General features: G+C 75.5%; 94 protein-coding genes, 1 tRNA gene and 1 pseudogene (1 of these 96 running past the window's edge). 52 read left to right on the forward strand and 44 right to left on the reverse strand.

The annotated features are described in order from the left end of the window. Both ABD994_RS00005 and ABD994_RS00010 read left to right on the forward strand, forming a co-directional pair. Window positions 1-369: pseudogene (locus ABD994_RS00005) on the forward strand (hypothetical protein); the annotation flags it as partial. Then, a complete protein-coding gene (locus ABD994_RS00010) occupies window positions 369-3,935 on the forward strand; it encodes an error-prone DNA polymerase (protein ID WP_345410065.1) in 3,567 nt (1,188 codons plus the stop codon). The pseudogene ABD994_RS00005 and the gene ABD994_RS00010, both read left to right, overlap by 1 nt. A gap of 51 nt (window positions 3,936-3,986) precedes the next feature. Here the strand turns inward: ABD994_RS00010 and ABD994_RS00015 are convergent, their stop codons facing one another. Next, entirely contained in the window at window positions 3,987-4,649 is a 663-nt protein-coding gene (locus ABD994_RS00015) for a GPR1/FUN34/YaaH family transporter (protein ID WP_345410066.1), read from the reverse strand. A 202-nt stretch (window positions 4,650-4,851) separates the two neighbouring features. On the opposite strand from ABD994_RS00015, the gene ABD994_RS00020 reads away from it, so the two are divergent. The 7 genes from ABD994_RS00020 to ABD994_RS00050 all read left to right on the forward strand — a co-directional run bounded on the left by ABD994_RS00020 (window position 4,852) and on the right by ABD994_RS00050 (window position 12,465). Next, window positions 4,852-5,385, forward strand: a complete 534-nt coding sequence (locus tag ABD994_RS00020) for a hypothetical protein (RefSeq protein ID WP_345410067.1) — start codon at window positions 4,852-4,854, stop codon at window positions 5,383-5,385. Then, on the forward strand, window positions 5,382-7,286 hold the full coding sequence (locus ABD994_RS00025; RefSeq protein WP_345410068.1) for an NAD-binding protein: 1,905 nt from the start codon (window positions 5,382-5,384) through the stop codon (window positions 7,284-7,286). Before ABD994_RS00020 ends, ABD994_RS00025 begins: the two co-directional genes overlap by 4 nt. Then, window positions 7,283-8,299, forward strand: coding sequence for a DMT family transporter (locus tag ABD994_RS00030; RefSeq protein ID WP_345410069.1), 1,017 nt, complete (start codon window positions 7,283-7,285; stop codon window positions 8,297-8,299). Before ABD994_RS00025 ends, ABD994_RS00030 begins: the two co-directional genes overlap by 4 nt. Before the next feature lie 4 nt (window positions 8,300-8,303). Then, a complete protein-coding gene (locus ABD994_RS00035) occupies window positions 8,304-9,170 on the forward strand; it encodes a bifunctional methylenetetrahydrofolate dehydrogenase/methenyltetrahydrofolate cyclohydrolase (protein ID WP_345410070.1) in 867 nt (288 codons plus the stop codon). A 4-nt stretch (window positions 9,171-9,174) separates the two neighbouring features. Then, window positions 9,175-9,681, forward strand: coding sequence for a DUF3017 domain-containing protein (locus tag ABD994_RS00040; protein WP_345410071.1), 507 nt, complete (start codon window positions 9,175-9,177; stop codon window positions 9,679-9,681). Between the two features lie 114 nt (window positions 9,682-9,795). After that, window positions 9,796-11,013 (forward strand): NADP-dependent isocitrate dehydrogenase, encoded by a 1,218-nt coding sequence (locus ABD994_RS00045; protein WP_345410072.1) that lies wholly within the window; start codon window positions 9,796-9,798, stop codon window positions 11,011-11,013. A gap of 144 nt (window positions 11,014-11,157) precedes the next feature. Further along, complete coding sequence (locus tag ABD994_RS00050; RefSeq protein ID WP_345410073.1) at window positions 11,158-12,465, forward strand: AI-2E family transporter; 1,308 nt, start codon at window positions 11,158-11,160, stop codon at window positions 12,463-12,465. Between the two features lie 22 nt (window positions 12,466-12,487). Here ABD994_RS00050 and ABD994_RS00055 read toward each other — a convergent pair whose 3' ends face one another. Beyond that, the gene (locus ABD994_RS00055; RefSeq protein ID WP_345410074.1) at window positions 12,488-12,919 is read right to left on the reverse strand and encodes a DoxX family protein; all 432 of its coding nucleotides are present in this window, start codon (window positions 12,917-12,919) and stop codon (window positions 12,488-12,490) included. Between the two features lie 61 nt (window positions 12,920-12,980). Beyond that, entirely contained in the window at window positions 12,981-14,534 is a 1,554-nt protein-coding gene (locus ABD994_RS00060; RefSeq protein WP_345410075.1) for an FAD-dependent monooxygenase, read from the reverse strand. Window positions 14,535-14,581: 47 nt separating this feature from the next. Between ABD994_RS00060 and ABD994_RS00065 the strand changes: the two genes are divergently transcribed. Beyond that, window positions 14,582-15,211, forward strand: coding sequence for a TetR/AcrR family transcriptional regulator (locus tag ABD994_RS00065; RefSeq protein ID WP_345410076.1), 630 nt, complete (start codon window positions 14,582-14,584; stop codon window positions 15,209-15,211). Here ABD994_RS00065 and ABD994_RS00070 read toward each other — a convergent pair. Continuing rightward, on the reverse strand, window positions 15,190-15,672 hold the full coding sequence (locus tag ABD994_RS00070) for a GNAT family N-acetyltransferase (RefSeq protein ID WP_345410077.1): 483 nt from the start codon (window positions 15,670-15,672) through the stop codon (window positions 15,190-15,192). The two genes, ABD994_RS00065 and ABD994_RS00070, sit on opposite strands and share 22 nt — an antisense overlap. A gap of 48 nt (window positions 15,673-15,720) precedes the next feature. Here ABD994_RS00070 and ABD994_RS00075 point away from each other — a divergent pair, with 48 nt between their 5' ends. Beyond that, window positions 15,721-16,266: a TetR/AcrR family transcriptional regulator gene (locus ABD994_RS00075; RefSeq protein WP_345410078.1), complete on the forward strand. Its 546-nt coding sequence runs from the start codon at window positions 15,721-15,723 to the stop codon at window positions 16,264-16,266. A 7-nt stretch (window positions 16,267-16,273) separates the two neighbouring features. On the opposite strand, the gene ABD994_RS00080 is transcribed toward ABD994_RS00075, so the two are convergent. Beyond that, complete coding sequence (locus tag ABD994_RS00080) at window positions 16,274-17,443, reverse strand: MFS transporter (protein WP_345410079.1); 1,170 nt, start codon at window positions 17,441-17,443, stop codon at window positions 16,274-16,276. A 55-nt stretch (window positions 17,444-17,498) separates the two neighbouring features. Between ABD994_RS00080 and cofG the strand changes: the two genes are divergently transcribed. The 4 genes from cofG (at window position 17,499) to yhjD (ending at window position 22,534) form a co-directional block, all read left to right on the forward strand. Beyond that, on the forward strand, window positions 17,499-18,821 hold the full coding sequence (cofG, locus tag ABD994_RS00085) for a 7,8-didemethyl-8-hydroxy-5-deazariboflavin synthase CofG (protein ID WP_345410080.1): 1,323 nt from the start codon (window positions 17,499-17,501) through the stop codon (window positions 18,819-18,821). Further along, window positions 18,818-19,942, forward strand: a complete 1,125-nt coding sequence (locus ABD994_RS00090; protein ID WP_345410081.1) for an FO synthase — start codon at window positions 18,818-18,820, stop codon at window positions 19,940-19,942. The genes cofG and ABD994_RS00090 overlap by 4 nt, the downstream gene beginning before the upstream one ends. After that, window positions 19,939-21,417, forward strand: a complete 1,479-nt coding sequence (locus ABD994_RS00095) for a flavin-containing monooxygenase (RefSeq protein ID WP_345410082.1) — start codon at window positions 19,939-19,941, stop codon at window positions 21,415-21,417. The genes ABD994_RS00090 and ABD994_RS00095 overlap by 4 nt, the downstream gene beginning before the upstream one ends. 61 nt (window positions 21,418-21,478) lie before the next feature. Beyond that, window positions 21,479-22,534: an inner membrane protein YhjD gene (gene yhjD, locus ABD994_RS00100; RefSeq protein WP_345410083.1), complete on the forward strand. Its 1,056-nt coding sequence runs from the start codon at window positions 21,479-21,481 to the stop codon at window positions 22,532-22,534. Between the two features lie 2 nt (window positions 22,535-22,536). Here yhjD and ABD994_RS00105 read toward each other — a convergent pair whose 3' ends face one another. Further along, window positions 22,537-23,817 (reverse strand): PucR family transcriptional regulator, encoded by a 1,281-nt coding sequence (locus ABD994_RS00105; RefSeq protein WP_345410084.1) that lies wholly within the window; start codon window positions 23,815-23,817, stop codon window positions 22,537-22,539. Between the two features lie 222 nt (window positions 23,818-24,039). On the opposite strand from ABD994_RS00105, the gene ABD994_RS00110 reads away from it, so the two are divergent. Beyond that, window positions 24,040-24,984 (forward strand): alpha/beta hydrolase, encoded by a 945-nt coding sequence (locus ABD994_RS00110; protein ID WP_345410085.1) that lies wholly within the window; start codon window positions 24,040-24,042, stop codon window positions 24,982-24,984. 12 nt (window positions 24,985-24,996) lie between these two features. After that, window positions 24,997-26,517, forward strand: coding sequence for a flavin-containing monooxygenase (locus ABD994_RS00115; RefSeq protein ID WP_345410086.1), 1,521 nt, complete (start codon window positions 24,997-24,999; stop codon window positions 26,515-26,517). Between the two features lie 2 nt (window positions 26,518-26,519). On the opposite strand, the gene ABD994_RS00120 is transcribed toward ABD994_RS00115, so the two are convergent. The 4 genes from ABD994_RS00120 to ABD994_RS00135 form a co-directional block, all read right to left on the reverse strand. After that, window positions 26,520-27,962 carry an AMP-binding protein gene (locus tag ABD994_RS00120; RefSeq protein ID WP_345410087.1) on the reverse strand — a complete coding sequence of 481 codons (1,443 nt, stop codon included), beginning with the start codon at window positions 27,960-27,962 and terminating at the stop codon, window positions 26,520-26,522. 16 nt (window positions 27,963-27,978) lie between these two features. Next, the gene (locus ABD994_RS00125) at window positions 27,979-29,187 is read right to left on the reverse strand and encodes a D-alanyl-D-alanine carboxypeptidase family protein (protein ID WP_345410088.1); all 1,209 of its coding nucleotides are present in this window, start codon (window positions 29,185-29,187) and stop codon (window positions 27,979-27,981) included. A gap of 141 nt (window positions 29,188-29,328) precedes the next feature. Beyond that, window positions 29,329-30,378 carry a PA containing protein gene (locus ABD994_RS00130; protein WP_345410089.1) on the reverse strand — a complete coding sequence of 350 codons (1,050 nt, stop codon included), beginning with the start codon at window positions 30,376-30,378 and terminating at the stop codon, window positions 29,329-29,331. Window positions 30,379-30,534: 156 nt separating this feature from the next. Then, window positions 30,535-31,938: a primosomal protein gene (locus ABD994_RS00135; RefSeq protein ID WP_345410090.1), complete on the reverse strand. Its 1,404-nt coding sequence runs from the start codon at window positions 31,936-31,938 to the stop codon at window positions 30,535-30,537. A 103-nt stretch (window positions 31,939-32,041) separates the two neighbouring features. Between ABD994_RS00135 and ABD994_RS00140 the strand changes: the two genes are divergently transcribed. After that, on the forward strand, window positions 32,042-32,956 hold the full coding sequence (locus ABD994_RS00140) for a haloalkane dehalogenase (protein ID WP_345410091.1): 915 nt from the start codon (window positions 32,042-32,044) through the stop codon (window positions 32,954-32,956). Window positions 32,957-32,967: 11 nt separating this feature from the next. Continuing rightward, on the forward strand, window positions 32,968-33,597 hold the full coding sequence (gene upp, locus ABD994_RS00145) for a uracil phosphoribosyltransferase (protein WP_345410092.1): 630 nt from the start codon (window positions 32,968-32,970) through the stop codon (window positions 33,595-33,597). A gap of 70 nt (window positions 33,598-33,667) precedes the next feature. Here the strand turns inward: upp and ABD994_RS00150 are convergent, their stop codons facing one another. Next, on the reverse strand, window positions 33,668-35,722 hold the full coding sequence (locus ABD994_RS00150; RefSeq protein ID WP_345410093.1) for an HNH endonuclease signature motif containing protein: 2,055 nt from the start codon (window positions 35,720-35,722) through the stop codon (window positions 33,668-33,670). A 177-nt stretch (window positions 35,723-35,899) separates the two neighbouring features. Between ABD994_RS00150 and metG the strand changes: the two genes are divergently transcribed. The 7 genes from metG to ABD994_RS00185 all read left to right on the forward strand — a co-directional run bounded on the left by metG (window position 35,900) and on the right by ABD994_RS00185 (window position 45,386). Beyond that, a complete protein-coding gene (gene metG / locus ABD994_RS00155; protein ID WP_345410094.1) occupies window positions 35,900-37,699 on the forward strand; it encodes a methionine--tRNA ligase in 1,800 nt (599 codons plus the stop codon). Next, window positions 37,692-38,570: a TatD family hydrolase gene (locus ABD994_RS00160; RefSeq protein ID WP_345410095.1), complete on the forward strand. Its 879-nt coding sequence runs from the start codon at window positions 37,692-37,694 to the stop codon at window positions 38,568-38,570. Before metG ends, ABD994_RS00160 begins: the two co-directional genes overlap by 8 nt. A 254-nt stretch (window positions 38,571-38,824) precedes the next feature. Beyond that, complete coding sequence (locus tag ABD994_RS00165; protein ID WP_345410096.1) at window positions 38,825-40,396, forward strand: resuscitation-promoting factor; 1,572 nt, start codon at window positions 38,825-38,827, stop codon at window positions 40,394-40,396. A gap of 25 nt (window positions 40,397-40,421) precedes the next feature. After that, window positions 40,422-41,285, forward strand: coding sequence for a 16S rRNA (adenine(1518)-N(6)/adenine(1519)-N(6))-dimethyltransferase RsmA (rsmA, locus tag ABD994_RS00170; protein ID WP_345410097.1), 864 nt, complete (start codon window positions 40,422-40,424; stop codon window positions 41,283-41,285). Between the two features lie 67 nt (window positions 41,286-41,352). Then, entirely contained in the window at window positions 41,353-42,348 is a 996-nt protein-coding gene (locus tag ABD994_RS00175; protein ID WP_345410098.1) for a 4-(cytidine 5'-diphospho)-2-C-methyl-D-erythritol kinase, read from the forward strand. A 75-nt stretch (window positions 42,349-42,423) separates the two neighbouring features. Next, the gene (locus tag ABD994_RS00180) at window positions 42,424-43,542 is read left to right on the forward strand and encodes a lipase family protein (protein WP_345410099.1); all 1,119 of its coding nucleotides are present in this window, start codon (window positions 42,424-42,426) and stop codon (window positions 43,540-43,542) included. A 44-nt stretch (window positions 43,543-43,586) separates the two neighbouring features. After that, window positions 43,587-45,386, forward strand: coding sequence for an ABC-F family ATP-binding cassette domain-containing protein (locus tag ABD994_RS00185; RefSeq protein WP_345410416.1), 1,800 nt, complete (start codon window positions 43,587-43,589; stop codon window positions 45,384-45,386). On the opposite strand, the gene ABD994_RS00190 is transcribed toward ABD994_RS00185, so the two are convergent. The 3 genes from ABD994_RS00190 to ABD994_RS00200 all read right to left on the reverse strand — a co-directional run bounded on the left by ABD994_RS00190 (window position 45,383) and on the right by ABD994_RS00200 (window position 47,523). Further along, window positions 45,383-46,141 (reverse strand): CPBP family glutamic-type intramembrane protease, encoded by a 759-nt coding sequence (locus ABD994_RS00190; protein ID WP_345410100.1) that lies wholly within the window; start codon window positions 46,139-46,141, stop codon window positions 45,383-45,385. The genes ABD994_RS00185 and ABD994_RS00190 overlap by 4 nt on opposite strands. Before the next feature lie 68 nt (window positions 46,142-46,209). Continuing rightward, entirely contained in the window at window positions 46,210-46,800 is a 591-nt protein-coding gene (gene pth / locus ABD994_RS00195) for an aminoacyl-tRNA hydrolase (protein WP_345410101.1), read from the reverse strand. 9 nt (window positions 46,801-46,809) lie between these two features. Beyond that, window positions 46,810-47,523, reverse strand: coding sequence for a 50S ribosomal protein L25/general stress protein Ctc (locus ABD994_RS00200; protein WP_345410102.1), 714 nt, complete (start codon window positions 47,521-47,523; stop codon window positions 46,810-46,812). 150 nt (window positions 47,524-47,673) lie between these two features. Between ABD994_RS00200 and ABD994_RS00205 the strand changes: the two genes are divergently transcribed. Then, entirely contained in the window at window positions 47,674-48,327 is a 654-nt protein-coding gene (locus ABD994_RS00205) for a class I SAM-dependent DNA methyltransferase (protein WP_345410103.1), read from the forward strand. A gap of 27 nt (window positions 48,328-48,354) precedes the next feature. Here the strand turns inward: ABD994_RS00205 and ABD994_RS00210 are convergent, their stop codons facing one another. The 4 genes from ABD994_RS00210 to ABD994_RS00225 form a co-directional block, all read right to left on the reverse strand. Continuing rightward, a complete protein-coding gene (locus ABD994_RS00210; protein WP_345410104.1) occupies window positions 48,355-48,933 on the reverse strand; it encodes a class I SAM-dependent methyltransferase in 579 nt (192 codons plus the stop codon). Between the two features lie 46 nt (window positions 48,934-48,979). Continuing rightward, the gene (locus ABD994_RS00215) at window positions 48,980-49,951 is read right to left on the reverse strand and encodes a ribose-phosphate diphosphokinase (RefSeq protein ID WP_345410418.1); all 972 of its coding nucleotides are present in this window, start codon (window positions 49,949-49,951) and stop codon (window positions 48,980-48,982) included. 8 nt (window positions 49,952-49,959) lie between these two features. Continuing rightward, entirely contained in the window at window positions 49,960-51,429 is a 1,470-nt protein-coding gene (glmU, locus tag ABD994_RS00220; protein ID WP_345410106.1) for a bifunctional UDP-N-acetylglucosamine diphosphorylase/glucosamine-1-phosphate N-acetyltransferase GlmU, read from the reverse strand. Window positions 51,430-51,562: 133 nt separating this feature from the next. Next, the gene (locus ABD994_RS00225; RefSeq protein WP_345410107.1) at window positions 51,563-53,203 is read right to left on the reverse strand and encodes a GGDEF domain-containing protein; all 1,641 of its coding nucleotides are present in this window, start codon (window positions 53,201-53,203) and stop codon (window positions 51,563-51,565) included. Window positions 53,204-53,370: 167 nt separating this feature from the next. Between ABD994_RS00225 and ABD994_RS00230 the strand changes: the two genes are divergently transcribed. Further along, complete coding sequence (locus tag ABD994_RS00230) at window positions 53,371-54,114, forward strand: phosphatase PAP2 family protein (protein ID WP_345410108.1); 744 nt, start codon at window positions 53,371-53,373, stop codon at window positions 54,112-54,114. Here ABD994_RS00230 and ABD994_RS00235 read toward each other — a convergent pair. Further along, the gene (locus tag ABD994_RS00235; protein ID WP_345410109.1) at window positions 54,107-54,538 is read right to left on the reverse strand and encodes an Lrp/AsnC family transcriptional regulator; all 432 of its coding nucleotides are present in this window, start codon (window positions 54,536-54,538) and stop codon (window positions 54,107-54,109) included. The genes ABD994_RS00230 and ABD994_RS00235 overlap by 8 nt on opposite strands. Window positions 54,539-54,618: 80 nt before the next feature. Here ABD994_RS00235 and ABD994_RS00240 point away from each other — a divergent pair, with 80 nt between their 5' ends. Beyond that, window positions 54,619-55,326, forward strand: coding sequence for an AzlC family ABC transporter permease (locus ABD994_RS00240; RefSeq protein WP_345410110.1), 708 nt, complete (start codon window positions 54,619-54,621; stop codon window positions 55,324-55,326). Next, on the forward strand, window positions 55,319-55,648 hold the full coding sequence (locus ABD994_RS00245) for a branched-chain amino acid transporter permease (RefSeq protein ID WP_345410111.1): 330 nt from the start codon (window positions 55,319-55,321) through the stop codon (window positions 55,646-55,648). Before ABD994_RS00240 ends, ABD994_RS00245 begins: the two co-directional genes overlap by 8 nt. A 7-nt stretch (window positions 55,649-55,655) precedes the next feature. Here the strand turns inward: ABD994_RS00245 and ABD994_RS00250 are convergent. Both ABD994_RS00250 and ABD994_RS00255 read right to left on the reverse strand, forming a co-directional pair. Continuing rightward, window positions 55,656-55,726, reverse strand: a tRNA-Gln gene (locus tag ABD994_RS00250). Window positions 55,727-55,789: 63 nt separating this feature from the next. Next, a complete protein-coding gene (locus tag ABD994_RS00255; protein WP_345410112.1) occupies window positions 55,790-56,731 on the reverse strand; it encodes a polysaccharide lyase family 20 protein in 942 nt (313 codons plus the stop codon). A gap of 476 nt (window positions 56,732-57,207) precedes the next feature. Here ABD994_RS00255 and ABD994_RS00260 point away from each other — a divergent pair, with 476 nt between their 5' ends. The 5 genes from ABD994_RS00260 to ABD994_RS00280 are packed head-to-tail and all read left to right on the forward strand — an operon-like array spanning window position 57,208 to window position 62,686. Beyond that, complete coding sequence (locus tag ABD994_RS00260) at window positions 57,208-58,878, forward strand: sugar transferase (protein WP_345410113.1); 1,671 nt, start codon at window positions 57,208-57,210, stop codon at window positions 58,876-58,878. A gap of 10 nt (window positions 58,879-58,888) precedes the next feature. Beyond that, on the forward strand, window positions 58,889-60,148 hold the full coding sequence (locus ABD994_RS00265) for a class I SAM-dependent methyltransferase (protein WP_345410114.1): 1,260 nt from the start codon (window positions 58,889-58,891) through the stop codon (window positions 60,146-60,148). Beyond that, entirely contained in the window at window positions 60,145-60,984 is an 840-nt protein-coding gene (locus ABD994_RS00270) for a sugar phosphate nucleotidyltransferase (RefSeq protein WP_345410115.1), read from the forward strand. Before ABD994_RS00265 ends, ABD994_RS00270 begins: the two co-directional genes overlap by 4 nt. Continuing rightward, window positions 60,984-61,637 carry a PIG-L deacetylase family protein gene (locus tag ABD994_RS00275; protein ID WP_345410116.1) on the forward strand — a complete coding sequence of 218 codons (654 nt, stop codon included), beginning with the start codon at window positions 60,984-60,986 and terminating at the stop codon, window positions 61,635-61,637. Before ABD994_RS00270 ends, ABD994_RS00275 begins: the two co-directional genes overlap by 1 nt. 23 nt (window positions 61,638-61,660) lie before the next feature. Beyond that, window positions 61,661-62,686, forward strand: coding sequence for an NAD-dependent epimerase/dehydratase family protein (locus tag ABD994_RS00280; protein WP_345410117.1), 1,026 nt, complete (start codon window positions 61,661-61,663; stop codon window positions 62,684-62,686). A 40-nt stretch (window positions 62,687-62,726) separates the two neighbouring features. Here the strand turns inward: ABD994_RS00280 and ABD994_RS00285 are convergent, their stop codons facing one another. Then, window positions 62,727-63,275 carry a dTDP-4-dehydrorhamnose 3,5-epimerase family protein gene (locus ABD994_RS00285; protein ID WP_345410118.1) on the reverse strand — a complete coding sequence of 183 codons (549 nt, stop codon included), beginning with the start codon at window positions 63,273-63,275 and terminating at the stop codon, window positions 62,727-62,729. Window positions 63,276-63,348: 73 nt separating this feature from the next. Between ABD994_RS00285 and ABD994_RS00290 the strand changes: the two genes are divergently transcribed. Beyond that, window positions 63,349-64,488, forward strand: coding sequence for a class I SAM-dependent methyltransferase (locus ABD994_RS00290; RefSeq protein WP_345410119.1), 1,140 nt, complete (start codon window positions 63,349-63,351; stop codon window positions 64,486-64,488). Here ABD994_RS00290 and ABD994_RS00295 read toward each other — a convergent pair. Then, window positions 64,485-66,464 carry a lipopolysaccharide biosynthesis protein gene (locus ABD994_RS00295; protein ID WP_345410120.1) on the reverse strand — a complete coding sequence of 660 codons (1,980 nt, stop codon included), beginning with the start codon at window positions 66,462-66,464 and terminating at the stop codon, window positions 64,485-64,487. The genes ABD994_RS00290 and ABD994_RS00295 overlap by 4 nt on opposite strands. Window positions 66,465-66,694: 230 nt before the next feature. Here ABD994_RS00295 and ABD994_RS00300 point away from each other — a divergent pair, with 230 nt between their 5' ends. Next, window positions 66,695-67,672, forward strand: coding sequence for a glycosyltransferase family 2 protein (locus ABD994_RS00300; RefSeq protein WP_345410121.1), 978 nt, complete (start codon window positions 66,695-66,697; stop codon window positions 67,670-67,672). Between the two features lie 7 nt (window positions 67,673-67,679). Here the strand turns inward: ABD994_RS00300 and ABD994_RS00305 are convergent, their stop codons facing one another. Beyond that, the gene (locus ABD994_RS00305) at window positions 67,680-68,735 is read right to left on the reverse strand and encodes a glycosyltransferase family 2 protein (protein WP_345410123.1); all 1,056 of its coding nucleotides are present in this window, start codon (window positions 68,733-68,735) and stop codon (window positions 67,680-67,682) included. Window positions 68,736-69,065: 330 nt separating this feature from the next. On the opposite strand from ABD994_RS00305, the gene ABD994_RS00310 reads away from it, so the two are divergent. Together ABD994_RS00310 and ABD994_RS00315 are read left to right on the forward strand one after the other, a co-directional pair. Then, window positions 69,066-69,905 (forward strand): polysaccharide lyase family 20 protein, encoded by an 840-nt coding sequence (locus ABD994_RS00310; protein ID WP_345410125.1) that lies wholly within the window; start codon window positions 69,066-69,068, stop codon window positions 69,903-69,905. Beyond that, on the forward strand, window positions 69,902-70,906 hold the full coding sequence (locus ABD994_RS00315; protein WP_345410127.1) for a hypothetical protein: 1,005 nt from the start codon (window positions 69,902-69,904) through the stop codon (window positions 70,904-70,906). The genes ABD994_RS00310 and ABD994_RS00315 overlap by 4 nt, the downstream gene beginning before the upstream one ends. 13 nt (window positions 70,907-70,919) lie before the next feature. On the opposite strand, the gene ABD994_RS00320 is transcribed toward ABD994_RS00315, so the two are convergent. From ABD994_RS00320 to ABD994_RS00360, 9 genes are all read right to left on the reverse strand, one after another. After that, window positions 70,920-73,622 carry a lipopolysaccharide biosynthesis protein gene (locus ABD994_RS00320; RefSeq protein ID WP_345410129.1) on the reverse strand — a complete coding sequence of 901 codons (2,703 nt, stop codon included), beginning with the start codon at window positions 73,620-73,622 and terminating at the stop codon, window positions 70,920-70,922. Between the two features lie 126 nt (window positions 73,623-73,748). Continuing rightward, a complete protein-coding gene (locus tag ABD994_RS00325; RefSeq protein ID WP_345410131.1) occupies window positions 73,749-75,338 on the reverse strand; it encodes an O-antigen ligase family protein in 1,590 nt (529 codons plus the stop codon). Then, entirely contained in the window at window positions 75,335-77,800 is a 2,466-nt protein-coding gene (locus ABD994_RS00330; RefSeq protein WP_345410133.1) for a hypothetical protein, read from the reverse strand. The genes ABD994_RS00325 and ABD994_RS00330 overlap by 4 nt, the downstream gene beginning before the upstream one ends. A gap of 215 nt (window positions 77,801-78,015) precedes the next feature. After that, entirely contained in the window at window positions 78,016-79,179 is a 1,164-nt protein-coding gene (locus ABD994_RS00335; RefSeq protein ID WP_345410135.1) for a glycosyltransferase, read from the reverse strand. A 2-nt stretch (window positions 79,180-79,181) separates the two neighbouring features. After that, window positions 79,182-81,215, reverse strand: coding sequence for a glycosyltransferase (locus ABD994_RS00340; RefSeq protein WP_345410137.1), 2,034 nt, complete (start codon window positions 81,213-81,215; stop codon window positions 79,182-79,184). 31 nt (window positions 81,216-81,246) lie between these two features. Next, on the reverse strand, window positions 81,247-82,347 hold the full coding sequence (locus tag ABD994_RS00345; RefSeq protein ID WP_345410139.1) for a GNAT family N-acetyltransferase: 1,101 nt from the start codon (window positions 82,345-82,347) through the stop codon (window positions 81,247-81,249). Further along, window positions 82,344-83,435, reverse strand: coding sequence for a glycosyltransferase family 4 protein (locus ABD994_RS00350; protein ID WP_486303752.1), 1,092 nt, complete (start codon window positions 83,433-83,435; stop codon window positions 82,344-82,346). Before ABD994_RS00350 ends, ABD994_RS00345 begins: the two co-directional genes overlap by 4 nt. Then, window positions 83,428-84,645: a glycosyltransferase family 4 protein gene (locus ABD994_RS00355; RefSeq protein ID WP_345410143.1), complete on the reverse strand. Its 1,218-nt coding sequence runs from the start codon at window positions 84,643-84,645 to the stop codon at window positions 83,428-83,430. Before ABD994_RS00355 ends, ABD994_RS00350 begins: the two co-directional genes overlap by 8 nt. Next, window positions 84,626-85,951, reverse strand: coding sequence for a nucleotide sugar dehydrogenase (locus tag ABD994_RS00360; protein ID WP_345410145.1), 1,326 nt, complete (start codon window positions 85,949-85,951; stop codon window positions 84,626-84,628). The genes ABD994_RS00355 and ABD994_RS00360 overlap by 20 nt, the downstream gene beginning before the upstream one ends. A 233-nt stretch (window positions 85,952-86,184) precedes the next feature. Between ABD994_RS00360 and ABD994_RS00365 the strand changes: the two genes are divergently transcribed. Beyond that, the gene (locus tag ABD994_RS00365; protein ID WP_345410147.1) at window positions 86,185-87,156 is read left to right on the forward strand and encodes a polysaccharide deacetylase family protein; all 972 of its coding nucleotides are present in this window, start codon (window positions 86,185-86,187) and stop codon (window positions 87,154-87,156) included. A gap of 13 nt (window positions 87,157-87,169) precedes the next feature. Here the strand turns inward: ABD994_RS00365 and galE are convergent, their stop codons facing one another. Next, complete coding sequence (galE, locus tag ABD994_RS00370; protein ID WP_345410149.1) at window positions 87,170-88,129, reverse strand: UDP-glucose 4-epimerase GalE; 960 nt, start codon at window positions 88,127-88,129, stop codon at window positions 87,170-87,172. A 101-nt stretch (window positions 88,130-88,230) separates the two neighbouring features. After that, a complete protein-coding gene (locus tag ABD994_RS00375) occupies window positions 88,231-89,601 on the reverse strand; it encodes a glutamate-1-semialdehyde 2,1-aminomutase (protein ID WP_345410151.1) in 1,371 nt (456 codons plus the stop codon). Window positions 89,602-89,854: 253 nt separating this feature from the next. Between ABD994_RS00375 and ABD994_RS00380 the strand changes: the two genes are divergently transcribed. Further along, on the forward strand, window positions 89,855-90,349 hold the full coding sequence (locus ABD994_RS00380) for a hypothetical protein (protein ID WP_345410153.1): 495 nt from the start codon (window positions 89,855-89,857) through the stop codon (window positions 90,347-90,349). Between the two features lie 199 nt (window positions 90,350-90,548). Then, window positions 90,549-91,388, forward strand: a complete 840-nt coding sequence (locus ABD994_RS00385; RefSeq protein WP_345410155.1) for a hypothetical protein — start codon at window positions 90,549-90,551, stop codon at window positions 91,386-91,388. Window positions 91,389-91,490: 102 nt separating this feature from the next. Here the strand turns inward: ABD994_RS00385 and ABD994_RS00390 are convergent, their stop codons facing one another. From ABD994_RS00390 to ABD994_RS00410, 5 genes are all read right to left on the reverse strand, one after another. Continuing rightward, window positions 91,491-93,188 (reverse strand): glycine/sarcosine N-methyltransferase, encoded by a 1,698-nt coding sequence (locus ABD994_RS00390; protein WP_345410157.1) that lies wholly within the window; start codon window positions 93,186-93,188, stop codon window positions 91,491-91,493. Between the two features lie 272 nt (window positions 93,189-93,460). Then, window positions 93,461-94,672, reverse strand: a complete 1,212-nt coding sequence (locus ABD994_RS00395) for an OmpA family protein (RefSeq protein ID WP_345410159.1) — start codon at window positions 94,670-94,672, stop codon at window positions 93,461-93,463. Continuing rightward, on the reverse strand, window positions 94,669-95,622 hold the full coding sequence (locus tag ABD994_RS00400) for a hypothetical protein (protein ID WP_345410161.1): 954 nt from the start codon (window positions 95,620-95,622) through the stop codon (window positions 94,669-94,671). Before ABD994_RS00400 ends, ABD994_RS00395 begins: the two co-directional genes overlap by 4 nt. Continuing rightward, window positions 95,619-96,341 carry a hypothetical protein gene (locus tag ABD994_RS00405; protein ID WP_345410163.1) on the reverse strand — a complete coding sequence of 241 codons (723 nt, stop codon included), beginning with the start codon at window positions 96,339-96,341 and terminating at the stop codon, window positions 95,619-95,621. The genes ABD994_RS00400 and ABD994_RS00405 overlap by 4 nt, the downstream gene beginning before the upstream one ends. 2 nt (window positions 96,342-96,343) lie before the next feature. Continuing rightward, window positions 96,344-97,177: a hypothetical protein gene (locus ABD994_RS00410; protein WP_345410165.1), complete on the reverse strand. Its 834-nt coding sequence runs from the start codon at window positions 97,175-97,177 to the stop codon at window positions 96,344-96,346. Window positions 97,178-97,550: 373 nt separating this feature from the next. Here ABD994_RS00410 and ABD994_RS00415 point away from each other — a divergent pair, with 373 nt between their 5' ends. From ABD994_RS00415 to ABD994_RS00450, 8 genes are read left to right on the forward strand one after another with little or no spacing between them, the layout of a single operon-like run. Further along, window positions 97,551-98,603, forward strand: coding sequence for a glycosyltransferase (locus ABD994_RS00415; protein ID WP_345410167.1), 1,053 nt, complete (start codon window positions 97,551-97,553; stop codon window positions 98,601-98,603). Continuing rightward, window positions 98,600-100,189: a glycosyltransferase family 4 protein gene (locus tag ABD994_RS00420; protein WP_345410169.1), complete on the forward strand. Its 1,590-nt coding sequence runs from the start codon at window positions 98,600-98,602 to the stop codon at window positions 100,187-100,189. Before ABD994_RS00415 ends, ABD994_RS00420 begins: the two co-directional genes overlap by 4 nt. Then, complete coding sequence (locus ABD994_RS00425) at window positions 100,186-102,969, forward strand: glycosyltransferase (protein ID WP_345410172.1); 2,784 nt, start codon at window positions 100,186-100,188, stop codon at window positions 102,967-102,969. The genes ABD994_RS00420 and ABD994_RS00425 overlap by 4 nt, the downstream gene beginning before the upstream one ends. Next, window positions 102,966-104,645, forward strand: a complete 1,680-nt coding sequence (locus ABD994_RS00430; RefSeq protein WP_345410174.1) for an ArnT family glycosyltransferase — start codon at window positions 102,966-102,968, stop codon at window positions 104,643-104,645. Before ABD994_RS00425 ends, ABD994_RS00430 begins: the two co-directional genes overlap by 4 nt. Further along, window positions 104,642-105,829 (forward strand): acyltransferase family protein, encoded by a 1,188-nt coding sequence (locus ABD994_RS00435; protein WP_345410176.1) that lies wholly within the window; start codon window positions 104,642-104,644, stop codon window positions 105,827-105,829. The genes ABD994_RS00430 and ABD994_RS00435 overlap by 4 nt, the downstream gene beginning before the upstream one ends. Continuing rightward, a complete protein-coding gene (locus ABD994_RS00440) occupies window positions 105,826-107,145 on the forward strand; it encodes a beta-galactosidase (RefSeq protein WP_345410178.1) in 1,320 nt (439 codons plus the stop codon). Before ABD994_RS00435 ends, ABD994_RS00440 begins: the two co-directional genes overlap by 4 nt. A gap of 38 nt (window positions 107,146-107,183) precedes the next feature. Then, the gene (locus ABD994_RS00445; protein ID WP_345410180.1) at window positions 107,184-107,891 is read left to right on the forward strand and encodes a vitamin K epoxide reductase family protein; all 708 of its coding nucleotides are present in this window, start codon (window positions 107,184-107,186) and stop codon (window positions 107,889-107,891) included. After that, complete coding sequence (locus ABD994_RS00450) at window positions 107,888-110,098, forward strand: heavy metal translocating P-type ATPase (RefSeq protein WP_345410182.1); 2,211 nt, start codon at window positions 107,888-107,890, stop codon at window positions 110,096-110,098. The genes ABD994_RS00445 and ABD994_RS00450 overlap by 4 nt, the downstream gene beginning before the upstream one ends. Window positions 110,099-110,288: 190 nt before the next feature. Here ABD994_RS00450 and ABD994_RS00455 read toward each other — a convergent pair whose 3' ends face one another. Genes ABD994_RS00455 through ABD994_RS00470 form a run of 4 tightly spaced genes read right to left on the reverse strand, consistent with a single transcriptional unit; the run spans window position 110,289 to window position 114,317 of the window. Next, the gene (locus tag ABD994_RS00455; protein WP_345410184.1) at window positions 110,289-111,020 is read right to left on the reverse strand and encodes a DsbA family protein; all 732 of its coding nucleotides are present in this window, start codon (window positions 111,018-111,020) and stop codon (window positions 110,289-110,291) included. 33 nt (window positions 111,021-111,053) lie between these two features. Then, window positions 111,054-113,003 (reverse strand): cytochrome c oxidase assembly protein, encoded by a 1,950-nt coding sequence (locus ABD994_RS00460; RefSeq protein ID WP_345410186.1) that lies wholly within the window; start codon window positions 113,001-113,003, stop codon window positions 111,054-111,056. Then, the gene (locus ABD994_RS00465; RefSeq protein ID WP_345410188.1) at window positions 112,984-113,724 is read right to left on the reverse strand and encodes a zf-HC2 domain-containing protein; all 741 of its coding nucleotides are present in this window, start codon (window positions 113,722-113,724) and stop codon (window positions 112,984-112,986) included. The genes ABD994_RS00460 and ABD994_RS00465 overlap by 20 nt, the downstream gene beginning before the upstream one ends. 38 nt (window positions 113,725-113,762) lie before the next feature. After that, complete coding sequence (locus tag ABD994_RS00470; RefSeq protein ID WP_345410190.1) at window positions 113,763-114,317, reverse strand: sigma-70 family RNA polymerase sigma factor; 555 nt, start codon at window positions 114,315-114,317, stop codon at window positions 113,763-113,765. Window positions 114,318-114,643: 326 nt separating this feature from the next. On the opposite strand from ABD994_RS00470, the gene ABD994_RS00475 reads away from it, so the two are divergent. Continuing rightward, a complete protein-coding gene (locus tag ABD994_RS00475) occupies window positions 114,644-114,886 on the forward strand; it encodes a hypothetical protein (protein WP_345410192.1) in 243 nt (80 codons plus the stop codon). Continuing rightward, on the forward strand, window positions 114,883-115,343 hold the 5' portion of the coding sequence (locus ABD994_RS00480) for a DUF5134 domain-containing protein (protein WP_345410194.1). Its footprint extends 205 nt past the window's final position; only the first 461 of its 666 coding nucleotides appear in the window; the start codon lies at window positions 114,883-114,885; its stop codon lies beyond the right edge, outside the window. The genes ABD994_RS00475 and ABD994_RS00480 overlap by 4 nt, the downstream gene beginning before the upstream one ends.

Below are 115,343 nucleotides of genomic sequence, written 5' to 3' on the forward strand. Positions count from 1 at the left end.
ACCGTCGACGGCGCCCCGGTGCGCCGCGCCGCCCGCGGCCGGCTCTCGGCCCCGCCCGCCCACGTGGCCCTCGGCACCGACCCCGCCGCGCCCGCCGCCCCGGTGCGGGCGTGGGGTGGTCCGTGGCCCGATCCCGGCCGTTGGTGGGACCCGCGGGCGGTGGCCGCCGGCGGGTCCGCGGGCAGCGTGCGCATCCAGGTCGTGTGCAGCACCGACGCCGACGAGATCGCCGCCGGCCGCGTCCCGGAGCCGGACCCGGCGGCCGACCTCGCGCCCGACCCGGTGGCCTCCGGCGCCGACGCGGTCGGGCGGGCGCTGCTGCTGGTGCACCGCGACGGCCGCTGGGCGGTGGAAGGGATCTACGACTGATGGGGTGGAACAACCCGCCGGTCGACTGGTCGGAGATGGAGCGCCTGCTCTCGGGGCGCCCGGCCGACGGGCCGAGCCTGCAGGGACGGGGCAACGGCACGCGCGACGCGATCCAGGGAGACGCAGCGGAGCGGAGCTCGACCCGGAGACACGAGGAGCCGCACGTCGGCCACGCCGGGCCCTGGCCACCGGAGCAGGACGTCCCGGACGGGTTCGTGCGCGACCCGCTGGCGTTCGACGACGGCGAGCGGGTCGACGGGCCCGGGCGGATCCGCCCGCCGCGCGACGAGCAGTTCCCCGGCGACGGGGGCGACAGCCCGGCGTGGAGCCGTCACCGCACGCCGTACAGGCCGCCGCGGGGTGCCGGTACCACCACCGGGCTGTCCGTCCCCTACGCCGAGCTGCACGTGCACTCCAACTTCAGCTTCCTCGACGGCGCGTCGCACCCCGAGGAGCTGGTCGAGGAGGCGGCGCGGCTGGGGCTCGAGGCGATCGCGCTCACCGACCACGACGGCATGTACGGGGTGGTGCGCTTCGCCGAGGCCGCGCAGGAGCTGGGGGTCCCGACGGTCTACGGGGCGGAGCTCTCGCTGGGGCTGTCCGCGCCGCAGAACGGTGTGCCCGACCCCGAGGGCGACCACCTGCTGGTCCTGGCGCGCGACCCCGACGGCTACCGGGCGATCTCACGGGCGATCACCGAGGGGCAGATGCACACCCACGGCGAGAAGGGGCGCCCGGTGTACGACGCCGAGCGGGTCGCGGCGACGCTCGGCGGGCAGGTCCAGGTGCTGACGGGGTGCCGCAAGGGGTCGGTGCGCCGGGCGCTGGCCACCGGGGGCGCGGACGCCGCGGCCCGCGAGATCGACCGGCTGGTCGCGCTGTTCGGCGCGGGCAACGTCGCGGTCGAGCTCACCGACCAGGGCCTGCCCGACGACACCGAGCGCAACGCGGCGCTCGCCGAGCTGGCCGCGCGCGCCGACGCGGGCCGGGGCCTGCGCACGGTGGCGACGACGGGGGCGCACTACGCGACGCCGGACCGCGCCCGGCTGGCGGCGGCGCTGGGGGCGGTGCGGGCGCGGCGCAGCCTCGACGACGCCGAGGGCTGGCTGCCGCCGGGCCCGGCGCACCTGCGGTCGGGCGCGGAGATGGCGCAGCGGTTCGCCCGCCACCCGCAGGCGGTGGCCCACGCCGCGGCGCTGGGGCGCGAGTGCGCGTTCGGTCTCGAGCTGCTGGCGCCGGAGCTGCCGCCGTTCGCGGTGCCCGAGGGCGAGACGGAGGCGAGCTGGCTGCGCCGGCTGACGTGGCTGGGGGCGGGGGTGCGCTACGGCGACCGGCTGCGCTCGCCGCGGGCGTTCGAGGTGATCGACCACGAGCTCGACGTCATCGAGGCGCAGGGCTTCCCCGGCTACTTCCTCATCGTCGCCGACATCGTGCGCTTCTGCGACGACCACGACATCTACTGCCAGGGCCGGGGGTCGGCGGCCAACTCGGCGGTGTGCTTCGCGCTGGGCATCACCCACGTCGACGCCGTGCAGATGGGCCTGCTGTTCGAGCGCTTCCTGTCCCCGGAGCGCGACGGCTACCCGGACATCGACCTCGACATCGAGTCCGACCGCCGCGAGGAGGCCATCCAGTACGTCTACGCCCGTTACGGGCGCGACCGCGCGGCGCAGGTCGCCAACGTCATCACCTACCGGCCGCGCTCGGCGGTGCGCGACGCCGCCCGCGCGCTCGGGTTCTCGCAGGGCCAGCAGGACGCGTGGAGCAAGCAGATCGACCGGTGGGGTCCGGGCGCCGAGCTGGCGGGCCAGGTGCCGGAGATGCCGGCCGCCGTCGCGGGCCTCGCCGAGCAGATCGCCGGCTTCCCGCGCCACCTCGGCATCCACTCCGGCGGCATGGTCATCTGCGACCGCCCGGTCGACCAGGTGGTGCCCGTGGAGTGGGGGCGGATGCCGGGGCGCAGCGTCATCCAGTGGGACAAGGACGACGCGGCGGCGGTCGGGCTGGTCAAGTTCGACCTGCTGGGGCTCGGGATGCTCTCGGTGCTGCACTACGCCGCCGACCTCGTCGCCGCCCACCACGGGGTGCACGTGAAGCTGCACGACCTGCAGGCCACCGACGAGGCGGTGTTCGCCATGCTCGCCGAGGGCGACTCGGTGGGCGTGTTCCAGGTCGAGTCCCGGGCGCAGATGGCGACGCTGCCCCGGCTGAAGCCCCGCGTGTTCTACGACCTGGTGGTCGAGGTCGCGCTCATCCGGCCCGGCCCGATCCAGGGCGGCTCGGTGCACCCCTACATCCGGCGGCGCAACGGGCTGGAGCGGGTCGTGTTCGACCACCCGCTCTGCGAGCCGGCGCTGGCCAAGACGCTGGGGGTACCGCTGTTCCAGGAGCAGCTGATGCAGCTCGCGGTCGACGTCGCCGGCTTCTCCGCGGCGGAGGCCGACGAGCTGCGCCGGGCCCTGTCGGCCAAGCGCTCCAGCGAGCGCATCGAGCGGATGCGCGAGCGGTTCTACGAGGGCATGGCGGCCAACGGCATCACCGGCGACCTCGCGGACACGATCTTCCACAAGACCAAGGCGTTCGCGAACTTCGGCTTCCCGGAGAGCCACTCGATCAGCTTCGCGTCGCTCGTCTACGTCAGCGCCTGGTACAAGCTCTACTACCCCGCCGCGTTCTGCGCGGCCCTGCTGCGGGCCCAGCCGATGGGCTTCTACTCGCCCCAGTCGCTCACCGCGGACGCCCGCCGCCACGGGGTGGTGGTGCTCTCGCCGGACGTGCTGCTCTCGGCGGACACCCCGGGCCTCGAGCCCCACCCGGACAGCCACGGCGGGGTGGCGGTGCGGCTCGGGCTGGCCGGGGTGCGGGGGATGGGCGACGAGGTGGCGGCACGCATCGTGGCCGAGCGCGACCGGCACGGGGAGTACCGCGACGTCGCCGACCTCGCCCGCCGCGCCGAGCTGACCACCGCGCAGGTCGAGGCGCTCGCGACGGCCGGGGCGCTGGGCTGCTTCGGGCTCGACCGGCGCGAGGCGCTGTGGGCGGCGGGCGCGGCGGCGGCCGGGGTCGGGGTGGTGCGCGACGGCGTGCGGCACGACCGCCTGCCCGACACCGCGGTCGGCCTGCGGGCGCCGGCGCTGCCGGGCATGAGCGCGGTCGAGCTCACCGTCGCCGACGTCTGGGCCACCGGCCTGACACCGGACAGCCACCCGGTGACCCACCTGCGCGCCGCCCTCGACGAGCGCGGCGCCTACGCGGTGGCCGCGGTCGCGCGGGTGCCCGAGGGCGAGCGCATCGAGGTCGGCGGGGTCGTCACCCACCGCCAGCGGCCGGCGACGGCGGGCGGCACGACGTTCCTCAACCTCGAGGACGAGACCGGCATGCTCAACGTCGTCTGCTCGGAGGGGCTGTGGGCGCGGCACCGGGTGGTGGCGCGCACCAGCGCGGCGCTCGTGATCCGCGGCCGCGTGGAGCGCGCCCCCGACGCCCCGACCGTCGTGAACCTCGTGGCCGATCGGGTCGAGCGCCTCGAGCTGCGGGTGCCGTCGAGCTCGCGGGACTTCCGGTGACGCGCGCGAGGGCGCCCCCGGGACCGGGGACGCCCTCGCGCGCCGGGCGGCTCAGCCGCCGATGATCGGCTTGCCCATCGGCATCGGCTTGCCGCCGGTGGCCTGGCCCATGGCGTCGATGAACAGGTACACGCCGACGAGGGCGAAGGCGAACACCGCGATGCCGCCGCCCAGGAGCAGGCCGGTCGAGCCCTGGGCGGTGCCGAGCAGCACGAGCAGGAGCGCGATGTCGACCAGCACGAACAGCAGGGTGAACACCGACGGCAGCCGGAGGGTGGCCAGCGTCAGCACCACGATGCCGATCAGCCACGTGAGCAGGAAGGCCACCTGGGCGCCGGTCGCGACGTTCGGGTCGGTGGTGGCGTCCCCGAACCACCCGTGGGCGAGACCCAGCACGAGCAGCGGGAAGCTCAGCCAGAATCCGGCGAACACCGCGAAGATCGACGCCACCGGGCCCTGTCCGAGCCGGATCGCCCAGACGGTGGCGATGACCAGGCCCATCCCGTTGGCGAAGATCAGGATGGGGAGCAGGGCGATGGCGACCGTCGTGGAGGCCCCCGTGAACCCGATGAGGTAGAGGCCGAGGCACACCGAGCCGACCACGAACGTCGGTACGCCGACGAGTGCCGGGTTCGCCGCCGCGGCCGCTGCGTCGTCGGCCGCGCTGTCCGGTGCTGCGTGCGCTGCGGTGGACTGCTCGTCGATCGTCGTCATCCCCACTCCTTCGTGTGGTGTGCGGAGCGACGCACGGCGACGCCCACCCTGGTTGGTGCAGGTGGACGCACGGCGTTCGCCCCGGTGTACGACGAGTGTGAAGTGGGACACGCCGCGTGCGCACCCGCCCGGATGGACGGGGACTGACGGGTAGGTCACCCATCCGTCCGCATCGTGAACCGGTTCAGGGCATGCTGCGGTCATGGCGGCACGGTGGGGGACGCGCGACCTGGCCCGCGAGGCCCTCCGCGGGGTCGTCGGGGGCGCGGCCGGCACGGGGGCGATGGCCCTCGCGGCCGAGCTGCGGCGGCGTCGCTACGCCCGGGAGCACGGGATCGGCACCGGCGAGATCGACACGATCCTCGACTACGACGACAGCGACCACGTCGTCATCGCCGCGTCGACGCTGCTGCGCCACGTCGTCGGGTGGGCCCCGCGCTCGCCGCGCGGCCGCCAGCGGCTCTTCTGGGTCGTGCACTGGGGTTACGGCTCCGCGGTCGGTGCCGGTCACGTCGTGCTGGCCCGGGCCCTCGGTCGCGAACCCGAGGCCGGCCTCGCGTTCTTCGCCGGCAGCCAGGTGATGGCGCTGGGGCTCTTCCCGGTCCTCGGCGAGACCCCGCCGCCGTGGCGCTGGGAGCGTCGCCTGCTGGTGACGAGCTTCGTCCAGCACGGCATCTACGCCGGCACGGTGGCGGCGGTGAACACGGCCACGGCGAGGCTCGGGCGGACGCGGTGACACCGCCCGGGGCGTCGCCGGCGGGCGGGCACGTCGTCGTCTGCGGGCTGGAGGGCCTGGGGCTGCGGATCGTCGAGCAGCTCGTCGCGGCCGGTCAGGAGGTCGTGGTCGTCGACGATGTGGCGCCCGCGCGCACGCACCGCGCGGCGGCCGCCGTCGGCGCGACGGTCGTGGAGCGCGACGCCACCGAGCCCCGCGCGCTGGAGGCCGCCGGCCTGGAGACGGCGGCCGCGGTCGTGTGCGCCGAGTCCGACGACCTGCGTGCCCTGCGCGTGGCGCTCGTGGTCCGCGAGCACCGCCCGGACGTCCGGGTCGTGACCGCGCTCGCCACCGCCGCGGTCGGGCGGGCGGTCGCCGCCGGCCCCGGCCCGGACACCGTGCTCGACATCGCCGCGCTGGCCACCCCGACGGTGGTCGAGGCCTGCCTGCAGAGCCCGGTGCACGAGCTGGACGTGGGCGGGCACTGCTTCCTCTCGGCGTCGGTCACCGCCCGGGCCACCGGCACGCTGCGCGCGCTCTACGGCGACCTCGTGCCGCTCGCGGTGACGCCGCGCGAGGGCGCTCCCGACCACCTGGGCGAGGTCGGCGAGGTCGGCGAGGTCGTCGGCGGGGCCGCGACGGCGGTCTGCCCCAGCCGCGACCGCGCGGTCGCGCCCGGTGACCGGGTCGCCCTGCTCGGGACGCCGGACGAGCTGGCCGCGGCCGGCATCGCCACCGACGGGCCCGCCCCCGACCGCCGGGTCACGCGCCGGGGCGCCGGCGGCCCCGAGGCCCGCCGCGCCGGCAGCCGCCGCGTGCGCCGCGCGATGGCCGCGCTGGGACAGCTCGTCCGCGAGGCCGACCGGGGTCTCGGGTGGGCCCTGGTCGCGCTCGTCGCGCTGATCGTCGTGTCGACGGTGGTGCTCAGCCTGGGGTACGACGACCCGGGCATGTCGCCGGTCGACGCGCTGTACTTCACCGTCGAGTCGGTGGCGACGGTCGGCTTCGGCGACTACAGCTTCGCCGACCAGGCGCTGTGGCTGCGGCTGTGGGCCGTGTTCCTCATGCTCGCCGGCGTCGTCACCACCGCGATCCCCATCGCCTTCTTCACCGACATGCTCATCAGCCGCCGCCTCGCCGAGACCGCCGGGCGCCGGCGGGCGTCGGGCGCCCGCGGCCACGTCGTGCTCATCGGGCTCGGCGCCGTGGGCGTCGCCGTGCTGGAGGCGCTGCGGGAGCGCGAGCGCGACGTCGTGGTGGTCGAGCGCGACCCCGGCAACCGCTTCCTCGACCGCGCCCGTGCCGCCGGGGCGCCCGTCGTGTTCGGCGACGCGACCGACCCCGGCACGCTGCGCGACGCCCGCGTCCCGGCCGCCGCGGCCGTGGCCGTGCTGACCAGCGACGACATGGCCAACGTGGAGACCGGCCTCGCGGTCCGGGAGACGCTGGCCGAGCGCTGGAGCGCGGTGCCGGTGGTGCTGCGGCTGTTCGACCGCGAGCTCGCCCGCACCGCCGCCGACCGCTTCGACTTCCGGTTCGTGCGCTCGGTCGCCGAGCTCGCCGCGCCCTGGTTCGTGGGCGGGGCCCTGGGCCTCGACGTGCTCGGCACGTTCGGCGTGCACGGGCAGGCGTTCCTTCTCGGGCGGCTCACGGTCGCGCCCGGCAGCGGCCTCGACGGCCTGGTGCTGCGCGAGCTGGCCGCCCGCACACGCGTCGTGGCGCTGCACCGCGCCGGGTCGGCCGTGCTCGAGCACCCGCCGCGGCGGGACACCCGGCTGGCGGCGGGGGACGAGGCGTTCCTCGTCGGGCCCTACACCGAGCTCCTCGACGTGCTGCGCCGGCACGCCGCCCGCCCGGACGGCGAGGGCGCCGGCAGCAGAGACGACCCGGCGGGGGTGGCCGGGCCCGCCGGGCTCCCGTGACGGGGCGGGGTCCCGCCGCACCCGCCCCGCGCACGGTGCTCGGCCTGCTCGGGGCGTTCGTCACGGGCACGTTCGTCGTCGGGCAGGCCCGGGTCAACGCCGAGCTCGGCGCCCGGCTCGGCAACGGGGTCCTCGCCGCGGTGATCTCGTTCGGCCTCGGGCTGGTGCTGCTGGGGGTGCTCGTCGCGGTGCTCCCCGCGGGCCGCCGGGGCCTGCGCCGGGTCGGTACCGCCCGGCGACGCGGGTCGCTGCGGACCTGGCAGCTGCTCGGTGGCCTCGGCGGGGCGCTGCTCATCGCCGGCCAGGGGCTGACCGCCCACGTGCTGGGCACCGCGCTGTTCACCATCGCCGTCGTCGCGGGCCAGTCCAGCGGTGGCCTCGCCGTCGACCGCGCCGGCCTCGGCCCGTCCGGGCCGCAGCCCACGACCCCGCCGCGCGTCGCCGGCGCCGTGCTGATGCTCGGCGCCGTCGTGCTGTCGGTCGCGCCCTCGGTGGGCTCCGACGTGCCGGTCGCGCTGGCGCTGCTGCCCCTCGCCGGCGGGGTCGCCGCGGCCACCCAGCAGGCCCTCAACGGGCGGGTGGCGGCCGCGGCGCGCGGCGACGAACGGTCCGTGGTCGCGTCGGTCCTGCCGGCCGCGCTGACGAACTTCGTCGTCGGGTTCGTCGCGCTCGTGCTCGCCGGGATCGTCGCGGTGCTGCTGCTCGGGCCGCCCGGCGCGCTGCCCGGCGACTGGTACCTCTACCTGGGCGGGCCGTTCGGGGCGATCTTCATCGGGCTCGGGGCCTGGGTGGTCGGGCAGGTCGGGGTCCTGCTGCTCGCGCTCGGCGCGGTCGCGGGGCAGGTCGTCGGCGCGCTGGTGCTCGACCTCGTGCTGCCCTCGGCCGCCGGCACCCCCGGGCTCGCGACCGTCCTCGGGGCCCTGCTCACCCTGGTCGCGGCCGGGATCGCCGCGGCGCCGTGGCCGCCACGGGCCCGGACGACGGAGGGCACACGCCCCGACCTGCCATCATGAGGTCGTGACCGCGACCAAGCTGGACGGGAAGGCCACCCTCGCCGCGATCCTCGACGACCTGCGCGGGCGGGTCGAGGCGCTGACGGCGGCGGGCCGCACCCCGGGCCTGGGCACGGTGCTCGTCGGCGACGACCCGGGGTCGCACTCCTACGTCCGGGCCAAGCACAACGACTGCGCGAAGGTCGGCATCGACTCGATCCGCCGCGACCTGCCCGCCGACGCGACGCAGGCCGACGTCGAGGCCGCGATCGACGAGCTCAACGCCGACCCGGCCTGCACCGGCTACATCGTTCAGCTCCCGCTGCCGAAGGGGCTGGACTCGGGGGCGGTGCTCGAGCGGATCGACCCGGACAAGGACGCCGACGGGCTGCACCCGACCAACCTCGGGCGGCTCGTGCTGCAGGAACCCGGCCCGCTGCCGTGCACCCCGCGCGGCGTCGTGGAGCTGCTGCGCCGCTACGAGGTCCCCCTCGACGGGGCCAAGGTCACCGTGCTGGGCCGCGGCGTCACCGTCGGGCGCCCGCTGGGGCTCCTGCTGACGCTGCGGTCGGTCAACGCCACCGTGACCCTGTGCCACACCGGCACCAAGGACGTCGCGGCCGAGCTGCGCGCCGCCGACGTGGTCGTGGCCGCCGCGGGCGTGCCCGGGCTGGTCACCGCCGACATGGTCAAGCCCGGCGCAGCCGTCCTCGACGTCGGCATCACGCGCGGCGAGCACGGGCTCGTCGGCGACGTCGCCCCCGAGGTGGCCGAGGTCGCCGCGTACCTCGCGCCCGTCCCGGGCGGTGTCGGGCCGATGACGCGCGGGATGCTGCTGACCAACGTCGTCGAACGCGCGGAGCGGAGCGCCGGAACGAGCAGTGCCGGATGACCGGATGACCAGCGTGACCCCGCGACCGACGCCGCCGGGACCGCCCACCCCGCCGGGACCGCCACCGAGCCCCCCGGCGGGCGTCCGGCCGGTCGCGCCGCCCCCGCGCCTCCCGTCACCGCAGCCCCCGTCCCAGCCCCAGCCCCGGCCCGACGAGAGCCCCACCGAGATGCTCCCGGCCGGCCGGCACGCGCGTGCCCCCCGGACCCGGGAGAAGCGTCGCGCCGAATGGCGGCGGCGGATCCGGGCGCACCTGCCGTTCCTCGCGGTCCTCCTGATCGCCGCGATCGCCTTCGGCCGGATCGGTCTGCAGCACTGGCGGGAGGGGACCACCGAGCTCGGCCTCGCGCTGCTGCTCGCCGGCGCCCTGCGCGCGAGCCTCACCCGCACCGCGGCCGGGCTGCTCGCCGTGCGCAGCCGCCGCGTCGACATCGTCACCTACGTGCTGTTCGGGCTCGTCGTGATCGCGGTGGCGCTCACCATCACGGGCGGGCCGCTCGCGACCCGGTGACCGGCCGCGTGACGCGACCCGCTCGCCCGACCTGGGTAGCCGCTCCGTTGATAGCGTGCGGACAGGTCAGCCGGCGCCAGTACCTCGGCGCCCCGTGAGGAGGTCTCCCGAGTCGTGGCGAAGATCAAGGTAGAGGGCACCGTCGTCGAGCTCGACGGTGACGAGATGACGCGGATCATCTGGCAGTTCATCAAGGACAAGCTGATCCACCCGTACCTCGACATCGATCTCGAGTACTACGACCTCGGCATCGAGCACCGCGACGAGACCGACGACCAGGTCACGGTCGACGCGGCCAACGCGATCAAGAAGTACGGCGTCGGCGTCAAGTGCGCGACGATCACGCCGGACGAGGCGCGGGTGGAGGAGTTCGGCCTCAAGCGCATGTACCGCTCGCCCAACGGGACGATCCGCAACATCCTCGGCGGCGTCATCTTCCGAGAGCCGATCGTCTGCCAGAACATCCCGCGCTACGTCCCGCACTGGACGAAGCCGATCGTCGTCGGCCGTCACGCCCACGGCGACCAGTACCTCGCCCAGGACTTCAAGGTGCCCGGCCCGGGCACGGTGACCATCAGCTACACGCCCGACGGCGAGGGCGAGCCGATGGAGTTCCAGGTCGCGAAGTTCCCGGAGGACGGGGGCGTCGCGCTGGGCATGTACAACTACAAGGACTCCATCGTCGACTTCGCCCGTGCCTCGCTGCGCTACGGCCTGGACCGCAACTACCCGGTCTACATGTCGACGAAGAACACCATCCTCAAGGCGTACGACGGCATGTTCCGCGACACCTTCGAGGAGATCTTCGAGTCGGAGTTCAAGGCGGACTTCGAGAAGGCCGGCCTGACCTACGAGCACCGCCTCATCGACGACATGGTCGCCGCGGCGCTCAAGTGGGAGGGCGGCTACGTCTGGGCCTGCAAGAACTACGACGGCGACGTCCAGTCCGACATCGTCGCGCAGGGCTTCGGCTCGCTGGGCCTCATGACGTCGGTGCTCATGACGCCCGACGGCACGGTCGAGGCCGAGGCCGCCCACGGCACGGTGACGCGGCACTTCCGCCAGCACCAGGAGGGCAAGGAGACCTCGACCAACCCGGTCGCCTCGATCTTCGCCTGGAGCCGTGGCCTGTCCCAGCGGGGCAAGCTCGACGGCAACGACGCCCTGGTCGACTTCGCGCAGAAGATGGAGGACGTCTGCGTGGGGACGATCGAGGACGGCAAGATGACCAAGGACCTGGCGCTGCTCGTGGGCAAGGACGCCGCGTACCTCAACACCCAGGACTTCCTGGACGCCATCGACGAGGGCCTGCAGAAGGCTGTCAACAGCTAGGGGCGTGCTGCCCGAGGGCCCCGTCCGACAGCCGTCGGGCGGGGCTCTCCTGCGTCCGGGGTAGGCACGGTCCCGGCCGGGCACCCCGGGACGTCCCGTGCCCGCTCCCGCCGGAGGACCCCGATCGCTGACACACTCGCGTCCATGGACGAGGCCCCCGCCTCCCGCGACATCGCGCGCGGCGAGACGCCGACGCGCGGCCACGTCATCGGCGAGGGCCTGGCCTGGGCGTCCCGGTGGAGCCTGCGGTTCCTGCTGGTCGTCGCGGCGCTGACCGTCGTCGGGCTGCTGACCGTCGAGCTGTGGGACGTCTTCTTCCCCGTGTTCCTCGGGCTGGTCATCGCGACGGTGCTCGAGCCACCGGTGACGTGGCTGCGCAACCGGCGGGTCAACGGGACGCTGGCGACCGGCGTCGTGCTCCTGGTGGCGCTGGGGCTGTTCGGCGGCGTGATCGCGCTGATCGCGCCGTCGGTGGCCGGGCAGGCCCCGCAGATCGCGCAGGGTGCGGTGGGCGGCATCCAGCAGGTCCAGGGCTGGTTGCAGGGCCCGCCGTTCAACCTCGGCGCGAGCCAGATCGGGCAGTACGTGCAGGCCGCGGTCGAGCGCCTGCAGCAGAGCGCGGGCCAGATCGTCACCGGCGTGATCACCGGGCTCACCACGGTCGCCAACAGCGTCATCAACGCCGTGCTCGCGCTGGTGCTCGCCTTCCTGTTCGTCAAGGACGGCCCGAAGTTCCTGCCGTGGCTGCACCGCGTCGCGGGCCCGACGTCCGGCGGTCACCTGGCCGAGCTCGGCGCCCGCAGCTGGCTGCGGCTCGGTGGCTTCATCCGCAGCCAGGCGCTCATCGGCTTCGTCGACGCGGTGTTCATCGGCATCGGCCTGGTCATCTTCGGCGTGCCGCTGGCCCTGCCGCTGGCGGTGCTGACGTTCTTCGGCGCGTTCATCCCGATCGTCGGGTCGCTGGTCGCGGGCACGCTGTCGGTGCTCATCGCGCTCGTCGTGCAGGGCCCGGGCACCGCGGTCGGGGTGCTGATCCTCATCCTCGCCGTGCAGCAGATCGAGGGGAACCTGCTCCAGCCGCTGGTCCAGGGCCGCGGGCTGGGGCTCAACTCGGCGATCGTCATCCTCGCCGTCACCGCCGGCTCCAGCCTGGCGGGCATCGCGGGGGCGTTCCTCGCCGTCCCGGTCGCGGCCGTGTTCGCGGAGGTCCTGCGCTACTTCGGCGAGCAGATCGACCTGCGCACCGGCGAGGCGTCGGAGCCGTCGCAGGACGCGGTCGCCGAGATGCAGGAGGGCGACGACGAGGACGAGACGGCCGCGGACGGCACGGTGGACGCCGGCCCGGTCGAGGACGACCCGGTCGAGGACGACCCGGTCGAGGACACCGCCGCCGGCAACGGCACCGCCGTCGTCGACGCCACCCCGACCCGCGACACCACCCCGAGCGGCTGACGCGCGCCGAGCCGCCGGGCGCTCAGCGCCCCAGCAGCGTGCGCCGCGGGTGCCGGACGAGGGCGGCGGTCTCGTGGCGGCGCGCCCCGGCGACGACGACGGCGAGCGCGAGGACAGCGGCCGGGAAGAGGGCCGTCGCGGCCCCCATCGTGGCGACCGTGAACCCGACCGCGCCGACCATCAGCGCGACGCACCCGGTGGCCGCCAGACCGGCGAGACGCGGGATCAGCAGCCCCAGCGCGGCGGCCAGCTCGATCACACCGATCGTCACGGTGCCGGCCGGGCCGAAGCCCATCTCGGCGAAGCCGGCCACGGCCGTCGGATCGAGCGTCACCTTGGCGCTCGCGGCCATCACGTAGATCACGGCGAGCACGACCTGGAGCGCGACCACGCTCCAGCGCGCTCCGCGGGACCGGATGAACGGCGGGGCGGTGGTCAGGGTGGCGGTGCTCATGGTCCTTCTCCTTCGTCGACAACTCCGTGGTTGTGTATGAAAACAGGATCAGAGAGTTCCGTCAAGCAACTGGAGTCGCCGCCGGCCGCCCCGCCCAGCGGTGCAGGACGGCCGCCAGGCCGTCCGTGCCGCCCGTGCCGCCCGTGCCGTCAGACGCCCACGCCACGACGCCGTCGGGGCGCACCAGCATCCCGATCGGGGCGCCGGCGCCGTCGGGCACGACGGTCACCCGGCCCGCCCAGGCGGCGGCGAGGGCGCCGAGGGCGCCGTCCGGCGTGCGGTCGAGGAGCAGGAAGCCGCCGTGGTGGCCGTGGTCGACGAGGCGGGTGCCGTCGGCGAGGGGGACGTCGGGGACGTGGCGGCCGACGAGCGGGTGGTCGCCGGGCAGGTCGAGGCGCTGGGTGACGCCGGAGATCGCCGTGACGACGTGGGTCATGCCGCCGCGCGTCGCCAGGAGGTCGCCGACGACGGCGCGCAGCGCAGCGGTCTTCGCGTCGCCGCGCATCAGCGCGACCTGCGCGCGCGTCCAGTCCAGCACCCAGGCGCCGAGGGGCCGCCGCTCGGCGTCGTAGGTGTCGAGCAGGCTCTCGGGCGCCCACCCGGCGATCACGGCGCCGAGCTTCCAGCCGAGGTTCACCGCGTCGCCGACGCCGAGGTTGAGACCCTGCCCGCCGAACGGGGAGTGCACGTGGGCGGCGTCGCCCGCGAGCAGCACCCGCCCGGCGCGGTAGGTCGCGGCCTGGCGGGCGTTGTCGGTCCAGCGGGTCGCGCCGCCGTGCAGCGCGGTCAGCGTGACGTCGGTGCCCGACACCCGTCGCAGGCTGGTCTGCAGCTCGTCGAGGGTGACCGGCGCGTCCCGGTCGGCCGGCGCGCCGTCGAACTCGACGGTGAGGATGCGTCCGGGCAGCGGGCCGTGGCAGTAGACCCCGCGGGTCGACCACGTCCAGCCGGTCGCGAGCTGCTCGGGGTCGGCGATGTCGACGACGGCCTGGTGCCCGGTGATCTCGGGATCGGTGCCGGGGAACCCCATGCCGACGGCGCGCCGCACGACGCTGCGCCCGCCGTCGCAGCCCACCAGCCACGCCGAGCGCACCGGCCCGGCGGAGGTGTGCACGACGACGCCGTCGGCCCCCGGCTCGACACCGCCGACCTCGACGCCGCGGTGCACCGGCACCCCGAGCCGCGCGGCGTGCCCGGCGAGCAGCGCCTCGAGCTCGCGCTGCGGCACGAGCGTCGCCCCCGCGACGGCGTCGTGGCCGGCGAGCTCCGGGTCGTCCTCGTCGACGAGGTCGCGGTCGAGCATCATCGCCGCGAAGTGCCCCGCCCGCCGCGGCACCCCGCCCCCGGGGGCGCCGGTCGCCGCCCCGGTGCTCTGGAGGAACTCCCACACCCGTGCCATCACCTCGCGCTGCACCTGCTCGGCGGCCGGCAGCAGGCCCCGGCGGTCCAGCGCCTCGGCCGTCGGCACGTTCAGCGCCCCCGCCTTGATCGTCTCGTCGGGCTCCGTGAGCCGCTCGAGCACCTGCACCGAGGCCCCGGCCAGCGCCAGCTCGGCCGCGAGCAGCAGGCCCACCGGCCCGGCGCCGACCACCGTCACGTCCACGTCCTGATCCATGCCGTTGACTGTACCGAGTACAAGTTTGTGTTGGGTACAGTGATTTCGTGGCCGGCCTCCGGGAGACGAAGAAGGCGCAGACCCGACAGCGCATCGCCGACGCGGCGACGCTGCTGTTCGTGGAGCGCGGGTTCGACGCGGTGTCGGTGGCCGAGGTCGCGGCCGCGGCCGAGGTCTCGAAGATGACGGTCTTCAACCACTTCCCGCGCAAGGAGGACATGTTCTTCGACCGGATCCCCGAGGCGACGGCGCTGCTCGTCGACGCCGTGCGCGCACGAGCGCCGGGGACCACGCCGCTCGCGGCGGTGCGGGCCCTGCTGCTCGAGCTCACCGCGCAGCGGCACCCGCTGTCGGGCATCCGCGACGGCGTGGGGCCGTTCCTGCGCACGGTGCAGGAGTCGCCGGCGCTGGTCGCGCGCCTGCGGGAGGTCGGCGGGGAGATCGAGGACGCGGTGTCGGCGGTGTTCGCGGAGGCCGGCGTCGTCCGGCCCGAGCTGCTCGCGGCGCTGACCGTCGCCGCGATCCGGACGGTCGTCCTGGCCGGGTCGCGCCGCATCCTCGCGGGCGAGGCGAGCGCGGCCGTCGTCGAGGACCACGTCGCCGCCCTGCACGCGGCGTTCGACGCGCTGGAGCGGGCGGCCGCCGGACCCGCGTCTCAGCCCAGGGCGAGCTCGTAGGACTGGCCGAGCGCGTCGACGCCGAAGTCGTCGTGCCACTCCTCGCCGGTCAGCACGAACCCGGCCTCGAGGTAGAGGTGCCGCGCCGCCGCGAGCGGCTCGTTGGTCCAGAGCACGAGGCGGCGGTAGCCCGCGGCGCGGGCGAAGTCGACGCACGTCGCCACGAGGCGGCGACCGACGCCGTGGCCGCGCGCGTCGGGGTCGACGAGCAGCAGGCGCAGCCGCGCCGTCACGTCGTCCTCCCCGACGCAGAGCACGCTGCCGACGCGCCGGCCGTCGAGCTCGGCGATCCACCCGGCGTCGCGGCCGGGCCGGGCGCCCGTGGCGTAGCCGGCGACGATCGGCGCCGTCACCGCGTCGATCGACCACCCGTACTCGGCCGCGTAGCGCTCCCCGTGCGCCATCAGCACCCAGCCGAGATCGCCCGGCGCGCCCAGCTCCCGGATCGTGACCTCACCCATGTCGACCTCCTCACTGAAACGACTGTTTCAGTGAAGCACACTGGGCGGGTGACGGGGTCGGTGCGGCAGCAGGAGCTCCTCGAGGCCGCCTACGCGTGGGTCCTCGAGCACGGGTGGGCGGGGATGAGCCTGCGCCCCCTGGCCGAGGCGGTCGGGTCGAGCCCGCGCGTGCTGCTCTACCTGTTCGGCAGCAAGGACGGGCTGGTCCGGGCGCTGCTGGCGCGCAGCCGGGCCGACCAGCTCGCGGTCCTCGACGCCGTGGGCGGCGCGGCCGACCTCGCGACCGTGGGCGCCCGCGTCTGGGCGTGGCTGGCCGCCGCCGAGCACCGGGCGCTGCTGCGGCTATGGCTCGAGGCCTACACGCGCTCGGTGGGCGACCCCGGCGACGGGCCCTGGGCGGGGTTCGCCGCGCAGACCGTCGCCGACTGGGACGCCCTGCTGGCCGACCACCAGCCCCACCCCGGCACCGACGCCGCGGCGGCCGAGCGCGCGCTGCTGCTCGCCGTGCTGCGCGGGGCCCTGCTCGACCTCCTCGCCACCGGGGACCGGCCCCGCGTCGACGCGGCCGTGGCGTCCCACCTCGCGGGGATCTGAGGGGCCCTCAGACGACCAGACCGATGAGGGCGGCGGCCACCGTCGCCAGGCCGAGGACGAGGAACGCGCTCGGGAACCCGCCCGTCAGCGCCGCCACGGCCACGCCGCCGGCCGGGGCGAGCGCGACGGCGAGGGTCACCGGCGCGGAGAACACGCCGTTGACCCGGCCGAAGGCGCGCGTGCCCCACCGGTCGGCGACGGTGGAGGCCTGCAGCAGTGTGTGCAGCCCGCGCCCGGCACCGGCGACGATCGCGAGGGCGATGAGCAGCGCCGCCGGTCCGGGGACCAGCGCGAGGGCGATGACGCCGGCGCTGCCCAGCAGCAGGACCCCCGCCACGCGCGTCCGCGGCGTCGAGCGCCGGACCAGCGGCACGAACGTCAGCCGCCCCAGCACCTGCCCGGCGCCGGTCAGCCCGAGCCCGAGCGCGGCGAGCCCGAGGTCGAGCCCGCGGCTCTCGAGCAGCGGGACGAGGTTGATCGTCGTCGCGTAGAGACCGAAGGCCCCGACCGTCATGATGGCGGTGACGAGCGCGAAGCGCGGGTTCCGCAGGACCGCGCGGGCGTGCTCGCGATCGGTGCCGGCACCCTCGGCGCCCTCGGCGCGCTCGCGCCCGCGCCAGGCCGGCGTGAGCAGCAGCGCGTGCAGCGGCACGGTGACGACGGCGAGCACGACGGCCAGCACCCCGAACGTGCCGCGCCAGCCCAGCGGCCCGAGCAGCGCCGCGGTCAGCGGGGCGAACACCGTGCTGGAGAAGCCGGCGACGAGCGTCAGGGTCGTCAGGGCGCGGACGCGCTGCTCGCCGTACCAGCCGGTCAGCGCGGCGAACGCCGGCGGGTAGAACGTCGCGGACTGCGCGATCCCGGCCACCGCCCACGCCGCGTAGAACAGCGGCAGCGTCGGCGCCGTGGCGATCGCCACGGTGGCGACGACGCCGACGACCGAGCCCGTCGTCATCACCGCGCGCGGCCCGTGGCGGTCGATGAGTCGTCCGACGACGATCCCGGCCCCGGCGGAGACGAGCGCGCCGACCGAGAACGCGCCCGTCGCGGCGCCGATCGACCAGCCGGTGTCCGCGCTGATCGCCCCGACGAGCACGGGGAAGGCGTAGTAGAGGACGCCCCAGCTCACGATCTCGGTCACGCACAGCGCGCCGAGCGCGCGACCCCGGGTGTCCATCACGCCCAGGCTGGCACAGCGGCGTCCGGGCGAGCCGCGGCGTAGGTTCGGGCGCGTGGCCGATCTCGGGAACCCCACGGCACCGGCGACGCCGCTGGTCGAGCTCAGCGCGCCGCCCGAGCCCTCGCGCGACGACGTCCGTGCCGCGCTGGCGCGGGCCGCGGACGGCGCGCTGGGCGGCGGCTCCGAGGACCGGGCCCTGGACGACGCGACGACGCTGCTCGCGGCCCGGGGCGACGACCTCGAGGCGCTGCTCGCCCTGGCCGCCGCCCGCCGCGACGCGCACCTCGCGGCCGAGGGCCGCCCGGGCGTCGTCACCTACAGCCCCAAGGTCTTCGTCCCGCTGACGCGGCTGTGCCAGGACCGCTGCCACTACTGCACGTTCGCCACCGTCCCGGGCCGGCTGCCGGCGGCCTACCTCGAGCGCGACGAGGTGCTCGAGATCGCCCGCGCCGGTGCGGCGCAGGGCTGCACCGAGGTGCTGTTCACCCTCGGCGACCGGCCCGAGGCCCGCTGGGCGGCGGCCCGCGACTGGCTGGGCGCCCGCGGGCTGGCCACCACGCTCGACCACGTCCACGACTCCGCGCGGGCCGTCCTGGCCGAGACCGGCCTGCTCCCGCACCTCAACCCGGGCGTCATGGACCTCGTCGACCTCCAGCGCCTCCGGGCCGTCTCGCCGTCGATGGGGATGATGCTCGAGACGACGGCGACGCGGCTGTGGTCGCAGCCGGGCGGCGCGCACTTCGGATCCCCGGACAAGGAGCCGGCCCTGCGCCGCCGCGTCGTCGACGACGCCGGACACGCGCGGGTGCCGTTCACGTCCGGGATCCTCGTCGGCATCGGCGAGCACCGCGCCGAGCGGGCGCAGTCGCTGCTCGTGCTCGCGGCGTCGGCGCGCCGGGGCGGGCACCTGCAGGAGGTCATCGTCCAGAACTTCCGCGCCAAGCCCGACACCGCGATGCGCGGCGAGCCCGACGCCGAGTTCGACGCCTTCGTCGCCGCCGTGGCCGTCGCGCGGCTGATCATGCCACTCGGTGTCAGTGTCCAGGCCCCGCCGAACCTGGCCGGCGAGCTGGACGACTCCGCCAGCGCCGCGGCGGACCAGGCCCTCCTGCTGCGCGCGGGCATCGACGACTGGGGCGGCGTGTCGCCGGTGACGCCCGACCACGTCAACCCGGAGCGGCCGTGGCCGGGGCTCGACGCGCTGCGGGCGGTGACCGGGGCGGCCGGGTTCACCCTCACCCCGAGGTTGACGGTCTACCCGCGCTACGTCCGCGACCCGAACCGGTGGCTGCACCCGGACCTCGTCGACCCGGTCACCGCGCTCGCCGACGAGCAGGGCCTGGCCCGGGTGCGTCGGCCGGCGGAGACCAGGTGACCCGGGCCGCCCACCTCGCCGACCACCTCGCCCGCGCCGAGGCCGACCCCGACGGCCTGGAGGACGAGGCCTACGTCGCGCTGCTCGGCGCCGACGGCGAGGAGCTCGACGCCCTCGCCGCGCTCGCCGACACCCTGCGTCGCGACGCCGTCGGCGACCAGCTGACGTTCGTCGCCAACCGCAACCTCGACACCGCCGTCGTCCGCGATCCCGACCACGCCGCCGAGCTCGTCGACGAGGCCTGGGCGCTGGGCGCGACCGAGATCTGCGTGCAGGGCCCGTTGCCGCCCGACGTGCCCGCCCGTGCCCCGCTCGACCTCGTCGCGCTGATCACCGGCCGGGTGCCGCTGCACCTGCACGCCTTCCGTCCCGCCGAGGTCGCCGACGCGGCCGCCCGCCTGGGCCTCGACGCCCGCGACTTCCTCGTCGCCGCCCGCGACGCCGGGCTCGGCTCGGTGCCCGGCACGGCGGCGCGCATCCTCGACGACGGCATCCGCGCCCTGCTCACCGACGGCACCGACATCCCTGCGGCCCGCTGGACCGAGCTCGTCACCACGGCCCACGAGGTCGGCCTGCGCTCGACGGCGACGATGGTCTACGGCCACGTCGAGACCCCGGCCGAGCAGGTCGCGCACCTGCGGGCCCTCGCGGCGATCCAGGACCGGACCGGCGGGTTCACCGAGTTCATCCCCATGCCGCTGCTGCCCGAGGCCCTGCCGCCCGGACTGCGGCGTGTCGCGGATCGAGGATGTGGCGATCCTGGCGCCGGACGCGAGCAATGCCGCGTTGCTCGCACCGGAGGTGCGCCCGACGCGCGGGAGACGCGGGCGCTCTACGCCGTCGCGCGGCTGCTGCTGCACGGCCGGATCGACCACGTCCAGGCCGCGTGGCCCAAGCTCGGGCCGGAGCTGACGACCGCCGTCCTGCGCGGCGGTGCCGACGACGCGGGCGGGCTGCTGCTCGACGGCGCCATCGACCCGGCCGCCGGGGCCGAGGCCGGACGGCAGCTGACCCTGCCGCAGGTCGAGGCCCTGGCCCGGGAGCTCGGTCGTACCCCACGCCAGCGCACCACCCTCTACGGCGACGCGGTGCCCGAGCGGCAGGCGGTGCTGCGCGCGTGAGCCAGGAGACCGACGTCGACGTCGCCGTGGTCGGCGCCGGGTTCGCCGGCATCGGGCTCGGGATCCGGCTGGCCCGGCGCCGCCGGGAGTCGTTCGTGCTGCTCGAGCGCGCCCACGGCGTCGGCGGCACCTGGCGCGACAACCGTTACCCGGGTGTGGCGTGCGACGTCCCGTCGCACCTGTACTCGTTCTCGTTCCGGCCCAAGCCCGACTGGTCGCGGGTGTTCGCGCCCGGCGAGGAGATCCACGAGTACCTGCGGGCCTGCGCGCGCGACGAGGGCCTCGACCCCCACCTGCGCCTCGGCACCGAGATGCAGCACGCGCGGTGGGACGGCACGCGCTGGCGGGTGGCGACGTCGGCGGGCACGTACCGCGCGCGGGTGCTGGTGGTCGCGGCCGGGCGGCTCTCCGAGCCGCGCATCCCCGACATCCCCGGCCTGTCGGCGTTCGACGGGCCGGTCTTCCACTCCGCGCGCTGGGACGGCTCCGCCGCGCTCGCCGGGCGGCGGGTCGGCGTGGTCGGGACGGGGGCGTCGGCGGCGCAGATCGTGCCCGCCCTCGCCGGCGTCGCCGAGCACCTCGTGGTCTTCCAGCGCACCCCGTCGTGGGTGGTCCCGCGCGGCGACCGGGCCTACACGCCCGAGGAGCGCCGCGGCTTCGCGCTCGACCCGGCCGCCGAGCGCTCGCTGCGCGAGCAGCTGTTCGACGAGGCCGAGCAGGCCATCGGCGCCCGCCGTCGCGTACGCCCCGACATCGACCGGCTGCGCGACCGCGCGCTCGCCCACCTCACCGCGCAGGTGCCCGACCCGGCCCTGCGCGCCCGGCTGCGCCCGGACTACGAGATCGGCTGCAAGCGCATCGTCATCTCCGACGACCTCTACCCGGCGCTGCGCCGCGACGACGTGACGCTCGAGCCGAGCGCGCTGCACCACGTCGAGAAGTCGACGGCGGTCGCCGCGTCGGGTGCCCACCACCCGCTCGACGCGCTCGTGCTCGCCACCGGCTTCTGGACGACGCGGCTGCCGTTCGCGCAACGCATCGAGGGTCGCGTCGGCCTGCTCGCCGACCGGTGGGCGGACGGGATGACCGCGCACGCCTCCACCGCGGTGCACGGCTTCCCCAACATGTTCGTGGTCAACGGGCCGAACGCGAGCCTCGGCCACAACTCGGCGGTCTACATGATCGAGACGCAGATCGACCACGTCCTCGGGGCGCTCGACCACCTGGCCGCCGACCCGGCGCCGCTCGAGGTCACCGCCGAGGCCGAGGAGGCCTACACCCGCGAGGTCGACGCGATGAGCGCCGACACCGTGTGGCTGCAGGGCGGGTGCCGCAGCTGGTACGTCGACGAGACCAGTGGCCGGCTCACGCTGCTCTGGCCGGGCACGGCGCGGTCGTTCCGCGCGCGCAACGGGACGTTCGACCCGCGGCCCTACGGACGACGACCGCGCGTGGTCTCCCATGACCCGGGGTAGTTGAGGCCCACACGCGGACCACACCGGCCCGCGGGGAGTCGGGGACCCGGAAGGACGACGCATGACCAGCGCCGCCAGCACGACCGACACGTCGAGCCAGGACGAGCCCACGCAGCTGGAGAAGCTGCGGGCGAAGTACCCCTGGCTGGACCACCTCGTCCGGGCCGCGAGCCGCTACACCGACAAGCACGGCGACCACTACGCCGCGGCCATCACCTTCTTCTCGATCCTCGCGCTCGTCCCGCTGCTCATGGTCGCGTTCGCCGCCGCGGCGTTCGTGCTCGCGAACAACCAGGCGCTGCTGACCGAGATCCAGAACAGCATCACGGCCGCCGTCCCGCCGGGGCTGGGCGACCTGCTCAACTCGGTGATCGACCAGGCCATCGCCCAGCGCAACGCGGTCGGCATCATCGGTCTGCTCGGTGCCCTGTTCTCCGGGCTCGGGTGGATGGGCAACCTGCGCGAGGCGCTCTCCGAGCAGTGGGACCAGCGCGGCGAGCCGCCGTCGATCGTCAAGAAGTACGGCAGCGACCTCATCGCGATGATCGGGCTCGGGCTGGCGTTCGGCCTGTCGTTCGCGGTCACCGCGATCGCCACCGGGCTGTCGAACACCATCCTGGCCTTCCTCGGGCTCCCCGACGACGGATGGGCGCACGCCCTGTTCGTCATCGCCGGCATCGTCATCACGATCGCGGCGAACTGGCTGATCTTCCTCTGGGTGATCGCGCGGCTGCCCCGCGAGCCGGTGACGCTGCGCTCGGCCGTCCGCGCCGCGCTGTTCGCCGCCGTCGGCTTCGTAATCCTCCAGCAGATCATGACCGTCTACATCTCCAGCGTCACCAACTCGCCCGCCGGCGCTGCGTTCGGCCCGATCATCGGTCTGCTCGTGTTCGCCAACTTCGTCTCGCGCTTCATCCTGTTCGTCACCGCCTGGGCGGCGACGCTCAAGGAGAACGAGCGCGAGGAGATCCCCGAGCCCGCCCCGGTGATCGTGCGGCCGGCCGTCACGGTCGGGCGGGTCCCCGGCCCGCGGGCCACCGCCGGCCTGCTCGGGGCGGGCGCGATCCTGGGCGTGCTCGGGCTCGGGGTCGGCCGCCGCCGCGGCCGGGACGGCTGAGTTCAGCCGGACCCCAACCAGGCGGCGGCCAGCAAGGCCAGCTCGACGTCGAGGCGGTCGCCCTCCGCGGTGGTGACGGGCCGCCCGCGCACCTCCTCGGCCCGGCCGACGCGGTACTTCACCGTGTTGCGGTGCACCTGCAGGCGCCGCGCGGTGGTGGCCAGGCTGCCGCCGGTCGCGAGGAACACCCGCAGCGTCTCGCGCAGCCGTGCGACGCCAGGGTCGTCGTCGGCCAGCGGCCCCAGGACGCGCCGCACCCACGCGCGGGCGCCCTCCCGGTCGGCGCACAGCAGCGCGACGGCGCCGACCTCGTCGAACAGCGTCACCGCGGGCGCGCCCGTGCCGGCGGCCAGCGCGAGGTCGCGGGCGCGGCGGGCCTGGTCGTGGGTGGTGCGGAAGCCGTCGAGCCCGCTCAGCGGCGCCCCCGTCGCCACGTGCACCGCCGGCCCGTGGCGCGCGACGGCCCGCTCGAGGACGTCGCGCGGCGGGACGGCGTCGTCGCGGCGGGGCAGCCACACCCACACGCTCCCGGCGTCCCACGGCACCACCAGCGGGCGCCCGACGGCGTCGAGCGCCGCCGCGAGGTCCAGGGCGACGCGCTCGAGCGCGGCCAGGCCGGGGTCAACCGCGGGGTCGCCGGGCGGGTCGTCGGTCCAGACGACGAGCCCGAGGTGCACCGGCGCGAACCGGTAGGACAGCGTCGACTCCACGGCGAGGCGCTCGTCGGCGTCGCCGGGGGTGCGCCCGGCGAGGACGTCGCGCACCCGCGCGAGGCGCAGCGCGTGCCGGCCCCGCCGCCAGCGCTCCCGCTCCGCCTCGTACTCCGCGACCACCTGCTGGGTCACGTGGTCGACGTAGTCCATGACGACCAGGACGATCTTCTGCGACGCCGCGGCCGCGTCGTGCCCGGGCCGGCGGGTCGCCTCGGCGAAGGCCCACTCCATGAGGTGGGACTGGCCCACGCGGTAGGCGCGGACGAGCGCGTTGACCGGGACCTCCCGCTGGGCCAGGCGCCGCGCGTACTCCATCGCCGCGGGCGGCGGCTCGACCCGGCGGGGCGCGAGGTCGTGGCGCAGCACGTGCAGGATCGTCTCGACGTTGCCCTCGACGCTCGCGGCGAGCAGGTCGCGCAGCGCCGGGTCGCCGCGCAGCTCGTCGATGCGGGTGGCGAGGACGTCGGTGATCGAGGCGCTGACCTCGGCCCGACGCGGGGCGAGGGCACCCGCGACCTCGGCGACCGCGGTCACCGGGTGCGCGTCCGGCAGGGGGGAGGGCTCGATCACCACCACCCGACCACCACCCGAGCGCCCGGCGACCCCCGACGGCCGCGGCCCGACGGTAGCCCGGTGAACGGTCGTTCGACCAGGGAGCGTGGGCCGGCCGGCGCAGGACGGGCGTGACCCGCACAAGACCGCGCCCGCCGTTCGTCCCCGGCGCACAAGCGCACCGGGTGTGGGCCGGGTCACGCTGCGGGTGGACCCCGTCACCGACCGCCAGGAGCCACCGTGCCCGTCCACCCCGAGGCCCAGGCCCTGCTCGACGCGCTCGTCGAGCAGGGCATGCCGCCCATCGAGTGCATGACCGTGCCGCAGGCCCGCCAGGCCACGGCCGCGTTCGTCGACCTCCAGCCGCCGGCCGAGGACGTGGCGGACGTGAAGGACCGGGCGATCCCGGGGCCGGCGGGGGACATCCCGGTACGGATCTACACGCCGTCGGGCGACCTGCCGCACGGCGTGCTCGTGTACTTCCACGGCGGCGGCTGGGTCATCGGCGACATCGAGACCGTCGACCGCCCGTGCCGCCAGATCGCCAACGCGGCCGGGGTGACGGTCGTGTCGGTGGACTACCGGCTCGCGCCCGAGCACGTCCAGCCCGCGGCGTTCGACGACTGCTACGCCGCGACCGCGTGGGTCGCCGAGCACGCCGAGGAGCTCGGGGTGGACGCGTCCCGCCTCGCGGTGGGCGGCGACTCCGCCGGCGGCCACCTCGCCGCCGCGGTCAGCCTCGCCGCCCGCGACCGCGGCGGCCCGGCGATCGCGTGCCAGCTGCTGCTCTACCCGGTCGTCGACTTCGACTGGACCAGCCCCTCGATCACCGAGAACGGCGAGGGCTACCTGCTCGGGCGCGCCACCATGCAGTGGTTCTGGGCGCACTACCTGGGCGCGACCGACCCGGCCGACGACCCCTACGCCTTCCCGCTGCGCGCGCCGGACCTCTCCGGGCTGCCCCCGGCCTTCGTCGGCACCGCCGAGTTCGACCCGCTGCGCGACGAGGGCGAGGCCTACGCCCGCCGCCTGCGCGAGGCCGGCAACGAGGTCACGTCGACCCGCTACGACGGCATGATCCACGGCTTCCTCTGGACGCTCGGCGCGACGCCGTCGGGAGCCGTCCTGGTCGACGACGCCGTCGCCGTCCTGCGCTCCGCCCTGGGCTCGACCGTCAACGCGTAGAGGAGGACCACCGTGACCATCACCGAGAGCAGTCCCACCACCCGCGCCGGCGGGAGCGGGGAGGTCGAGCACGTCGACGTCCTCGTCATCGGCGCCGGCGTGTCCGGCATCGACGCCGGCCACCACCTGCGTGACCGCTTCCCCGACAAGACGTTCGCGATCCTCGAGAAGATGGAGGGCCGCGGCGGGACGTGGTGGACGCACCGCTTCCCCGGCGCCCGCTCGGACTCCGACCTGTTCACCTACGGCTACGCCCACAAGCCCTGGCGCGGCCCGTCGATCGCCACCTCGGGCGAGATCACCAGCTATCTCGACGAGGTCATCGAGGAGGACGACCTCAAGGCCGTCATCCGCTACCGGCACGAGGTGACGGCGGCGAGCTGGTCGTCGCAGGACCAGCGGTGGACCGTGGACGTGCACCGCGGGGACACCGGCGAGGACGTCCGGATGACCACTGACTTCCTGTGGATGTGCCAGGGCTACTACAACCACCAGGACCCGCACCGTCCCGACTGGCCCGGCACGGACCGCTACCTCGCGCACGGCGGCGTCATCGTCCACCCCCAGACCTGGCCCGAGGACCTCGACTGGGAGGGCAAGCGCGTCGTCGTCATCGGCAGCGGCGCGACGGCGGCGACGGTCGTGCCGGCGATGGCGGAGAAGGCCGCGCACGTGACGATGCTGCAGCGCACGCCGACGTTCGTGGCCGCGGTGCCGAAGACCCACGAGCTCGCGGTCCAGCTGCGCGCCCTCGACATCCCCGAGGACTGGACCCACGAGATCCTCCGCCGGGCCTACATCGAGCAGTTCAACGAGCTGACCCGGATGTGCATGGAGACCCCGGAGGAGGCGCGCCAGTTCCTGCTCGGCGAGATGCGGCCGTACCTGCCCGAGGGCTACGACGTCGAGAAGGACTTCAACCCGGGCTACCGCCCGTGGCAGCAGCGGATCGCGGTCGTGCCGGACGGCGACATCTTCACGGCGATCAAGGAAGGTCGGGCGTCGGTGGTCACCGACACCATCGACACCTTCACCGACACCGGGATCCGCACGTCCTCGGGCGAGGAGCTGGAGGCCGACATCGTCGTGTCGGCGACCGGCTTCAACCTCAGCGCGCTGGGCGACATCCCGTTCACCGTGGACGGCGAGCCCGTCGACGTCTCGCAGCAGGTCACCTGGCGCGGGATCATGATCACGGGCCTGCCGAACCTGGCCTACGTCTTCGGCTACTTCCGGCACAGCTGGACGCTGCGCGCCGACCTCGTCAGCGACCTGGTCTGCCGCCTGCTGTCGACGATGGAGGCCAAGGGCGCGCGCTCGGTCACGCCGACCCTGCGCCCCGAGGACGCCGACATGGAGATCCGGCCCTGGTCCGACCCGGAGAACTTCAACTCCGGCTACGTCATGCGGTCGCAGCACAAGATGTTCAAGCAGGGCGACCGCGCTCCGTGGACGCACATGCACGAGTACGCCGAGGAGCGCCACACCCTGCCCGCCGCGGACCTCGACGACGGGAGCCTGGTCTACGAGTAGGCCTACGAGGAGCGGAACACCGACCGGCGCACCTTGCCCGCGTCGTCGCGCAGCGGTTCCTCCGAGCGCCGCCACATCCGTGGCCGCTTGGCCGGGGACAGCCGCGCGGCGACGTGGGCGTCGAGCTCGGCGTCCGTGACGGGCCGGTCGGTCTGGACCACGGCGTGGGGCACCGAGCCGAGGTCGTCGTCGGGGGCGGGCACGACGACGGCCGAGACCACCGCGGGGTGCTCGAGGACCGCGGCCTCGATCTCGGCCGGGTACACGTTCTGGCCGCCGACGACGATCATGTCGGCGGCGCGGTCGGCGAGGTAGAGGTAGCCCTCGGCGTCGAAGCGGCCCATGTCGCCGAGGGACTCCCAGCCGCCCGGGCGGCTCCGCGGCTCGGCGCCGAGGTACCGGTAGGTGGTGCGCCCCGGCTCGGGGCGCAGCCAGAGCTCGCCGACCTCGTCGACGGCGCACTCCCGGCTCCCGTCGAGCGTGCGCACCTGGATCTCGCCCCCGGTGACCCGCCCGACGGAGCCGGGGTGCGCGAGCCACTCCCGGCCGGTGATCGACGTGCGGGCCTGGGCCTCGGTGCCGGCGTAGCCCTCGAGCACGCGGTCCGGGCCCAGCCAGTCGATCACGGCGCGCTTGACGGCGGGCGGGCACGGCGCGCCGATGTGGAACAGCGTCCGCAGGGCCGGTAGGTCGGGCAGCCGGGGGAGCCGCACCATCCGCCCCATCATCGTCGGCACCGCGTAGATCCAGGTCGCGGCGTGCCCCTGCGCGAGCGCGACGGCGCGGGCGGCGTCGAACCGCCCCATGAGCACGACGTGGTTGCCGAGCAGCAGCCCGAGCAGCGAGAACAGGTACGGCGCGTTGTGGAACAGCGGCGCCGTGCAGAGGAACGTCCCGCCCGGCTCGATCCGGTAGACCGGCGCGCGGGCCGTCACGGTCTCGAACGTGCCGGGCTCGCCGGCGACGATGACCTTCGGCCGGCCCGTCGACCCGCCCGACGTCGGGGCCTTCCACGCCGGCGGCGCCGGGACGGGCGGCGGCGGGGTGTCGGGGCCCGTGGGCCGGTGCCCGAACGGCAGGACCGTGGTGCCGGCCGGCGCGAGCGCCGGGTCGGTGCCGGGGGCGAGGCCGACGACGACCGGGGGGCGCACCACGTCGAGGACGGCGGCGATCTCGCCGGGGGCGAGGCGGTGCGACAGCGGCTGCGGCACGGCGCCGAGCTTCCACGCCGCGATCGTCAGCGCGTAGTGCTCGGCGACGTTGGGCGGGGCGATCGACACGAGGTCGCCGGGCGTGACGCCGTGCCCGGCGAGCTCGTGGGCCCACCGGTTGGCGTGGGCCTCCAGCTGGGCGAACGTCCAGGACGCGGCGTCGTCGGTGACCGCCGGGCGGTCGGGGTGCTCCGCCGCGATCCGCGTGAACGCCGCGCCGAGGGGTTCGGGCATGGTCCCGATCCTGCGCTCAGCGCCGGGACGTGCGCAGGGCGAACAGCCCCGCCGCCGCGGCGATCACCGCGACCACGAGCAGCGGCGTCCCCCACGACGTCGTCGTCCCCGACGCGGGTGCCGCGCCGCCCGGCTCGGCGGCGGCGGTGGTGCCGGCGTCGTCGTCGCTCTCGGCGCGCGGCGCGGCGTCGGTGAGCTGGCCGGCCGGGCGCGGGGAGGTGAGGGCGAAGCCGTGGTCGAGCAGCGCCGCGGCCTGCTCGTACATCGGGACGGGGCGCTGCTCGCCGCGCATGAGCACGGCCACGAGCCGGTGCCCGTTGCGCTCCGCGGCGCCGATGAACGTGTGCCGGGCGTCGTCGGTGAAGCCGGTCTTGCCGCCCAGGTAGCCGGCGTAGCCGCTGGTCAGCAGCTTGTTGTCGTTGACGACGTCGAAGCCGGGGTTCGGGCCCCAGCCCGGGAACGCGATCCGCGCGGTGGAGGTCGCCTGCGCGAAGGCGGGCTGGCGCATCGCGACGCGGAAGATCGACGCGAGGTCGTAGGCCGACGTCGACATCCCGGGCCCGTCGAGGCCCGACGGCGTCGCGGCGCGGGTGTCGAGGGCACCGAGGTCGCGGGCCGTGGTGTTCATGAGGTCGACGGTCGCGGGCACGCTGCCGGTGAGGCGCACGGCGAGCGCGTGCGCGGCGTCGTTGCCCGACGCCATGAGCATCGCGTCGAACACCTGCCGGATCGTGTACTGCCCGCCCGGGCCCATGCCGACCCGCGTGCCCTCCTGGTCGGCGTCCTCCTGCGTCCCGGTGATCACCTCGTCCATCGGCAGGCGCTGGGCGACGAGCAGGCCGGTCAGGGTCTTCATCAGCGACGCGGGGCGCAGCCGCGCGTGCGGGTTGCGGGCGGCGATCACCGCACCGGTGTCGAGGTCGGCCAGCACGTAGGAGACGACGCCGACCGGCGGCGCGGGGGGCGTGCCGTCGCCGACGACGTCGCCGCAGCTGCCCATCGCGGGCCCGCCGACCGGGGGGTCGGGCACCGGCAGCGCCGCCGGCTCGGCCTGCCCCGGGGCCGGGGCCTCGGAGGTGTCGACCGGCGGGCCCGGGGCGGTGCCGTTGGGGCACTCGGCGCCCGCGGGCAGCGCGGGGGCCGCGGTGGCGGCGATCCCGGGGAGGGCCACCACCGTCAGCGCGAGGAGCGCGACGAGCGTCGCGAGCCGCCGACGGAAGTGCATCGCCGCGAGCCTAGCCACCAGGCGACGCCGCCCCGGGAACGAGGTGGGCGTGCCGCCCTCGCACGATCGAGGGCGTCCTCGGCTCCGTGCGACGGCGCCGGGGCGTCCCTCGCGCCACCGGGCGGGGCGGGGGCCGCGGACCTACTCGGCGCCGGAGCTCTCGGCGGGCAGCTCGGCGCCGTTCACCTGGCTGTCGCGGGCAGCGGGCTTGCGCGAGCCGCGGCGCGCCGTCGGGCGCGGTGCGGGCATCGAGCCCGACGACCCGCCACCCGGGCCGAGGATGATCTCCGCGAAGGTCGCCATCGCCTCGTCGAGGTGGCCGGCGTTGCGCCGCTCGGACTCCTCGTTGGCCTGGCGCACCAGCGCGACGACGGCCTCGTGGTCGGGGCGGTTGACGAGCGTCCCGTCGAGGCGGTCGAGGCCGGTCTCCACCGAGGTGGACAGCGCACCGACGCGCTCGCCGAGGCCGTTCTCGACGCCGTCGATGCGGGTGCCGACCTCGTCGAGCCGCCCCGAGAGGCGCTCGAGGCGGGTGGTCAGTTCGCCGACGAGCTCGCCGGTCTCGGTGCGGGTCGTCGTGGCGTCGGTGCGCGCGGCCTCGCGGGTGCCGGTGATCTCCTCGGAGACGCCGCGGGCGAGGTCCTCGAGACGGTCGCGCAGCGCGGCGTCGACGGCGTCGACCCGCTCGCGGACCGGGCCGGTGACCGCCGACGGCAGCCCGTCGAGGCGCATCTCGTGACGGTCGAGCTTGTTGTCGAGGTCGTCGAGGCGCTTGTGCAGCCCGGAGATGCGGTCCTCGAGGCCGTCCATCCGGCCGGCGACGCCCTCGAACCGGCCGGTGACGCCGTCGAGACGGCCGTCGAGCTGCGCGAACGGCGTGGCCAGCCGCTCACCGATGCGGTCGACCAGGCCCTCGACGAGGCGGGCCAGCGAGGAGATCGACGACTCCTGGCTGTCGAGCTTCGCGACGGTCTCGTCGAGGCGCTCGGCCAGCACGCTCATCTCGGTGCGGTCGGGCACGTCCGAGAGGCGCTTGCGGATCGCGCCCAGGCTGTCGAGGGCGGCGAGACGACCGTGGATCTCGTCGAGCGAGTCGAAGATCTGCTGCTGTTCGCTGTCCCGGACCTCGGCCGCACGCACCAGCATGCTGCGCATACGGTCGAAGGACATCGTCTGGCTGTTGTCGATCACGCGCGGCGCCCGCTCTCTCTACGACGGTGCCGGCCCCGGGGGCACGGCCGGTCTCGGCGGTGCCGAAGCGTAAACACCCTTCCCGACGCCACCCCATCCGGGTGATGGACAGGCAGCCTGGCGTCCACCACAGGGGCACCACGGGTGCGCTGGTGTTCAGTGCTGGCGCAGCCGCCCCAGGAAGCGGTCCTCGAGCGTCCGCCAGGCCGCGGCCTCGCGGTCGAAGGGCGGGGACGGGGTCAGGCGTGTCGGGTCGGGGCGCACGACGAACGACACGAGCCACCCCAGGCTCTCCGACGGGGCCAGCGCCTCGCGGGTGCGGGCGTCGCCGGCCCAGTCGGCGGCGTCGACCAGCAGCTCGACCGCGAGCTCCAGCTGCTCGGCGTCGACGACGTCGGGGCCCTCGCCGAGGTCGTCGGCGATGCCGGCGAGCACGTACTGGTTCTCGGGAGCCACCTCGATCTCGAGGTCGCCGCCCGTCGCGGCCGACACGACCTCCTCCCAGGTCGTCACGTCGGCGAGGTCGTGCCCCTCGGCGCCCTCGCCGGCGATCCACGTGCGCAGCGCGCGGGCCGAGGTGAAGGTCTCGATGGTCCCGCCGGAGCCGAGGAAGACCGGCTCGTCGTCGAGGTAGCAGCGCAGCGTCATGACCTCGCCGTCGGCGGTCGTGATGCCGATCGGGTCGATGCCCACCTCCTCCCAGAAGCCCTCCTCGGGCTCCTCGGCCTCGTCGACGAGGTCGGAGCGCAGCGACTCGCCGCGGGTGTCCCCCCGCAGCTCGTCCGGGGCGTCGTCGACGGCGTCCTTCGGGTCGTCGGCGACGGCCGCGGGGTCGGAGGGGTCGCCGTCGGCGTTCTCCGCCGGGGCCGCCTCCTCGCCGTCGGACGCGTCCGCGTCGAGGTCGCCCGACGGCGCGGCACCACGGGTCGAGCTCCGCTCCGCTCCGTCTCCCACCGGCGTCGCCGTGGCCCGCAGCCGGGTCGCGAGCTCCTCGTCGACCTCGGGCGTGGTCACCAGGGCGTCGAGGGCGTCGACGACCTCGTCCCAGCGCTCGTCGACGATCTCGGCCAGCTCGGCCCACAGCGCCTGGCCGTCGCGGCCGGCGAACGCGGTCGGCCCGGCGGTGAGCGCGGCGAAGGCCGGGGTCGCGTCGAGCACCTCGTGCACGACCTCGAGGTCGCACACGTCGGCGAGCGAGCGGCACATCGCGGCGACCTCGGCGAGGTCGTCGAGCGTCCAGGTGTCGGGGTCGCCCGCCGCGAGCTCGGGGACGCCGACGACGTCGTAGCGCTGCACGTCCTCCGGGGTCAGCTCGTCGACCGACAGCTTGACGACCACGGGCCAGGCCGGGTGGTCGGTGAGGTCGTGCTCCTGGCCGGTCTCCTCGGCGCGGGCCACCCAGGCGGCCAGGTCGGCGGCGTCGGCGAAGGCGAACAGGGACTCGTCGTCGCCGAGGAACGCCTCCCACTCCTCACCGTCCTGACGCCACCGCGGGGCCCACAGCGTGACCAGGTCGCCGGCGGTGAGCGCCAGCGTGATCGGGATGATGTCCTGCGCCATGCCGGGCGGCCTCCGCGAGCCGGGGGTGTGTCTGCGCGGCGCACCCTATGCCGGGGGCCGTGACCTGCCCGTACCCGCACGGGCGAGGTGCCACCCTGGCGGCATGGATCTGCTCCGGACGCCCGACGAGCGCTTCGACGACATGCCCGGCTTCCCGCTCGTCCCTCGCTACGTCGAGGTGGACGACCCCGACGGCGGCACCGCGGTCCGGGTCGCGACCTACGCGGCCGGTCCCGAGGACGCCCCGGCCGTGCTGCTGCTCCACGGCGAGCCCTCGTGGTCGTACCTCTACCGGCACGTGATCGACACCCTCGCCGCGGCCGGCCTGCGGGCCGTGGCGATCGACCTCGTCGGCTTCGGCCGCTCCGACAAGCCCGCGCAGGTCGGCGACCACAGCTACGCGCGCCACGTCGCCTGGACCGCGCAGGCCGTCGACGCGCTCGGGCTGCGGGACGCCGTGCTCGTCGGGCAGGACTGGGGCGGGCTGATCGGGCTGCGGCTCGTGGCCGCCGAGCCCGAGCGCTGGGCCGGGGTCGTCGCCGCCAACACCGGACTGCCGACGGGGGACGTCGACATGCCGGCGGTGTGGTGGCAGTTCCGCAAGGCCGTGGAGAAGGCGTCGGTGTTGGACGTCGGCCGGCTCGTCGCGTCCGGCTGCGCGCGGGGCCTCGAGCCGGCCGACCGTGCCGCCTACGACGCGCCGTTCCCCGACGAGGCCCACAAGGCCGGCCCGCGCGCGATGCCGCTGCTGGTCCCGACGCGCCCGGACGACCCCGAGAACGGGCCCAACCGCGCCGCGTGGGAGGCGCTGGGGCGCTACGACCGGCCGTTCCTCGTGGCGTTCTCGGACTCCGACCCGATCACCGGCGCGATGGCCCCGGTCCTGCGCGACCACGTCCCCGGCGCCGCGGGTCTCGACCACCCGGTGATCACCGGCGCGGGGCACTTCCTGCAGGAGGACGCGGGCGCCGAGCTCGGCCGTGTCGTGGCGGACTTCGTGCGCGATCTCCCCCACTAGCCTTGCGGCCCATGGCCGAGCCGCGCGTCGTGCGCCACCCGCTGGTCGACGTCCGCATGACGACCCTGCGCGACGAGACCACCGACCGCGCCACGTTCCGGGCCGCGGTGCGCGAGCTGACGGCGATGGTCGTCTACGAGGCGATGCGCGACGCGGAGACCCGGCCGGTCGGGATCCGCACGCCGGTCGCCGGGGCCACGGGCGCCGAACTGGCCGCGCCCCCGGTGCTCGTGCCCGTGCTGCGGGCCGGGCTCGGCATGGCCGAGGCCGCGCACGCCCAGGTGCCCGGCGCGGTGATGGGGTTCGTCGGCGTCGCCCGCGACGAGGAGACGCTGCGCCCGACCCCGTACATGGCGTCGCTGCCCGGCAGCCTGGCCGGCATCCCGGTGCTCGTGCTCGACCCCATGCTCGCCACCGGCGGTTCGATGGCCCACACCATCGACCTGCTCGTCGACCGCGGCGCCGACCGCGTCACGGCGGTCTGCCTGGTCGCCGCGCCCGAGGGCGTCGAGCGCCTCGCGCAGGCCCACCCCACCGTCGAGGTCGTCGCGGCCGCCCTCGACGAGCGGCTGAACGAGCACGGCTACATCGTCCCGGGGCTCGGCGACGCGGGGGACCGGCAGTTCGGGGCGATGCCCTAGGCGGTCGGGCGTGCGGGTCCTGGGGTGCTCTCCATCTCGATCTTTCGAGCGTGTCGGGAGCGCTGTCGGGTCAGAACGGTGGCGGGTCGTCGTCGGGGTGGACGGCGGGTGCGGTGACCTCGGGCTCGGCGAGTCCGGTGGCGCGTCGGTAGCGGGTGCGCCAGTCGGGGTGGTCGTCGTCGGTCCAGGCGGGCTCGTCGTCGGGTAGGGGGCGGGGTGTGGCGGCGGGTCGGGGCGCGACGGGTTCGTGGAGGATCTTCCTCGGTCGGGTGGTGTGGTGGATGCCGGCGCGGGTGCGCCACCGGAAGTGGCCCGGTGCGGGTTGGTGGACCGTCCAGCCGCCGTGGTGTTTGGCGCGGTGGTGGTGGCGGTCGAGCACGCCGAGGTTCCAGTCCAGGCTGGGCCCACCCCACGCGTGGTCGAGGGTGTGGTCGAGATCCGAGTGCTGGGCGCGGCGTCGGCAGGCGGGGGCGACGCAGCAGCGGTCGCGGACCCGGGTCCAGCGGTCGATCTCGACCCGCGGCCGCCGCCGGTACAGATCAGCGGCGGTCGCCGCCGGCGGGCCACCCGCGCGGGGTAGCTCGGCCAGCCTGGCCTGGAGCTCGGCCAGCAGCGCCGCCCACGGGCCGTGGCCGGTCGGGGTCAGGGCGGCGAGCAGTGTCGTCGGAACGTGGAGTTCGACGATGGCCCGGCACCGCTGCCCCGACCTGCCCGGTCGGGGCCGGTGTGGTCGTCGCCGGGCGAGCAGGACGTGCTGGAGGCGGCCCTGGTCGTCGGTGCACACCACCCGCCACTCCCCGCGGCGGTAACGGGACACCAGCGTGCGGGCGTGGTCGGCGAGGACGGTGCCGTAGCCGGGCACCTGGCCGGGCAGGTCATCCAGCCCCAGCGCCGTCGAGAGTCGCAGCCGCACCTCGCCGACCCCCGCCCGCACCCGCCCCGGGCCCGGCTCCGGCCCATCGAGCAGCGCCGGGAACGGCTCAGGCTCGCCGACAAGACCGGGCAGATCGAGCAGGCCCTGCCCAGCGCCGTCCCCCGGGCCGCCGCTGGGGCCGCCGCCGGCGGTGCCGCGTGTCGCGCCGGGCTCATCGCCCCCGCCCGAGCGCTGGGGCTCGCGCTCCGGCTCGTCGCTGCTGGGTCCGCGGTCGCTGGGTCCGCGGTCGCTGGGTCCGCGGTCGCCGGGTCCGCTGCCACCGGGGCCGTGGTCACGAGGGTCGCCACCGCCCGGCCCGTCGGGCCCCCTGTTGTCGGGGCCGCGACCGCTGGGTCCGCCGTCGCTCGGGTCGTCGGGACCGGGGTCGTCGCCGGGGGCGTGGTACTCCGCGGCGAGCAGGACGGCCACCGCGCGGTCGTCGAGGCCGGCCAGGGAGCCGTCGAGCAGCCGCTCGGCCACCTCCTTGCGCAGGACACCGATCGGGGTCAGCACCCCGAGCCCGCGCACCGCCGCGGCCAGGGCGTCGACCCGGTCACGCATCGCCAACCCCGACGTCGCCGCCACATCCACCAGCGACAAGGTCGCCGTGCCCGACGGGTTGGCCTGCAGGATCAACCGCCCGTTGCGCCGCGCCTTGGCTTCTCGGCGGGCGGCCCAGCCGGGGTCGAGCTCGATGACCACCTGCTCGATGCGGTCGATCAGCTCCCCGATCGGCAGGCTCGCCGCCACCGGCAGCAGCACCTCGGCCACGTGGCGGGCCAGGTCGTCGGGCACGTCCCGGGTCCACTCACACAACCGCGACGCCCGCACCACATCCAGCCGGCCCTCCCACACCGCCTCACCGACCGCGGGGAGGCGCACCTCGAGATCGTCGGCCAGCCCGAGCTTGCGGGTGGCCATCGACCGTGACCAGCACAGCACCGCCGCGACCTCGTCGCCGGAGAACTCGTCGTAGCCCGAGTACCGCTCGGTCGAGCCGGCGCGGGCCCGACCGAGGTGGTGCATCGCGGTCAACGTCCGGGACTCCGCGCGCGCCTGCTGACGCGCGCACGCCCGCAGATACGCGGCCAGATCCTCCCCAGCCAACGCCGCCGCCGACAGCCCCTCCAACACCGCGTCGAGCTCCGGACCAGGGTCCAGACCGTCCAGGACCGCAGCCACCGCGGGGCGCTGATCCTGGTCGATGCTCACGAACAGGACGCTAGCCCCGACCCCCGACAGTCCCGGCCCGAGAACGGCCCGAGCGGGACAAGGAAAGGTCACGGAACGGCAACGATCCCGGACACTCCCGAGAGATCGATCCGGAGAGGTCGGACCGCGGGAGTGGCGCTCAACGGCGCGGTGGCGGCCCCGTGGAGGATGGAGCACATGAGCGTTCCCGTGCTGACCGCCGTGGCGTGGCCCTACGCCAACGGCCCGCGGCACATCGGCCACGTGTCCGGGTTCGGTGTGCCCTCCGACGTCTTCTCCCGCTACCAGCGGATGGTCGGCAACCGGGTGCTCATGGTCTCGGGCACCGACGAGCACGGCACGCCGATCCAGGTGCAGGCCGACGCCGAGGGCACCACGCCCCGCGAGCTCGTCGACCGGTACTCGCGGGTGATCCAGGACGACCTCGTCGGGCTCGGCCTGTCGTACGACCTGTTCACGCGCACGAGCACCGACAACCACCACCGCGTCACGCAGGACCTGTTCACCGCGCTCTGGGACAACGGCTACATCTCCACCGAGACGACGCTCGGCGCGATCAGCCCGTCGACCGGCCGGACGCTGCCCGACCGCTACATCGAGGGCACCTGCCCGATCTGCGGCTACCCGAGCGCGCGCGGCGACCAGTGCGACAACTGCGGCAACCAGCTCGACCCCGCCGACCTCATCAACCCGCGGTCGCGGATCAACGGCGAGACCCCGCAGTTCGTCGAGACCGAGCACCTGCTGTTCGACCTGCCGGCGTTCTCGCAGTCGCTGTCCTCGTGGCTGGACACCCGGACGTTCTGGCGCCCGAACGTCCTCAACTTCAGCCGCCGCCTCGCCGAGGACCTCAAGCCCCGCGCGATCAGCCGCGACCTCGACTGGGGCGTGCGCATCCCGCTGGACGGCTGGCGCGAGGCGCCGATGAAGCGCTTCTACGTCTGGTTCGACGCCGTCATCGGCTACCTGTCGGCGTCCATCGAGTGGGCCCAGCGCTCCGGCGACCCGGACGCCTGGAAGCAGTGGTGGTGCGACCCCGACGCGCAGGCCTTCTACTTCATGGGCAAGGACAACATCACCTTCCACTCGGTGATGTGGCCCGCGATCCTGCTCGGCCACAACGGCGAGGGCGACCGCGGCGGCAAGGTCGGCTCGTTCGGGCACCTGAACCTGCCCACCGAGGTCGTCAGCTCCGAGTTCCTGACGATGAGCGGCTCCAAGTTCTCCACGAGCCGCGGCACCGTCATCTACGTCGGCGACTTCCTGCGCGAGTTCGGGCCCGACGCGCTGCGCTACTTCATCTCCGTCGCCGGGCCGGAGAACCAGGACACCGACTTCACGTGGGACGAGTTCGTCCGGCGCACCAACTTCGAGCTGGCCAACGAGTGGGGCAACCTCGTCAACCGCTCGGTCTCGCTGGCGGCCAAGAACGTCGGCGCGATCCCGGAGCCCACGGCGCCGGACCCGGCCGACGAGGCACTGCTGGCCCAGTCGCGCGCGGCGTTCGACACCGTCGGGGCGCACCTCGCGCGCTCGCGGTTCAAGCAGGCCATCTCCGAGGCGATGCGGGTGGTCGGCGAGGCCAACGCCTACCTGAGCCACCAGGAGCCCTGGAAGCGCAAGGACGACCCGGCGCGCCGCGACACGATCCTGCACACCGCGCTGCAGGTCGTGCAGGACGCCAACACGCTGCTGACCCCGTTCCTGCCGCACGCCGCGCAGAAGGTCCACGAGGCGCTCGGCGGTACCGGGGTGTGGGCCGAGCAGCCCCACCGCGAGGACGCGGGCACCTCGGGCGAGCTCGGGACGAGCCACTCGGTGCTCACCGGCGACTACGCCCACGAGCAGGCGCGCTGGGCGTCGACGCCGGTGCCGGTGGGCCGGCCGCTGGAGCGCCCGACCCCGCTGTTCGCCAAGCTCGACCCGAGCCTCGGCGAGACCGGCCCGTCGTGGGCGCCGATCCACACCGGTGAGTAGCAGCAAGGACCGCGTCCCACCCCCGGTGCCCGAGCCCCTCGGCCCAGGGGTGATCGACGCCCACACCCACCTCGACGCCTGTGGGGCGCGGGAGCCCGCCGTCCTCGCGCAGGTCCTCGACCGCGCCACCGCCGCGGGCGTGACCGCGATGGTGACGACGGCCGACGACCTCGACTCCGCCCGGTGGGCGGCGTGGGCGGCCGACGGCGACCCGCGGGTGTTCGCCGCGGTGGGCCTGCACCCGACGCGCTCGAACGACCTCACCGACGACGCGCGGGCCGCCCTGTCGGAGCTGGCGGCGCGCCCGCGCGTCGTCGCCGTGGGCGAGTCCGGCCTCGACGACTACTGGACGAGCCGGCGCGAGGACTGCGCGCCGCTGGACGTCCAGCGCGAGGCGTTCGCGTGGCACATCGACCTCGCGAAGCGGACCGGGCTGCCGCTGGTCGTCCACGACCGCGACGCCCACGACGCGATCCTCGACGTCCTGCGCGCCGAGGGGGCGCCCCCCGTCACCGTCTTCCACTGCTTCTCCGGCGGGCCGGAGCTGGCCCGCGTCTGCGCCGACGAGGGCTGGTACGCGTCGCTGTCGGGCACGGCGACCTTCCGCAACGCCAACGCCGCCGAGCTGCGACGAGCGGCGCAGTGGATGCCCGCCGATCTGGTCCTCGTCGAGACCGACGCGCCGTTCCTGACCCCGCACCCGTACCGCGGTCGTCCGAACGAGCCCTACGTCGTCCCCCACACGGTGCGCGACCTCGCGGAGCTCCGTGACGAGCCCGCCGAGCGGTTGGCCGCGACCAGCGCGGAGAACGCCCGGCGGGCGTTCGGGCTGGCCGAACAGCCTCAACCTTCACGCTCCGTCGATCGATAGAGCACGCAGTGACCACGCTCGTCGTCGGAGGAGCGCCGTTCGGCGCAACACGGTCGTGTCGGCTTGATGGTGCCGACGGTCAACTCGTTACCGTGCTGTGACTCGCCGGGGTGGAGCCACCCCCGAGGGCTCGGAGCGGGACGGACCTTCCCCAGGTCCGCACCGCCGCTGTTCCGGGCCCGGCTCCTGCCCGGACGTACGAACGATGCGGACTCCCCAGTGCTCGTGCGCCTCCTGCTCGACTCCGCCGCCCGATGAGCGCGGACACCACGACCCGCGGTCGTGTCGACACCGAGACCGACACCGCAGGGCTCCCGATCACCGGTGACGGCTGGTACGGCACCGACGACACGTACGGCTCGTACGGCGGCTCGTACGGCGAGGCCTGGTACGGCCGCGACGGCCACCAGGGCCAGGCCTACGGGCACGACTACGGCTACGACGCCGCCCACGAGTTCGGCTACGACAGCGCCTACGGCGCGCGCGGCGGCGACGCCCCCGGCTGGTTCGACGACATCACCGGCCCGCTCCCCGTCGCCCGCGCTACCGCCGCCGACACCGCCGTGGACGGCTCCGTCGAGGCCCCGAGCGGCGCGCTCGACCTCGGCGACCTCGACGAGTGGAACGACCTCGAGTCGTTCACCGGCGAGCAGGAGGCCGACGGCGACCTGCGCGAGGCCGCCCCGGCGGGCCTCACCGGGTTCGACGACCCGCAGCGCCTGGCCACCGACCCGAAGCGCCGCTCGAACGCCGTCAAGGGCGGCGTCGCGGTCGCGCTGCTGGCCGTCGCGGCCGGCGGCAGCACCGCCGTCGCGCTCGACAAGCAGGTGACGGTCACGGTCGACGGCGTCGACCAGGTGGTGCACACCTACTCCTCGGACGTCGCCGGCGCGCTCGACAGCGGCGATATCCCGATCGGCCCGGCCGACCAGATCGCGCCCGGCCCGAACGCCGAGGTCCACGACGGCGACCACCTCGTCATCAACCGCTCGCGCGACGTCGCGCTGATGGTCGACGGCCGCCCGCAGACGATCACGACGACGGCCCGCACGGTCGCCGACGCGCTCGCCCAGCTCGGCCTGCCGTCCGACGGCCTCGTCACCTCGGCGCCGATGAACGCGAACATCCCGGTGAACGGGATGAACCTCGACGTGCGCGTGCCGAAGTCGGTCACGATCGTCGACGGTGGCGGCGCCCCGCGCCAGATCAGCACCACGGCGGTGAACCCGGCCGAGCTGCTCGCCCAGAACGGCATGGCCGGGCTCAGCCCGACCGACACGGTCGCCGGCGACATCGTCAACGGCTCGACCATCACCGTCACCCGCAACACGGTCACCCAGGTCACCGAGACCCGCCCGGTCGCGCCGCCCATGCGCACCGTCGACGACCCGGACCTCGAGCAGGGCGAGACCCGCGTCGAGGAGCCCGGCCAGGCCGGCGAGGAGGTCGTCACCTGGTCGGTCAACGCCACCAACGGCGCCGAGACCGGTCGCACCCAGGTCGGCCAGTCGCAGGTGACGCGCCAGCCGGTCGGCGGCGTCGTCCACCGCGGGACCAAGCCGAAGAACGAGGCCCCCTCGGTCGCCAACGGCAGCAAGTGGGACCGCATCGCCCAGTGCGAGGCCACCGGCGACTGGTCGATCAACACGGGCAACGGCTACTACGGCGGCCTGCAGTTCGACCGCCAGACCTGGCGGGCCTACGGCGGCACGCAGTACGCCGCGCTGCCCCACGAGGCCACCCGCGAGGAGCAGATCGCGGTCGCCGAGCGCGTCCGTGACGACCGCGGCGGCTACGGCGCCTGGCCGGTCTGCGGCCGCAAGTAGCCGAGCCGGGGGCAGACTGACGCGCGTGACGAGTCCGGTGCGCCTGTTCGGGGCAGGCGACGTCCGGGCCCTCGCCGCCGAGCTCGACCTGCGCCCGACCAAGAGGCTGGGCCAGAACTTCGTCCACGACGCCAATACCGTGCGGCGCATCGTGCGTCTCGCGGGGGTCGGTCCCGACGACGTCGTGCTCGAGGTCGGTCCCGGCCTCGGGTCGCTGACCCTGCCCCTGCTCGAGGCCGCGGCGTCGGTCGTGGCGGTGGAGATCGATCCGGTGCTGGCCGCGCGCCTGCCGGCGACCGCCACCGAGCGGGCCCCGGGCCGCGACCTGCGGGTCGTGACGGCCGACGCGCTGCGCCTCGCGCCGGGCGACCTGCCGCTCGCGCCCGACGTGCTCGTGGCCAACCTGCCCTACAACGTTGCCGTGCCGGTGGTGCTGCACCTGCTCGCCGAGCTGCCGGGCCTGGCCCGCGGCCTGGTGATGGTGCAGGCCGAGGTCGCCGAGCGACTGGCCGCGCGGCCGGGGGAGAAGGCCTACGGGGCGCCGTCGGTGAAGCTCGCCTGGTACGCCGAGGCGCACCGCGCCGGTCCGGTGCCGCGCGCGGTGTTCTGGCCGGTGCCGGGCGTCGACTCCGGGCTCGTGGGGTTCACCCGCCACGCGGGCGGGGCGCCGCCCGAGGCCGACCGCCGGGCGGTGTTCGCCGTCGTGGACGCCGCGTTCGCCCAGCGCCGCAAGTCGTTGCGCGCGGCGCTGGCGGGGTGGGCCGGGTCGGCGGCGGCCGCCGAGGCGGTGCTGCGGGCGGCCGGCGTCGATCCCGGCGCCCGGGGCGAGTCGCTCGACGTCGCCGCGTTCACCGCGATCGCCCGGGCGCGTGTCACCGCGGGGTCCTGACCGTGGCCGGGTCCTGAGCGTGGCCGGGTCGAACGGGGCGAGCGGGCGCGGTCCGTACGCTGGTCGGGTGCTCTCCGCCGTCGGACCGTCGGTCACCGTCCGCGTCCCGGCCAAGATCAACCTGCACCTGGCCGTGGGCGAGCTGCGCGCCGACGGCTACCACGACCTCGTCACCGTCTTCCAGGCGCTGAGCATCGTCGACGAGATCTCCGTGTCGGCCGCCGTCCCCGGCGCGATCGAGCCCGGGGTCGCGGTCACCCCGACCGACGGGGTCGACGTCGACGACGTTCCCACCGACACGTCGAACCTCGCGTGGCGGGCGGTCGAGGCCCTCGCGCGGCGCGCCGACCGCGATCCCGACGTGCGGGTGCGCATCCGCAAGGCGATCCCCGTCGCCGGCGGGATGGCCGGCGGCAGCGCCGACGCCGCGGGCGCCCTGCTGGCCGCCGCGGGGCTCTGGCGCCTCGACCTCGGGCGCGACGACCTCATGGAGATTGCCGCCGACGTCGGCTCGGACGTCGCGTTCGCCCTGCACGGCGGCACCGCGCTCGGCACCGGGCGCGGCGAGCGCCTCGTGCCGGTGCTCTCGCGCCACACGTTCCACTGGGTGGTCGCCGTGGCCGACCACGGGCTGTCGACGCCCACCGTGTTCGGCGAGCTCGACCGGCTCCGCGCGCGTCCCGAGGCACCCCGCCGGGTCGGCGACGTCGAGCCGGTGCTCGAGGCGCTGGCGTCGGGGGAGGCCCACTCGCTGGCCCTCCTGCTCGGCAACGACCTGCAGGCCGCCGCGGTCAGCCTCGACCCCGGCCTGCGGCGCACCCTGCGCGCCGGCGTCGACGCGGGCGCGCTCGCCGGCGTCGTGTCCGGATCGGGCCCGACCTGCGTGTTCCTCTGCGACGGCCACGACGCCGCGGTGCGCGTGGCCGCGGAGCTCGCCGGGTTCGGGGTGTGCCGCACCGTCCGCGTCGCGCACGGGCCCGTGCCCGGAGCCCGCGTCGTCGAGGGCGACGGCCCGCCGTCCCCACCCCGTCCGGTCGATCCCGGGCCCGGCGCCTACGCCTGAGCGTCACCGCTCCGGCGGTCGTTCCGTCGGCCGGGTCCCCCTAGCGTCCGCACGGGCGACGACGGGGGTGGAGCGATGGAGACGACGGCGGCGTCGGTGGGGACGATCGACAACGGGCCGGCGGTCCCCGGCCTGCCCGGCCTGGGCGCCTCGGCCGTGGTCGGGGTGCCCTTCACCGCCCTGACCCCGCTGCGCACGCAGCAGCCGGTGTACGACGACCCGGTGCGGGCGCTCGTGGCGCCGTCGCCCGACCCCGCGATCGCCGCCCACGTGCTGGCCACCACGGCCGGCTACGCCTACGGCGACGCGCTGACCGTGTCCACGATGGCGACGCGCCTGGGCCTCGAGCGCAACCGGGTGCGGACGGTCGACGAGACCGTCGACGCGATGTTCATCCGGTCCACCGCGCACGTCGTGCAGAGCGCCTGCGGGCGGGTGGTGGTGCTCGCCTACCGCGGGACGGAGCCGACCAACCTCGTCAGCTGGCTCACCGACGGCGACACGGACCCCGAGATCCAGGGCGCCGACGACACGGAGGCCGACCCGCTGCTGGCCCACGTCCACGCGGGCTTCTACCGGAACGTGCGGGCCACCCGCTTCCACGTCGCGCAGGTCCTCCTCGACGCGCTCGAGGGCCGGGCGATCGCCGGCGGGGGCACCGTCGTGCACCGGGCGGAGGCGCTGTACTTCACGGGCCACAGCCTCGGCGGGGCCATGGCGCTGATCCACGCGGTGCTGCTGGCCCGGGACGCGGACAACGGCTTCTGGCGGGCGCGGCGGCTCTGGGACCTCCTGCGCGGCGTGTACACCTTCGGCGCCCCGATGGCGGGCGACCGGTCCTTCGCCGAGCAGTGCGCGGCCCTCGGCGTCACCGAGCGGGTCCGGCGCCACGTGTACCGCAACGACCCCGTGCCGGCGCTGCCCCCGTGGTTCGTCGGGTCGTCGTACCGGCACGTCGGCGCCGCCCACCACCTCGGCGGGGGGTGGACGCCCGCGACGCTCCTGGAGGGCCCGGCCTCGCTGGTGCCCCTGCTGCTGTCGCCGGTGGCGTTCGCCGCCCGCCAGATCGGGTTGCTGCGCGACGTGCCGTTCGTCTACTCGCTCGGCGCGCACGCCCCGCAGCACTACATCGCCGCGCTGGCGCCGCCGCACACCACCGAGTTCGGCCGCCCCGCGGGGGCGCGCCCGCGGTAGCCCGCCCGTCCGGGGCCGGCGCCCGGTGGCGCACCATGGACACCGTGCCCAACCTCGTCAACCTCGAGTCGGTGGCGATCGGCTTCGGTGGCCCGAAGCCCGTCCTCGACGGCGTGTCGCTCGGCGTCGACACCGGTGACCGCATCGGCGTCGTCGGGCGCAACGGTGGCGGGAAGTCGACGCTGATCTCGGTGCTGGCCGGGGTGCTGACGCCCGACGCCGGGCGCGTGAGTCCCGTGCGCGGGCTGCGGATGGCGCTGGTGACGCAGCAGACGCAGCTCTCGGGCGAGACCGTCCGGGAGGCGGTGCTCGGGTGGACGGGAGACGAAGCGGAGCGGAGCTCGACCCCGAGATACGTCCCCGACCACGAGTGGGCCGCCGACGCGCGCAGCCGTGCGGTCGTCGAGGGCCTGCGCCCCGGCGGTGACCGCGGCCTGGACGCCCCGGTCGAGGGCCTGTCCGGCGGCGAGCGGCAGCGGATCGCCCTGGCCGCCGCGCTGGTGCGCGAGCTCGACCTGCTGGTGCTCGACGAGCCCACCAACCACCTCGACGTCGAGGGCGTCGGCTGGCTGGCCGAGCATCTGCTCGCCCGCCGCACCGCGGTCGTGGTCGTCACCCACGACCGCTGGTTCCTCGACACCGTCGCCTCGCGCACGTGGGAGGTCGTCGACGGCCACGTCGAGCAGTACGAGGGCGGCTACGGCGACTGGATCTTCGCCCGCGCCGAGCGCGCGCGCCTGGCCGACGCCGCCGAGCAGCGGCGCCGCAACCTCGCCCGCAAGGAGCTCGCCTGGCTGCGCCGCGGGCCGCAGGCGCGCACGTCCAAGCCGCGCTACCGCGTCGAGGCCGCCGAGGCGCTGATCGCCGACGTGCCCGAACCGCGCGACTCCGTCGAGCTCGTCACCATGGCCAAGCACCGCCTCGGCCGCACGGTGGTCGAGCTCGAGGACGCGACGCTGCGCGTCGGGGACCGGACCCTGGTCGACCGGCAGACCTGGCGCATCGGGCCGGGCGACCGCATCGGCATCGTCGGGATCAACGGCTCGGGCAAGACGACGCTGCTGCGCGCCGTCGGCGGCGAGCGTCCCCTCGACGGCGGGACGCGCGTGCAGGGCACGACGGTACGGCTGGCGCACCTGTCACAGGACCTCGCCGACCTGCCGATGCACCGCCGCGTGCTGCAGGCCGTCGAGGACATCGCCGAGCGGGTGACGATCGGGCGCTACGAGCAGACCGCCTCCCAGCTCGCGGAGCGCTTCGGCTTCCCCGCGGCCCGGCAGTGGACCCCGGTGTCCGACCTGTCCGGTGGCGAGCGCCGGCGGCTGCAGCTCGTGCGCCTGCTCATGACCGAGCCGAACGTCCTGCTGCTCGACGAGCCCACCAACGACCTCGACGTCGACACCCTCCAGCAGCTCGAGGACCTCCTCGACGGCTGGCCCGGGACCCTCGTCGTCGTCAGCCACGACCGCTACCTCACCGAGCGCGTCTGCGACCGCGTCGTGGCGCTGTTCGGCGACGGCCGCATCACCGACCTGCCCGGCGGTATCGAGGAGTACGTGCGCCGCCGCGCCGGGCAGGCACCCCCGCCGTCGATCTCGGCGTCCTCGGCGGTGTCCACCGGCACCGCGCGCGGCGAGGCGGACCGCCGGGCGGCGCGCAAGGAGGTGGCGCGGATCGAGCGCCGCCTCGAGCGCATCGCCACGGAGGAGACCAAGCTGCACGAGCGGCTCGCCGCCGCGGCCACCGAGCCCCAGCGCCTCCTGGAGCTGGACGCCGAGCTCCGCGCGCTGGTCAGCGAGCGCGAGCAGCTCGAGGAGGCGTGGCTGGAGAACGCCGTCGACTAGAGGATCACGCCGTGCTCGGGGCGCGACCACGTCGCCTCGGCCGGCGCCGGCCGCCGCCACCAGCGTAGGTCGGCGACGACCAGGACGACCGCGACGGCCAGCCAGAGACCGAAGTACAGGAGGGTGTCGTCCTGGACGGCGCCCTCCACCGCGTGGGCGACGAGGACGAGCAGGACGCTGCCCCGGGCGTGGTCGAACAGCCACGAGTACCAGAACGTCACCGCGACCGTCCCGACGACCAGCCCGACCAGCGTGGTCACGACGTCGCCCCCGACGAGGAACGCGATGGGCAGGTGCCACGCGGTCACGAGCACGGCGAGGATCGACGTCGACGCGAGCGGCGAGAGCCGCGCCTGCATCCCCGGCAGGGCGAACCCGCGCCAGCCCGGTTCCTCGCCCAGCGGCCCGTCGCCCGGGTTGACCAGACGCACGAGGGCCACCAGCAGCACGTCACCGGCCGCGGCCCAGGCGATCGTCGACACCTCCCCGCGCAGCAGCACCGCGAGCAGGTGCACGGCGAGGGGGACACCGATCGCGAGCAGGTAGCACCACCAGGGCACGCGCCACCGCACGAGACGGCGGCCGAGCTCGACCAGCCCGGCCCGGCCCCGGCAGAGCGGGGCGACGACCAGCGCCGCGACCAGCGGCGCGTAGGCCCCGAAGGTGCCGAAAGGCAGGACGCCCCAGGCGATGGCGTACGTCAGCACGAAGAAGACGACGACGGGGTGCCGGCGGACCGCGCTGCGGAGGCGCATGCACCGGCAGGGTCCGCCGGTCCGGGGCCGCGGACCAGCCGCCGTCCGGACGAACCGGACGGCGGGGGCTAGTGAATGCGGTTCTGGGCGGGCTCGAGGCCCTCGGCCACGAGCGCCTCGACGGCGTCCGCGGCCAGCTCGACGGACACGTCGAGCTCCTTGCGCTCGGCGGCCGACCAGCGCTTGAGCACGTAGTCGGCGGGGTCCTGGCGGCCCGGGGGGCGGCCGATGCCGAAGCGCACGCGCAGGTAGTCCTTGGTGGCGAGCGACTTGGAGATCGAGCGCAGGCCGTTGTGCCCGCCCTCGCCGCCGCCGCGCTTGAGGCGCACGACGCCGAACTCGAGGTCGAGGTCGTCGTGGACGACGATCACGTCGGTCGGCGCCACCGAGAAGAAGCGGGCGGCGCCGGCCACCGGGCCGCCCGAGAGGTTCATGTAGCCGCGGGGCTTGGCCAGCACGACGCGGCGGCCGGCGAGCCGGCCCTCGGCGACGTCGGCGCCGGAGCGCTTGTGCACCGAGAACCGGGCGCCGAGACGCCCCGCGAGGACGTCGGCGACGACGAACCCGACGTTGTGCCGGGTGCCCTCGTAGTCGGGGCCCGGGTTGCCCAGCCCGACGACCAGCAACGGGCCGTCGGGCCGGGCAGCGGGGGAGCTCACGGAGGCGCGTCAGCTCTCGTCGGAGGACTCGGACCCGGACCCGGCGGAGCCCTCGGCGGGCTGGTCGCCGTCGGCGGCCTCGGACGACTCGCCGGTCTCGTCGGCCTCGGACTCGGGGGTGTCCTCCTCGACGCCGGCGCCCTCGGTGTCGATCTCCTCCTCCATGGCCTCCTCGGTCGGGGCCTCGGTGACGTTGACGACGAGGAGCTCCGGGTCGGAGACCAGCTCGGCGCCGTCGGGGAGACGGATGTCGCCGGCGAGGAACTGGGTGCCGATCTCGGCGTCCTCGATGACGACCGTGATCTCCTCGGGGATGTCGGTCGCGTCGGCCTCGACCGTGAGGGTGTCCTCGTTCTGGAAGACCAGCGTGCCGGAGGCGGCCTCGCCGAGGGTCACGACGCGGACGTCGACCTGGACCTTCTCGCCGCGGCGCACGAGGACGAGGTCGACGTGCTCGAAGAAGCCCTTGATCGGGTCGCGCACGATGCTCTTGGCCAGGGCCATCGGCGGCTGGCCGCCGAGCCCGGTGACGGTGAGCAGGGCGTTGCGCCCGTTCTCGCGCATCACCTTGGCGAACTCGACGGTGTCGAACGACAGGTGCACGGGGTCGGTGCCGTGCCCGTAGAGCACGCCGGGCACCTTGCCGGCGCGACGCGTCCGGCGCGCGGCGCCCTTGCCGAACTCGGTACGGGCCTCTGCCGCGATGCGGATCTCGTCGGCCATGGTATGTCTCTCCTGCGGTGTCGTCCACGGGTCGGCGCGCCGCGCGCGGCCGGACCCGGAGCACCGGGGGGCCGCACCGCGTCGATCACGGCCGGTCCTCGTGACCGGCCCTCGCCGAAGTGCGTCGTCCACGATACCTAGGGTGCGTCCGTGACCCTCGACCGGGAGGCGGCGGACCGGGCGGCGACGCGGGCGGGCTACGACGCCATCGCCCCGGCGTACGCCGAGCACTTCCGCGACGAGTTGGCGGGCTCCCCGCTCGACCGCGCGGTGCTCGGGGCGTTCGCGGAGCTCGTCGAGGGGGAGGTCCTCGAGGTCGGCAGCGGGCCCGGCGGCGTCACCGCGCACCTCCACGGGCTCGGCGTGCGGGTGCGGGGCGTCGACCTGTCGCCGGCGATGGTCGAGCTGGCGCGACGCGAGCACCCCGGGATCGGGTTCGCGGTCGGTGACATGGCCGCCCTGGACGTCGCCGACGCCGCGCTCGGCGGGGTCGTGGCCTGGTACTCGCTCATCCACGTGCCCGCCCCCGAGCTGCCGGCCGTGCTCGCGGAGTTCCGGCGGGTGCTGGCACCGGGCGGCCGGCTGCTGCTCGCGTTCCAGGTCGGCGACGACGTGTCGCACCACGACGAGGCGTTCGGCCACCGCGTGTCGCTCGACTTCCGCCGGATGCAGCCCGACGACGTCGCCTCGCTGCTCGGGGACGCGGGGTTCGACGTCACCGCCCGGGTGGTGCGCGCCCCGGAGCAGACGTCGCTCGCCGCGCCCGTGCCCCAGGCCGCCCTGCTCGCTCGCCGTCGTCGGTGACGGACCCCGCGCTCAGCGCGGAGTTCGTCACCGAGGTGCGGGGATCGCAGCGCCCAGCGCGAGATGGGCCATGGCGCCACCGGCACGCAGGCGGTCGTGGACGAGGTCGGTGACCACCAGGCCCGAGGCCCCGGCCAGCGCGGGGACGTCGCGCGTGAGGTGACAGCCGCCCGCGAGGCGCTGCTGCAGGCCGTCGAGGCGGTACTGCCAGCGGGCGGTGCGGGGGTCGGGGGACAGGCCGTGCTCGAGGAACAGGAACAGCCCGTCGGGACGCAGGACGCGGCGGACCTCGCGCAGCGCGCGGTCGACGTCCGGGATCGTGCAGAGGGTGAAGGTGCTGACGACGGTGTCGGCGCACCCGTCGGGCAGGTCGAGGTCCTCCCCGTCGAGGCCGGCGAACTCGACGGGCACCGGGGCCTCCGCGAGGCGCCGGGCACCGAGACGCCGCGCCACCGCCGACGGCTCGACGGCGCGGACGCGGGTCACCCCGGCCGGGTAGAGCGGCAGCGTCGGCCCGCTGCCGAACCCGAGCTCCACCACCTCGCCGCGCGCCCGGGCCAGCACCCGCTCGCGCAGCGCGCGGACCTCCGGTGTGCCGAGTGCCACGTCGGTGATGCGTGGGACGACGTGCTCGCCCCAGAGGCCCACGGGGTCAGGCGTTCCCGTCGAAGAGGTTGGTCACCGACCCGTCCTCGAACACCTCGCGCACGGCGCGGGCGATCACCGGCGCGATCGAGAGGACGGTGAGCTGCGGGAACCGCTTCTCGTCCGGGATCGGCAGGGTGTTGGTGATGATGACCTCGCGGGCGCCGCAGGTCGACAGCCGCTCGACGGCCGGGCCGGAGAGCACGCCGTGGGTGGCGGCGATGACCACGTCCGAGGCGCCGTCGGCGAGCAGGGCCTCCGTGGCCTTGGCGATCGTGCCGCCGGTGTCGATCATGTCGTCGACGAGGATGCAGCAGCGGCCCTCGACCTCACCGACGACGCGGTTCGCCACGACCTCGTTGGGGCGCGTCTTGTCGCGGCTCTTGTGGATGAAGGCCAGCGGGACGCCGCCCATCATGTCGGCCCACTTCTCGGCGACGCGGACGCGGCCGGAGTCGGGGGCGACGACGGCGAGGTCCTCGCCGGAGTAGGCGTCGCGCAGGTGCTCGGCGAGGACCTTGTTGGCCAGCAGGTGGTCGACGGGACCGTCGAAGAAGCCCTGGATCTGGTCGGTGTGCAGGTCGATCGTCATGATCCGGTGCGCGCCGGCGGTCTTGAGCAGGTCGGCGACGAGGCGGGCGGAGATGGGCTCGCGGCCGCGGTGCTTCTTGTCCTGGCGCGCGTAGCCGTAGAACGGCACGACCGCGGTGATCCGCTTGGCCGACGCCCGCTTGAGGGCGTCGATCATGATGAGCTGTTCCATGATCCACTGGTTGATGGGATCGGTGTGGCTCTGGATCACGAACGCGTCGGAGCCGCGCACCGACTCCTGGAACCGCACGAAGATCTCGCCGTTGGCGAAGTCGTACGCCGACTGCGGCGTGATGGAGACGTCGAGCTCCTTGGCGATCTCCTCCGCGAGCTCGGGGTGGGCCCGTCCGGAGAAGAGCATGAGGCTCTTCTTCGGGGTCGACGACATGCTGACGGTCACGGGTCCTCCTGCTCGGTGGTGTCGCCGGCCTGCTTGGCGGCCTGCTCGGCCGCCTGGGCGGCCGCGGTGCCGGGCCGCTTGCGCGCCACCCAGCCCTCGACGTTGCGCTGCGGTCCCGAGGACACCGCCAGTGCCCCGGGCGGGACGTCCTCGCGCACGACGGTGCCGGCACCGGTGTAGGCGCCGTCCCCGACGGTCACCGGCGCGACGAACGTGTTGTCCGAGCCGGTGCGCACGTGGGAGCCGACCCGCGTGCGGTGCTTGGTGACGCCGTCGTAGTTCACGAACACCGAGGACGCCCCGATGTTGCTGCCCTCGCCGATCTCGGCGTCCCCGACGTAGGTCAGGTGCGGGACCTTGCTGCCCTCGCCGATCCGGGAGTTCTTCACCTCGACGAACGTGCCGATCTTGCCGCGGGCGTCGAGCTCGACGCCGGGCCGCAGGTAGGCGAACGGTCCCACCGAGGTCTCGGGGCCGATCCGCGACGACGACCCGTGGCTGCGCACCACGGTGGCCCGGGCGCCGACGGCGACGTCGGTGAGCGTGGTGTCGGGCCCGATCGCCGCGCCCTCCTCGACGGTGGTGCGCCCGTGGAGCTGCGTCCCCGGGTGCAGCGTGACGTCGCGCTCCAGGCGCACGCCCACGTCGACCCACGTCGAGCGCGGGTCGACGACGGTGACGCCGGCGCGCATCCAGCGCTCGAGCAGCCGGCGGTTGAGCTCCGCGCCGAGGTCGGCCATCTGCACGCGGTCGTTGACACCGGCGACCAGCCAGGGGTCGGACGTCTCGACAGCGCCCACCCCGCGACCCTCGCCGACGGCGATGGCGACGGCGTCGGTGAGGTACAGCTCGCCCTGGGCGTTGTGCGTGGTCAGGCGGCCGAGGGCCTCGCGCAGGAACGCGAGGTCGAACGCGTAGACCCCGGAGTTGACCTCGTTGATGGCGAGCTGGTCGAGCGTCGCGTCGCGGTGCTCGACGATCGCGAGGACCTGGTTGTGCTCGTCGCGCACGACGCGCCCGTAGCCGCGGGGGTCGTCGAGCTCGGCGGTCAGGAGGGTGACGGCGTAGCCACCGTCGACGTGCTCGGCGTGCAGGGCGCGCATCGTCGCGGTGTCGAGCAGCGGGACGTCGCCGTAGGAGACCAGCACGGTGCCGGTGAGGTCGGCGGGCAGGCGGGCCGTGCCGCAGGCCACGGCGTGCCCGGTGCCCCGGCGGCGGTCCTGCACCGCGGTGACGACCTCGCGCCCGACCTCGTCGGCGAGGCCCATCGTGTGGGTGCCGACCTGCTCGCGCTCGTGCCCGACGACCACGACGAGGTGCTCCGGGTGGGTCCCCGCCGCGGCGTGCACGGCGTGCCCCAGCAGCGTGCGACCGCCGACGGAGTGCAGCACCTTCGGCGTCGCCGAGTGCATCCGTGTGCCTTCACCGGCGGCGAGGACGACGACGGCGGTCGGGCTCGACGGCATCGGCTGCGTGACTCCCACTCGTGCGCGGGCCGGCCCCGGGTCCGGGGCTCGTCGGCCCCGATCCTACGACCGGGTCCCGGCGGTCCGGGCGGGGCGGCGGGCACGCGACCGGCCGGCCCTTCCTGCGAGGCCCTCACGGCGCGGTGCGCACGCCGTCCCCGCCGGCCCGCTTGACCGCGTACATCGCCGCGTCGGCCCGCGCGAGCAGCTCGGCGGGCGCGTCCCCGGACCGGGCGGCGACGACGCCGACCGACACCGTCACCTCGCCCGCCACGTGGTGGGCGACGGTGGTGCGGGCGCGGTCGAGGGCGGCGCCGGCGTCCTCGAGGGCGGTCTCGGGCAGCACCACGACGAACTCGTCGCCGCCGTAGCGGGCCACCAGGTCGGGGCTGCGCAGCGACGAGCGCAGGGCGGCCGCCACGCCGCGCAGCACCTCGTCGCCGCGGGCGTGCGAGACGGTGTCGTTGACGTGCTTGAACCCGTCGACGTCGATCATCGCGACCGCGGGGGCCGCCCCGGGCCCGCGGCGGGCCGCGTCGGCGAGGACCTCCTCGAGGCAGCGGTCGAGCGCGCGGCGGTTGGGCAGGCCGGTGAGCGGGTCGGCGAGCGCGAGCGCGGTCACGTGCCCGTGCTCGCGGCGCAGGCGGTCGTGAGCGAGCCGGGTCCGCAGCGAGAGCGCCCGGGCGCGGTGCAGCGCCCAGAGCTCCTCCTCGAGGTCGGCGACGTAGTCCCGCACCGCGGCGTCGGCCGTGCGCGGCACGCCGTCGTCACCGGCCAGCGCGGCGCGCAGGCGCGCGTGCTCGCGGGTGACCGACAGCAGCAGGCTCGCCTCGCCCCGCGGGGGCCGGTCGCGCACCCGGGCGAGCAGGGCGACCGCGGCGTCCAGCGCCCCGGCCCGCTCCAGCGCGCGGGCGGCGGCGAGCTGCGTGACCAGGTGGTCGTGCTGCGAGGGCACGGGGTCCCCGCGGGTGAGGGCCTCGGCGTCCCGGCGTGCGGCCTGGCGCAGGGCGGCGGTGGCCGCGGGACCCGTCCCGCGGGCCAGCACCGTCGCAGCGCGCAGCAGCGGGCGCTCCTCGGGCGGCGCGCTGCGACGCAGTCCGGCGGCGGCCTCGTCGGCGGCGCGCATCCGCTCGACGCCGCGGCGCCCGGCGCGCTCGAGGCGCAGGCCCCACGACAGCCCGAGGCGCACGTGCTCGTAGCCGCCGGGGCGATCGGGGTCGAGCTGGGAGAGGGCGAGGTCGTGCATCCCGAGCGAGAGCAGCGTGCTCGCGGCCAGGCGCCGCGCGCACCGCACGTTCACGCGGTGCTCGGCGACGGTCGCGGCGTGGTCGACGAGCACGGGCTCCTCGAGGTGCGCCAGGCCGGTCGAGACGGCCGCGAGCGCGGCGTCCTCGTCGCCGTCGACGAGTGCGCGGCGGGCCAGCAGCATCTGCGCGTCCGCCCCGAACAGCGAGAGCCCGTGCTCGGCGACCAGCGCGAGGAGCTCGTCGAGCCGGCCCTCGACGGCGGGATCCGGCCCCGCGCCCGCCCGCCCGGGGTCGGCGGCGAGCAGCACCCGTGCGACGAGGTCCTGCCGCAGCACGAGGGCGCGCAGGCCGGGATCGGCGCCCCGGCGGCGCGCCGCGCCCAGCAGCCCGTCGAGGACGGCGAGGCTCCGGTCCGGGTCGGTGGCCGGGACGCGGGTCGCCGCGAGCGCCGCGGCACCGGCCCGCTCGACGATCTCCGCGCGCGAGCCGGGGCGCGCCGTCGCCGTGGTCGTGCGGCTCGGGAGCACGGCCCACCTCCGCTCCCCGCTCCCCGCTCCCCGCGGACCGGGGCCGGGTCCTCCGACGGTCGTGCGGACACCGGCGCCGTGGTGTCGACGCGGCCGACGGCGACCACTGTGCCCTCCCCCGGGGAGGGGCACCGACCCGGCCCCGCCGTGCGGCATCCTTGCTCCCCATGGCGTGCCCTTCCGACGCTGAACGGTCGCTCCCCGGCCGCCGGACGCCGCTCGTGGTGTCGGCCGTCCGCGGGCGCGTCGCTGCCCTCGCGGCCCTGGCGGCCGCCGTCACCGGGGTCCTGGCCTGGCGCTACGCCGGCGAGGCGGCGGCGGGGCGCACCGACAGTCGCATCACCGAGGTCCTCGACGACCAGCCCGACCTCGCCCACGGGGTCGCGCGGGAGCTCGCGACGCTCGGCGGACCGCTGCCGGTCGCCGTCGCGCTCCTCCTGCTCGCCCCCCTGGCCGCGTACCTGCGCGGCGTGCGGGGGCTCGCGCTCGTCCTGGCCGGCCCGCCGACGGCGATGGTGACGACCTCCCTGGTGCTCAAGCCCCTCGTGGGGCGCACCAACGGCGGCGAGCTGGCCTTCCCGAGCGGCCACACGACGTCGGTGGCGTCGATCGCCGTGACGTGCGCGGTCCTCGTCCTCGGCCTGGCCGCGGTGCCCCGGGCGCTGAAGCTGCTCGCCGTCGCGGGGCTCGCCGCGCTCGTGCTCGGCGTCGGGGTGTCGCTGGTGGTGCGCGGGATGCACTACCCGACCGACACGCTCGGGGCCGTGGGTGTGGCGCTGGCCGTGGTGCCCGCCGTGGCGATGGTGATCGACGCGTTCGCCGACGTCGTCGGCGACCCGGGCCCGGATCCGCGCGCCCTCGATCCCCGCGAGCACCCGACCGAGGTGCTGCCGCGGGCGCGCCCTACTTGATGTGCTTCATCGTGAGGTGCGAGTCCACGGAGGCGATGCCGGGGACGCGGCCGAGCTTGTCGGCGATGAACGCCTCGTAGCTGCGGATGTCGCGGGTCGCCGCGCGGACGAAGTAGTCGGGCAGCCCGAACATGCGGCGCAGCTCGACGACCTCCTCGAACGCGGCGACCTCCCGCTCGAACCCGAGGAAGGTCTCGCGGTCCTTGGCGGTGAGGTTCACGTTGATCATGACTTCGAAGCCCCGGTCCAGCGCCGCCGGGTCGATCTCCGCCCGGTAGCCGACGATCACGCCGTCGTCCTCCAGCCGCCGCACCCGGCGCAGGCACGGCGACGGGGAGAGCCCCACCCGCTCGGCCAGCTCGACGTTCGGCAGACGGGCGTCGCGGCGCAGGTGGTCGATGATGGCGCGATCGATGCGATCCATGGCGTCATGTTGCGCCTGGTGTGCCGTTCGGCGCGCAGAACGCCATCGCGTGCCGGAGTCGCCCGTCTAGCGTTGCGCGCATGGTCACCAGCAGTGCCGCCGCCCTCCGGGCGGACCTGCGCGCCGCGACGGGCGACGTCCTCGGGGTCGGCGCGGGCATGCTCGTGCTCGGCACCAGCTTCGGGCTGCTCGTGGTGAACGCCGGGCTCGCCTGGTGGTGGGCGCCGGTGTTCAGCGCGGTCGTCTACGCCGGCTCGCTCGAGTTCCTGCTCGTCGGGCTGTCGGTGGTGGGCACGCCGCTGGTGGCGGTCGCGGTGACGGCCCTGCTCGTCAACGCCCGCCACGTGGTCTACGGGCTGTCGTTCCCGCTCCACCGCATCCGCAGCCGGGCCGGCCGGGCCTACGCGGTCTTCGCGCTGATCGACGAGGCCTACGCGCTCACCGCCACCCGGCCCGCCGAGTCGCTGACCGGGCGCCGGATCGTCGCGACCCAGGTGCTCCTGCAGCTGTGCTGGGTGTCCGGCGGCCTGGCCGGCGCGCTGGCGGGCGCCACGCTCGCCCTCGACGTGCCGGCCCTGGACTTCGTCTTCGTGGCGCTGTTCGTCGTGCTCGCGGTGGACGCGGTGCGGGCGGCCCGCGAGGCGACCCCGCCGCTGCTCGCGGCGGCGTCGGCCGTGGTCGCCCACGCGGTGGCGCCGCAGCAGATGCTGCTCGTGGCGACGGTCCTCGTCGTCGCGCTCCTGCTGCTGCGCCACGCCGTCCGGTGGGCGGGAGAGCGCCGTGCCTGACACCGGCTACCTGCTGGCGGTCGTCGGCGTCGCGGCGGCGACCACGCTCGCGCTGCGGGCGGCCCCGTTCGCGCTGCGGTCGGCCCTGCGCTCGTCGCCCCTGGTCGACGACCTGGGCCGCCGCCTCCCGGCCGCCGTCATGGTCATCCTGGTGCTCTACCTGCTCCGGGACGTGCCCCTCACCGCGGTGCGCCCCGGCCTGGGCCACCTCGGGGCGATCGCCGTGACCGTCGGCGTCCACCTGTGGCGCGGTCGGGCGCTGCTGAGCATGGCCGCGGGCACGGTCGTGTACGCCGTCCTGCTCGCGGTGCTGCCGGGCTGACCTGCTGCTCCGCCGCCTGGATTCGAACCAGGATCATCGGAACCAAAATCCGAGGTGTTGCCCTTACACCACGGCGGACCGCCCGCTCGCGCGGGTCCTCCTCATGGTCCCACGCAGGTCAGACGCCGACCCGGCGGGCCGTCAGGCGCTGGTGCGCCGTCGGCGCAGGGACACCACGGCCAGCGCGACCACGACGACGAGCAGGCCGCCGGCGACCCACGTCAGCGTGTCGCCGGACGACGACGAGCCGCTCCCGCCCGGCGCGCCGGTCGGGTCGCTGTCGGCGGGGATGCGGCTCGAGGCGGAGTCGGGGGAGCGCACCGACGCGAGGGTCGGGCCCGCGCGGAGGTCCTCGAGCGAGAGACGCCCCGTCTCCTCGATCGAGGTGTCCCGGTAGATGCCGACCTTCATGTAGGAGCCGTCGTCGACGAGCGTCCCGCCGGAGGGTCGGTAGCCCGGGAGCACGTGGTCGCCGTCGCGCCAGATGTCGATCGAGCCCTGGTCGGCGTCGCGGGAGAAGGCGATCCGCAGCGTCAGGTCGATCCGGTCGCCGGCCGCGATGGGCCCGATGTCCTGGAGGTCGGAGCCCTCGGTGGCGAGCATGAGCCGGTTGTTCCGGACCTCGACCGCGATCGGCGGCGAGCCGGAGTCGGACGTCTGGTGCCACTGCATGAGCAGCTGCCAGGTGTCGGCCTCGGTGGGGAACGCGTCGGGCAGGCGGGCGACGTAGGTGTAGTACTGCACGTCGCCCTCGTGGAGCCACGGGATGCGGGGGCGCATCTCCGAGCGCTGGCCGCCGCCGGGGACGGTGAACTGCACCGCCTGCGCGCCCGGCTGGTCGGGCGAGGGGACCTGCTGCGGGGTGCCGTCCTGCTCGTCGTACTCGCTGCGGGTGAACGCCGCGAGGAGGTCGCCGGTCTGCGGCATCGCCCACAGCGGCGTCGCCGACGGCGACGGCGAGGGCGACGACGCGGCCGCGATCCCCGGTGCGGCGGTGAGGCCCAGGGCGAGCGCGACGGCCACGGCGGCACCGACGAGACACCTCCGGATCACGCTCGAGGCGTGGGCGGGTCTGCTCGGCACGTGGGCTCCGTCCGTCACTCGGCCGTGATCGCCCGGATCGGGCTCGCACTGGTCGCTCCGGCGGGCACCGACGAGGCCCACCGCCGTCGACGATACCCAGCGCTGTCGTGAAGCCTTCGTCGCCCGAGAACTCTCCGGATGGGTGATCTCGCTCTCGGTGACCGATCGCGGCCGGGCGGGCGTCCCCGCGACCGGGCACCCGCGCCGACCACCGGCGGAGGAGGCCGTGACGGTGTGCGCGAGGATGCCGCGGGCCGCGGACCGGTGACCCGGACGGAGCAGCGGGGTCCACGGCGGGCGTGACCTCGCCCGGGCCCGGAGCGTTTGTCGAGGAGGGGGTGGAGGCCGGCGTGGAAGGACGGCGGGACGACGTCCCGGGCCCGGGGCAACCCCGGCGCGGCTCGGACGTCTCACGTCCGAGGAGACCTGTCCACACCGACTTCAACACCGACTTCCATGCCGACGAGGTGCGAAGGGTGGACCCCCACCCGGCAACCCACGACGGGGGCGACGTGACGAACGGACGAGCAGAGCTCGGCGAGCACCAGGACCTCGTGCGCCCGCACGGGGTCCGGACGCCTGCCGAGGAGCTGGCGGAGGGTCTGGCGGCGACGCCGGACCGGGCCGACCGGCCGGCGCCACCGGAGCCGGAGGTGTTCGTCGAGCCCGCGCCGACCGCGCCGGGCTTCGTCCGGATCTGGGAGGACGAGGGTCCGGAGCAGCCGGGCAGCGTCCAGGTGGCCACCAGCTGGCAGCGCAAGTTCGCCCTGGCCGTCGCGGGGTCCGACCTGGCGACGCTGGCCGTCTGCCTGCTGCTCGGCGCCCTCATCGGCTTCGGCGAGGGCTCGGGACCGGGCGGCACCGACCCGTGGGCGCTCGCCGGGGTCGTCGGCGTCGTCGTCCCGCTGTCGATCGTGGCCTGCCGGGCCTGGGACCCGCGCACGCTCGGGCAGGGCGCCGAGGAGTGGAGCCGCCTGATCCGCGCGTTCGTCCTCGCGGCGATCGTCGTGGGGCTCGGCGGCCTGGCCTTCGAGCACCTCGGCGTGCGGCCGTGGGTGTTCGGGGTGCTGCCGGTGGCGGGGCTGGCCGCGATGGCCGGTCGCTACGTCCTGCGCCGCTGGCTGCATCAGGCCCGCAAGCGCGGCCGCGGCATGCTGCCGGTGCTCGCGGTCGGGACCGAGCAGGCCGTGCGCGACCTCGTCGAGCGCACCCGCCGCGTGCCGCACATGGGCTGGGTCGTCATCGCGGCCTGCACCCCGACCGGTCTGGGCGAGGAGGGCCAGGGGCACGTGGCCGGCGTGCCGGTCATCGGCGACCTCGACGACCTGTCGACCAGCGTCGGCAGTGGCCGCTACGGCGTCGTCGCCGTGGCCCCGACGCCCGGCTGGAGCCCCAAGCGCCTGCACCGCCTCGCCTGGGACCTCGAGGGCACCGGCTCCGAGCTCGTCGTCGACCCCGGCCTCATGGAGGTCGCCGGGCCGCGCCTGCACGTCGCGCCGGTCGACGGCCTGCCCCTGCTGCGCCTGACCGAGCCGCGGCTGTCGGGCATGCCCCGGGTGTTCAAGCTGATGTTCGACCGCGTCACGACGGCGGCGATCCTGCTCCTGCTGCTGCCGGTGTTCGCGGTGATCGCCTTCGTGGTCAAGCTCGACGGCGGCCCGGTGTTCTACCGCCAGACCCGCGTCGGGCAGCGTGGCCGGACGTTCAAGATGATCAAGTTCCGGTCGATGGTGCCGGACGCCGACAAGCTGCGCGAGGACCTCCTGGCCGGCACGAACGACGGTTCCGGGCCGCTGTTCAAGCTGCGCCGCGACCCCCGCGTCACGCGCATCGGCCAGCTGCTGCGCCGCTACTCGCTCGACGAGCTGCCGCAGCTGCTCAACGTCCTCGGCGGCTCGATGTCGCTCGTGGGGCCCCGCCCGCCGCTGCCCGGCGAGATCGAGGCCTACACCGACGCCGCCAAGCGGAAGTTCCTCGTGCGCCCCGGCATGACCGGCCTGTGGCAGGTCAGCGGCCGGTCGGACCTCTCCTGGGAGGAGTCGGTCCGTCTGGACCTGCGCTACGTGGAGAACTGGTCGCCGGCGATGGACCTGGTGATCATGTGGAAGACGGTCTCCGCGGTGTTCCGCGGGGACGGCGCCTACTGAGACGGGACCCTTGGACAAGATCATCTGCCGGCTCTGCGGGTCGGCCGACCTGGCCAGCTTCGTCGACCTGGGCGCCACGCCGCCCTGCGAGCTCTTCCTCACCGAGGAGGGCCTCGAGGCCCCCGAGCCGACGTATCCGCTCCACCCGCGGGTGTGCCGGAACTGCCTGCTCGTGCAGTTGCCGCCCCTGATCGACCCGGACGAGACGTTCACCGAGTACGCCTACTTCTCGTCGTTCTCGACGTCGTGGGTGGAGCACGCGCGGCGGTTCGTGACCGCGGCGACCGAGCGCGCGGGCCTCGGGCCGGACTCGCTCGTCGTCGAGGCCGCGAGCAACGACGGCTACCTGCTCCAGCACGTCGTCGCCGACGGGATGCGGGCGCTGGGCGTGGAGCCCAGCGCCAACGTCGGCCAGGCCGCCCGGGACAAGGGCGTGCCCACGCTGACGGCGTTCCTCTCGCCGGAGACCGGCGCGGCGGTCCGCGAGGAGCACGGCCCGGCCGCGCTCGTCGTCGCCAACAACGTCTACGCGCACATCCCCGACCTCGTCGGCTTCACGCAGGGCCTGCGCGCCATGGTGGCCGACGACGGCTGGGTGTCGATCGAGGTGCAGCACCTGCTGACCCTCATGCGCTACCGGCAGTTCGACACGATCTACCACGAGCACTTCCAGTACTACACGGTCGGCACGGCGCAGAAGGCGCTGCGCTCGGGCGGGCTGGAGCTCGTCGACGTCGAGCTGGTGCCCACCCACGGCGGGTCGATCCGCTGCTGGGCGCGGCCCACGGAGCTCGGTGCCCCCGTGGCGCCGGCGGTCGGTGAGGTGCTGGCCGAGGAGTCCGCGGCCGGCCTGGACACCGTCGAGGGGCACGCCGGGTTCGCCGGTGAGGTCTCGCGCATCCGCAACGACCTCATGAGGTTCCTCATCACGGCGGCGGACGCCGGGAAGACCGTCGTCGGGTACGGGGCGCCGGGCAAGGGCAACACCCTGCTGAACTACTGCGGCGTGCGCCCCGACCTGCTCGCGTACACCGTCGACCGCAACCCCTACAAGCACGGCCGGTTCACGCCGGGCACCCGGGTGCCGATCCACCCGCCGGAGCGGATCGACGCCGACCGCCCCGACTACGTGCTGGTCCTCCCGTGGAACCTGCGCGAGGAGATCACCGCGCAGCTGGCGCACGTCGGCGGATGGGGCGGGCGGCTCGTCTTCCCGATCCCCTCCCTGCAGGTCGTCGAACCGGGCTCTGGCAAGGTGCTGGAACCGTGAAGGTCGTCCTGTTCTGCGGCGGGTTCGGGATGCGGATGCGCGACGGCGACTCCGACGTCCCCAAGCCCATGCAGATGGTCGGGCCGCGCCCGCTCATCTGGCACGTCATGCGGTACTACGCCCACTTCGGGCACAAGGAGTTCGTGCTGTGCCTGGGCTACGGCGCCCACCACATCAAGGACTACTTCCTCAACTACCGCGAGACCGAGTCGAACGACTTCGTGCTGCGCGACCGCGAGGTCGAGCTGCTGGGCTCGGACATCGCGGACTGGACGATCCACTTCGTCCACACCGGGCTCGAGTCGCCGATCGGTGAGCGCCTGCGCCGCGTGCGCCACCTCGTCGAGGGCGACGAGATGTTCCTGGCCAACTACGCCGACGTCCTCACCGACGCCCCCCTGGACGCGATGGTCGCGAAGTTCCGCGACAGCGACGCCACGGCCTCGCTGCTGGCGGTGCCGCCGCAGGCCGTGTTCCACATCGTGGACGTCGACGGCTCGGACCGGGTCAACTCGATCTACCCGGTGACCGACATGCACATCCGGGAGAACGGGGGCTACTTCGTGCTGCGCCCCGAGGTCATCGACCACATCCCGGAGAACGGCGACCTCGTCGGCGACGCCTGCATGACGCTGGCCAAGGAGGGCAAGCTGCTCTCCTACCCGTACGAGGGCTTCTGGCAGCCCGCCGACACGCTCAAGGAGCGCAACGCCCTCGAGGCGGCGTACCGGGCCGGGACGCGGCCCTGGATGCTCTGGGAGCGCGAGGTCGCCACCGACCGCCCACCGCTGGAGAGCCTCGTCGCGCAGGAGCTCTCCGAGCGCGACCCCTCCTGATGCGGCTGCTGCGTCCGGAGTCCCTCGACGAGCTCGTCCTGCTCGCCGCGCACTGCGACGACATCCCGATCGGGGCGGGCGGCACGGTGCTGACCCTGTGCCGTTCCCGGCCGGGGCTGCGCGTGCGGGTGCTCGTCCTCTCCGGCGGCGGCACGCCCCGCGAGCAGGAGGAGCGGGCCGCGCTGGCGGCGTTCTGCCCGGGGGCGGACCTGCAGGTCACGGTGCTCGACATGCCCGACGGGCGGCTGCCGACCCACTGGGAGTGGGCCAAGGAGGCGCTCGAGGCGTTCCGCCGCACCTGCGAGCCCGACCTCGTGCTCGTCGGCCACCGCGGCGACGACCACCAGGACCACCGCGAGCTCGCCAAGCTCGTCCCCACGGTCTTCCGCGACCACCTGGTGCTCGGTTACGAGATCCTCAAAGCCGAGCCCGACCTCGCCCAGCCGCCGTTGCTGTGGCCGCTCGAGGCGGACGTGGTGGCCGACAAGAGCCGGCTGCTCCACGAGCACTACCCGTCCCAGACCTCCCGCGCCTGGTTCGACGACGAGACGTTCCGGGGCGTCGCGCGGGTGCGCGGCGTCCAGGCCGGCGTGCGCTACGCGGAGGGCTTCCACCTGACGCGGGCGCTGGTCGGCGCCCCTGCACGACCCTGACACGCGAAGGAAGGACGGCCGCCATGCGCGTGCTACTCACCGGCCACCAGGGCTACCTCGGCACCCTGATGGCGCCCCAGCTCACCGAGGCCGGGCACGACGTCACCGGGCTCGACTCGGGCCTGTACGCCGACTGCGTCCTGGGCGAGCTGCCCGCCCCCGAGCCGCCGGCCCTCGCGGTCGACCTGCGCGACGTCACCGTCGACCAGCTCGCCGGGTTCGACGCCGTCGTGCACCTGGCCGCGCTGTCGAACGACCCGCTCGGCGCCCTGGCCCCGCAGCACACGTACGACATCAACCACCACGCCTCCACGCGCCTGGCCCGCCTGGCGAAGGAGGCCGGGGTGGGTCGCTTCGTGTACGCCTCCACCTGCTCGGTGTACGGCGCGTCGGGCACCGAGGACGTGCTCGACGAGGAGGCGCCGATGAAGCCGGTGACCCCCTACGCGGAGTCGAAGGTGCGCGTCGAGGCCGACCTCGTCGACATGGCCGACGACGACTTCGTGCCGGTGTCGATGCGCAACGCCACCGCGTTCGGCTTCTCGCCGCGGCTGCGCGCCGACATCGTGCTGAACAACCTCGTGGGCCACGCGCTGCTCTCGAACCGCATCCTCGTCATGAGCGACGGGACGCCGTGGCGCCCGCTGGCGCACGCCCGCGACATCGGCGGCGCCGTCGTCGCGGCGCTCGCGGCGCCGGCGGACACCGTGCGGGCGCAGGCGTTCAACGTCGGGTCGACGGAGAACAACGTGCAGGTCCGCGACATCGCCGACGCCGTGAAGGTGGCGGTGCCCGAGGCCGAGCTCGTCATCACCGGCGAGACCGGCGGCGACCCGCGCTCCTACCGCGTCGACTTCACCAAGATCGGCAAGTTCCTGCCCGACTTCCGGCCCGCGTGGTCGGTGGCCGACGGGGCCGCGGAGCTGATCCGCGAGTACCGGGCCCGCGGGCTCACGCAGGAGGGCTTCGACCGGCGCTTCACCCGCCTCGCGGTGCTCAAGAGCCGCCAGGAGGCCGGCACCCTCGACGAGTCCCTGCGCCCCGGCTGACCCCCCACGTGCGTGATCTTCCGAGCTATCGCTCGGAAGATCACGCACGTAGCTGGGCCAGGAGGTCCTTCCAGGAGCCCGCGGTGCGGTCGCGCTCGGAGATCGCGGTGACCTCCTGCGGCCAGGCGATCGCCAGGTCCGGGTCGTCGTACGTCACGCCCAGGTCCTCGCCCGGCGCGTGCGGACGGTCGATGCGGTAGCAGACGTCGGCGACGTCGGTGAGCGCCTGGAAGCCGTGCAGCAGCCCCGGCGGCACGTAGAGGTGGACGAAGTCCTCGTCGTCGAGCCGGTAGGACTCGACCGTCCCGAACGTCGGCGAGCCCGGGCGGGCGTCGACGAGCACGTCGTGCACCGCCCCGTGCGCGGCGCGCACCAGCTTCGCCTCGCCGGCGCCACGGCGCCCGTGCATGCCGCGGATCGTGCCCCGCCGCGAGCGCGACTGGCTGTCCTGCGCCTCCGGGCCCAGGTCGACGCCGTGGGCGGCGCCGATCGCGGTGTCGAACGTGCGGGTGAACAGCCCCCGGTCGTCGCGGTGCGGCGTGGGGACGAACACCACCACGCCCTCGATGCGGCCCTCGCGTACGTCCACGCGGCCAGCCTCCCATCCCGGCCTCCCATCCCCGCCGTCGGCGCCCCGCCGGGGCCGCGCGAGGATCGGGGACGTGAGCCACCCCGAGAACCCCACCTGTCGCTGGTGCGGCGGTGGCGACGGCGCCGTCGTGCTCGACCTCGGCGACCAGCCGCCCGCCGACCACTTCCCGGCCGTGGACGACCCGGGTCCCGACCCCGTGTTCCCGCTGCGGATGTGGCTGTGCGCCGCCTGCGGCCTCGCGCAGCTCGCCGAGGACCCGACGACCCCCGAGGAGCCGCGCGGCGCCGAGCCGGACGCGCTGGTGGCGCAGGCGCGCGACGCGGTGGCGCGCGTGCAGGCGGCCGGGCTCGTCCCGGCCGGCGGCGGCACGGTGCGCGAGTTCGGCAGCCCGCACGGCGGGTCGTGGCTCGACCTGCTCGGGGCCGCCGGGCTCAAGGAGAGCACCGGAAGCCCCGCCGACGTCGTCATCGACTGCTTCGGGCTCATGCACGACGCCGACCAGCGCGCCGGGCTCGCCGAGCGCGCCGCCGCGACCGCGCCCGGCGGAACGCTCCTGCTGCAGTTCCACACGCTCGCGGCGATCGTCGCCGACGGCGGCTGGAACGCGCTGCGGCACGGGCACTACGCCTACTACTCGACGCCCGTGCTGACCGCGATGCTCGAGGCCGAGGGCTTCGAGGTCACCCACGGCTTCCTGTTCGACCTCTACGGCGGCACCGTGCTGCTGGCCGCCCGGCGCCGCGGCGTCGACGGCCCGCGGGACCCGTCCGGGGTCGAGAGCCTGCTGTCCCGGGAGTCGGCGGTCGGCGTCACCGACGCGACGGTGGTCGGCGGGCTCGAGGCCGCCGCGGGGCGCAGCGCGGAGGCCCTGCGCGCCCACCTCGAGGAGACGCGGGCCGCCGGCCGCTCGGTGCTCGGGTACGCGGCGGCGTCGCGCGCCGTGCCGCTGCTCAACCGCGCCGGCGTGGGCCCGGACCTGCTGCCGGCGATCGCCGACGGCGCGACCGGCAAGCACGGCCGGCGGGTGCCGGGCGTCGGGATCCCCATCCTGCCGCCGGACGCGGTCGGCGAGCGCCGTCCCGACGAGGTGGTGCTCTTCGTGACCGACATGCTCGCGGAGATGCGCCGCCGGATGCCCGAGGTCGAGGCCGGCGGCGGCGCCTGGGTCGTCGTCGACCCGACGGTGCGCAGGATCGCCCCGGCCCGCTAGCGGGGGCGCCCGTCCCGGTCGGGCAGGGACACGCTCATCGCCACGGTGCGTTCCGGCGCCGGCGGCACGGGCGTGCCGACCGACGGGCTCTGCGGCGGGTCCTCGGCGAGGGCGTGGCGCGCGCGGCCGCGGCGGCCGCTGCGGGCGGCCTCGTGCAGCGCCGCGAGCAGGGCGCTGGACGTCGCCGGCGACAGGCCGGTGACGGCCCCGCCGTCGGTCCCGGCCGGGGCCTCGGGCCGGCTGTGCCGCCCGCCGGCGCGGTGGTGGGGGGCGGCGAGGCGCACGGTCGCGAGGTCGCCCAGCGCGAGGACCCGCGTGGGCAGGTCGAACAGGTCGTCCTCGCCGCGCCGGTCGGCGTCATCGGCGGGGTCGGCACCGTCGGCGTCCTCGTCGGTGGCGGCGGCCCCGCCCCGGCGGCGGCCCGCGATTTTGGCCAGCAGGCCCTTGAGCTCACCGACCGTCGCGGGGGCCAGCACGGCCAGCACCGCCAGGTAGACCGCGGCGAACAGCGCGCCGTCCGCGAGCAGGTACACCAGGCCCAGCACGACGGGGCGGGTGTCCGACTGCAGCACGAGGTGCTCGAGCGCCCACGTCGCGACCCCGGCGAGCGCGGCCGCCACCAGCGGCGGGGTCAGGACGCGCACCAGCTCGCCCCAGCCGACCCGGGCCAGCGGCCGGGCGAGCGAGACGGTCAGGACCCCGCCGACCACCGCCTCGATCGACACCGACAGGCCGACCCCGAGCAGGCCGAACGGCAGCAGGGCGATCAGCCCGCCGATGCCGAGGACCAGGGAGACCGCGGTCGCCCAGTGCAGCCGGCGGCTGGCGCCCGCGCCCTTGATCGACTCGACGCCGATCGCGTTGAGGGCGGTGCCCGGGCCGAACCCGGCCATGGCGGCCACGAAGACCCCGGCGGGCGCCCACTGCGGGCCGAGGAGCACGACGATCGCCGGGCTGCCGGCGGCGACGAGGAACGCGCCCATGGGGATGGTCGCGGTCCACAGCAGGCGCAGCGCGCGCAGGAAGCCCCGCCGGAAGCGGACGGCGTCGGAGGAGATCCGGGCGAAGGCAGGGAACAGCACGTACGAGGCGACCTGGATGATCGCCTGTCCGGGCAGGATGCCGACACGGCGCCCGTAGCGGTACTGGCCGGCCGTCGCGATGTCGAGGGTGCGCCCGACGATCGACTGGGTCGCGATCTCCCGGACGTCCTTGGTGAGGTTCGCGACGATGACGGGGAACGCGTAGCGGGCCATCTCGCGCCACAGCCGGTAGCTGGGGCGGGCCCGGCCGGGCCGCCAGTCGGCGAGCCACCACGCGGCGACGAGCGTGGCGACCTGGGAGGCGTACAGCCCGATCACCATGCCCCAGACCCCGTACCCCAGGGCGCAGAACGTCACGGTGACGACGGCGAAGGAGCCCGCGGTGAGCGGGTCGACGATGAGCCGTCGCTTGAAGTTGAAGCGGCGCTGCATCAGTGCCTCGGGCACGTTGAGCAGCGAGTGCACCAGCAGGGTGCCCGAGGTGGCCGCGGCGATGAGCGCGACGGTCCGGTCGCCGAAGAACAGCGCGAGCAGCGGGGAGGCGGCCAGGGTCCCGCCCGCCATGAGCACGCCGTTGACGAGGCTCGCCCAGAACGCGGTGTTCGCGGCCTCCTCGACGTCGGTCTCGCGGTGGATCAGAGCGGCCCGCATACCGCCGTCGGCCATCACGATCATGAAGTTGGCGAAGATCGTGCCGAGCGTGAACGCCCCGATCTCCGCCGGCGTGAGGAGCCGGGCCACGACCACGGTCTGGCCCAGCGAGATCAGCTGGGTGACGAAGAGCATCCCCGCGGAGATCGCCGCGCCTCGCTTGAGGGTGCGACCCAGACGCGACAGGGACGGGTTGTGCCGGCCGTCCGGGGACGCCGCGGCGTCACCACCCGCCGTCGGCGGGTCGGCAGGGCGAGCGGGGTCGCCGTCAGGACCTGGCATAGGGGCCGTGGACCGTGGTGGGGAGCGGGCGGGCACGGGGACGGTCCGGCCCCGGGTCCGACGGCCAGCCTAACCGTAGGGTCGTAGCGCCCCCGCACCCGACCGGTCACCCGGGGTGACGACGGTGCACGGTCCGTACCGGTCGCCGGGGCCGCGGACGGGCACCGGGCCCCCTCTAGAGTGCGGTGCCGGTCGATCCGCACGGCCACCACCGAGGAGTCGGAGGACTGATGGGCATCCCGGGCGTCGCCCTGGTCGTCCCCGCCTACCGCACGCGGGACGTCGTCGGCGAGCTGATCGACTCCGTGCTCGCGCAGTCGCGCGCGGACTGGGAGCTGGTCGTCGTCGACGACGCGTCCCCCGACCAGCTCCACGAGGTCGTCACGCCCTACCTCACCGACCCGCGGATCCGGCTCGTGCGCCTTCCCGACAACCGCGGGGTCTCCGCCGCGCGGAACGAGGGGGCCGCGCGGACGAGCGCCGAGCTCGTCGCCTTCCTCGACAGTGACGACCTCGTCGAGCCCGGCTTCGTCGAGCGGGTGGCCGCCGCGATGGAGACGCCCTCGGTGGGGATCGCCGGGGTGATCCCGGCCGTCACCGGCCCGGACGGCGAGCCGAGCACCCTGCCCGGCACGGACGCCCGGCCGCCGTCGTCGCCGGACGACACCGAGGCCTGGCTACTGCACCTCCTGCGGCACCCGTTCCACTTCCGCGGCACGACCGTGCGCCGCACCGTCTGGGACAAGGCCGGCGGCTTCGCCGAGGACCTGTGGCTCGGCGAGGACCTCGAGCTCTGGGTCCGGGTCGTCCTGACCGGCTGCTCCGTGCGCGTCGTCGAGCAGCCGTGCTACGTGCACCGCCTCGCGGGCGAGTCGATCACGCGGCAGTCCGACCGCACGGTCGAGCGCTCGCTCGCCCACCTCGCCGCGCTCGACCGCATCGAGGCCCAGCTGCCGGCGACCCCGGAGCACGCGGCGGCCCTGGCAGCCGCGCGGCGCATCCCGCGGTCCCTCGAGGGCGCCGGGCGCTTCCGTCGCGCGGCGCGCGCCGGCGACGGGCCGGCGGCGCGGCACCACGCCCGCACGCTGGCGCGCCTCGACCCCGGGCCGCGGACGCGGCTGCTGCGGGCGGTGTCGCTCGTGCCGTCCCCGGTGCTGCGCGGGGTGTACCGCGCCGGCCGGCGCCTCCGGGGCCTGCCGCCCGCCTGACGCGCGGTCAGCCGCGGCGCAGACCCAGCTTGCGCACGGTGTCGAGGCGGTCGTACAGGCGCTGCTTGAGCGGGTGGACGGCGCCGAGCAGGCGCGGGGACAGGGTGAGCCCGGCCTTGATCGCGGCCACCCGGACCGTGCGCCGCTGCGCCCAGGCCCGCGCGGCGTGGGTCCGGGCGTCGTCGATGTCGCCCCGGCGGAACGCCAGCCGCGCGCGGCGGATCGCCTGGCCGTAGCGCAGCCGCCGCAGGACGCGGTCCAGCGCCGCGAGGACCTCCGGGTCCTCCGACGTGGCCGCGGCCTTCGTCAGCGCGCGCTCGCGCTGGCCCTCGAACTGCTCGATGCGCTCGGGCTCGTCGGGCCGGCTCACCGAGCCGGACTGCATCCGGAAGCGGCCGAGGCGCTGGGCGAGCATCCGGACGTCGTAACCCGCCACGAGGGCCCGCAGCCAGAAGTCGAGGTCGTCCACGAGCGGGGTGTCCGAGTGGAGCCCGCCCAGCGCGTCCCACATCTCGCGACGGATCGCCGCGGTGTAGTACGGGCTGGGTCCGTCGATCACGTCCTCCAGGCGCACCGGCTTCTCGGGGTCCGGCACGGACCGGATGCCGGCGTCCTTGAGGTAGCTGTTGGTCATCACGCGCTCGCCGGGGTCGATGAACTGGAACGCGTCCGTGGTCACGGCCGCGATCCCCGGGTCGTCGTCGAGCAGGTCGCCGGTGCGTGCGCAGAACTCCGGGGTGACCGCGTCGTCCGAGTTGAGCGGGACCAGGTAACGGCCGGTGGCCCGGCTCGCGGCGGCCATGGTGCCGCCGGCCGCGCCGGCGTTCTCCTGCCGGACGAACCGGATGCGCGGGTCGGCGAGGTACGGCTCGACCACGGCGGCGATCTCGTCGTCGAAGCCGTTGTCGACGATCACCAGCTCCCAGTCGGTGCGCGTCTGGTCGAGCACCGACCGGATCGTGCGGGGCAGGGTGTCGGCCGTCCGGTACGCCGTCGTGAGGAAGCTGAAGGCCGGCTGCGCCGCTACCGCGTGGACGGTCGAGCTCTCCTGCGGCGTGCTCATCTGGATCACTGACTCCCCGGTGCCCCTCACCGTGTGCCCCCTCCAGGACCGTTCCCCGAGCCACGGACGGGTGGACATCCGCCGGTGTGACGTCCCTCGGGAAATGTATCGGGCGGCCCGGTCCGCCCCCTCGCACGCCCCCGGGACCTGCGGTTCTCCGTCGGCCGGGCGTGCCGTACCCCCGTCAGACGCGCCACGACCTCCCTCATTGGTGCGTCTTGCGGCTCGCCGCGACGAGCGGTCAGTCTCCTGCGCCGAGCGGCGAACTACTGAGGCTCGTGCGACGAGTGATTCTCATGTTGCGACGAGCGGTCGGCGGAGGGGCGGGTCATGGAGATCGACGGACGGCGCGGTGCGCGCCGCAGAACGCGGGTGCGGCGGCGGTTGGCCGGCGCCGCGCTGGGGTGCACGGTGCTCGGCCTCGTCGGCGTCGTGGGCGCACCGCCCGCCGCCGCGCTGTCGGCGCTGTCGGCGGCGCCGGCGACCGAGGGCCGCGAGCTGTTCGTCGGCGACTGGGAGACGGGCGACTTCGGCCAGTGGGAGACCTGCCAGACGGCGACGATCAACTCCGGCTGCGGCGGCTTCGGCGGCGACCGGACGATGCGCATCGTCACCGACGACGTCCGCCAGGGCCGCTACGCCGCGGAGTTCTCCATCGGCCCCGGCGACGTCCCCGACTTCGGCGGCGGCGAGCGGGCCGAGGTGCGCTCCAGCGCCCCCGGCGCCGTTGTCCACGAGGGCGACGAGCGTTGGTACCAGTGGTCGATGAAGTTCCCGGCGGACTTCCCGAACCCGACCGGTGTCTGGTTCATCGTCCTGCAGTGGCACGCCGGGTCGGGCTCCCCGCCGCTGGCCATCAACATCAGCGACAGCGGCACCGTCGACATCGGCGGCGACGGGCTCAAGGGCGAGCCGCACCCGACGATCGGGCCGGTCCACCGGGGTGAGTGGGTCGACTACACGCTGCACGTCAAGTTCTCGCGCGACCACGACGGCGGGTTCGTCGAGGCGTGGGAGAACGACACCCAGACGGTCCCACGCACCAACCGCGCGACGATGACCAGCGACGAGAACTACCTCAAGCAGGGCATCTACCGCGACACCGGCCCGGCCACCTCCGTGCGCATCGACGGCTTCCGCGTCACCGAGCCGGGCACGGTCCTGCCGTGAGGACCGCGCGGCTGCTCGTGCCGCTGCTCGCCGTCCTCGCCCTGCTCGTGCCGGCCGGGACGGCCGTCGCGGGGACCGCGGCGGGCGACGCGCCCACCCGTGACGTCTACCAGCGGCCCTTCGCGTGGGACTCGATCTGGAACCTGCCGCTCGCGCGCAGCGCGCAGTACAAGCCGTTCGACGCGAAGATCGGCAACGTCTACCCCGACGTCGAGAACATCTCGGTGGACCCGAACGCCCCGGCCCGTACCCTCGACGGCGACCCGGGCGGGCGGGTGCTCGTCGACCCGGAGCTCTCCGCCGACGGCAGCTGGAACAACTGCTCCACGCTCCTGCTCGACACCCCCGACCGCACCACCGTGGTCCAGGGCCAGCCGATGACGCTCGAACCCGGCGGCGACCCGTCGTGGGACCACGGGTGGGCCCCGGTGTCGCTCACGGGGGACGGCGTCACCGGCTGCCACGGCGGATCGGGGATGTCGGGGATCGGCGGCACGATCCGCGAGGGCGAGCTCAGCGGGCCCGAGCCCCTGCGCCACGCCCTCAAGTTCAGCCTGCCCTGCACCACGAGCTGCTCGGCCGAGGGCGGCGGCTTCCGCTGGCCGGCGGTGAAGGCCGACCTCGGCTACGAGGGCAAGTACGGCGGCGACGAGCCGGAGGTCCACATGGGCTCGCTGCTCGCCCTGCCGCCGGACACCGACCTGTCGGGCGTCACCGAGCCCGACGTCCGCAAGGTCGCCGAGGCGCTGAGGACCTACGGCGGCTACGTCGTCGACGAGACCGGCGGTGACCCCGAGGGGTCGTTCGACGTGCAGTCGACGGCGCTCGACGAGTTCCCGAACATCAGCTCGGAGCAGATGCTCGACCTGCTGCGCAAGCTCGCAGTGGTCACCAACAGCGCGCCCGGCACCCCGGGCGGCGGGGCGCTCGGGACGCCGCGGCTCGCGGACTGCGCCGGGCCCTTCGCCGACGGCACGGGTGGCGCCCCACCGGGCTGCTGAGGCGCCGGGAGCGTCAGCCGGAGTGCTCGGGACCGTCCGCGTCGCCGGACTCGGAGCCCCGGGCCTCGAGCGGCACGAGCTTCGAGGAGCCGCTCCGGCCCGGGGCCTTGCGCCCGTTGCCGTTGCCGTTGCCGTTGGGGCGGGTGGGGGCCGGTCGGGAGGTGCTGATGGTCTCCGTGGTGGCCTGCCCGGCGCCCGGGCGCGGGCGCGGTCCGGGCCGGGGTCGTGTCCGCAGGGTCTCGGTGACGGCCCGGTCGGCGTCCCCGTCCCCGGCGGCGTCCTCGTCCTCGTCCTCGTCGGCGTCACCGGCGGTCGTGGCGATCGTCGACGTCGCCGTGTCGTCCGACCCGTCGGCGGCGTCGTCCTCGCCGGCGTCGTCCGCGCCCTCGGGCTCGCCGGGCTCCTCCGGCTGTGTGGCGAGGGTCTGCGTGTCGGCGGCCTCGTCGTCCGTGTCGTCGCCCGCGTCGTCCGTGCGGGTCCCCGGGGCGGTCGCCATCGTCTCGGTGGCGGGCGCGTCCTCGGCGTCCGGCTCCTCCGGGGCGGGACGGGCCGCCGGCCGGACCGTCGCCGTCACCGTGCGCCGCGGCGCGAGGGGCGCCCTCGCTGCGGCGGACGGAGCGGGGGCGTCCTTCGCGCCCTCGGCGTCGCGCGCGGGCGCGGGAGCGGGGGCGTCCTTCGCTGCCCCGGACGGAGCGGGGGCGTCCTTCGCGCCCTCGGCGTTGCGCACCGGGCGGATCGCGGTGGTCGGCGCGTCCAGGCCGGCCTCCTCGAAGCGGCGGGCGCGGTCGTCGGTGGCGACGGGCGTGGACGGGCGGGACGGGGTCGGGCGCGGCGGCAGGGCGGGCGTCACGCGCCGCGGCGGCAGCGGGGGACGGGGCGCCGCGGCGAAGGACGGGCGGTACGGCGACCAGACCTGCTCGGTCGGGCCGGCCAGACCGAAGATCGGCAGGACCTCGGTGGGCGCGTCGAGGAAGGCGGGCAGGTCGTCGGGACGCGGGTCGGTGGGCCGGACGGCACCGTCGGCGTCCTCGTCACCCTCGTCGCCGTCGCTGCCCGTGTCCCCGCCCCCGCCGCCGCGACGGCGGAGCAGCCCGTCGCGCAGCTCGCGGAGCGCCTCGGGCGCCATGACGAAGAGCAGCCCGCCGAAGATGCCCAGCAGCAGCAGGCCCTCGCCGGCGAGCAGGACGATGCCGAGCAGGATGCCGCGCTCGTCGGCGTGCACGTAGGTGTGCTCGAGGTACCAGACGGCGCCGCCGGCGACGACCGCCGCGATCAGCGGCGGGATCAGCACGCCGGCGAGGTCGCGCAGCGACACCCCGGCCAGCCGGCGCGCCAGCAGGATGGCGACCACGCCGCCGACCAGCGAGTCGAGGGACGCGGCGATACCGACGCCGAAGAGCCCGAAGGGCAGCAGCAGGATCAGGCCGCCGATGCCGACGACGATGCTCAGCACCGTCAGCCAGTTGATCAGCTTGCTGGCCCCGGCCCCCTTGATCGACTCCATGCCGATCGCCGCCATGGCCACGCCGGGACCGAATCCGGCCATCGCGGCCACGAAGACACCCGCCGGCTGCCACTCGCGGCCCAGGAGCACGACGATGATCGGCTCACCGAGGGCCACGAGCACCGCGGCGAACGGCGTCGTCGCCACCCAGAGCATCCGCAGCGAGCGCAGCAGGCCGTCGCGGAACCGGGCCATGTCGACCGCGATGCGGGCGAAGGCGGGGAACAGCACGTAGGAGGCGACCTGGATGATCGCCTGCCCGGGCAGGATCGCGATCCGGCGGCCGTAGCGGTACTGGCCGGCCGCGGCGATGTCGAGCCTGCCGCCGACGAGCGCGGACTGGACCGCCTCCCGCGCCTGGTCGACGACGCTGGAGACGATCAGCGGGCCGGCGTAGCCCGCCATCTCACGCCAGATGCGGAAGACGAAGCGGCCCTTGCCCGGCCGCCACTTCGACAGCGTCCAGCAGGCGATGAGGGTGGCGAGCTGGGAGGCCCAGAACCCGATGACCATGCCCCACACGCCGAGGCCCAGCAGGGCCAGCGTGACCGTGACCAGCGCGAACGTCGCGGCGGTGGTGGGGTCGACGATGAGGCGGCGCTTGAAGTTGAACGTCCGCTGCATCAGCGCCTCGGGCACGTTGAGCAGCGAGTGCACGAGCAGCGTGCCGGAGGTCGCGGCGCAGACGAGCCCGACCATGCGGTCGTCGAAGTACAGCGTCAGCAGCGGCGACGCGGCGAGCGCGCCGAGCGACATCAGCGTGCCGGTGACCAGACCCACCCAGAACACCGTGTTCGCGGCGTCCTCGATCTCACGGCCGCGCTGGATGAGCGCCGCGCGCATCCCGCCGTCGGTCAGCGTGGTGAGGAAGTTGGCGAAGATCGTGCCGAGGGTGAACACCCCGATCTCGGTCGGGGTGAGGATGCGCGCGACCACGATCGTCTGGCCCAGCGAGAGGAGCTGGGTGAACACCAGCGCCACCGACGCGAACTTGGCCCCGGAGCGCAGGCGTGAGCCCAGGCCCTCGAGCGAGGGGTCGTGCTCGCTGTCGGGGACCTCGGAGCGGCGGTCGTCGTCCGGCCGGCCCGCGTCCCCGGGCGCCCCCGGAGCACCAGGGGTGGCGTCGAGGTGCGTGGTCTCCGCGTCGAGGCCCACCGGCCCCGCGGGGGCCGGCGCGCCCTCGGGATCGGGGGGTCGCGGTGGCTGGCTCATCAGTCCGTCATCGCCGGCGTCGCGCGCGGAGGCGATCCGCGCTCGCCCGGCGCGTCCGCCCGGCCGGGCCGCTCCATCATAGGGCGGGCACCGACCGGGCCGACGGGGCGCGTGGGGGCGTCCGGGTCACCGGGAGGGCTGCAGGCGGCGGCCCGCGGCCGGGTCGGCCGGGGAGGCCGGGCGGTCCTCGTCGCGCGGGTGCGCGTCCCACCACGACCGCTGCTCGTCGCCGGACATGCCGCCGGGCAGCCCGCTGCCCGGGACGCCGGGCCGCGGGCGCCGGGCCTTCGCCCGGTGCCGCTCGAGCTGGATCGCGACCATCCCGGCGTAGAGGAAGGGCGTGAACGTCGCGAAGTCGAGCAGGCGCAGGTCGACGGTCAGGCCGTTGACCACCACGGTCATCATCGCCATCGCCCCGAGGAGCGCCAGCGGCTGGCCGAGGAACTCGCCCGCGGGCAGCTCGCGCAGCGCGCGCCACATCGTGTAGAGGATGCCGACCAGCACCCCGACCCACAGCAGCGCGCCCGGGATGCCGAGCTCGGCGGCGATCCCGATCTCGTTCTCGTGGGAGATGATGTTGTACCCGGCGTCCCACGGGACGTTCTGCGACCACTGCACGTGGTACCAGGTGTTGTACGCGAGGAAGCGCGCGATGCCGATGCCGAAGAACGGGTGCTCCTGGATCGCGTTCCACGACGTCGCCATGATGTTGAGCCGGTCGAGGAGCTCGTGCGACGAGCCGACGCCGCCGCTCGCGCGGTCCGACGAGAAGAACGTCGACGCGTTGGCCGCCACCCCGGCCGCGCCGAGCACCAGGCAGACCACGAACGGCCGGCGCCAGCCCTTGGCGAAGAGGATCCCCATGCCGATCGCGATGACGAGCGCCAGCAGCACGACCCGGGTGTGGGTCAGGTAGACGGCGTACGCGGTGGCGAGGGCCAGCAGGTAGAGCCCGGCCTTCGTCCAGCGCCCGGTGCCGGGACGTGTGGCCAGGAACAGGCAGACGAGGAATCCCATGTCGAGGATCAGGCCGTTGACGACGGGCTGGTTGAACACGCCGTTGGCCCGGCCCGTCCACGCCGGGTCGTTGATGATGTAGCGCGGCCAGACCAGCGACCCGAGCCCGCGGAACTGCGCGATGCTGATCCACGTCGAGTAGGTCGAGAAGACCAGGGTCGACCACAGGATCCACCGCACGCCACGCTCGTCGTCGGCCACGCCCTTGCCCAGGACGTAGGCGGCGAACGGCACGACCGTCCCGGTGAAGATCCAGCGCCAGGCGTTCTGGTCGCCGCCGGTCACCGGGTCGATGGCCGGCAGGTCGTGGCCCATGAACAGCGACGTCAGGTTCCAGACCAGGTACGCCGCCATCAGCCACTCGACCGCCCCGAGGGTCGGCGCCTGCTTGCGGCCCTGCTTCACCGCCAGGGCGTAGGCCAGCGCGCACCCCACCAGGGCGGGGGTGAGCAGCTCCGTGGAGATGATCTCCTTCTGCGCGAGCCGGCCGAACGACGCCGCGAAGACGAGCACGAGGGCCAGCAGCGGGTCGCCGAGCGCGACGAGCGCCACGAGCGCGGCGACCGCCACGCCCGCGAGGAGCATCCCGACGTCGCTCGGCGAGCTCACCGCGAGCCCGAGCACGATGACGCAGGCGACGGCGCCGACGAGGAGGTCGGTGCGGGGCGACCGTTCGCGGCCGCGCGTGAGCAGGCTCATTTCTCCGTGCGCATCGTGACGGTCGGGGCGGAGAGGGAGTCGGAGCGCTTCGTGGCGCCGTCCTTACCGGTCGACGAGCCGGTCGACGAGCCGCTCGGGGAGCCGGACGACGAACCGGCGGCGGGACCACCGTTGCCGCCGGCACCGTTGGCCCCGGGGGTCGGGCGGCTGCTGGTGAAGCGCGCCGTGCCGATCCGCTTCGCGCCCTCGGGCGAGCCGGGCGCCGACGACGGCTTGAGGGCCGGCTTCGGCGTGCCGGCGCCCGGGCCGGACGCCGGGCCGGAGGACGCCGGGCCGGAGGACGCCGGGCCGGTCGAGGACGGCTTGCCCGCCGGACCGGACTCGGCCGGGCCGGACGGGGAGGGCTTCGGCGAGGGGGTCGGGGAGGGGCTCGAGGCGCCGCCGCCCGGACGGGCCCCGGGGCCGGCGCCGTTCGGCGGCTCACCGCCGGGCTTGGGCTGCGGCGAGGGCTTGCCGCCCTCGCTCCCGGTGCGGCGCACGACGCGCGCCGACGGGCCGGCGGTGGCGTCGGGGACCGGGCTGCCGGGAGACGGCTTGCCCCCGGGCGTCGGGCCGCTCGAGCCCGCGCCCTGCCCGGGGGAGGGCGTCGGGCCGGACCGCCCGGGCGCGCCCGGGCTCGGCCGGGCGCCGGCGGCGCCGGTCGGGCGGCCGTCGCCCGACGGCTCCTTCTTGTCCGTGCGGCCGGTGCCCGACGCGGGCTCCTCGCGGCGCTTCGGGTCGCCCGCGGGAGAGCCGTTGGTGGCGACGCCCTGGCCGGGGCGGAGCGAACCGTTGGTGCCGTTGGTGCCGTTGCTGCCGCCCGCGGCGGCACCGGCCGCCGCGCCCGCGGCCGCACCGGCGGCGCCGGCCGCCACCGCGGCACCCGAGCCGCCGGAGCTGCCCGAGCCGCCCGCCGTCGAGCCCTTGGCGTTCAGGGCCTCGCGGGCCTCCTCGAGCTTCTTCGCCGAGATCGGCGCGGTGCGGTCGGCCGGCGGCACCTGCTGGGGCGGGCGCTGACCGCCGGCCGGGCCGGCCGGGGGCTGCGACGGCGGCTGCGGGCGACCCTGCGGCGGGCCGGCCGGGAGCTGCACCGGGGTCCAGTTGCGCTCGGAGAGGAAGCCCGGGTCGACGAGCTGGCCGGGGTTGCGGACCAGCACGACGCCCAGCGCGGTGGAGCCGGTGCGGCCCAGCGCGTCGAGCGCCGAGGTCGCGTCCTTGGCCCGGGTCTCGCCCTCCTCGACCACCAGCAGCGCGCGGTCGGCGACGGAGCAGACGACCTGGCCCTCGACCGACTCGACCGGCGGGGCGTCGATGATGATGAGGTCGGCGAGCGCGGTGCCCTGGGTGACCAGGCGCTGGACGTGGGACTTGGAGAACAGCGCGAAGAGGTCGTCGCGCTTGCTGCCCTGCGGGCCCACCAGCAGCGCGCGGCCGTTGGTGAAGATCTTGCCGTCGACCCGGCTGCCGCCGCGCTCGGCGAGGAAGTCGGCCACGCCGGCCATCGACGAGAGCTCCGAGGGCAGCGGGTCGGCCTCGAGGTCGGTCTGCAGCAGCAGCGTGGTCTGACCCTGCAGGGCGCGCAGACCGGCCAGCGCCACCGCGACGCGGGACTTCGACGCGCGCGAGCTGTAGGGCCCGGTGATGGCGAGCGCGCCCGGCGTCGGCATGCCGTACGGGTTGGTCAGGCCCATCAGCGAGCGCAGCAGCTGCCCGCGGCCGTCCTCCCCGGAGCGGCGGCGCCCGCCGATGGTGGCGAGCACCGAGAGGTTCAGGCGGTCGCGCACCTCGTTGGCGGTGACGATGCGGTTCTCGAAGCGGCCCAGGGCGATCGCGAGCAGCGCGCCGAGCAGCAGGCCGCCGGCGAGCGCGGCGCCGGCGTTGCGCACGGCGTTCGACGGGTTCGAGGAGACACCGGCGTTGAGCTGCAGGTCCTGGAGCTGGTTGGTACCGCTCTGCAGGTTGGTGATCGCGTCCTGGAGCGTGCCGACCTCGGACGAGTTGTTCTGGGCGCGCGCCGCGTCGAGCTGGCGCTGCAGCTGCTGGATCTGGGCGGCGCTGTTGCCCTGCAGGCCCTCGTTGACGTCGTCGCGCAGCGCCTCGGCCATCTTCGTGGACGAGTCCTGGGCGACGTCGGGGTTCGGCCCCGTGGCCTCGACGTAGACGATCGGGCTCGACGCGGCGATGCGGGCGTTGAACGTCAGGTCGGAGGAGACCCCGGCGCGCTGGCGCAGCACCTCCTGCGAGGAGGCCTGGTTGAAGTAGTCGGCGTAGCCCTGGGCCAGCACCGTGTCCTGCTCGGGCGCGCGGTCCTGCGAGACGATCGTCAGCGCGGCGCGGCCGGTGTAGGTCGTGCCCTTGAGCAGGGAGGCCCCCAACGCTCCCGCGGCGGCCACGAGGCCGATGACGAGGATCAGCGCCCACCGACGGCGGATGCGGTCCCACTGGATCAGGAGCGGGCTCATTGCGTGCCTTTCGTCCGATCGCCTCCGGCGCGCCGCCCGAGGATGGTGCGCCGGCACATCGTAGTGTGACGGGCTGTTGCTCCAGGTCCGTCACGCACCTGCACGGCCCCGGAACGGTAGCGAACCGGGCGTACTGCCCCGGTGGGCGGGCGCGGGCGGTGCACCCGTTCGGAGCCACTCCCTGGGGAGACGTGCGGCGCCGCGAACGGTTGCCCTCACCGCCCGAGCAGGTCGGAGATCATCCGTTCGCAGCAGCGCGCGGTGGTCTCGATGCTGAAGTCCCGCTCGGCGCGCAGGCGGGCCGCCTTGCCGAACGCGTGCCTCAGGCCGTCGTCGCCGGCGAGTTCGCCGAGTCGACGCGTGAGGGCGTCGAGATCCCCGGCGGGCACGAGGTGGCCCTCCTCGCCGTCGCGCACGATGTCGGGCAGGCCGCCGACGGCGGACGCGACGACGGGCAGTCCCGCCGCCATCTGCTCGATCACCGACATCGGCACGCCCTCGTGCTTGCTGGGCAGCACGCCGAGATCCGAGGCGGCCAGCAGGCGCGGGACGTCGCGGCGCAGGCCGGTGAACACGACGCGGTCCGCGACGCCGAGCTCCGCGGCGAGCGCGCGGCGCTGCTCGGCCAGGGGGCCCTCGCCCACGACGAGCACCCGCAGGCGCGGGTGCTCCGGCGCGAGGCGGGCCAGCGCGCGCAGCAGCAGGTCGTGGCCCTTGATGTCGGTGATGCGCGCGACGATGACGGCGACCACGTCGTCCTCGCCGAACCCGAGCTCGGCGCGCGCCTCCGCGCGCTGCGCGGGCGTGGGCAGCTCCGGGATGCGGATGCCGTTGGGCACCACGTACTCGGGCACGCGCCGCCACGGGTAGCGCCCGACGCCCTCGTGGTCGCGCAGGTAGGCGCTCTGGCTGGGCACGAGCAGCGCCAGGCCGTCGGTGATCGGCAGCGTCTCCACGACGTAGGACGGCAGGGCGCGGTCGCCGACGTGGTGCAGGTCCATGTTGTGGACGGCGATGACGTTGGCCGGGACGCCGGAGAGCTTGGCGAACCAGGGCCCGATCACCAGCGGTGCGCGCTGGAAGTGCGGCACCAGCACCACGTCCGGCCGGGTCCGGCGGAAGTGCCGCCAGAGCCGCGCGGTCTGCCGCAGGTCCTTCCAGCCGTACCGGCCGAAGAGGGTGACGTCGAAGCCCGAGGCGCGGAAGTCGTCGGCGAGCGTGCCGCCCTCGCGCAGGCACACCAGCTCGGGGCGCACCTTCTCCGGGTCGAGGTGCCGGAACATCTCCAGCAGCACGACCTCGGCCCCGCCGACGAGGGCGGCGTTGAGCACCAGGCACAGCCGGACGGGCCCGTCGGAGGGACGCCGCCGCCACGGCACCTTCACAGCGTCGTCGCCGGGTCGGTCGGGGCGCCGGGGATCGGGTGGCCGAGCAGGCGGGTGAAGGCGCGCTGGTAGTCGTCGACCATCGCGGCGACCGTGTAGTGCGACAGCGCCCGCGCGCGCCCGGCGGCGCCCACGGCGGCGGTGCCGTCGGGGTCGTCGATCACCGCCCGCACGGCCTCGGTCCAGCGCTCGCGGGTGAGCGGGTCGACCATGACGCCGGCGCGGCCGTCGTCGAGCATCTCGGGCACGGCGCCGGAGATCGACGCCATGACGGGCACGCCGCGCATCATCGCCTCGACCATGACCAGCGGGAACGCCTCGAACCCGCTGGGCACGCAGAGGACGTCCATCTGCTCGAACGCCTCGTCGGGCCCGAACGCCCGGCCCCGCCAGCGGACGCGGCCGCGCAGGTGCTCCGGGGTGCGGGCCTCGAGGTCGGCGCGGTCCGGCCCCTCGCCGAAGACGTCGAGGGTCCAGTCGTCGGGGCGGTCGAGCGCGTCCAGGGCCTCGGCGAGCAGCAGCGGGTTCTTGTACTCGACGATCCGCGTCATCATCCCGAACCGCACCGGCCGTCCCCGGCCCTCCGCGGTCGCCGGGAGGTACGGGCGCTCGGGGGCCGTGGGGATGCCGTTGGGGGCGACCATCACCGTGTCGGTCAGCGCCTGGTGGCGGGTGAGGTCGACGTGGTGCTGGCGCGCGAGCACGAGCAGCGCGTCGGCGGTGCGCAGCGCGCGGGCCTGGAACCCGGTGTAGGTCGGGCGGTCCAGCTCGGCGGGGTCGTGGCTCGCGGGCATCCACAGGCGACGCTGGCCGTGCAGGCGTCCCTGGGCGCGCCAGCCGAGCGCGAACGCGATCTCGGTGTTGGTCACGCCGCCGACGAGGACCGCCTCGTCGGTGCCGACGTCGACCAGCGGCTGCCAGAAGGGCTGGAGCAGCAGGCGCACCCGCGGGTCGAGCTCCGCGGTGTAGGGCCCGAGCTTCTGCAGCGCGACGACCGTCACCGGGTGGCCCCGTTCGAGCAGCTCGTTGGCCAGCATCACCCGCTGGCGCTCGGCGCCGCCCAGCTCGAGGCCGTTGGAGATGACGACGACCGCCGGGCGCCCGCCCGCCCGCTGCGCGGCCGCCGTGCGCTCGTGGCGGCGCCGCGCGCGGGACGTGGGCCGGACGCGGTCGAGGACGACGGCGCCCGCGGAGAACAGGGCGCCCCGCCCGGCGTTGTCGCGGATCCCGAGCACCATCGTGCGGGCCGCGCGGCGCAGGTCGTCGGGCCGCTGCACGCGCCGCTCGTCGGGGGCGGACCCGGGGTCGTCGGCCTCGTCGTCGGGCCCGGTCAGGCGCGCCTGGGGCTCCTCGTCGTCGACGAGGCGCAGGGTCCACCCGGCCGCGCGGGCGGCGCGCTGCCAGGCCGCCTCCTCGCCACCGTCGAAGAAGCGCTCGTCGAAGCGGCCGACGGCGTCGAGCGCCGCGCGGGAGAGCAGCAGGCAGCGGCGCAGCAGGTAGCCGTCGACCTCGTCGGGCGCGGCGGCGTAGAGCTCGCTGACCCGGCGGCCGCGCAGCGACGCCGACCAGCCGCCGACGCCGACGAGGTTGCGCACCACCGTCTGCCCGCGACGGGCGACGTCCCAGGGCCGACCCGGGCCGCCCGCGTCGACGACGGTCGGCGAGACCGCGGCCACGCCCGGCTCGGCCAGCACAGCCCGGGCGCGGGACAGCGGTCCGAGCAGCTCCACCGACGGGTCGAGCAGCAGGACGTCGTCCGTGCCGGCCTGCGCCACGAGGCGGTTGGTCGCGGTGACCGGGCCGAGGTCGGCGTCCCAGAACGTCCAGTGCACCGCGGGGTGGCGGGCGGCCAGCTCGCGGATCGCGGGCGTGGCGGCGTCCCGGTTGTCCCACACGAACACCCGGGCCTCGGGCAGCCACTTGTCGACGCTCGCGAGCGCGCGCTCGAGGAGCTGGGCGTGGGCCGGGGAGACCAGCAGCACCGCGAGCCCGCGCTGCTGCGGTCGGTCGTCCGCGTCGCTCGGGGTCACCCGCACGACCTCCTGGTGGATCTCGGGCCCGTCACAGACGACGGGCGTGGGAGACGAGCCACTCGCCGTCGAGGTGACTCATGAGGGACCTCGTCGTCCCCAGCAGGGCCAGTGCCGTGGAGTCCTCGGACGCGACGAGCGCCCGCGCCGACCGGCGCACGACGACGCCGGGTCGCGAGAGCACCCCGGACAGCGCCGGCTCGAGACGCCCGTGGACCACCGCCGCACCATCCTCCCAGGCCTGGCGGAAGAGGTGGTCCATCACCGGATCGGGGTCGTTGCCGGGCACGCCGACCTGCAGGACCTGGGCCACGCCGCGCTCGGGCAGCGCGTAGACGAACCAGCCGGCGATGCGCCCGCCCTTGCCGCGCACGAGGCGCGAGACCACGCGCCCGACGCGCGGCAGGGCCCCGACCTCGTCGAAGACCCACCGCAGGAAGGCCGCGTCGTAATCGGGGTAGAGCCGCACCCGCCGCCCGATGCTGCTCATCTGCTCGAGCAGGTCGGAGACCGTCATCGGCTCCCGGCTGCCGTCCGGCTCGGGCGGCTCGGTGGCGAGCCGCGGCACGCGCGAGCCCATCCGCGTCGCGATGCCGTCCACCGGCGCGGCGACCGCGCGGGTCACACGGCGCACCACACCCTCGCCGGCGCGGGAGCCCAGCAGCGCGTCCGCGGCGCGTCCGGGACGCAGCACGCGGTACCAGCCGACGGAGGCGTGCACGAGCTCCTGGCCGCCGAGCTCGCGCCACATCCGCAGCGAGTCGTCGTTGGAGCGGTCGGCGAGCGTCACGTCCTGGGGGCCGCCCATGAGGCGGCGCAGCAGCAGCGCGCCGACGCCCCGCGGGCGCTGGTCGGGCCGCACGACGAGGTTGCTGCTCACGGCGACCCGGGCGGCACGCCCGTCGATGCGCACCCGCCGCGTGCTCGCGCCGATGAACCCGGCGACCTCGCCCTCGGCGGTCTCGTGGACGAGCGAGGGGATGTCGGGGTCGGCCCACGGGTCGTCGAGCAGGATGCGCTCGAAGTAGCGGCGCACCTGCGGGCGGCTGCTCGTGCCCGAGCCCATGACCTGCTCGAACAGCAGGGCGACGCCGTCGAGGTCGTCGCGCTCCAGCGGCCGGATGCCGCTCACGAGTGCACCTCCGCCAGCTCGCGCCACAGGGCGGCGAGGCGCTCGGCCCAGGCGTCCGCGGCGTACGCGCGGGCCGCCTCGCGGGCGCGCTCGCCCATCGCGTGGCGGGCGACGTCGTCGGCCAGGAGCTTGCCGAGCGCCGTCGCCAGGGCCTCCGGGTCGGCGACCGGCACGAGCACGCCGGTGTCGCCGTCGGCGACCACCGTGGACAGGGCCCCGACGGGGGTCACGACCGGGACCAGCCCCCAGGCCATGCCCTCGAGCACCGACATCGGCAGCCCCTCGGCGTGGCTGGGCAGCAGGAGGATCTCCGAGCGCGCCAGCAGCGCGTCGCGCTCGTCGGGGCCGAGGTAGCCCCGGATCTCGACCACGTCGCCGACGCCGGCGTCGCGCAGGGCGGCCCGCACCGGCTCCGGGTCGGCGTGGCCGGCGAGCACGACGTGCAGGCGCTCGCGCTGCCCGGCGGGCAGGAGGCCCAGCGCGCGGAACAGGTCGAAGACGCCCTTCTTCTCCGTCAGGCGCCCGAGGAAGGCGGCGGTGACCGGGCCGTGGCCGGGACGCGAGGGCACGGACTCCGGCCACTCGACGGGGTTGGTCATCAGCACGATGCGCTCGTCGGGCACCCCGATGCGGCGCGCGTAGCCCTCGCGGACGGTCTCGTTGAGCACGATCACGCGGTCGGCGACCAGCAGCCGCCGCACGACCGCCTGGGCCCGGGCGGACAGCCCGTCGAACCAGTCGAGGAACAGTCCCGCGTGGGTGTGCACCACCGTCGGCACGCCGCGGGCGCGGGCGACCCCGAGGATCGCGCCCTTGCGCAGGACGCTCGCCTTCTTCGACAGGTTGACGTGCACGACGTCGACCCGGCCCGTGAGCAGGCGCAGCACCGCGCCGCCGGCGCCCACCAGGGTCGCGCGCAGCCGCTGCGCCGTGCCGCCCTCGACGTGGGTCGCGTGGACGTGCAGGTCGACGTCCTCGGGGACCCACCGCTCGAGGAGGCGCTGGACGCTCGCCATCCCGCCCTCGGTGCGCGAGGACGGGCCCGCGACGAGGACCCGGAGCCTGCGGCCGGGACCCCGCTCAGACATCCCGCACACGCGCGCGCCGGTCCCGCGCGACCCACTCGTAGGCGGCGAGCAGCTCCTTCTCGGAGTTGGCCCACGACAGCGGGCCCGACACCCGCTCCACGCCGATCTCGCCCATCGCCGCCCGCCGCTCGGGGTCGTCGAGCAGGTCGGAGACCAGCGAGGCGAACTCGGAGACGTCGTTGGGGCGGGCGTACACGGCGGCGTCGCCGGCCGAGACGCGGGCCTCGACGAGGTCGAAGGAGACCACCGGCCGCGCCATCGCCATGTACTCCATGATCTTGTTCATGGTCGACACGTCGTTCAGCGGGTTGCGGGGGTCGGGCGCGAGGCACACCGACGCCGTCGACAGGTAGCGCAGCACGTCCTCGTCCGAGACGCGGCCGGTGAACGTCACGCGGTCGTCGAGCCCGAGGGAGCGCGACAGCGCGACGACGTCGTCGAACGCGTCGCCGGTGCCCATGAACACGGCGTGCCAGTCGTCGCGCCGGGCGGCGAGGTCGGCCAGGGCGCGGACCGCGTAGTCCACCCCGTCCTGCGGCCCCATGACGCCGAGGTAGCAGAGCAGGTGCTCGCGGCCGTGCGCGAGCGCGGGCTCGGCGGCCCGCCGGCGGAAGCGCTCGACCGCGGGGGCGCTGCGCACGACGAACGTGTCCTCGACCGGCACCCGGCCCCGGCCGGTGGCCACCGCGCGGTAGCTCTCGTTCGTGGCGATGACGGTGTCGGCGGTGCGGTAGGTGGCCCACTCCAGGGCCCGCATCGCCCAGTACAGCGAGTCCCGCTTCGAGCGGAACCGCGAGAGGTACAGCTCCGGCACGAGGTCGTGCTGGTCGAACACCACGCGAGCGCCGCCGACCTTGGCGCGCAGCGCGGCGAGGAAGAGCAGGTCCGGCGGGTTGCACAGGTGGACGACGTCGACCGGCGCGCGCTTCTGGATGCGCTTGAGCAGCCGGCTGGTGTGCCGCAGGGCGGTGCCGTACTCCTTGAGGTAGCCCTGCGGGCCGCCGGTCGCCGCCTCGAGCGGGTACCGGTGGATCCGCACGCCGTCGATGACGACCTCGGTCTCGGTGTCCCGCTTGGTGCCGAGCGGGCAGATCACCTCGACCTCCCACCCGTGCCCGGTGAGGGTCTGGCACTCCTGCCACACCCGCCGGTCGAAGGGGACCGAGAGGTTCTCGACGATGACGAGGGCTCTACCAGGCAAGGCCGACATATCCCTCCTGCTGGCGGCGGCGTGCGGTGTCCGGGAGCCGGACGAGGTCGATGACCGGCACGCCCGGCACGGTGTCCAGCGCCGCGAGGACGTCCGCGCCGGCCTTGCCGACCACCAGCACCTCGGCGTGCGCGGTGATCTCGGCGACGTCGTCGACCAGGAGGTCGCGCAGGTGGGGCAGGTGCGCCTCGATGAACGAGCGGTTCGCGCCGAGCAGCGCGGACTCGACGACGGCGGGGTCGTGGATGCGCAGGTCGTAGCCCTTGCCGAGCATCCGCTCGCACAGCTCGACCAGCGGGCTCTCGCGCAGGTCGTCGGTGCCGCCCTTGAACGCCAGCCCGAACACGCCGACCTTCCGCCGGCCGGTGGCGGCGACGTGCTCGAAGGCGCGCTGGATGTGCTCGTCGTTGGACGGCAGCACGTTCTCGAGGATCGGCACCCGCACGTCGTGGCGGCGCGCCGCGTGCACCAGCCCGCGCAGGTCCTTCGGCAAGCAGGAGCCGCCGAAGGCGAAGCCCGGCCGCAGGTACGCGGGGCTGATGTTGAGCTTGGTGTCCGAGAGGAAGATCTCCATGACGTCGTGGGAGTCGACGCCGAGCTCCCGGGCCAGGGCCCCGATCTCGTTGGCGAAGCCGATCTTCAGCCCGTGGAAGGTGTTGTCCACGTACTTGGTCATCTCGGCGACCGGGGGCTCGACACGGAACTCCGGGGCGTCGAGGTCGGCGTAGAGCGCCATCACCGCGTCGCCGCTGGCCGGGTCCAGCTCGCCCACCACCGTCTTCGGCGGGGCGTAGAAGTCCTTGACGCTCGAGCCCTCGCGCAGGAACTCGGGGTTCACCGCGACGCCGAAGTCCTGCCCGGCGACCAGGCCCGACTCCCGCTCGAGGATCGGCACCAGCACGCCCAGGCACGTGCCGGGCAGCATCGTCGAGCGGAACACCACGACGTGGCGGGTGCCGTCGGTGGGGCGGGTGGCGAGCGCGGCGCCGATCTCACCCGCGGCCCGCTCGAGGTAGGAGGTGTCGAGGCTGCCGTTCGGCGCCGACGGGGTGCCGACGCACACCAGCGAGAGGTCGGTGCCGTGGATCGCCGCCGTGACGTCGTCGGTGACGGTCAGGCGGCCGGCGGCGACGACGTCGCGGACGATGTCCCCGATCCGCTCCTCCACGACCGGCGTGCGGCCCTCGCCGAGCATCGCGAGCTTCGCCGGGTTGACGTCCACCCCGACGACGTCGTGGCCCTCGAGGGCCAGGCAGGCGGCGCTCACCGTGCCGACGTAGCCGAGACCGAAGACACTGACCTTCATCTCAGGGGTCCTCGCAACGGGTCGGGGTCGCGGCGGGCCGTCGCACGGCCCGCTGGGCCCGGCCACGGTACCCAGGGGCACGACGCGATCGTCATCGGGCGTGGGCGCCCGCTTCCACCACGTAGGACGTGCGGGTGGCCGCCCGGTTGAGCGGTCGGACGTGCGTCACCCGCCTGCGCGCGCGCCCGGCCCCGGCCCGGGACGGCCCGTCGCGGCTCCTACCATCGGGCGCCATGAGCCGCCGGCTGCTCGTCCTCGGGTACCACAACATCGACCCCACGCCGTACGCGCCGGCCGCCCCCGGCGCCGGCCGTCAGGGCTTCGAGCGGCAGCTCGCGCTCCTGGAGCGCGTGGCGAACGTCGTGCCGCTGACCGTGGCCGTGGACACCCTCGCGGCGGGGGGTTCGCTGCCCCCGCGCGCGGTCGCGCTGACGTTCGACGACGGTTACGCCGACTGGCTCGACGCCGCCGTGCCCGCGCTCGACCGGCACGGGATGAACGGGACGTTCTTCCTGGTGACGGACATCCTCTCCCGCCGGGTCACGGCCTGGTGGGAGGACTTCGCGGACGCGCTCGAGCACGCCGAGGTCGATCACCTGGAGTGGGCGGGGCGGACCCACGACCTCTCGACGCCGGCCGCGCGCCGGGCGGCGGGGGACGCCCTCAAGAACGAGCTCAAGCTCGTCGACGGGGCCACCCGACGGGCGGCCGTGGCGGCGGTCGCCGAGCGCGTCGCGCCGTCGCGGCCCGGCACGTCGTCGCTGTTTCTCGACTGGGACGGCGCCCGCACCCTCGCCGCCACCGGGCACGGTGTCGGCTCCCACACGGTGACCCACCCGATCCTCGCCCGCGAGGACGCCGACGCCCAGCGCGCCGAGCTCGTCGACTCCCGCCGCGCCCTCGAGGACGGCCTCGGGCAGACCGTCGACCTCTTCGCCTACCCCAACGGCGGGACGGGCGACTACGACGAGCGGACGACGCAGATCGCCGAACGGGCCGGCTACCGGGCCGCCGTCACCACCCGGGCGGGCCTCGCCGGGCCGGGGCACTCGCCGTACGAGATGCGCCGCGTCCTCGTCGAGCCGACCACCGACCTCGCCGAGGTCCTCGGCAAGGTCGCGCGGAAGTCGTCGAAGCTCGCCGGCGCGGTCGCGCGCCGCGGGTCGCGGCTGGCGAGCTCGGTCGCCGGTCGGGTGCGGGCCTGACCCTGGCCGCCACTCACGCCCTGGCGTCCGCGGTCCGGGCGGCCCAGGCGGAGGTGACGATGTCGTCGAGGTCGTGGCGGGCGGTCCAGCCGAGGCGCTCGCGGATGCGGGTGGTGTCGGCGACGACGGCGGGCGGGTCGCCGGGTCGGCGCCCGCCGCGGACGGGCTCGACGGGGCGGCCGGTGGCGCGGGCGATCGCGGCGACGACCTCGAGCACCGAGTAGCCGCGGCCCACGCCGACGTTGAGGGTCTCCGCGCACGGCCGGTCGGGGTCGTCGAGCAGGGCGGTGGCCGCGACGTGGGCGTCGGCGAGGTCGTCGACGTGCACGAAGTCGCGCACGCAACTGCCGTCGGGGGTGTCGTAGTCGGTGCCGAACACCGTCGGCGCCCGGCCGGCGGCCACGGCGTCCAGCGCGATCGGGACGAGGTTCTCCCGGCCGCGGTCGGCCAGGCGGGCGTCGCGGGCGCCGGCGACGTTGAAGTAGCGCAGCGCGACGTAGCGCAGGCCGGTGGCGGCGTGCAGGTCGGCGAGCAGCCACTCGCCGGCGAGCTTGGTGGTGCCGTAGGGGTTCACCGGGGCGCAGGCGGCGTCCTCGGCCACCGCGGCGCCGGAGGTGGCGCCGTAGACCGCGGCGCTCGAGGAGTAGACGAACCGCTCCACCCCGGCGCCGGTGGCGGCGGCGAGCACCGTGCGCAGGCCCTCGACGTTCTCGTGCCAGTAGTGCAGCGGGCGGGCCACCGAGTCCGGGACGGACTTGCGCGCCGCGAAGTGCATGACCCCGTCGAGGCGGTGCTCGGTGATCGCGGCGGCCACGGCGTCGCCGTCGAGCACGCTCGCGCGCACCAGCGCCACGTCGTCGTCGACGCGCTCGGCCAGCCCGGAGGACAGGTCGTCGAGGACCACCACCGCGTCCCCGCGGGCCCGCAGCGCCCGTGCGGTGTGCGCGCCGATGTAGCCCGCGCCCCCCGTCACCAGCCATCGGTGCACCACTCGCGCTCCCCTCGCTCGCCCCGGCGGTCCGAGGCTACGAGGCGGGCTCCGCGCGGCGGCGGGCCCCCGGGCGGACGGTCGGCCTAGAGACGGCGGGGGGCCGCGTGGGCGCGCAGCGCCGGGGCCACCGGGCGGCCCTCGAGCACGGTGTCGACGCCGTCGGTGAGCGCCCGCTCGTAGGCCGGGAGCGCGCCCGCCACGGCGGCCACGGTCTGCTCGACGTCGTCGTCGGTGTGCGCGGCCGAGATGACGAACGACTGCCCCAGCACGCCGCGGCGCAGCAGCTCGGCCAGGAACACCGTGCGCATCCCCTGCGACGGGGCGCCCTGGGCGTCGCGGGTGCGGAAGACGAGGCACGCCGGGTGCCCGGCGACGTCGACGTGCTCGGCGAGCCCGGCGGCGGCGACCACCTCGTTCACGGCCGCGGCGAGCCGGGCGCCCTGGCGGCGCATCGTGGCCACCGGGTCGTCGCGCCGGTAGGCCTCGACCACGGCGCGGAAGGCGGTGAGCCCGACGGTCTCGGGGCCGTGCGTGGTGGAGAGCAGGAAGACGCGCTCCGCGTCGGTGCGCAGGCCCCCGAGCTCCATGAGCTCGCGGCGGCCGGCGAGCGCGGACACGGGGAACCCGTTGCCCATCGCCTTGCCCCACGTCGAGAGGTCGGGCGTGACGCCGTAGACGCCCTGCGCGCCGTGCGCCGACCACCGGAAACCGGTGATCATCTCGTCGAACACCAGCACCGCGCCCTGGGCCGTGCAGAGCTCACGGACGCCCTCGAGGAAACCCGGCGCCGGGTCGCCCAGCGCCGTCGCGGCCTCCATGAACACCGCCGCGATCCGCCCGGGGTGGGCGTCGAACAGCGCGCGCAGCGAGTCGAGGTCGTTGTAGGTGAAGCGCGCGGTCGCCTGGCGCACGGCGTCCGGGATGCCGGCGTTCATGGCCGTCCGGCCGATGAACCAGTCGTCGGTGGAGAAGAAGGGCTGGTCGGCGATGGCCACCATGTCGCGCCCGGTGGCCGCCCGGGCGAGCTTGAGCGCGGCCGTCGTCGCGTCCGAGCCGTTCTTGCAGAACTTCACCATGTCGGCGCCGGGCACGAGGCCGAGGAAGTCTTCAGCGGCCGCCAGCTCGAGGCGGTGCGGGCGGGAGAAGTTGACGCCCCGGCCCACCACGTCGCGGACGGCGGCGTCGACCGGCTCGTAGGCGTGGCCGAGCGTCACCGACCGCAGGCCCATGCCGTACTCGACGTACTCGTTGCCGTCGACGTCCCACACCCGCGCGCCGCGACCGCGCTCCAGGACCGGCGCCATGTGCTCCGGGTACTGGTCCGAGCCGCGCGCGTACGTGTGCGCGCCGCCGGGCACGAGGTCGTGCAACCGCGCCTGCACCTGGTTCGACCGCGTGAGATCGATGTCGGTCCCCGAGTCGGACGTAGCGGACGGATAGGACGCGGACGTCATGGGCATCAGCCTCCCTGATCGGCGAGTGGTCACCTCGTCCGGGTCGGCGACGGCCTCGGCGTCGGCCCGTACGTCCGACGTGTGGGGAGGGTAGGGCGTTGCCCGCAGCGCGGTGCCGATCGCCGCACGGACGGGTGGTGTCACCCACCGTCGGCCCCGGCCCGTCACCGGTCCGGCCGCGCCGTCCACCCCGACGGCCCAGCGGCGGTCCCCCGGACAGGACGCGCTCCGTGGGCCCTCCACACTGGTCCACATGGCAGCACCGGTCGCACCACCCGGAGCAGCAGGCCTCGGGCCCGGCGGACGCCACGCGCGGCGCGCCCCCCGGCACGCGGCGCCCGACGACACCCCGCCGGGTGCCGTCGGGGGTGTGGTCCCGCTCGCCGCCCGGCCGCGGCGCCGGCGGGCGGTGGACGACGCTCCCGTCGACGTCCCCGACGCGCCGACCGTGCGGGCGCCGTGGCCGGTCGCGGCCTCGGACGCCCTGACCCTCGCCGGGACGACGACCCTGCTGCCCGGCCCGCCGGTCGCGCCCGCGCCGGTGCGCCCGCCCGTCCCGGCCCGCCCGGCGCGGGGGCCCCGGGGTCTGGTGGCCCCGCCGACCGTCCCGCCGCCGAGCACCCCGCCGCCGGGACCCCCCGCGCCGGTGGCCGCGGTTCGCCGTCGCCCCATCCCGCACGGGCACGTCCCCGGCACGCCGGTCCTGGGTGCCCGCCCGGTCTGGGGCCCGCCCCGCCCGGCCCGCTGAGCCGCCCCACCCCACCGAGCCGCCCCACCCCACCGCCCCGCCGAGCCGCCCCACCCACGAACGAACGGCGCTCTCGCTGCGTCGGAAGCAGCGAGCTCGCCGCTCGTGTCCTCGGGGTCGCGGCATCCGGGTGCTCACCGCGCTCCGTTCGCGAGTCGATCTCCGGCCGCGGTGCGGGCGGGCTGGCAGAGTCGGCGCCGTGCGGGAGCGGGAGGTGACGACGCGGGTCGTCGACCTCGCCGCCGCGATGCGTCGCCGCGGCCCGTACCGCGTGCCGGCGCCCGCCGAGGTGGCGGTCGCCCGGGAGCTCGCCGAGGCCCTCGCGGGGGGTGACGGGGAGGCGGCGCGGGCCGTCGGGGTGCGTCTCGGCCTGGAGGCGACGGCGTTCGGCGAGGACCTGCTGCTCGCGTCCGACCCGACGGGGGAGCGGGCGTGGCTCGTCGTCGTCGCGCGCCCGGGCACCGCGCCGGACGCCGTCGTCGAGGTGCCGCACCCCAACGCCGACCTCGACACCGAGCGCATCGGGCTCGCGGTCCAGGAGCGCCGGGCACGCACGCTCTACCTGCAGGCGGGCGCCCACCGCCTCGCCGGCGCCCCGTCCTGGGTGCGGGAGCGCGCCGACTGCCCCGCCGACGTGTCCTCCCGCCGCGACGCTCCGTTCTCGCGCGTGGCGGCCGTTCTCGCGGCGCGCGGCCTGCCGCAGGTCCAGCTGCACGGGTTCGCCGACCGCGACGGCCTCGACGTCGTCCTCTCCCCGGGGGCGGCGCGCGGCGGACCGCTGCTCGCCGCGGTGCGGCAGCGCCTGGTGGCCGCGGGGGAGCGGGTGGCGACGGAGCCGGACCCGCGCTGCGACGACCTCCTCGGGCGGCTCAACGTCCAGGGTCGCGCCGCCGACCGTGCCGGGTCGGCGTTCGTGCACCTAGAGCTGTCCCGCTCGCTGCGCCGGGACGCCGTCCGTCGCGACGCCGTCGCCGAGGCCTTGGCCGGCGCGCTCGACGGCGTGTCGTGCGAGCGAGCATGTGGCGATCCTGGCGTGTGACGCCAGCAAAGCCGCGTTGCTCGCACCGGAGGTGCGCCGGACACACGACGGGCCGGCCGGGGAGGTGTCCCCGGCCGGCCCGCGTGCGGTGTGGTGGAGCCGTCAGCCGCGACGGATGCGGAAGATGCCCCAGGAGAGCTGGCCGCTCCTGCCGCCGTTCACCCAGTTCGTCAGACCCGTCTTCATGTTCGCGATGTACTCGTCGGAGATCGTGCCCGCGAACCGCGGTTCCGCGGCCTCGAGCTCGGCGAGCACGCGCCCGTAGTGGGTCGTGAGCTGGTCGGTGTGGTCCTCGAACGCGAAGTCCGAGAAGCCGTGCTTCGCGAACTCCTCGCGGTAGAAGCCCGGCGAGCCGAGCGTATCGAGGTGGAGTCGGGCGAGGATCGGCGTCAGCGCCGAGACGTCGGCGTCGTCGTCGGCCATCGGGTCGGTGAAGACCACCTGGCCGTTCGGCTTGAGCACACGCTCGATCTCGGCGACCACGGCCCGGCGCTCACCGGAGTGCAGGAACGCGTCCTGCGACCACACGAGGTCGTAGTAGTTGTCCTGCACCGGCATGTTCTCGAACGACCCGTCGACGACGTCGACGAGGTGGTCGAGGCCCTGGGCGCGGTTCTTCTCGCGGTTCCGCTCGTTCTCGACCTCGGAGAGGTTGAGGCACGTCACGCGGCAGCCGTACTTCTTCGCGAGCCAGCGGGCCGAACCGCCGTAGCCCGCGCCCATGTCGAGCACGCGGGTCTCCGCGGTGATGCCCATGCCCTCGGCCATGCGCTCGACGGTGCGCTGCGAGGCGGGGGCGATGGCCTCGTCGGGGGTGTCGTACAGCCCGACGTGGATGTCCTCGCCGCCCCAGACCTCGTGGTAGAAGGTGTCGGCGTCGGTCGAGTTGTAGTAGTCGCGCGCGGTGTGGACCGCGGTCGAGTAGCTCTCGCTCAATTCATCGTCCGGTCGGTAGGTCTTCTCGGCCACGTGGATCCAGAAGTCCGGGCTCTCGGTCCCGTACGACTCCTGGAAGTCCCCGTACGTATCGATCTTCTGGAACCCGACCTCGCGCATGAGCCGCCGCACGTAGTCCTTGCGCAGCGGGAACATGTTGAGGTGGTACACGGAACCGTCGTCGTGGAACGTGTACCGGAAGCGCGCGAGCCCGTCGTCGATGTACTCCGGCTCGGCGGTCACCGTGTCGCCGCAGTAGAAGTACTTGTGCTTCGACGAGAAGCCGTGGTCGAGGATCTCGTCGTAGTTGCGCTGATCGAGGATCAGCACGCCGTCGTGCTTGAGCATCGCGTAGAACTCGGCCAGCGCCTTGCGCCGGTCGCGCTCGTTGAACAGGTGGGTGAACGAGTTCCCCAGGCAGATGATGGCGTCGTACTCACCGTGGACGTCACGGTTGAGCCAGCGCCAGTCGGCCTGGACCACCCGCAGCACGTGCCCGTGCTGGCGGCCGTTCTCGAAGGCCTTGGCGAGCATCTCCGCACTGCCGTCGGCGGAGACCGTCTCGAACCCGGCCTTGAGGAGCTGGACGGAGTTGAACCCGGTGCCCGTGGCGACGTCGAGAACCTTCTCGACACCCCGGGCCGACAGCTGGTCGATGAAGAACGAGCCCTCGCTGGCGGCGCGTCCCTCCCAGCCGATGTAGTCGTCCCACTTGTCCACGAACCCCTTGATGTATTCCTCGTGGTAGTGGTTCGTGTCGCGGACCTCGTTCGGGTTCTCGCCGAACTCCTGATGAACATCGGCCTCGGTGTACTCGTCGAGGCCAGCCGCGGTGTCGGGGCTCCGGTCTGCGGCTGCGGTCATGTGTCCTCCGGACGTCGGTGACGCTTCCGGAGAGACGACGCTAGGCAGCCACGCCGGGTCCCGGAAGGTCCCCCCGGGGCCGTACGGTCGGCAGAATCGATACAGGCGCGGTGTGTGCCGACGCGCAAACAGCGCCATCGGCGCTGCTCCGACCGGGTGTCCGCGGATGGGGATCTCCGTGACCACATCGTGCTGTGACGGCAGCCACGTTTCCCTCGGAATACGGACAGCCGCGTCGGCGACGGCGCGTCACCGCGCGATCACCCTCCCGGTCACCCGGACGGTTCGACGATCACGGTCCGGTTCTGGCTGGCGGGGCCGGGCAGCTGGCGGCCGTCCGGGCCCACGTCCTCGACGTAGCCGGGGAACTGGCTGCCGACGCCGCGGGTGGTGATGCGGTCGGCGGGGGCGCCCAGCTCCACCAGGAGCGCCTTCACCGCCTCCGCGCGCCGCGTGGAGAGGTCGACCTGGCTCTCGGGCGTGCCCGCGCGCGCACTCGTGCCCGTGAGCGCGAGGCGATTGTTCGGTGCCGCCGTCACGAACTGTGCGAACGGCGTGAGGACGGCACGCGCGGCATTCCGGTCGCGGAACTCGGCGGTGTCGGGCTGGAAGCCGACGGAATTGTCGTCGGGCAGCGTCGTCGCCTGTCCGGGCGTGATGGTGGGGGGCGGCGGCACGTCGACCGGGCTCACCGGCGGCACGTCGCTCGGGGCGTCGCCGCCGCGCGGCTCGTCGACCACCGCGACGCACGACGCGCCGCCCGCCTGCGCGACCGCGGTCCACAGCGCGACCAGCGAGGAGCGCTGGGCCGGGGAGAGAGCCGCCTGCGGCGCGGCGACGTCGCCCAGGCCCGCGAGGACCACGGTCTCGCCCTGCAGGCCCGGCAGCGAGTTGGTGGCCCGCAGCGCGTCGACCGTCTCGTTCGGCGGGGCGTCGAGCAGCCCGCGCTGGCGGAAGTCCAGCGGGGCCACGGTCGACAGCCCGGAGTCGACGAGCACGACCGTGCCGGGCCGCGGCCCGCCGGCCGAGCGCCCCGCGAGGTCGAGCGCGGTGAGCACGTCGACCTCCGGGGTCTGCGCCCGCAGGCCGGTCAGCGCCTCTCCGAACCCGTTGAGGAAGGTGTTGCGGTCGTCCTCGGCGGCGATGCCGTTGCCGGCGTCGGAGGAGAACGTCTCACTGCCGGCCGAGACCGGCCGCCCGTCGACGTTGACCAGCGTGATCCGCGGCCGGTAGTCCTGGTCCACCGACCGCGTGAGCACGGAGGTGGTCGCGTCCTGCACGGCCTGCGGCAGCCCCGGCTCCGGGCTGTTGGCCCGCCCGGAGACCGCGAAGGCCATCGGGCCGACCGGCACCGGGCAGGACAGCCCCCCGCCGCCACCACCGGAGAAGCCGCCGCCGGCGGCGTCGTCGGAGCCCGAGCAGCCGGCGACCAGCGTGCCGGCAAGGAGGAGCGAGAACAGGCCGGCCACGCGGGGTCGGATCAACGATGATCTCCGTTCGGGCTGGACTCGACGACGGTCGGGATGAACGGGCGCATCTCCGGCGGCGCCTCCTCGCCGGGCACGACCTCGCTCGCCGGCGTGAACAGCGGGTACAGCGACGACCCGGTGAGCCCGTCGGTGACCGACGGGTTGCCCTTCTTCGACGCCATCAGCGTGCGCGCGTAGTTCTGCAGCTCGAGCATCTCGGCCACCACCTGCTGGCGGGCGGCCCGCCAGCGCTGGTCCTCGCGCTCGCGCTCGTTCTCCTGCTGGCGCAGGGCCTCGCGGGCGCGCTCGAGCTCCGCCCGGCTGGCCCGCTCGCGGTCGGTGGCCTCGTGCATCCGGCGCTCGGCCCGGCGCAGGGCGGAGGCGACGGGGTTGAACGACACGAACGTCGCCACCATCGCGGCCATCCCGCTGGCCAGGAACAGCGCGCCGAAGAGCATCGCGGGCAGCAGGGCGGACATGTCGATGCTCGACGACGAGCTGCCGAAGCCCCCGCCCCCGCCGGAGCCGAACCCGCCGCCGCCGGATCCGAAGCCCCCGCCCCCACCGGAGCCGAACCCGCCGCCACCCGAGCCGAAGCCCCCGCCCGACGACGAGCCGCTGGGCGTCATCAGGCGGGTCCAGAACGCCGCGGCGCCCAGCATCAGCCAGGTCAGCGTGGCCAGCACCGTCAGCGTCAGCGACGCCCGCGGGTCGCCGCAGCGGCGCCGCGCCAGCCCCTGGCCGACGAGGTGGGCCAGGCCGACGGCCGCCGCGGCGAAGCCGACGGTGCCCAGCACGATGAGGAACGGCGAGCCACGGAAGACCCGGGCGAGGACGACGTAGAACGCGGCGATGTCGCCGCCGATCGCGAGCAGGATGATCCCGAGCGCGAGGTAGTCCTCGCGCGAGCGGTTGATCAGCAGCGTCGCGTCGCGGTACGAGCGCGGGCGCGCACCCCCGCTCATCGGCGCTCCTCCGGGGTCACGGTGTCTCCACGGTCGGGTGACGACGCAGTGTAGGACCGCCGTCCGGTGCCCCCGACCGGCCGGGGCATCGGGCCGGTCGGCGGATCGGCCGGGGGGTCGATCGGCGGCTCGGGACGCCGCCGCGAGGACCGCGGCCGCGACGGCGCCGGGTCGGGCGGGTCGTCCTGCCCGATCGGCTCGCTGAGCCGCTCGCGGGCCTCCTCGTAGTCGCGGCGGGCGATCGCGAGGGCGCGCCGGTCGCGCTCGTGGGCGGCCTCGGCGTCGGCCAGCTGCTGGCGGGCGCCGCCGACGAGGCGGTCGACCACGGCCTGGTGGTCGGCGTGCTGGGAGTCGATGCGCGAGAGCCAGCCGGACGCCCACGAGGCGATGAGCGGGTCGAGCGCGCCACCGGTGCCCTCGTCGACGCCGTCGAGGAGCTCCTGCACGAGGGTGCGCACGCGGCCGCGGGCGGCGCCCACGTCGGGCGTGGCCTGGTTCGGGTAGGGCATCGGCCCGACCCGGTCGGCCGCGTAGACCTGCTGGAAGCGGCGCTCCTCGGGCGAGCCCGGCGTCGTGGGCACCCCGGGCAGGCTCGACAGGGGAGCGCCGGACGGCGGCGGCGTGGGCGCGCTGCCGGCCGACGGCGCCGTGGGCGTCGGGGGCCGGTCGGTGCCGGCGTCCGCGTCGCGGCGCCGGGGCCAGAACCTGCGGGCGGCCATCGCTACTCCTGGGGGGTCGTCGCGCCGTGCCGGGGCGCGGACGGGGTGATCGGGGTGGCGTCGGTGCGGCCGTCGCCGGGCGGCGTGGGTCCGGGCACGGCGGGCAGCGGGCCGGTGGGGGCCGGCGCGTCCTGCTCGGCGGTCTCCGCGGCGGCGACCCAGCCCGGCACGACCGGGTGCTGGGCGGCCAGCGCCGGACCGATGCGGTCGCCCGCCGGGTGGCGGCGCACGAGGTGGCGCTCGTAGGCGCTGACGCGGCGCATGACCTGCGCGTGCAGCCGCCGGACGCGCGTGGCGCCGACGAGCTCGCAGGCCCGGATCGTGCTGCCCAGCCGGGCGTACTCGACGCGCATCTGCGTGAGCTGGGCGTGCAGCCGGGCCGCCTCGTCGACCAGCGGCCGGCGGACGGCCTCATGCTCGCGCGCCCGCCGGGCGGCGACGACGTCCTCGGCGGTCTCACCCTCGCCGCCCCGGCGCACGGTGAGCGCCTCGGGCTCGAGCAGCACCGGGATGGCGTCGAGCCGGGCGCGGACCCGGACGAGCGCCTGCTCGGTCTCCGGGATGCGGGTCGCCAGCGCGGCGCGGGTCGCGTGCATCGGCGCGACCTCGAGGTCGAGGCGCAGCCGCTCGCGGTGCGTGCGCGCGAGGAAGTCCTGGTGGAACTCCTCGAGCGCGGGTGTGCCGGCCGGACGGCCGCTCTCGAGGCTGGGCAGCCCGGCGCGCCCGTCGGCGCGGGCCTGCCACGCGTCGCGCAGGCGGGCGAACCAGCCGTACGGGGGCATCGGCGAGCCGGTCGCGTTCGCGGCCGGTCCGGCGGCCTCGCTGGCCTGGGTCATCGCGCCACCGTCCGGGCGTGCCGTTCCACCGTGCGGGTTCCTCCTGCAGGCCGTCCCGGGCGGGACGCGTCCGACCGAGTCTAGGCGGCGGCCTCCCGGGCCCGTGCGGTCGTCCGGGGGAGCCCGACCGGCCGCCGTCGCTGTCCGCCAGACGAAGACGTCCGCTCGTCCGGTGGACGACACGCCGCCGCGATCCTCACCCGAAGGGGCACACCTTTTGGCGAGCCGATGCGGCCCGATCGGACCACGCCCACCGTTCGACCAGGGGAATCAACGCTCGATACGCCGAACAGCCGCGCAGCAGATGGGTTAAGCGTTGGGCTGTCTGGTCGATACCTGGGGGGTGCAGAACGCAGTAGAGCCGGTGAGCGACATGACCGCACCGCATCCAGCCCTACCGCCCGCACGTGACCTGGACCGGGGACTGGGCCCCGCCGAGGTCGCCGCCGGCGTCGGGCACTCGGAGCTCGTCGACGCCGTCGACGAGGCCGTCGTGGGCGAGGTGGCCGTCCTCGTGTCGGAGGCGAGCGACGCGCTCGCCGCGGCCGCCCGTCACGGCGCGGCGGGCCCGGAGGACGGCCGCGACCCGCGGGGCCTGCGCAGCCCCGTGGACCTCGAGGTGATCATCCCGGCGTACAACGAGTCCGGGCGCCTGCCCGCGACCCTCACCGCGATGGTCGCGTTCCTCTCCGAGCAGCCGTGGACCTCGCGCGTCGTGGTGGTCGACAACGGCAGCGTCGACGACACCGCCGCCTCGGTGCTGGCCGTCGACGGCCGCGCCTGCAACGTCGCCACCGGCTGGTGCGTCGAGGTCGTCGCCATCGGCTGCTCGAAGGCCGGCAAGGGAGCCGCGGTGTACCGCGGGCTGCGCACCAGCCGGTCGCGCTTCGTCGGCTTCACCGACGCCGACCTCTCGACGCCGTTGGAGACGTTCCTGCCGGTCATGGAGGCCCTGCGCGCCGGCGCGGCCGCCGCGATCGGCTCGCGCCACGCGCCGGGGGCGCAGATCGCGGGCCGCCAGCCCCTGGGCCGCCGCCTCGGCGGCGCCGCCTTCCGCGCGCTGTCGCGGCCGCTGCTGCCGGGGGTGCACGACACCCAGTGCGGCTTCAAGTTCTTCGACCGCGCCGCCGTGCAGTCGGCGCTGTGGCGGTCCCGGTCGGTCGGGTTCGCCTTCGACGTCGAGCTGCTGCGCCACGTCCGCGACGACGGCGGCCGCATCGCCGAGATCTCCGTGACCTGGACCGACGTCGCCGGCTCGAGCTTCAGCCCGGTCCGCGACGGGGTCGCCGCCTTCAGCGCCGTCGCGCGGCTGCACGCCCAGCTCGGGGGCGGGCGCCCCGAGAGCCCGAGTGACGCCCGCCCGTCCCACACCCCGACCCCGACCCCGACCCCGACCTACCGTGCCGCCGCCGGGAGCCCCGCATGACCACGACCGTCCCGTCCCTCGACCCCACCGCGGGGACCCCCACCGACCGCACCACCGGCGAAGCCGTCCTCGTCGGCGGCCGCGCGCTGAGCCGGCTGGCCGGCCGGCGACTCCTCGTCCTCAACTGGCGCGACGTCCGGCACTCGCAGGCCGGCGGCGCCGAGGCCTACGCCCACGAGATCTCGAAGCGCTGGGTCGCCGCGGGCGCCGAGGTCACCTGGCTGACCGCGCGCGACGCCGGCCAGTCGGCCCGCGACGAGATCGACGGCGTCCGCATCCACCGTGCCGGCGGGGCGCTGTCGGTGTATGTCCGGGCCGCGATGGACCTCGTCCGCCGCGGCGGCGGGTTTGACGCCATCGTCGACTGCCAGAACGGCATCCCGTTCTTCTCACCACTGTTCACCCGCGGCGACGTCCCGGTCGTCCAGGTGGTGCACCACGTCCACCAGGACCAGTTCGCCACCCGCTTCTCGCCCACGGGCGCCGCCGTCGGGCGCCTGCTCGAGGGCCGCGTCGCGCGCCGGGTCTACCGCGGGCGCCGCACCGTCGCGGTCTCCGCGTCGACCCGCCAGGAGCTGCGGCGCCGGCTGAAGATCGCCGACGTCATCGAGGTCGTGCCCAACGGCGGCATCGACCGCGTCGACGAGACGCCCCGCGAGTCGCTGCGCGCGGCGACGCCGACGATCGTCGTCACCAGCCGCCTGGTGCCCCACAAGCGCCTCGACCTGCTGCTGCAGGCCGTCTCGGCCGCCCTGCCCGACGTCCCCGACCTCGCCGTCGAGGTCATCGGCGGCGGGCCCGAGCTCACCGCGCTGCGGCGGATGGCCGTCGAGCTCGGGCTCGCGCGGGTGGTGCGCTTCCACGGCCGGCTGCCGGACGACGAGCGCGACGCCCTGATGAGCCGCGCCTGGCTGACCACGAGCACCTCCGAGGGCGAGGGCTGGGGCATCGTCGTGCTCGAGGCGGCCGCCGAGGGCGTGCCCTGCCTGGCGCTGCGGGCGCCCGGCATCCGCGACTCCGTGGTCGACGGCGCCACCGGCTGGATGGTCGACGGCGTCGACGACCTCGCCGCCGCGCTGCCCCGCGTGCTGCGCGAGCTGGCCGACCCCGCGCGGGCCCGCGAGGTGGCCGACGACTGCCGCGCCTGGGCGGGCTGCTTCACGTGGGACCGCTCCGCCGAGCTGCTGGCCGGCGTCGTCGTCTCCGAGGTCAGCGCGTTCCACCGCTCCGGGGCCGAGGAGACGCACCTGCCCCCGGCCGACCGCTCGGCGCTGCGCCGGGCGGCGACCCGCCGGCAGGCCCGCTCGGACATGACGGTGCTGGCCCGCTTCACCCACGACGACCCGGCCGCCGCGGCCGCGGCGCTGCGCCTCACCGACGAGTGCGCGGTGCGGGGGTCCGGGCCCGGCGGCGAGGTGACGGCCCTGCTGCGCGGCTGCGACGAGGTCGACGCGCTCGCGGTGCTCGCCCGCATCGGCGCGGTCGATCCGCGCGTGCGCCTCGCGTCACGCCACGAGCTGCTCGGTGGCCCCGCCCTCGTCGAGTCCCGTGCCGCCCGCGCCGCGGCGCGCGGCGCGGGCCGATGACCGGGGTCGCCCCCGAGATCGTCCCCCCGGTCGCGGCCGTCGACCCGGCCGTGACCGGGGCGGGCACCCCGCCGGCCGCCTCGGGGGCCGCCACCGGCGGGCACGCCACCCTCCTGTCGGCCTCGGCCGGCCTCGTCGGGCTGCTGAGCTACGCCTGCACGCTCGTCATGGCGCACCTGCTCGCGCCCGCGGAGTACACCGCCTTCGCCGGCGCCGCCGCGCTCGTCGGCACGGCCGGCGTGGCGTCGGCGGCGCTCGTGCCGTTGCCGCTCGCCCACGTCGTGCGCGCCCACCCCGCCGGCAGCGCCGCGCGCCGCGATGCCCTGGTGTTCGCGCGCGGGGTGTCCGTGCTGGTCGGGCTCGTCGCCGGGCTCGTGCTCGGCGCGGTCACCGCCGGCTTCGCGGCCGCGGTGACGGCCCTGGCCGCCGGCGCCGCGGCGTGGTCGCTGTTCGCGATCGCCCCGGTCTGGGGCCGCCTGCAGGGCGAGTCGCGCTTCGTGCGCTACGCCCTGCTCACCGTCGCCGAGGTCGCGGTGCGGCTGGTGGTCAGCGTCGGGGTCGTGCTGCTGGGCGCCGGGGCGGCCGGGGCGATCGGCGCCTTCGCCGCCGGCGCGGTCGTCGTGCTGCTCGCCGCCGGGCGCGCGCGGGTGGGTGGCGCGAGGGAATCCCTCGCTCCCACCGACGCCGGGCTCGCCCGCGCCCGCCGCGTGCTCACCGACCGGGCGCGTTGGGCCGAGACCGGCGGCGTCGCGGCCGTCCAGCTCGTGCTCTCGGGCCTCGCGGTCGCCGACGTCGTCGCGGTCGCCGCGGTCGCCGACGACCCGCGGGTCGGCGTGGTCGCCGCGGCGGGCTACCAGGCCGTCGCGACGCTGGCCAAGGCGCCGGTCTACGTCGCCGTCGGGACCGCGCTGGTCAGCTTCCCGGTGCTGCGCGCGCTGCCCCGGCACGGGGCCGAGGAGGCCCGCGACCGCGCCCTGCGCGACGCGCTGACGACGTTCGTGCGCCTCGCCGTGCCGGCCGCCGCGGTGGTCGCGACGGTGCCGGCCGCGATCGTCGGCCTCGTCCTGCCGGCCGCCTACGCGCCGTCGGTGGCGCTGCTCGGCCCGCTCGCGGCCGCCGGCCTCGGTCTGGGCGCGACGACCGTGCTGGCGACGCTGCTCCTCGCCGTGGGCGCCCGCCGCTCGCTGGCCGTCGCCCTGGTGCTCGCGGCCGTCGCGCCCGGTGCCGGGGTGGCGCTCGGCCTGCGCGCCGGCGCCGCGGGGCTCGCGGTCGGTGCCGCCGCCGGCGCGCTCGCCGGGTCGCTGGCGCTGGCCGTCCTCGGGTTCCCCCGGCGCCCGCGTGCCGGGCGGGCCGGGGTGGGCCTGGGCTGGTCGGCGGCGCGCGGCGTGCTCTACGCCGCCGTCGTGCTGGGGCTGCTCGAGCTCACGCGCGGGCTGATGGTGCTGTGGCTGCCCGCGGTCGTCGTCGTCGGGATGGTCGTGGTGGGGCTGCCCGCGCTGGCCGGGCGGGTGCGCGCTGCGGCCGACCCGCGGGGCGCGCTCCGGTCGTCACCCGCGGGGCTGCACGTGCTGCACCTGGCGTTCGAGGACCCGGAGATGCCGGGCTCGGGCGGCGGGGCCAAGCGCACCGCCGAGATCGACCGGCGCCTGGCCGCGGACGGGCACCACCTCACCGTCGTCGTCCAGGGCTGGCCCGGCGCCCGCGACCGGACCGAGTACCTCGGCGACGGGTCGCTGCGCTGGGTGCACACCGGCCGGGGCGCGAACCGCCTGACCCGCCTGCTCGGCTACGTGGCCGGCGTGCCGTGGTTCGTGCGCTGTGTCGAGGCCGACGTGGTGGTCGAGGACTTCTTCGCCCCGATCTCCTCCCTCGCCGTGCCGTGGTGGTCGCCCGCGCCCACCGTCGCGATCGTCCAGTGGCTCAACGCCCGCGAGAAGGCGGCGCAGTACCGGGTGCCGGTGCACTGGGTGCAGCACCTCGGGGTGCGCAGCCACCGGCGGTTCGTCGGGATGTCGCAGGGCGTGGCCGACGCGCTGCGGGCGACCAACCGCCGCGCGGAGATCGCGGTCATCGGCAACGGCGTCGACGCCGAGGCGTTCCGCCCGCGCCGGCGCGGCGAGGGCACCGACGTCGTGTTCGTCGGGCGGCTCGAGACCGCGCAGAAGGGCCTCGACCTGCTCGTCGACGCGTGGGCGCGCGTCGCGGGGAAGGTCGGCGGCCGGCTCGTGCTGGCCGGCACCGGGCCCGACGAGGCCGCGCTGCGCGCGCGGGCCGAGGGCCACGGCGTCGCCGACTCCGTGCACTTCGCGGGCTGGGTGGCCGGCGAGGAGAAGTACGACCTCGTCGCCAACGCGCGCCTGGCCGTCGTGCCGTCGCGCTTCGAGACCTTCGGCATCGTCGCCGCCGAGGCCCTGGCCTGCGGCACCGCCGTCGTCGCCTACGACATCCCCTGCCTGCGCGAGGTCGTCGCCCCCGAGGCGGGCGTGCTCGTGCCCTACACCGGTGACCACGGGGCCGACGTGACGGCCCTGGCCACGGCCCTGGCCGCGGTCGCGCGCTGCGAGGGCCTGCGCGAGCGCGCCGCGGAGCGTGGTCCCGCGATCGCCGCCGTCCACGACTGGGACGCGCTGGCCCGCGCCCAGGCCGCCGTCCTGCGCGCCGCGGCCGGGCGGCCGGGCGAGCACCCCGAGGAGACCACCGGCGAGGAGACCCCCGACACCGCAGACGTCACGACCCGCTTCCCGCGACCCGTCGCGCTCCCCCGGGAGGACTCGTCATGACCGCCGGCGCCGCCCGCAGCGGCTCCCTCACCGCGCTCGTGCCGCTCACCGAGCGGCCCGCCCGCGACCCCATCACGCGCACCCTGCACCCCGAGCGCGATCCCGAGCCCCCGGCCGCGGGCCGGGGCGACCGCCGCACCGTGCGGGACCGCCAGGAGGGGCCCGGCCCCGGGAGCCGGGTGCTGTTCTGGGTGCTCCTGGGACTGCTCGCCGGGGCCACCGTCGCGCTGCGCGCCTGGCACCAGGGCACGGCGTACGAGCTGTTCATGGACGAGATCCAGTACGCCGACGTCGGCAACTCGTTCGCCGCGGGGCACGGCCCCGAGCTCTTCGACGAGCCGTTCTTCCTGCACCCGCCCCTGCTCTTCGCGCTCCTCGGGCTGGTCATCGGCCAGCCCGTGGACCACATGACGGTCGAGTTCGTGCTCGGTCTGCGGCCGGTCGAGCTGGTGTTCGCCGCGGCGAACGTCCTGCTCGTCGTGGGCATCGCCCGCCGCGTCGTCGGGCCGTGGGCCGCCCTGCTGGCCGGGCTCGTCTACGCCCTCGACCCGTTCGTCGTGCGCTTCGACAGCCGCCTGATGCTCGAGGCGCCGATGATGTTCGGCATCCTCGCCGGCGTCCTCGCGCTGCTGGTGGCGGTCGACCGGACGTCCCGGAGCGCCCGCCTGGCCTGGTTCGCCGTCGGCGGCGTCGCGTGGGGCATCGCGATCACGACGAAGAGCACCGCCGCGCTCATCACCGCGTTCCCGCTGCTGATCATGTTCGTCACGTCGTGGGGGCTGCGACGCCGCGAGGCGCTCGGCGTCCTCGCCGTGCAGGCCTCGGTCTACGCGACGTACGTCGTCTGGGTGCTCGCCACCGGCAACGTCGGGCCGTGGTTCGACCAGACGATCGCCGGGACGCTGCGCGCGGTCGGGATCATCAAGCAGACCGGCTTCAACGCCCCGCACTCGTCGTCGTTCACCGACCGGCTGCTGGCCCAGGGCGTGTGGTTCTTCCCGTCCTACCTGCTCATCGGCTGGCGCTCGCTGCGCGTCGGGCGGGAGGGCACGCACGGGTCGCACGCCCTGCGCGGCGACGGCGACGACCTCGGCCTGCTGACCTGCTGGCTGGCCGGGGTGCTCGCCGCGATCGTCTACACGTTCGGCCTCGGCGAGGTCGAGGAGCAGACGTTCTACCTGCTCGCGGTCCCGTCGACGGTGGTCGTGGCCATGCTGGTCACGCAGATGGCGTCGTGGCGCACCGGCGCCCGCATCGCCCTGACCGTCGTCGTGACCCTCGTGCTGACGTCCTCGGCGATCATCTGGTCGACGCTGCGGACCGATCGCGACGACACCTATCTCCGGTTGGTGGAGTACATGTACGCGACCATCGACGTCCAGAACGAGATCGCGGTCGGGGAGCACACCGCCCAGTTCGTGCTGCCGGGCTACGGCATCCACGAGCTGGACTCGATCGACTCGGCGCGGCGGACGTTCTCCCGCTACGCGCTGGTCTCGACCGAGCTGACCGAGCAGGGCCTCGCCCCCGCCCCGCCCGAACTGCTCGACGAGCTCGCCCGCCGCTACACGCTCGTGTTCACCGCGCACGGGCGCACGGCCGGGGACCTGCGGCTCTACGACCTCAACCAGCCGCTCGACGGCACCCCGCCGGTCGCCCCGGGGCCGCCGCGATGAGCCGGGGCAAGGGTCTGATCCAGAGCCTGGTGGGCATCCGCGGCTACCTCGCCCTCGTGGTGGTGGCGGTGCACCTGGCTCCGTTCGCGATCGCGCTGGCGCCGGCGACCCGGGGCTTCTTCCTGCCGATCTGGCACCACGCCTACGTCGCGCTGGACCTGTTCTTCGTGCTGTCCGGCTTCGTGGTCACCGCCGGCTACCGCACGGTCTTCGCGCGCTGGCCCGGCTGGAGTGTCTACGGCCGGTTCCTGTGGGCCCGCCTGTCGCGGTTCTACCCGGTGCACCTGGCGGTGCTCGCCGTGCTGGTCGGCGCCGTGCTCGGCGCGCGGGCGATCGGCCGCGAGATCCCGCACGGGGGCGACCTGGGCGTCGACCTGCTCCGCCAGCTCACGCTGACCTCCGGCTGGGGCGGCGCCGACGCCCTGACCTGGAACGGGCCCGTGTGGTCGCTGTCGGCGGAGTGGCTGTGCTACCTGCTCATCCCGCTGCTCCAGCCGCTGGTGCTCGCGCTGCGCACCCGCACGGCCGTGGTGGTCGGCTACCTCGTGGCGTGCGCGATCCCGCTGGTGGCCTACTCGGTCATCGGGTTCGACGACGGGACGATCACCTACGCCATGCCGCTGCCGCGGGCGATCGGCTTCTTCCTCGCCGGGGCGTGCCTGCAGCAGCTGCTCCACGTCGACCGGCGCCTGCCCGAGCTCGCCGGGCGGGTCACCGGCCCCCTGGCGCTCGCCGGGTTCGGGCTCATCGTGCTGACCTCGAACCTGGGCCTGTCGACGATGTACGCCCTGCCGGTCGCCGGTCTGACGGTGCTCGCCCTCGGCGAGGAGCGCGGGTGGCTGGACCGCGTGCTGTCGACGCGCTTCAGCATGCTCGCCGGCGAGCTGAGCGTCGCGGTGTTCCTCACCCACGTGCCGTGGCTGCTCGGGTCGTCGCTGCTGATCAACCCGCGGACGTTCCCCGGTGCCTGGGGCTGGCTCGGGATCGTCCTGCTCCTCGTCGGCGTGCTGGTGTGCGGCTGGCTCGCGTTCGTGCTCGTCGAGCGGCCCGGGCAACGGATCATGCGCTCGCTGGTCAAGCGGCCGCGCCGGGCACCGGCCGAGCCCGTCACCGAGCGCACGGAGGAGGCGGTCGAGGAGCGGGCCGCGTCCCCCGGGTCGGCGGGCGCCCGGACCGGACGGTGAGACGCGTCGGGCCGGCGCTCGCCGTGGCGCTCGTGGGCGTGCTCCTCACCGGCGCGGCGTGCCCGTCCTACGCCGCTCCCGCCGCGGAGCCCGCGTGGGGCGTCGTCGACTCGACCTGCGCGCCCGACCGGCTCGCCGCCCAGCGCGACGCGGGCCTGACCGTGTCGGTGGTCGAGGCCTACTGGGACCGGCTGCAGCCGGTGCCCGGCGCGTTCGACCCGGGCGCGGTGGCCGAGCTCGCCGCCCGCGTCGGCCGGTGCCTCGACGCGGGCCGGCGGGTCGTGCTGGGGACGGGCACGCAGTACCCGCCGTCGTGGGTGCGCGCGCTGCCCGACGCCCTGCTGCGCGACCAGCGCGGCGCGGCCCCGCGGACCGGCGGGCTGGACCTCGTGTTCGCCGCGGCCCCCCGCGCCGCCCTCGACGACTACCTGACCCGGCTCGTCGCCGCCGTCCCCGCCGCCCGCCTCACCGGCATCCGGGTGGGCACCAGCGCCGCGGGCGAGATCGGCTACCCGGGCCCGCAGGAGTCCGGGTACGGCCTCAACTCCTGGTGGGCGTTCGGCGCGCCCGCCCAGACCGGCGCCGACCTGGCGCCGGGCCAGGCCCGGACGCCGCTGCCGGGCTGGGTGCCGGGCACCGCCGCGTGGCAGGGCCGCGCGGTGACCGCCGCCGACGCGTCGCGGTGGTTCGGCTGGTACTCGGGGGCGCTCGTGACCGCGCTCGCGGGGCAGGCCACGGTGCTGCGGGCGGCGGGCTTCGCCGGCGAGGTGCACCTGCCCACCGCGGGGCGCGGGGTGCTGCCCGCCGACCGGTCGGTGGCGGTCGGCACGCTGCTCGACGGCCACGGCGACCGGGACGGGTCGCTGGGCCGCGGGCTCGACCACGTCGCCGCGATGCCGGCCCTGGCCGAGGCGGTGCCCGGCGCGGTCGTCGTCGACCTCACCTCGGTCGACGACGCCTCCGCCGTCCGCGCGCGGGCGCTCGACCCGCCCGAGGACCTCTGCACCCCCGAGGACGCCGCGACGTCGCTGGACCCGACGACCCGCGTCGAACGCTGGTCGAACCTGCGCTTCGCCCGCGCCCAGGCCGCCCGGGCCGGGCTGGCGGTGGTGGGCGAGAACCCCGGGCCCCCCGGCGGCACGACCGGCGGCGTCCCCGACTCCGACCCCGAGATCGAGCAGGTCCGCCGCGCCCCCGCCTACGCCCGCGCCTGCGGCCTGGCGGCGTTCACCCTCGCGTTCGAGGAGGACCTGCACACCCCGCGGTCCGGGGTGACGCCGGCCGACTACGTCGGGGCGATCACGTCATCGGCCTGACGGGAACTCCGCCCGCCGCCCCGACGACCCGCAGCGTGATGGCCACGACACCGCTCTCCGCCGCGCCCACCGACGTCCTGCCCGTCGTCGCCGCCCGTGCCCGGGAGGGGGACGATGGGGGCGTGGACGTGATGGAGGCGCGGCACGAGGCCCCGACCGCGGAGGTCGTGCCGCAGCGGGCGGTCGGCGCCGTGCTGCTCGCCGGCGGGCTGGTCGGCGCCGTCGTCGCGCTGGTCCTGCTCCTCGACAAGATCGCGCTGCTCGAGGACCCGGCGTTCGTGCCGTCCTGCAGCATCGACCCGGTCCTGGCGTGCGGCACGATCATGAAGACCTGGCAGGCGTCGGTGCTCGGGTTCCCGAACCCCGTGATCGGCCTGCTGACCTTCCCCGTCGCCGCCGCGATGGGCGCCCTGCTGCTCGGCGGCGTGGCGCTGCCCCGCTGGGCGTGGTGGGGCCTGCAGGCCGGCACGACGCTCGGCCTGCTGTTCGCGCACTGGCTGATCGTCCAGAGCCTCGTGGTGATCGGCGCGCTCTGCCCGTGGTGCATGGTGGCCTGGGTCGCGGTGATCGCGATGTTCTGGTTCACCACGGTGGCCGACCTGCGCGCGGGGAACCTCGGCGGCGCCCCGGCGGGCCCGGGCTTCGCGCGCCGGCACGGCTGGGGGCTCGCCGCCTGGTACCTGGCGATCGTCGTCGCGATCGTGGCCACGTTCCCGGCCTGGGCGGCCGGGCTGGTGGGCCTGTGACCTCCACCCTCCCGTCCGCCGACACGGTCCTCGACCTCGAGATCGGCGGGATGAGCTGCGCCGCGTGCGCGGCGCGCATCGAGCGCCGGCTCAACCGCCTCGACGGCGTCGACGCGTCGGTCGACTACGCCGCCGAGGGCGCGCGCGTCGTCATCAGCTCGCCGGAGGTCACCACCGCGACCGTCGTCGACACCGTCGGGAAGCTCGGCTACACCGCGCGGCCCGCGCGGCCGCCGTCGGATCCGGCTGAGGAACCGGCCGACGACGCCGAGCTGCGCGATCTCTGGCGCCGGCTGGTCGTGGCGGCGGCGCTCTTCGTGCCCGTCGCCGACCTCGCGCTGGCGATGACCGCCGTGCCCTCGCTGCGCTTCCCCGGCTGGCCGTGGTTGCTCGCCGCGCTGGCCGCGCCGGTGGTGCTCTGGTCGGCGTGGCCGCTGCACCGCCGGGCGCTGGCGGGGCTGCGCCGCGGCACGAGCTCGATGGACACGCTGGTGTCGCTCGGGATCGCCGCCGCGACCGTGTGGTCGCTGGGCGCCGTGCTCCTCGGCGCGTCCGTGGCGCCCACGGGCAGCACCTGGGAGCTGCTGCTGCACCCGGCGGGGCCGGTGTACCTCGAGGTCGCGGCCGGGGTGACGACGTTCGTGCTCGCCGGGCGCTACGTCGAGCGCCGGGCGCGGCGGGCGTCAGGGGACGCGCTGGCGGCGCTGGCGCGGCTCGCGGCCCGCGACGTCGCCGTGCTCGACGAGGACGGCGCCGAGCGGCGCATCCCGGTGGCGGAGCTGGGCGTCGGGGCGCGGTTCGTGGTGCGGCCGGGCGAGAAGGTCGCCGCGGACGGGCGCGTGGTGTCCGGGCGCTCGGCGGTGGACCGCAGCATGCTGACCGGTGAGCCGGTGCCCGAGGACGTCGGGGCGGGCGACCGGGTGGTCGGCGGCACCGTCGCCACCTCGGGGCGCCTCGTCGTCGAGGCCACCGCCGTCGGGGAGGCCACGGCGCTGGCGGGCATGGTGCGCCTGGTCCGCGACGCCCGGGCCGACAAGGCCGACGTCCAGCGCCTCGTCGACCGCATCTCGGCGTGGTTCGTGCCGGCGGTCGTCGTGCTCGCGCTGCTCACCGGCCTGGGCTGGTGGCTCGGGACCGGCGACGTCGCGCGCGCGTTCTCGCCGGCCCTGGCGGTGCTCGTCATCGCCTGCCCCTGTGCGCTCGGGCTGGCGACGCCGATGGCGATGGTCGTCGCCTCGGGCCGCGGCGCCCGGCGGGGCATCTTCCTCAAGGGGCACCACGCGCTGGAGACCAGCCGCCGCGTCGACACCGTCGTCCTCGACAAGACCGGGACGCTGACCACCGGGCGGATGGCGGTGGTGGCCGTCCTGGGCCCCGGTCCGGTGCTGGAGCGCGCGGCGGCCGTCGAGCGGGGCTCGGAGCACGCCATCGCGGCGGCGATCGTCGCGGAGGCCGCGGCGCTGCCCCCCGAGCCCGAGGACTTCGTCGCCCTGCCCGGGCTCGGTGCCCGGGCGGTGGTCGACGGGGTGACGGTGACGGTGGGGCGCGTCGACCTGTTCTCCGGTGGGGTGCCGTCCGCGCTGGCGGGGGCGTGGTCGGGGGCCGAGGCCGCGGGGCACACGGTCGTCGCCGTCGGGTGGGACGACGTCGTGCGCGGCGCGGTGGTGCTCGCCGACGAGGTGAAGCCCAGCGCCTCCCCGGCCGTCGCGGCGCTGCGCGCGGCCGGCCTGCACCCGGTGCTGCTCTCCGGCGACCACGAGCGCGCGGCCCGCACGGTCGCCGACGCCGTGGGGATCGACGAGGTGGTCGCCGGCGTCCTGCCCGAGGGGAAGCTCGCGTTCCTGGCGGAGCGGCGGGCGGCCGGCGCGGTCGTGGCGATGGTGGGCGACGGTGTCAACGACGGCCCCGCCCTCGCCGCCGCCGACCTGGGCCTCGCCGTCGGCACCGGCACCGACGTCGCGCTCGAGGCCGCCGACGTCATCCTCGTGCGCGACGACCTCACGGCTGTCCCCGAGGCCCTCGCGCTCGCCCGCGCCACGCACCGGACGATCCGCGTGAACCTCGGCTGGGCGTTCGGCTACAACGTCGCGGCGATCCCCCTCGCCGTCGCCGGCCTGCTCAACCCGCTCCTCGCGGGCCTCGCCATGGCGCTGTCGTCGCTGCTCGTCGTGTCGTCGAGCCTGCGCCTGCGCGGCCCCTCCCGGTGATCAGCAGGTCGAAAGCCACCTGACCCGGCATCCGAGCGGTGCCTTTCGACCTGGTGATCTTGAGCGCGGGAGTTCGTCGGGCCGGCCTGGTGATCAGGAGTACGTGGTGCACCCTGGGCGCCGGGTCAGGACATCCGTGAGCGGACCCCCGCGAGTGCCTGTCGGCCTGGTGATCTCGGGTGCGCAGCGGTCAGCCCAGGACCGCGTCGAGGTCGCCGCTCTGCTGCTGGAGCAGCTTGCCGTCGACGACGATGGTCGGCGTGCCGAAGGAGCCCTGGCGCTGCAGGGCCGGGTCGGTCGAGGCCTGCTGGAAGTTCGCGGCGATCTCGGCGCCGTGGCGGTTGCTCGTCACGCAGTCGGCGTAGCCCGGGCCGGCGCCGGCACGCTGGCCGAGGTCGACGAGCTGGCCGGTGTCGTAGCCGCGCCCGCCCTCGGGCGGCTGGGCGGCGTAGAGGCTGGTGTGCACGGCCGGGAAGGCGTTGTTCTCCGCGGCGCAGATCATCGCGTTGCCGCCGGCGGTGGAGTAGCCGGGCGGGTTCGAGCGCTGGTCGAGCAGGTTCACCATGTGGAAGCGCACCTGGACGCGCCCGGCGGCGATCGCCTGGGCGATGCGGGGGCCGTAGCTCTCCTCGAACGACTGGCACGCCGGGCACTGGGCGTCCTCGTAGAGGTCGATCGTGTGCGGGGCCGCCCCGCCCGCGGTGACGACGCCGCCGGCGACCGTCGTCGCGTACTGCGCCGGCGCCGGGGCGACCGGGATCGCCTGGCCCTGGCCCTCCGACGAGTTGCCGGAGAGCAGGACGCCGCCGATCACGACGATCGCGACGAGCAGCACCACCGCGACCCCGACGATCATGGGCGTCCGCGAGGACGTCTTCGGCTTCGTCGTCGCCGGAGCGGGGCGCTTGGAGCGCGTGGCCATGGGGGGGAACCTCCTGGTGTGGGGGAGCAGGTCTCAGCGACGCCGGGCCAGGTCCGCGAGCATGGCGTTCCACGCCGCGAGGTCGGCGTCGCCGTCACGGTCGGCGTGGCGGTCGCGGCGGGTGGCGTCGCGCTGGTCGGCGCGTGACCACTGCACGAGCAGCGCCACGAGCACCACGAGCAGCGGCGCCTCGCCGGACGCCCACGCGATACCGCCGGCGAGGGACTGGTCGGCGAGCAGGTCCGGCACCCACGGCAGCGCGAGCTGGCGGAAGTACTGCTCGCCGATCACCGTCGCCGCGCCCATGAGCGCGACGCCGAAGAACGCGTGGAACGGCATCGACGCGAGCAGCAGCGCCAGCCGGCCGAGGTGGGGCAGCGGGCGGGGCGAGCGGTCCACGCCGATGATCGGCCAGAAGAACAGGTAACCGGTCAGCAGGAAGTGCACGAACATCGCCTGGTGCGCCCAGTGGTAGGGCAGCGCGTCGGCGTAGAGCGGCGAGAAGTACAGGACGTAGAACGAGCCGACGAACAGCACCAGTGCCACCACGGGCCGGGTGAGCAGCCGCGGCAGCGGGGCGTCGACCAGCGACAGCAGCCGGTCCCGCGGGCCGTCGACGGTCTCGCCGGCCGGCAGGGCGCGCAGCGCGAGCGTCACCGGGCCGCCGAGCACCAGCAGCACGGGCACGAGCATCGACAGCAGCATGTGCAGGCCCATGTGCGCGCTGAACGTCGCCATCGCGTGCGCGCCCAGCCCCGAGCTCGTGGCCCACACCAGCAGCGCGCACCCGGCGCTCCACGCGGCCGTGCGCCCGACCGGCCACGCGTCGCCCCGGGCGCGCAGCCGCCGCACCCCGAGCAGGTAGGCGCCCGCCAGCACCACGGCGACGACCGCCCAGAGCAGGTTCAGCCGCCCGGGCCCGAGCAGGCCGAGCGTCGTCGGCGGCGTGAGGACGTAGCCGAGCAGCGTCTCCTGGATCGTCGTCGGCACCCCGAAGGCCGGCGCCGGCTCGGTCGCCGCCAGCGCCGCCGCCCCCGCCACGGCCAGCAGGGGGACGAGCACCGCCGGGCCGGGCACCCGGGCCCGCCACGTGGCCACCGCCGCGACGGCCAGCAGCGCGAGCCCCGCGAGCGCGAGCACTCCCGGCACCGAGAGCCACGCACCGCGGACGAGGACGACGGCGCTGACCGCGGCGACGGCCACCGCGACGCCGGCCGCCGCCAGCGCCACCGGCCGTGCCCGCGCCGCCACGGCGCGGTCCGGCCCGGGGGCGAGCGTCTCCAGCACGGCGAGACCCGTCCACACCGCGGCCGCGAGCGCGGCGAGCAGCGCGGCGTCGGTGGCGATGTCGTGCCCGGCGCCGGCGCTCGCCACCTGCCCGGTGACGACCGGCGCAACGACCCCGAGCGCGGCGAGCGGCACCATCCCGGCCGCCGTGCGCCACGACAGCGTCATCCGGCACACCACGGCGACGACGGCGGCCAGGACGGCGGCGACGAGGAAGCCCATCGGCTCCTCGAGCGCGCCGGCGGCGTCGAGGAACGCGCCGGGCACGGCGAGCACGCGCGGGTCGCCGCCGGTGCCCCCGAGGACGGCGCCCGCGGCGGCGACCAGGGCGCCGACGGCCCACACCGCGGCCGCGGTCCCGGCCAGGCGCACCGCCCGGTAGCCCTGCGCGCCGAGCACCCGCGCGCCGCCGGTCGAGGGCCGGGCGACGAGCGCGCCGACCAGCCCGCCGAGGCACGTCCCGGCCGCGAGCAGCACGAGCAGCCGGGCCAGCGGCGTCGCCACCCGGACCGCGACCGACGGCGCGTCGACCCCCAGAGACGCGAACGGCGCCGCCCCGCGCACGAGCACCCCGACGACGACGCCGGCCACCACGAGGGCGAGGACGGCGGGAGCGAGGGCGCCCCTCGCTCCGTCGGGCGGCGCGAGGGCGTCCTTCGCCCCACCCCCGGACGCGTCACGCGACGTCGGACTCACGCTCCCAGGGTGCGCCGGTGGCGGTCGGGGGGCCGTGTGGGGCGGTGTGCTGTGCGGCGCGCCGCGGGGCGCGCCACCGCCCGCCGGGGGACGGGCCGGCACCCGGGCGCGGGGCGGCGCGGACGACGGCGAGACCGAGCAGGAACCCGACGACGAGCACGCCGTGCGACACCACCCGGGCCGGCTCGACCCGCCCCGCGACGAGGTCGATCCCGCTGAGCACGGCCAGCACCGCGATGAACGCGCCGAGCACGGGCAGCAGGCCCGCGAGGTGGCGGGTCCACAGCGCGCCGGCGAGGAAGGCGACGCCGAGCGCGAGGTTCCACGCCGCGCTCTCGTGCGTGGCGTGGGCCATCCCCGCGCCGAGCACCATCGCCGGGTCCGTCATCGCGTCGGCGTCGTGGTGCGCAGCGGCGCCGACCAGCGCGGTCGCACCGACGACGGCCTGCACGGCCCCGACGACGCCCAGCCCGGCGCGCGCCGCCGCGCCCCACCGGCGCACCCCCGGACCGGGCGCGGCCCCGGCGACGCCCGCGACGAGGTCGTGCCCGGCGTCGGCGACGCCCGTGCGGGCCCGGCGGGTGACGGCGGCGGCGTCGTGCTGCCACGCCCGGCACGCCGCGCAACCGGCGAGGTGCGCGTCCACGCGGGCCGCCTCGGCGGCGTCGGACTCGCCGTCCAGCGCCGCCGACACCGCCTCCCGGCACGCGTCACAGTCCATACCGTGCCGGTCGTCCACGGTCCCCCGACGGTTCCCGGTCATCCCGACGAACGGCGGGAGCGCTCGGGCTCGCCCAGGGCGTCGACGAGGTCGGCCCGGGCCCGGGCGACCCGCGAGCGGATCGTGCCGATCGGGCAGCGGCACACCGTCGCGGCCTCCTCGTAGCTCAGCCCGACGAGCTGGGTGAGCACGAACGCCTCGCGCCGGTCGGCGTCGAGGTCGTCGAGGGCGTGGCGCAGCGCCACCGCCTCCGCCGGGTCCGTCCGCGGCGCCCGGCCGAGGGGGCGGTCGTCCTCGGCGGGCTCGGCCGGGGTGACGGGACGGCGGGCGCGGCGGCGCAGGTGGTCGGCGGCCACCCGGCGCGCGATCGAGAGCAGCCAGCTGCGGGCCGGCGCGTCGCCCCGGTAGCGGCGCAGCGCGCCGAGCGCGCGCTCGTAGGTCTCCTGGGCGAGCTCCTCGGCGACGCCGGGGTCGGCGAGGTGCACGAGCAGCCGGTGGACCTGGGCCTGGGTGGCCGCGACGAACGCGCCGGCCGCGTCGCGGTGCCCGTCACGGGCGCGCAGCGCGAGCTCGGTGATGGCGGCGTCGTCCACGCCCGGCCCTCCTCCTCGCCCCGTTCCCCTGCGCGGTCGTCCCCTGCGCGGTCGTCACGGGGGGCCCGCGAGTTCCCGACCGTGACCGTCCCGACAAACGGGTCGGGACGCGGCGGGACCGGTCCCTACCGTGCTCCTCGACGGTAGGCCCCGGGCCCAGCGGAGGCCCGACCGGGATACCGCACCTGCCTGAGAACCGGCGGGCGTCCGACTGAGAACGCTCACCCGTCCGGCGGCAGTGGGCGGAGCGGTGGGGCGAGGAGGCTGCGGCGGGACCGGGGCGTCGTACCGTCACCACCCGTCAGCGAGACGCACGGAGGACCGCGATGACCGAGCAGGGGATGACCGAGCAGGGTGTACCCGGACTGCAGCACGTCACCACGTTCTGCGGCCAGTGCTCCTGCGGCTGCCCCGAGCTCTACCTCGACCCGGCGGCCGACGACGACCGCCGCGTGGTCATCACCGACGACTTCGGCGCGGCGATCCGCATGAGCGTCGCGCAGCTCGCCGTGATCGTGGACGACGCCCGCGCCGGGGTCCTGGACGAGCTGCTCGCCGGGTCCCGATGACCGCCCCCGCACCCCTCGCCGGGGCCCTCGCCGCGCTCTTCCTCGCCGCCGCCGTGCTCTGCACGGTGAGCCTGTGGCGCCGGCGCGGCCGGCACGAGGGCGCGCCGGCGGCGGCCGAGGCCAACCACGTCGTCATGGGCGTCGGGATGGCGGTCATGGTGCTGCCCGCGACCATGGACGCGGTGCCGCCGGCGACGGGTGCGGTGCTGTTCGGCGTGCTCGGTGCCGCGTGGGGCGTGCGCCTCGTCGCGCTGCGGCGGCGCGGGCGGGCGCTCGGCTCGGCCATCGGCGGCGACCGCTGCGCCGCCCACCCGACCCACCTGCTGCTGTCCAACGCGGCCATGGTCGTCATGTACGCCGCGATGATCCCGACCGGCGGGGCGATGGCGGGGATGGACGGCATGCCCGGCATGACCCACGGCGCACCGCCGCCGCTGGCGCTCTCCGCCCTGGCCGC

Source organism: Actinomycetospora chlora, from assembly GCF_039542135.1.
Lineage (GTDB): Bacteria > Actinomycetota > Actinomycetes > Mycobacteriales > Pseudonocardiaceae > Actinomycetospora > Actinomycetospora chlora.

Bases quoted from the DNA above. Each gene is read 5' to 3' on its own strand.
- ABD994_RS00280 (WP_345410117.1), top strand. From the start codon at position 61,661: ATGCGCGTGCTACTCACCGGCCACCAGGGCTACCTCGGCACCCTGATG.
- ABD994_RS00040 (WP_345410071.1), top strand. From the start codon at position 9,175: ATGACCAGCGTGACCCCGCGACCGACGCCGCCGGGACCGCCCACCCCG.
- ABD994_RS00435 (WP_345410176.1), top strand. From the start codon at position 104,642: ATGAGCCGGGGCAAGGGTCTGATCCAGAGCCTGGTGGGCATCCGCGGC.
- ABD994_RS00070 (WP_345410077.1), bottom strand. From the start codon at position 15,672: ATGGGTGAGGTCACGATCCGGGAGCTGGGCGCGCCGGGCGATCTCGGC.
- ABD994_RS00400 (WP_345410161.1), bottom strand. From the start codon at position 95,622: ATGAGCGGGGGTGCGCGCCCGCGCTCGTACCGCGACGCGACGCTGCTG.
- upp (WP_345410092.1), top strand. From the start codon at position 32,968: ATGGCCGAGCCGCGCGTCGTGCGCCACCCGCTGGTCGACGTCCGCATG.
- ABD994_RS00415 (WP_345410167.1), top strand. From the start codon at position 97,551: ATGACCGCACCGCATCCAGCCCTACCGCCCGCACGTGACCTGGACCGG.
- ABD994_RS00365 (WP_345410147.1), top strand. From the start codon at position 86,185: ATGAGCCGCCGGCTGCTCGTCCTCGGGTACCACAACATCGACCCCACG.
- ABD994_RS00275 (WP_345410116.1), top strand. From the start codon at position 60,984: ATGCGGCTGCTGCGTCCGGAGTCCCTCGACGAGCTCGTCCTGCTCGCC.
- ABD994_RS00300 (WP_345410121.1), top strand. From the start codon at position 66,695: ATGGGCATCCCGGGCGTCGCCCTGGTCGTCCCCGCCTACCGCACGCGG.
- ABD994_RS00135 (WP_345410090.1), bottom strand. From the start codon at position 31,938: ATGGCGCAGGACATCATCCCGATCACGCTGGCGCTCACCGCCGGCGAC.
- ABD994_RS00475 (WP_345410192.1), top strand. From the start codon at position 114,644: ATGACCGAGCAGGGGATGACCGAGCAGGGTGTACCCGGACTGCAGCAC.
- ABD994_RS00125 (WP_345410088.1), bottom strand. From the start codon at position 29,187: ATGCACTTCCGTCGGCGGCTCGCGACGCTCGTCGCGCTCCTCGCGCTG.
- ABD994_RS00325 (WP_345410131.1), bottom strand. From the start codon at position 75,338: ATGAGCCTGCTCACGCGCGGCCGCGAACGGTCGCCCCGCACCGACCTC.
- ABD994_RS00140 (WP_345410091.1), top strand. From the start codon at position 32,042: ATGGATCTGCTCCGGACGCCCGACGAGCGCTTCGACGACATGCCCGGC.
- ABD994_RS00295 (WP_345410120.1), bottom strand. From the start codon at position 66,464: ATGCCAGGTCCTGACGGCGACCCCGCTCGCCCTGCCGACCCGCCGACG.
- glmU (WP_345410106.1), bottom strand. From the start codon at position 51,429: ATGCCGTCGAGCCCGACCGCCGTCGTCGTCCTCGCCGCCGGTGAAGGC.
- ABD994_RS00190 (WP_345410100.1), bottom strand. From the start codon at position 46,141: ATGCGCCTCCGCAGCGCGGTCCGCCGGCACCCCGTCGTCGTCTTCTTC.
- ABD994_RS00235 (WP_345410109.1), bottom strand. From the start codon at position 54,538: ATGGATCGCATCGATCGCGCCATCATCGACCACCTGCGCCGCGACGCC.
- ABD994_RS00445 (WP_345410180.1), top strand. From the start codon at position 107,184: ATGGCCACGACACCGCTCTCCGCCGCGCCCACCGACGTCCTGCCCGTC.
- ABD994_RS00430 (WP_345410174.1), top strand. From the start codon at position 102,966: ATGACCGCCGGCGCCGCCCGCAGCGGCTCCCTCACCGCGCTCGTGCCG.
- metG (WP_345410094.1), top strand. From the start codon at position 35,900: ATGAGCGTTCCCGTGCTGACCGCCGTGGCGTGGCCCTACGCCAACGGC.
- ABD994_RS00375 (WP_345410151.1), bottom strand. From the start codon at position 89,601: ATGACGTCCGCGTCCTATCCGTCCGCTACGTCCGACTCGGGGACCGAC.
- ABD994_RS00360 (WP_345410145.1), bottom strand. From the start codon at position 85,951: ATGAAGGTCAGTGTCTTCGGTCTCGGCTACGTCGGCACGGTGAGCGCC.
- ABD994_RS00305 (WP_345410123.1), bottom strand. From the start codon at position 68,735: ATGAGCACGCCGCAGGAGAGCTCGACCGTCCACGCGGTAGCGGCGCAG.
- yhjD (WP_345410083.1), top strand. From the start codon at position 21,479: ATGACCAGCGCCGCCAGCACGACCGACACGTCGAGCCAGGACGAGCCC.
- ABD994_RS00455 (WP_345410184.1), bottom strand. From the start codon at position 111,020: ATGGCCACGCGCTCCAAGCGCCCCGCTCCGGCGACGACGAAGCCGAAG.
- ABD994_RS00200 (WP_345410102.1), bottom strand. From the start codon at position 47,523: ATGGCCGACGAGATCCGCATCGCGGCAGAGGCCCGTACCGAGTTCGGC.
- ABD994_RS00405 (WP_345410163.1), bottom strand. From the start codon at position 96,341: ATGGCCGCCCGCAGGTTCTGGCCCCGGCGCCGCGACGCGGACGCCGGC.
- ABD994_RS00015 (WP_345410066.1), bottom strand. From the start codon at position 4,649: ATGACGACGATCGACGAGCAGTCCACCGCAGCGCACGCAGCACCGGAC.
- ABD994_RS00010 (WP_345410065.1), top strand. From the start codon at position 369: ATGGGGTGGAACAACCCGCCGGTCGACTGGTCGGAGATGGAGCGCCTG.
- ABD994_RS00350 (WP_486303752.1), bottom strand. From the start codon at position 83,435: ATGTCTGAGCGGGGTCCCGGCCGCAGGCTCCGGGTCCTCGTCGCGGGC.
- ABD994_RS00330 (WP_345410133.1), bottom strand. From the start codon at position 77,800: ATGAGCCCGCTCCTGATCCAGTGGGACCGCATCCGCCGTCGGTGGGCG.
- ABD994_RS00390 (WP_345410157.1), bottom strand. From the start codon at position 93,188: ATGACCGCAGCCGCAGACCGGAGCCCCGACACCGCGGCTGGCCTCGAC.
- ABD994_RS00465 (WP_345410188.1), bottom strand. From the start codon at position 113,724: ATGGACTGTGACGCGTGCCGGGAGGCGGTGTCGGCGGCGCTGGACGGC.
- ABD994_RS00425 (WP_345410172.1), top strand. From the start codon at position 100,186: ATGACCGGGGTCGCCCCCGAGATCGTCCCCCCGGTCGCGGCCGTCGAC.
- ABD994_RS00050 (WP_345410073.1), top strand. From the start codon at position 11,158: ATGGACGAGGCCCCCGCCTCCCGCGACATCGCGCGCGGCGAGACGCCG.
- ABD994_RS00320 (WP_345410129.1), bottom strand. From the start codon at position 73,622: ATGAGCCAGCCACCGCGACCCCCCGATCCCGAGGGCGCGCCGGCCCCC.
- ABD994_RS00060 (WP_345410075.1), bottom strand. From the start codon at position 14,534: ATGGATCAGGACGTGGACGTGACGGTGGTCGGCGCCGGGCCGGTGGGC.
- ABD994_RS00310 (WP_345410125.1), top strand. From the start codon at position 69,066: ATGGAGATCGACGGACGGCGCGGTGCGCGCCGCAGAACGCGGGTGCGG.
- ABD994_RS00055 (WP_345410074.1), bottom strand. From the start codon at position 12,919: ATGAGCACCGCCACCCTGACCACCGCCCCGCCGTTCATCCGGTCCCGC.
- ABD994_RS00380 (WP_345410153.1), top strand. From the start codon at position 89,855: ATGGCAGCACCGGTCGCACCACCCGGAGCAGCAGGCCTCGGGCCCGGC.
- ABD994_RS00080 (WP_345410079.1), bottom strand. From the start codon at position 17,443: ATGGACACCCGGGGTCGCGCGCTCGGCGCGCTGTGCGTGACCGAGATC.
- ABD994_RS00240 (WP_345410110.1), top strand. From the start codon at position 54,619: ATGGTCACCAGCAGTGCCGCCGCCCTCCGGGCGGACCTGCGCGCCGCG.
- ABD994_RS00410 (WP_345410165.1), bottom strand. From the start codon at position 97,177: ATGACCCAGGCCAGCGAGGCCGCCGGACCGGCCGCGAACGCGACCGGC.
- ABD994_RS00020 (WP_345410067.1), top strand. From the start codon at position 4,852: ATGGCGGCACGGTGGGGGACGCGCGACCTGGCCCGCGAGGCCCTCCGC.
- ABD994_RS00120 (WP_345410087.1), bottom strand. From the start codon at position 27,962: ATGCCCGAACCCCTCGGCGCGGCGTTCACGCGGATCGCGGCGGAGCAC.
- ABD994_RS00215 (WP_345410418.1), bottom strand. From the start codon at position 49,951: ATGTCGTCGACCCCGAAGAAGAGCCTCATGCTCTTCTCCGGACGGGCC.
- ABD994_RS00230 (WP_345410108.1), top strand. From the start codon at position 53,371: ATGGCGTGCCCTTCCGACGCTGAACGGTCGCTCCCCGGCCGCCGGACG.
- ABD994_RS00420 (WP_345410169.1), top strand. From the start codon at position 98,600: ATGACCACGACCGTCCCGTCCCTCGACCCCACCGCGGGGACCCCCACC.
- ABD994_RS00165 (WP_345410096.1), top strand. From the start codon at position 38,825: ATGAGCGCGGACACCACGACCCGCGGTCGTGTCGACACCGAGACCGAC.
- ABD994_RS00355 (WP_345410143.1), bottom strand. From the start codon at position 84,645: ATGTCGGCCTTGCCTGGTAGAGCCCTCGTCATCGTCGAGAACCTCTCG.
- ABD994_RS00180 (WP_345410099.1), top strand. From the start codon at position 42,424: ATGGAGACGACGGCGGCGTCGGTGGGGACGATCGACAACGGGCCGGCG.